Annotated in this window: 79 protein-coding genes and 1 other annotated feature (1 of these 80 only partly in view); of the genes, 65 read left to right on the top strand and 14 right to left on the bottom strand. The window is 39.7% G+C overall.

The genetic code is table 11. The features are described 5' to 3' along the window. Positions 1-91: 91 nt before the first annotated feature. Positions 92-262: a DUF3042 family protein gene (locus ACEE44_RS04975; protein WP_002941416.1), complete on the bottom strand. Its 171-nt coding sequence runs from the start codon at positions 260-262 to the stop codon at positions 92-94. 68 nt (positions 263-330) lie between these two features. Here ACEE44_RS04975 and miaA point away from each other — a divergent pair, with 68 nt between their 5' ends. The 22 genes from miaA to ACEE44_RS04865 all read left to right on the top strand — a co-directional run bounded on the left by miaA (position 331) and on the right by ACEE44_RS04865 (position 25220). Then, positions 331-1215, top strand: coding sequence for a tRNA (adenosine(37)-N6)-dimethylallyltransferase MiaA (gene miaA, locus ACEE44_RS04970; protein ID WP_449171465.1), 885 nt, complete (start codon positions 331-333; stop codon positions 1213-1215). After that, complete coding sequence (hflX, locus tag ACEE44_RS04965) at positions 1208-2458, top strand: GTPase HflX (protein WP_449171464.1); 1251 nt, start codon at positions 1208-1210, stop codon at positions 2456-2458. Before miaA ends, hflX begins: the two co-directional genes overlap by 8 nt. Beyond that, the gene (locus ACEE44_RS04960) at positions 2442-3071 is read left to right on the top strand and encodes a cystathionine beta-lyase (RefSeq protein WP_105096951.1); all 630 of its coding nucleotides are present in this window, start codon (positions 2442-2444) and stop codon (positions 3069-3071) included. Before hflX ends, ACEE44_RS04960 begins: the two co-directional genes overlap by 17 nt. Before the next feature lie 10 nt (positions 3072-3081). Then, on the top strand, positions 3082-4011 hold the full coding sequence (gene rnz, locus ACEE44_RS04955) for a ribonuclease Z (RefSeq protein WP_449171463.1): 930 nt from the start codon (positions 3082-3084) through the stop codon (positions 4009-4011). Continuing rightward, positions 4008-4763 carry an SDR family NAD(P)-dependent oxidoreductase gene (locus ACEE44_RS04950; RefSeq protein ID WP_449171462.1) on the top strand — a complete coding sequence of 252 codons (756 nt, stop codon included), beginning with the start codon at positions 4008-4010 and terminating at the stop codon, positions 4761-4763. Before rnz ends, ACEE44_RS04950 begins: the two co-directional genes overlap by 4 nt. Positions 4764-4906: 143 nt before the next feature. Beyond that, positions 4907-7006 carry a copper-translocating P-type ATPase gene (locus ACEE44_RS04945; protein WP_449171461.1) on the top strand — a complete coding sequence of 700 codons (2100 nt, stop codon included), beginning with the start codon at positions 4907-4909 and terminating at the stop codon, positions 7004-7006. Positions 7007-7179: 173 nt separating this feature from the next. Beyond that, positions 7180-8727, top strand: a complete 1548-nt coding sequence (gene cls / locus ACEE44_RS04940) for a cardiolipin synthase (protein WP_449171460.1) — start codon at positions 7180-7182, stop codon at positions 8725-8727. 255 nt (positions 8728-8982) lie between these two features. After that, a complete protein-coding gene (gene recJ, locus ACEE44_RS04935; RefSeq protein ID WP_449171459.1) occupies positions 8983-11196 on the top strand; it encodes a single-stranded-DNA-specific exonuclease RecJ in 2214 nt (737 codons plus the stop codon). 44 nt (positions 11197-11240) lie between these two features. After that, entirely contained in the window at positions 11241-12332 is a 1092-nt protein-coding gene (locus ACEE44_RS04930) for a DUF3114 domain-containing protein (protein ID WP_449171458.1), read from the top strand. A 26-nt stretch (positions 12333-12358) separates the two neighbouring features. Continuing rightward, positions 12359-12871, top strand: coding sequence for an adenine phosphoribosyltransferase (locus ACEE44_RS04925; RefSeq protein WP_222328175.1), 513 nt, complete (start codon positions 12359-12361; stop codon positions 12869-12871). 101 nt (positions 12872-12972) lie between these two features. After that, entirely contained in the window at positions 12973-13914 is a 942-nt protein-coding gene (gene metA / locus ACEE44_RS04920) for a homoserine O-acetyltransferase MetA (RefSeq protein WP_248049544.1), read from the top strand. Positions 13915-13930: 16 nt separating this feature from the next. Then, positions 13931-14605: a DnaD domain-containing protein gene (locus ACEE44_RS04915; RefSeq protein ID WP_449171457.1), complete on the top strand. Its 675-nt coding sequence runs from the start codon at positions 13931-13933 to the stop codon at positions 14603-14605. A gap of 1 nt (position 14606) precedes the next feature. Continuing rightward, positions 14607-15293, top strand: a complete 687-nt coding sequence (locus ACEE44_RS04910) for a tRNA (adenine(22)-N(1))-methyltransferase (RefSeq protein ID WP_449171456.1) — start codon at positions 14607-14609, stop codon at positions 15291-15293. Beyond that, on the top strand, positions 15280-16074 hold the full coding sequence (locus ACEE44_RS04905) for a Nif3-like dinuclear metal center hexameric protein (RefSeq protein WP_449171455.1): 795 nt from the start codon (positions 15280-15282) through the stop codon (positions 16072-16074). The genes ACEE44_RS04910 and ACEE44_RS04905 overlap by 14 nt, the downstream gene beginning before the upstream one ends. A 103-nt stretch (positions 16075-16177) precedes the next feature. Further along, complete coding sequence (locus ACEE44_RS04900) at positions 16178-17002, top strand: ZIP family metal transporter (RefSeq protein ID WP_105113958.1); 825 nt, start codon at positions 16178-16180, stop codon at positions 17000-17002. 104 nt (positions 17003-17106) lie between these two features. Further along, complete coding sequence (rfbA, locus tag ACEE44_RS04895; RefSeq protein ID WP_449171454.1) at positions 17107-17976, top strand: glucose-1-phosphate thymidylyltransferase RfbA; 870 nt, start codon at positions 17107-17109, stop codon at positions 17974-17976. After that, positions 17976-18569 (top strand): dTDP-4-dehydrorhamnose 3,5-epimerase family protein, encoded by a 594-nt coding sequence (locus ACEE44_RS04890; RefSeq protein WP_002937119.1) that lies wholly within the window; start codon positions 17976-17978, stop codon positions 18567-18569. The genes rfbA and ACEE44_RS04890 overlap by 1 nt, the downstream gene beginning before the upstream one ends. Next, on the top strand, positions 18569-19054 hold the full coding sequence (locus ACEE44_RS04885; RefSeq protein WP_449171453.1) for a phosphoribosylanthranilate isomerase: 486 nt from the start codon (positions 18569-18571) through the stop codon (positions 19052-19054). Before ACEE44_RS04890 ends, ACEE44_RS04885 begins: the two co-directional genes overlap by 1 nt. Positions 19055-19414: 360 nt before the next feature. Then, positions 19415-20461, top strand: a complete 1047-nt coding sequence (gene rfbB / locus ACEE44_RS04880) for a dTDP-glucose 4,6-dehydratase (RefSeq protein WP_002937117.1) — start codon at positions 19415-19417, stop codon at positions 20459-20461. A 54-nt stretch (positions 20462-20515) separates the two neighbouring features. Beyond that, positions 20516-21367 (top strand): dTDP-4-dehydrorhamnose reductase, encoded by an 852-nt coding sequence (gene rfbD, locus ACEE44_RS04875; RefSeq protein WP_449171452.1) that lies wholly within the window; start codon positions 20516-20518, stop codon positions 21365-21367. Between the two features lie 209 nt (positions 21368-21576). Further along, entirely contained in the window at positions 21577-24663 is a 3087-nt protein-coding gene (locus tag ACEE44_RS04870; RefSeq protein ID WP_449171451.1) for a GBS Bsp-like repeat-containing protein, read from the top strand. Positions 24664-24746: 83 nt separating this feature from the next. After that, positions 24747-25220 carry a glycoside hydrolase family 73 protein gene (locus tag ACEE44_RS04865; RefSeq protein WP_449171450.1) on the top strand — a complete coding sequence of 158 codons (474 nt, stop codon included), beginning with the start codon at positions 24747-24749 and terminating at the stop codon, positions 25218-25220. Positions 25221-25270: 50 nt separating this feature from the next. Here ACEE44_RS04865 and ACEE44_RS04860 read toward each other — a convergent pair whose 3' ends face one another. Then, positions 25271-27823 carry an LTA synthase family protein gene (locus ACEE44_RS04860; RefSeq protein WP_449171449.1) on the bottom strand — a complete coding sequence of 851 codons (2553 nt, stop codon included), beginning with the start codon at positions 27821-27823 and terminating at the stop codon, positions 25271-25273. Positions 27824-28017: 194 nt separating this feature from the next. Between ACEE44_RS04860 and cps2T the strand changes: the two genes are divergently transcribed. From cps2T to ACEE44_RS04795, 13 genes are all read left to right on the top strand, one after another. Beyond that, complete coding sequence (gene cps2T / locus ACEE44_RS04855; protein WP_449171448.1) at positions 28018-29166, top strand: beta 1-4 rhamnosyltransferase Cps2T; 1149 nt, start codon at positions 28018-28020, stop codon at positions 29164-29166. Continuing rightward, entirely contained in the window at positions 29163-30092 is a 930-nt protein-coding gene (locus tag ACEE44_RS04850) for a glycosyltransferase family 2 protein (protein WP_449171447.1), read from the top strand. The genes cps2T and ACEE44_RS04850 overlap by 4 nt, the downstream gene beginning before the upstream one ends. 2 nt (positions 30093-30094) lie before the next feature. Beyond that, the gene (locus ACEE44_RS04845) at positions 30095-30901 is read left to right on the top strand and encodes an ABC transporter permease (protein WP_172029209.1); all 807 of its coding nucleotides are present in this window, start codon (positions 30095-30097) and stop codon (positions 30899-30901) included. Then, positions 30901-32124: an ABC transporter ATP-binding protein gene (locus ACEE44_RS04840; protein WP_172029208.1), complete on the top strand. Its 1224-nt coding sequence runs from the start codon at positions 30901-30903 to the stop codon at positions 32122-32124. Before ACEE44_RS04845 ends, ACEE44_RS04840 begins: the two co-directional genes overlap by 1 nt. Before the next feature lie 8 nt (positions 32125-32132). Further along, on the top strand, positions 32133-33362 hold the full coding sequence (locus ACEE44_RS04835; RefSeq protein WP_449171446.1) for a polysaccharide pyruvyl transferase family protein: 1230 nt from the start codon (positions 32133-32135) through the stop codon (positions 33360-33362). 8 nt (positions 33363-33370) lie between these two features. After that, positions 33371-34618 (top strand): rhamnosyltransferase WsaF family glycosyltransferase, encoded by a 1248-nt coding sequence (locus tag ACEE44_RS04830; RefSeq protein ID WP_449171445.1) that lies wholly within the window; start codon positions 33371-33373, stop codon positions 34616-34618. Next, the gene (locus tag ACEE44_RS04825; protein ID WP_449171444.1) at positions 34611-35588 is read left to right on the top strand and encodes a glycosyltransferase family A protein; all 978 of its coding nucleotides are present in this window, start codon (positions 34611-34613) and stop codon (positions 35586-35588) included. Before ACEE44_RS04830 ends, ACEE44_RS04825 begins: the two co-directional genes overlap by 8 nt. Before the next feature lie 7 nt (positions 35589-35595). Further along, the gene (locus ACEE44_RS04820; protein ID WP_449171443.1) at positions 35596-37083 is read left to right on the top strand and encodes a DUF2142 domain-containing protein; all 1488 of its coding nucleotides are present in this window, start codon (positions 35596-35598) and stop codon (positions 37081-37083) included. Positions 37084-37103: 20 nt separating this feature from the next. After that, on the top strand, positions 37104-38384 hold the full coding sequence (locus ACEE44_RS04815; protein WP_449171442.1) for a lipopolysaccharide biosynthesis protein: 1281 nt from the start codon (positions 37104-37106) through the stop codon (positions 38382-38384). 59 nt (positions 38385-38443) lie between these two features. Then, the gene (locus ACEE44_RS04810) at positions 38444-39223 is read left to right on the top strand and encodes a glycosyltransferase family A protein (protein ID WP_248033299.1); all 780 of its coding nucleotides are present in this window, start codon (positions 38444-38446) and stop codon (positions 39221-39223) included. A gap of 8 nt (positions 39224-39231) precedes the next feature. Continuing rightward, positions 39232-39930, top strand: coding sequence for a glycosyltransferase family 2 protein (locus tag ACEE44_RS04805; protein ID WP_248033298.1), 699 nt, complete (start codon positions 39232-39234; stop codon positions 39928-39930). Next, on the top strand, positions 39930-40259 hold the full coding sequence (locus ACEE44_RS04800) for a DUF2304 domain-containing protein (protein ID WP_248049572.1): 330 nt from the start codon (positions 39930-39932) through the stop codon (positions 40257-40259). The genes ACEE44_RS04805 and ACEE44_RS04800 overlap by 1 nt, the downstream gene beginning before the upstream one ends. A 166-nt stretch (positions 40260-40425) precedes the next feature. Next, positions 40426-40914, top strand: coding sequence for an EbsA family protein (locus ACEE44_RS04795; RefSeq protein ID WP_172091680.1), 489 nt, complete (start codon positions 40426-40428; stop codon positions 40912-40914). On the opposite strand, the gene ACEE44_RS04790 is transcribed toward ACEE44_RS04795, so the two are convergent. Continuing rightward, positions 40903-41097: a ferredoxin gene (locus ACEE44_RS04790; RefSeq protein WP_332413120.1), complete on the bottom strand. Its 195-nt coding sequence runs from the start codon at positions 41095-41097 to the stop codon at positions 40903-40905. The genes ACEE44_RS04795 and ACEE44_RS04790 overlap by 12 nt on opposite strands. Before the next feature lie 50 nt (positions 41098-41147). Here ACEE44_RS04790 and ACEE44_RS04785 point away from each other — a divergent pair, with 50 nt between their 5' ends. The 6 genes from ACEE44_RS04785 to tnpA all read left to right on the top strand — a co-directional run bounded on the left by ACEE44_RS04785 (position 41148) and on the right by tnpA (position 44382). Further along, a complete protein-coding gene (locus ACEE44_RS04785; protein WP_105125293.1) occupies positions 41148-41651 on the top strand; it encodes an SAG1386/EF1546 family surface-associated protein in 504 nt (167 codons plus the stop codon). Positions 41652-41659: 8 nt separating this feature from the next. Next, on the top strand, positions 41660-42337 hold the full coding sequence (cmk, locus tag ACEE44_RS04780) for a (d)CMP kinase (protein WP_449171441.1): 678 nt from the start codon (positions 41660-41662) through the stop codon (positions 42335-42337). A gap of 26 nt (positions 42338-42363) precedes the next feature. Further along, positions 42364-42492: a sequence feature (ribosomal protein L20 leader region), on the top strand. Positions 42493-42532: 40 nt separating this feature from the next. After that, positions 42533-43039 (top strand): translation initiation factor IF-3, encoded by a 507-nt coding sequence (gene infC, locus ACEE44_RS04775; protein ID WP_105118085.1) that lies wholly within the window; start codon positions 42533-42535, stop codon positions 43037-43039. Between the two features lie 27 nt (positions 43040-43066). Beyond that, a complete protein-coding gene (gene rpmI / locus ACEE44_RS04770) occupies positions 43067-43267 on the top strand; it encodes a 50S ribosomal protein L35 (RefSeq protein WP_012027223.1) in 201 nt (66 codons plus the stop codon). 43 nt (positions 43268-43310) lie between these two features. Next, positions 43311-43670 (top strand): 50S ribosomal protein L20, encoded by a 360-nt coding sequence (gene rplT, locus ACEE44_RS04765; RefSeq protein WP_012028296.1) that lies wholly within the window; start codon positions 43311-43313, stop codon positions 43668-43670. Positions 43671-43908: 238 nt separating this feature from the next. Beyond that, positions 43909-44382: an IS200/IS605 family transposase gene (gene tnpA, locus ACEE44_RS04760; RefSeq protein ID WP_449171440.1), complete on the top strand. Its 474-nt coding sequence runs from the start codon at positions 43909-43911 to the stop codon at positions 44380-44382. Positions 44383-44592: 210 nt separating this feature from the next. Here tnpA and ACEE44_RS04755 read toward each other — a convergent pair whose 3' ends face one another. Next, entirely contained in the window at positions 44593-46776 is a 2184-nt protein-coding gene (locus ACEE44_RS04755) for an LTA synthase family protein (protein ID WP_449171439.1), read from the bottom strand. 114 nt (positions 46777-46890) lie between these two features. On the opposite strand from ACEE44_RS04755, the gene ACEE44_RS04750 reads away from it, so the two are divergent. From ACEE44_RS04750 to ACEE44_RS04700, 11 genes are all read left to right on the top strand, one after another. Beyond that, complete coding sequence (locus ACEE44_RS04750; protein WP_449171438.1) at positions 46891-48054, top strand: class I SAM-dependent methyltransferase; 1164 nt, start codon at positions 46891-46893, stop codon at positions 48052-48054. Beyond that, positions 48051-48725, top strand: coding sequence for a type I 3-dehydroquinate dehydratase (gene aroD, locus ACEE44_RS04745; RefSeq protein ID WP_332412612.1), 675 nt, complete (start codon positions 48051-48053; stop codon positions 48723-48725). Before ACEE44_RS04750 ends, aroD begins: the two co-directional genes overlap by 4 nt. 2 nt (positions 48726-48727) lie before the next feature. Beyond that, positions 48728-49894 carry a chorismate synthase gene (gene aroC / locus ACEE44_RS04740; protein ID WP_449171437.1) on the top strand — a complete coding sequence of 389 codons (1167 nt, stop codon included), beginning with the start codon at positions 48728-48730 and terminating at the stop codon, positions 49892-49894. A gap of 7 nt (positions 49895-49901) precedes the next feature. Beyond that, complete coding sequence (locus tag ACEE44_RS04735) at positions 49902-51005, top strand: prephenate dehydrogenase (RefSeq protein ID WP_449171436.1); 1104 nt, start codon at positions 49902-49904, stop codon at positions 51003-51005. Positions 51006-51017: 12 nt separating this feature from the next. Beyond that, entirely contained in the window at positions 51018-51356 is a 339-nt protein-coding gene (locus ACEE44_RS04730) for a YlbF/YmcA family competence regulator (protein WP_449171435.1), read from the top strand. Positions 51357-51583: 227 nt separating this feature from the next. Next, positions 51584-52732, top strand: a complete 1149-nt coding sequence (nagA, locus tag ACEE44_RS04725; RefSeq protein WP_449171434.1) for an N-acetylglucosamine-6-phosphate deacetylase — start codon at positions 51584-51586, stop codon at positions 52730-52732. A gap of 76 nt (positions 52733-52808) precedes the next feature. Beyond that, positions 52809-53810 carry a tagatose-bisphosphate aldolase gene (gene lacD / locus ACEE44_RS04720; RefSeq protein ID WP_449171433.1) on the top strand — a complete coding sequence of 334 codons (1002 nt, stop codon included), beginning with the start codon at positions 52809-52811 and terminating at the stop codon, positions 53808-53810. Positions 53811-54245: 435 nt separating this feature from the next. Next, positions 54246-55205, top strand: a complete 960-nt coding sequence (locus ACEE44_RS04715; protein ID WP_449171432.1) for an ABC transporter substrate-binding protein — start codon at positions 54246-54248, stop codon at positions 55203-55205. Positions 55206-55226: 21 nt separating this feature from the next. After that, positions 55227-56201 (top strand): ABC transporter substrate binding protein, encoded by a 975-nt coding sequence (locus tag ACEE44_RS04710; protein WP_449171431.1) that lies wholly within the window; start codon positions 55227-55229, stop codon positions 56199-56201. Between the two features lie 49 nt (positions 56202-56250). Next, positions 56251-57144 carry an ABC transporter permease gene (locus ACEE44_RS04705; RefSeq protein WP_105145274.1) on the top strand — a complete coding sequence of 298 codons (894 nt, stop codon included), beginning with the start codon at positions 56251-56253 and terminating at the stop codon, positions 57142-57144. 9 nt (positions 57145-57153) lie between these two features. Next, a complete protein-coding gene (locus tag ACEE44_RS04700; protein ID WP_449171430.1) occupies positions 57154-57954 on the top strand; it encodes an ABC transporter ATP-binding protein in 801 nt (266 codons plus the stop codon). Between the two features lie 43 nt (positions 57955-57997). On the opposite strand, the gene aroB is transcribed toward ACEE44_RS04700, so the two are convergent. Genes aroB through ACEE44_RS04680 form a run of 4 tightly spaced genes read right to left on the bottom strand, consistent with a single transcriptional unit; the run spans position 57998 to position 62053 of the window. Then, complete coding sequence (aroB, locus tag ACEE44_RS04695) at positions 57998-59065, bottom strand: 3-dehydroquinate synthase (RefSeq protein WP_449171429.1); 1068 nt, start codon at positions 59063-59065, stop codon at positions 57998-58000. A 12-nt stretch (positions 59066-59077) separates the two neighbouring features. Further along, a complete protein-coding gene (locus ACEE44_RS04690; RefSeq protein ID WP_449171428.1) occupies positions 59078-59947 on the bottom strand; it encodes a shikimate dehydrogenase in 870 nt (289 codons plus the stop codon). A gap of 48 nt (positions 59948-59995) precedes the next feature. Beyond that, complete coding sequence (locus tag ACEE44_RS04685) at positions 59996-61021, bottom strand: 3-deoxy-7-phosphoheptulonate synthase (RefSeq protein ID WP_332412638.1); 1026 nt, start codon at positions 61019-61021, stop codon at positions 59996-59998. 9 nt (positions 61022-61030) lie between these two features. After that, the gene (locus ACEE44_RS04680) at positions 61031-62053 is read right to left on the bottom strand and encodes a 3-deoxy-7-phosphoheptulonate synthase (RefSeq protein ID WP_449171466.1); all 1023 of its coding nucleotides are present in this window, start codon (positions 62051-62053) and stop codon (positions 61031-61033) included. Positions 62054-62282: 229 nt separating this feature from the next. Here ACEE44_RS04680 and aroA point away from each other — a divergent pair, with 229 nt between their 5' ends. The 8 genes from aroA to msr(D) all read left to right on the top strand — a co-directional run bounded on the left by aroA (position 62283) and on the right by msr(D) (position 71407). Beyond that, positions 62283-63563 carry a 3-phosphoshikimate 1-carboxyvinyltransferase gene (gene aroA, locus ACEE44_RS04675; RefSeq protein ID WP_449171427.1) on the top strand — a complete coding sequence of 427 codons (1281 nt, stop codon included), beginning with the start codon at positions 62283-62285 and terminating at the stop codon, positions 63561-63563. Between the two features lie 8 nt (positions 63564-63571). Next, entirely contained in the window at positions 63572-64063 is a 492-nt protein-coding gene (locus ACEE44_RS04670) for a shikimate kinase (protein WP_449171426.1), read from the top strand. Then, complete coding sequence (pheA, locus tag ACEE44_RS04665; RefSeq protein ID WP_449171425.1) at positions 64054-64881, top strand: prephenate dehydratase; 828 nt, start codon at positions 64054-64056, stop codon at positions 64879-64881. Before ACEE44_RS04670 ends, pheA begins: the two co-directional genes overlap by 10 nt. Positions 64882-64896: 15 nt before the next feature. After that, on the top strand, positions 64897-66222 hold the full coding sequence (locus ACEE44_RS04660) for an LCP family protein (RefSeq protein ID WP_449171424.1): 1326 nt from the start codon (positions 64897-64899) through the stop codon (positions 66220-66222). 65 nt (positions 66223-66287) lie between these two features. Next, complete coding sequence (gene rlmD, locus ACEE44_RS04655; RefSeq protein WP_449171423.1) at positions 66288-67643, top strand: 23S rRNA (uracil(1939)-C(5))-methyltransferase RlmD; 1356 nt, start codon at positions 66288-66290, stop codon at positions 67641-67643. Between the two features lie 390 nt (positions 67644-68033). After that, positions 68034-68204 (top strand): hypothetical protein, encoded by a 171-nt coding sequence (locus ACEE44_RS04650; RefSeq protein ID WP_002941306.1) that lies wholly within the window; start codon positions 68034-68036, stop codon positions 68202-68204. A 402-nt stretch (positions 68205-68606) separates the two neighbouring features. Beyond that, on the top strand, positions 68607-69824 hold the full coding sequence (gene mef(A) / locus ACEE44_RS04645; RefSeq protein WP_018374806.1) for a macrolide efflux MFS transporter Mef(A): 1218 nt from the start codon (positions 68607-68609) through the stop codon (positions 69822-69824). 119 nt (positions 69825-69943) lie between these two features. Next, entirely contained in the window at positions 69944-71407 is a 1464-nt protein-coding gene (gene msr(D), locus ACEE44_RS04640; RefSeq protein WP_044679108.1) for an ABC-F type ribosomal protection protein Msr(D), read from the top strand. 117 nt (positions 71408-71524) lie between these two features. Here msr(D) and ACEE44_RS04635 read toward each other — a convergent pair whose 3' ends face one another. The 6 genes from ACEE44_RS04635 to ACEE44_RS04610 are packed head-to-tail and all read right to left on the bottom strand — an operon-like array spanning position 71525 to position 74633. Beyond that, a complete protein-coding gene (locus tag ACEE44_RS04635; protein ID WP_001072466.1) occupies positions 71525-71824 on the bottom strand; it encodes a DUF5960 family protein in 300 nt (99 codons plus the stop codon). Further along, positions 71811-72179 (bottom strand): hypothetical protein, encoded by a 369-nt coding sequence (locus ACEE44_RS04630; protein WP_074414515.1) that lies wholly within the window; start codon positions 72177-72179, stop codon positions 71811-71813. Before ACEE44_RS04630 ends, ACEE44_RS04635 begins: the two co-directional genes overlap by 14 nt. Further along, positions 72176-73591, bottom strand: a complete 1416-nt coding sequence (locus tag ACEE44_RS04625) for a Y-family DNA polymerase (protein WP_449171422.1) — start codon at positions 73589-73591, stop codon at positions 72176-72178. The genes ACEE44_RS04630 and ACEE44_RS04625 overlap by 4 nt, the downstream gene beginning before the upstream one ends. Positions 73592-73595: 4 nt before the next feature. Beyond that, complete coding sequence (locus ACEE44_RS04620; protein WP_260619457.1) at positions 73596-73724, bottom strand: hypothetical protein; 129 nt, start codon at positions 73722-73724, stop codon at positions 73596-73598. Next, entirely contained in the window at positions 73714-73941 is a 228-nt protein-coding gene (locus ACEE44_RS04615; RefSeq protein WP_449171421.1) for a hypothetical protein, read from the bottom strand. Before ACEE44_RS04615 ends, ACEE44_RS04620 begins: the two co-directional genes overlap by 11 nt. A 2-nt stretch (positions 73942-73943) precedes the next feature. Continuing rightward, the gene (locus ACEE44_RS04610; protein ID WP_449171420.1) at positions 73944-74633 is read right to left on the bottom strand and encodes an XRE family transcriptional regulator; all 690 of its coding nucleotides are present in this window, start codon (positions 74631-74633) and stop codon (positions 73944-73946) included. Between the two features lie 232 nt (positions 74634-74865). Here ACEE44_RS04610 and ACEE44_RS04605 point away from each other — a divergent pair, with 232 nt between their 5' ends. From ACEE44_RS04605 to ACEE44_RS04585, 5 genes are all read left to right on the top strand, one after another. Next, on the top strand, positions 74866-76152 hold the full coding sequence (locus ACEE44_RS04605) for a DNA cytosine methyltransferase (protein ID WP_449171419.1): 1287 nt from the start codon (positions 74866-74868) through the stop codon (positions 76150-76152). A 22-nt stretch (positions 76153-76174) separates the two neighbouring features. Beyond that, positions 76175-78283 carry an McrB family protein gene (locus ACEE44_RS04600; RefSeq protein ID WP_449171418.1) on the top strand — a complete coding sequence of 703 codons (2109 nt, stop codon included), beginning with the start codon at positions 76175-76177 and terminating at the stop codon, positions 78281-78283. After that, entirely contained in the window at positions 78283-79788 is a 1506-nt protein-coding gene (locus tag ACEE44_RS04595; RefSeq protein WP_172087518.1) for an LlaJI family restriction endonuclease, read from the top strand. Before ACEE44_RS04600 ends, ACEE44_RS04595 begins: the two co-directional genes overlap by 1 nt. Positions 79789-79989: 201 nt before the next feature. Further along, positions 79990-81864, top strand: coding sequence for an ImmA/IrrE family metallo-endopeptidase (locus ACEE44_RS04590; RefSeq protein WP_449171417.1), 1875 nt, complete (start codon positions 79990-79992; stop codon positions 81862-81864). Positions 81865-82253: 389 nt separating this feature from the next. Then, positions 82254-82463: the beginning of a hypothetical protein gene (locus ACEE44_RS04585; RefSeq protein ID WP_449171416.1), read on the top strand. The gene runs 396 nt beyond the window's last position; only the first 210 of its 606 coding nucleotides appear in the window; it begins with the start codon at positions 82254-82256; the stop codon falls past the right edge of the window.

Here is an 82463-nt window from a genome sequence, read left to right as displayed (position 1 = left end):
TAAAAGGACTTAGTCCTGTCCAATACAGAACTAAATCCTTTCAATAATTATTTGTCCAACTTTTGGGGGTCAGTACATAGTTACCAGCTTTTTAGTGTGCCACACGACGGCGCGCAGCTTTTTTACGATTTTCTTCAATGAAGGCTTCTTTCTTTTCTTCTGGTTCAATGATTGTTTTGTGAACGGTGAAGACTGCACCTGCTGCAAGAGCAACTGTAGAAAGAACACCTGTTAAGAAACCTTTACCAAAACCTTTAGCCATAGTTATTTCTCCTTTACTTGTGTTATAATAGATTTTAGCGAAAAAACAAAATATTTTCAAGGAAAAAGATGAAAACTAAAGTTATTGTGGTCATTGGACCAACTGCGGTAGGAAAAACTGCTTTAGGAATTGAATTGGCCCAGCGCTACAAGGGAGAAATTATCAGCGGTGATAGCCAACAAGTCTATCGCAAACTGGATATTGGTACGGCAAAGGCTAGCCCAGAAGAGCAGGCTGCTGCGGTGCATCACTTGATTGATGTCCGAGATGTGACCGAGGGCTATTCGGCTTATGAATTTGTAGCAGAAGCCAAGGCTTTAATTGCAGACATTACTAGTCGTGGCAAGTTGCCTATTATCGTGGGTGGAACAGGCCTATATATCCAGAGTCTACTGGAAGGCTACCATCTGGGCGGTCAAGTTGACCAAGAGCAAGTTCTGGCTTATCGAGCGGAACTCGACTGCTTGTCTGACGAGGTTTTGGAAACAATGGCAGAGCAAGCAGGTTTGATGGTCGAGGGCAACAGCCGACGGAGAATCATTCGTGGGTTAGAGTTGAAAAAATTTGGCAAAAACTTAGAAAATACAGAGTCAGAATATGAACCTCTTTATATCTGCCTGACGGATGACAGACAGGTTCTTTACGACCGTATCAATCAGCGAGTGGATAAGATGAAGGCGGCGGGCTTGCTAGAAGAAGTCAGCTGGCTCTATCAAGAACATCCCCAAGCCCAAGCTGCTATGGGAATTGGTTACAAGGAATTTTTCCCATACTTAGCAGGTCAAATCAGCCTAGAAGAAGCAGTTGATAAGGTCAAGCAAAATAGCCGCCGCTTTGCCAAACGCCAATTGACTTGGTTCAGAAATCGGATGCAGGTACCCTTTTATTCAGTAGGCGAGCCAGACTACAAGTCGCAGATTTTCACCGCCGTGGAGGAATTTTTAAATGATTGAAACACAGAAAGAACAAGAACGTGCCCTCCTGGTCGGAGTGGAATTACAGCAGACAGATAATTTTGACATGTCCATGGAGGAGTTGGCAAGTCTTGCTAAGACAGCTGGTGCTCTGGTCAAGGGAGTCTACACTCAAAAACGAGAAAAATACGACAGCAAGACCTTTGTCGGTTCTGGTAAGCTGGCCGAGATTACCCAGATGGTTGAAGCTGATGAGATTGATACCGTCATTGTCAATAACCGACTGACACCCCGTCAGAATGTCAATCTGGAAGAGATTTTAGGTGTCAAGGTCATTGACCGTATGCAGCTGATTTTGGATATTTTTGCCATGCGAGCACGAAGCCACGAGGGCAAGTTACAGGTCCACCTAGCCCAGCTCAAGTACATGTTGCCACGCTTGGTCGGTCAGGGTATCATGCTCAGCCGTCAGGCAGGTGGTATCGGCTCTCGTGGACCAGGTGAAAGCCAGTTGGAGCTCAACCGTCGGAGTATCCGCAATCAAATTCATGACATCGAACGCCAACTCAAAACAGTGGAGAAAAATCGGGCGACTGTCCGCGAACGCCGTTTGCAATCAGGCGTGTTCAAAATCGGCTTGATTGGCTATACCAATGCAGGTAAGTCCACTATCATGAATGCCATGACGGATAAGCGACAGTATGAGGCAGACGAACTCTTTGCGACACTTGATGCCACGACCAAGCAGATTAAGCTGGCCGACAAGTTCAACGTGACTTTGACTGATACGGTTGGTTTCATTCAGGACCTACCGACTGAGTTGATTTCTGCCTTCAAATCCACCTTGGAGGAGTCCATGAACGTGGACCTCTTGCTCCATGTCATCGATGCCTCTGACCCCAATCACAGCGAGCAGGAGCAGGTGGTCTTGGACATTTTGAAAGACCTGGATATGCTGGACATTCCTCGCCTGGCCCTTTACAACAAGTTGGACAAGACCGATGACAGCTTTACCCCCAGTCAGTTTCCTCATGTCATGTTGTCCGCTAAGGATGAAAATGCCAAAGGTCATATTCAGATGATGGTTTTGGCCAAGATTAAGACCATGTTTGAACGATTTGAGGTCAGGGTTCCACTTGCTGAATCTTATAAATTGCATGATTTAGCTACTCTGGCTCTGATTGAAAATCGGACCTACGAAGAGGATGTGGAAGTGGTATCAGGCTATATCGCTTCCAGCAATAAATGGAAGTTGGAAGAATTTTATGACAGATTATCTTGATTTGGCAATCAAATACGGTGGCTTTACCAGCCTGGACAAGGTTTATCTGGCTAAGAAATTAGCCTATTTGACCGACCAACAAAAACTAGACTTTATCACGCCACCACCTTCGGTTATCAATGCTTATTTTGCGGAAATCTACCAGAAACAAGGAGCAGAAGAGGCGACGAACTACTATCTCACTCTATCTCAGCAGCTGAGCCTTTTTCCAAAAGAACCCAGCTTTGCTGAAAGCAAACCCTTTGTCCGCCTCAACTTATCAGGCAAGTCTTTCGGATTTGCCTATGTGTCGGCTGACGGTCTGGCCCAGGTTTTTTCGGAGCAGGAAGAGGAAGTGACAGATAGCCTACTCTTTGAAATCGCCCAAGTCTTTCCCCACTATGTCGTCTTTGTGGAGGAGGGCAAGATTTTTATGAAAGTCAATCCCTTTGAGGACGCCGAGTTAGAGGAAGTTGAAACAGACTACCTCTTGACCAAAGTGGAGACGACAGAAGGTTTGGTCAAGATTTCAGGCTTTAATCAGGAAGAAGTGCTGGAAGCAGCGGAAGGTTTTTCTGGTCAGTCATTTTTTGCCTGGTCGGGTCGCTCTGCAATTTTATATATAAAACATTAGAAAGTAAACAATGCAAATTCAATTTTTAGGTACGGGGGCTGGACAGCCCTCCAAGGCTCGAAATGTATCCAGTTTGGCCTTGAAACTCTTGGATGAAATCAATCAAGTTTGGCTTTTTGATTGTGGCGAAGGAACTCAAAATCAAATTTTGGAAACGACTATTCGACCACGAAAGGTCGCAAAAATCTTTATCACTCACCTGCACGGAGACCATATTTTTGGTCTACCTGGTTTCCTGTCTAGCCGTTCTTTCCAGTCAAGCGAGGAGCAGACGGATATTGAAATTTATGGTCCGACGGGCATTCGTTCCTTTGTCTTGGCCAGTCTGAAAGTGTCAGGTTCCCGCTTGCCTTACCGCATTCATTTTCATGAGTTTGACGTAGAGACAGTTGGCAAGGTTCTTGAGACGGACAAATTTACGGTATTCGCAGACAAGCTGGATCACACGGTGCCATGTGTCGGCTACCGCGTCATGCAAAAAGATTTGGAGGGAACGCTGGATGCGGATGCTCTCCGTGCGGCCGGTGTACCCTTTGGTCCCCTCTTTGGAAAAATCAAAAATGGCGAGAATATTACCCTAGAGGACGGTCGTGAAATCATTGCCAGTGATTATCTATCGCCACCACGTCCGGGTAAGGTTGTGACAATCTTGGGAGACACACGCAAATGCCATACCAGTGTGCGACTTGCGGTCAATGCGGATGTCTTGGTCCATGAGGCGACCTATGGTAAGGGCGATGAAAAGATGGCGCGTCGGCATGGACATTCAACCAATATGGAGGCGGCAGAAGTGGCGCGTGAGGCGGGAGCCAAGCGACTTTTGCTCAATCATATCAGTCCGCGTTTCTTGGCCAAGGATATTAGTCAGCTACGACGCGATGCTAAGACCATTTTTGAAGAAGTTCATGTGGTCAAGGACTTGGAGGAAATTGAACTATGAGAACCATTTTGATAACAGGCGCATCAGGTGGTTTGGTGCAGGAAATGGTTCCCCTCTTGGCAGATGATTTTCTGATTCTGCTGGGTCGCGACGTGGACAAAATCGAACAACTCTACGCCTATCATGAGAAAAAGGCTGTGTTTGATGTGGATATTCGTGACGAGGCGACTCTGACGGCTTTCTTTGAGGAGCTAGATAGCCAGTATGGGCAGATTGATATTCTGGTTAATAATGCTGGCTATGCGATTTACGATGATTTTGAGAATTTCTCTAGCCAGCAGGTCCAAGCTATGTTTGACATCAATACCTTTGCCCTCATGACTCTATGTCGGCTGGTTGGCAAGCGGATGAAGGCTAGAAAGTCTGGTCAGATCATCAATATCGTCTCCATGTCTGGTCTAGTAGCAACGGCCAAATCATCCGTTTATTCGGCAACCAAGTTTGCAGCTATGGGTTTTTCCAATACCATTCGCTTGGAATTAGCCCAGTATGGTGTGACAGTTACAACTGTTAACCCAGGTCCAATCGCAACCAGCTTTTTCGACCAAGCAGATCCAGATGGTAATTATCAAGAAAGTGTCAAGGCTTTTTTACTCCAGCCAGATTATGTTGCCAAGAAGATTGTTTCAGCTATGGGGACAAAAAAACGAGACATCAATCTGCCTTGGACCTTGGCGGTAGCTCATAAGCTCTATACTCTTTTTCCGAGGTTGGCTGATTATTTGGCAAGTACTGTTTTTAATTTGAAATAAAGAAAAGTGAACACATAATATGACCTAGATGGATTAATGCCATTCTAGGTTTTTTTGATCTAATCGGTTGACATTTTTTGACTAAAAGTGTAAACTATAATTATAGATCGATTACAAATGTAGACAGAAATAGGAGTTATCTTATGAACCATTCAAAAGAAAATAAGCAGGAACACCAACATATGATGTATTCTGAGGAAGTTGGTCAGACCAGCCATCATTCTCATCATTCTCATCATTCTCATCATTCTCATCATACTCATGATTCTCATGATGCTCATCAGCATCACCAAGGGCATGACCATGACATGATGGATCATGGTGGGCACATGATGCACATGGGGGATATGAATACAAAACTCAAAGTCGCAGTGGCAGTCATGATTCCCCTACTTGCCATTTCTCCAATTGCAGGTTTCACTCTTTTACGTTTTCCGGGTGTTGAACTTGTCCAGCTGATATTAGGTTCTATTATCTTCTTCTACTCAGGAACACCTTTCTTTAACGGAGCTAGAGGGGAGTTGCAAGCTAAAAAACCTGCAATGATGACCCTGATTTCCATGGGGATTATTGTTTCCTATCTTTACTCCGTTTATGCAACAATTTTAGCGCTATTGGGACAAGAAAGCATGAACTTTTGGTTTGAGTTGTCTACGCTGATTGTCATTATGCTGATTGGGCATATCATTGAGATGAAGGCGGTTATGGGAGCAGGCGATGCCCTGAAAGACTTGGCCTCTCTCATTCCGAAAAAAGCCCATCTCAAGGATGGGACAGATGTTGCGGTAGAGGACTTGCAGATTGGGGATTTCCTCTTAGTCAAGGAAAATGAAAAAATTCCGGCTGACGGTAAGATTTTGAGTGTTGCTCATATTGATGAATCCATGATTACTGGGGAATCTCGAGCTGTCAAAAAAGAGGCGGGGGATAGGGTATTCGGTGGTTCGCTCAATCAAAACACGCCCTTTGAAATGGAAGTGACCAGTCTTGGTAAGGACAGCTTTTTGGCGGAGGTGACCGAAATGGTCCGTCAAGCGCAAAACCAGAAATCCAAGCTTGAAAATATGGCTGACCGCGTAGCCTCTTGGCTCTTCTATGCAGCTTTAATTGTGGGGATTTTGGCCTTTATTTATTGGACCATGACGGCTAATCTTGCCTTTGCCTTGATGATGGCAGTTTCTGTTTTTGTCATTGCCTGTCCGCATGCCCTTGGTCTAGCCATTCCCCTTGTTGTGGCGCGATTGACCACGATTTCTTCAAAAAATGGTCTTTTGGTTCAGAACCGAACAGCTCTTGAACAGGTTAACCAGATTCGGTTTGCCTTGATGGATAAGACCGGAACCTTGACCGACGGAAAATTTCAAGTTCGCCACAGTCAAGATTTGGTTCAGGGAGCAGATACGCTGGCCAAAATGGCAGCGTTAGAAGTTCTTTCAACCCACCCAATTGCCCTTTCGATTGTGGAGGCGGCAGGTCCACTTTTCTATCAAGCAGAACGGGTTGAGAATATCCCTGGTAGTGGGATTCGAGGCGTCTTGGATGGAAGGATTTATGAAATTATGTCCTACAAAGGTCTGCAGGAAATAGGTTTGTCAGTGGATCAGGACGTGATTGCACCTTATCTTGATTTGGGACTTACTTTGAGTTTTTTGGTGGCTGATCGTGTAGTCTTGGGATTTGTAGCCTTGGGAGACCAGATAAAAGAAGATGCTAAAGATTTTGTAGAAGGCTTGAAAGCGCAGGGCATTAGTCCTGTGATGTTGACGGGAGACAACCCAGCTACTGCGCAAAAAGTGGCCAGTCAGTTGGGCATAGAAGATTACCGAGCTGAACTTAAACCAGAGGATAAGGCGAAGCTGGTCAAGGACTATCAGGCGCGTGGGGCAGTTCTTTTCATCGGCGATGGGGTCAATGATTCGCCTGCTCTAGCGACGGCAGATTTAGGCTTTGCCATTGGCGCAGGAACTTCTGTTGCCATCCACTCTGCAGATGTAGTCTTGGTTCAATCCAATCCATCAGCGGTCTTGGATATGTTGAGCATTGCCAAGACAACCATCCGCAAAATGAGGCAAAATCTCTGGTTTGGGGCAGGTTACAACATCATCGCCATTCCTTTAGCTGCTGGAATCCTTTATCCAAGCATGGGTATTATGGTGGATCCTTTATTGGCGGCCGTGCTCATGAGTCTATCAACGGTTATTGTCGCTATCAATGCTATGGGTTTACGTTACGGTAAACCGTAGAAATTTTGACAGATAATATATATAAGTAAAACACCGGTCTATGTCGGTGTTTTATGATGTAGGAGATAGGGGTGCTGTTTTCAAGTAAGAACTGCGAGAAATCTACTGCGATAATTAGTATGATATTTGACTATAATCTGGTATAATGGGAAAAAACATCGTGAGAGTGTAGTATGAAAAAATTGTGGAAAATTATTTATAGTCGGGTTTTTATAGTTCTTGCCCTTTTATTATTGACAGTCTTTGCGATAGTTTGGGTGGTTGGCTCACTAGCAGTTTATGTCCCAGCTATCTTGACGGCATTACAAGTTTTTTCTATTATCGTAGCCATTTCCATTATCAATCGCCCAATGAACGCCAGTTTCAAGTTGACCTGGATTGTTTTTGTCATCGGATTTCCAGTTTTTGGAGCCCTCTTTTACTATATTCTTCAATCCAATATTGAAACCCGTCGCTATCGCAAAACTTTTCAGCGACAGGCGGAAATCATGCGCCAGTTTGGAAAGACCTCTGACAAGGTAATGAATGGCTTGGCCAAAGAGGATAGGGAGCAGCTGAAACTGGCCCATTACATGAGCGAGTATGTTGGTTATCCTCTTCATACCAATTCAGATGCGGTTTATTTTTCGTCAGGTGAGGCCAAGTTTGAAGCTTTACTTGAAGAGTTGAAAAAAGCAGAGCAGTACATCTTTATGGAGTACTTCATTGTTGATGAAGGCTTTATGTGGGAGTCTATCTTGGACATTCTCAAGGAAAAGGCGGCTCAAGGTGTAGAAGTCCGATTTATGTATGACGGAATGAATTCGCTCAGCAATCTCCCCTATTTTTACTATAAAAAATTGAGGAGTTTTGGCATACAGACCAGGGTCTTTTCTCAGATTATTCCCGCCCTTTCTACCGTTCAGAACAATCGTGACCACCGTAAAATTGCAGTCATCGATGGCAAGGTGGCATTTACAGGCGGCGTCAACATTGCAGATGAATACATTAACAAGATAGAACGTTTTGGTCACTGGAAAGATGCGGCAATCATGGTCAAGGGCGAGGCCGTTTCCAACTTTACTCTCATGTTTTTGCAGATGTGGAACCACAATGAGAAAAAGCCAACGGATGATTTGAAATACTTGAAAGCGGCGCGTGAGGCGGAAGTGGAAGAAGTGACAGGTCAAGGCTATTTTCTGGCCTACGGTGAAAATCCCTTCGATAATGACGAAGTTGCCAAACGGGTCTATCTGGACATGATCCAATCCGCAACGGATTATATCTACATCATGACTCCATATCTGGTCTTGGATGATGAGATGATTGATAACCTGACCTATGCTGCCAAACGTGGTGTACGGGTTAAATTACTCTTACCGCATATCTATGACAAGCAATCGGCCTATCTGGCCGCTCGGATGGATTTTAGAACTTATTTAGAAGCTGGCATTGAGATTTATGAATACACACCGGGCTTTGTCCATTCAAAAGTCGTTTTGGTAGATGATAAGAAGGCGACTGTTGGAACGGTCAATATGGATTTCCGTTCTTTCTATCTCAACTTTGAGTGTGGCTTGTATGTTTACAATCACAAGCAAGTCCTGGCAGATATTTTAAAGGATTTCGAAGACTCCTTTGCCCAGTCCGATCGGATTACCCTAGTCGGTTTTGAAAATACCTATCCTTGGTATAAGCGACTAGCTGGTGCACTGATGAATATCATTTCCCCATTACTTTAGTTATTTGAGTGAGCTTTGATATATCGTTATTTTCTGTTTTTCCTACTCTACGAAAGTGGATTGATTAGCTTGACTTATTTTCGACTGTTGCTTTGCTTTGAGTATCTGTTCCGTGTCTGAACGCTACTTCATTTGACATATCATCGTATTAAATCTTTTATGGAGCAAGGACTCAACTGTTTGATTTGAGTTTACCTTGCTCCATTTTTCTTTGAAAATGGTATAATAGTAGGATAGCTTAAAGGAGTGAAAAACGTGATAAAACCCAATTATGACTGGCAATTATTGACCGGTTTTTCTGATGAACAATTTATCAAAGTCGCTAAAAAAGAAGGATTGGACCCTGTAGCTGCAAAGTTACTCTACGAACGTGGTATTCAGTCGGCGGAAGCTTTGCAAGCTTTTTTACAACCAAGCCTCGAAGATCTCCACGACCCTTACCTACTTCACGATATGGACAAGGCGGTAGAGCGAATCCGTCGTGCCATTGAAGATTATGAACAAATCTTGATTTATGGGGATTATGATGCGGACGGGATGACATCGGCATCAATCCTCAAGGAAACCTTGGAGGAAATGGGAGCAGAAGTCCAGGTCTATCTTCCAAACCGTTTTACAGATGGCTATGGTCCCAACCAGTCGGTTTATAAGTATTTTATCGAGCAACAGGGCATTTCTCTGATTGTGACGGTGGATAATGGCGTTGCGGGTCATGAAGCCATTGCCTATGCTCAGGAAATGGGTGTCGATGTTGTCGTGACTGACCACCATTCCATGCAGGAAACTCTTCCCAACGCCTATGCCATTGTTCACCCAGAACATCCAGAGGGTAACTATCCCTTCAAACACCTAGCTGGTTGTGGTGTGGCCTTTAAACTGGCCTGTGCTCTTCTTGAAACGGTTCATGCAGACTTGCTAGACTTGGTTGCCATTGGTACTATCGCTGATATGGTTAGCCTAACAGGTGAAAATCGTGTTATGGTCAAGTACGGTCTTTCTCTTCTTAAACAAACTGAGCGAGCAGGTCTTCAGGAATTATTCAAAATTGCAGGAATTGATGTTGACAGTATTGACGAAGAAACTATTGGTTTCCAACTTGCTCCGAGATTGAATGCTCTGGGACGTCTGGATGATCCAAATCCAGCCATCGAATTATTGACTGGTTTTGACTATGAAGAAGCCCATGAGATTGCTCTCATGATTGATAGTAAGAACGTCGAGCGCAAGGATATCGTTCAAGCCATCTATGATGAGGCCAAGTCCATGCTTCGTTCTGATAGACCTGTGCAGGTTCTAGCTAAAGAGGGCTGGAACCCAGGTGTTCTAGGAATTGTTGCAGGTCGTTTGCTTGAAGAACTACACCAGCCCGTCATTGTCTTGTCCATAGAAGATGGTAAGGCCAAGGGCTCTGCCCGCTCGGTTGAGGCTGTGGATATTTTCCAGGCCCTCAAAGATCACCAAGACCTCTTTATCGCCTTTGGTGGCCATGCTGGTGCGGCTGGAATGACCCTGGAAGTGGAAAAATTGGACCAGTTGGCCGATACACTGACAGCCTACATCATTGAGAACAAGCTGGACTTGTCTAGCAAATCTTCCCTTGTCTTAGATGAAGAATTGGACTTGGAAGAATTAACTCTTGATACGCTAAAGTCCTTTGAAAAATTAGCACCCTACGGCATGGACAATAAAAAGCCGATTTTCTATGTCAAGGATTTCCAAGTGGAATCTGCGCGGACCATGGGGCAGAATAATGCCCACCTCAAACTTCGTATTACCAAAGGGGCGGCTGGTTTTGATGTGGTGGCTTTTGGCAAGGGCAATCTAGCCCTAGAATTTTCACAAGTCAAAGACCTAGAGTTAGCCGTAACTCTTTCTGTTAACAAGTGGAATGGCAATACAAGTCTCCAGCTCATGTTGGTAGATGCTAGGGTCAATGGTGTCCAACTCTATAATATTCGCGGTAAACAACACCAGCTGCCAGTTGGCATTCCTGTTTTGGATGTGGCCAATCCAGCGACGGATGAAAAAGCCATTGTTCTAGCTAGTTTGCCTGAAGATATCAGCAGTCTGCGCAGCTATTTCCAAGAAAATGAATTTGAGGCAATTTACTTTAAAAACGAAATTGCCAAACCTTACTATCTGGATGGCTACGGCAGCCGGGACCAATTTGCCAAATTGTACAAGACCATTTATCAGTTTGATGAGTTTGATGTGCGCTATAAATTGAAAGATTTGGCTGCTTACTTGAAAATCAAGGACACCCTGTTAGTGAAAATGATTCAAATTTTCCAAGAATTGGAATTTGTGACCATTACGGACGGTGTCATGCGGGTCAACAAGGAAGCGCAGAAGCGGGAAATTTCAGAAAGTCAGATTTACCAAGACTTGAAAGAAACAGTTATCCAGCAAGAATTGATGGCACTTGGCACGGTTCAGGAAATTTATGACTGGCTATGTGGTCAAGTTTGATGATACTTGTATTTCTTGGTCTTCTGCTTTTATTAGGTATCTTTATGTTAATCAGAAACATCAATGGCCGGAAAAAATCCTTGAAAGCCTTGGAAGGAGTTGAACCAGTCCGGCAAGCCTTGACAGTATTGAGGAGCAGAGGGTGGTCAGAAAAGGCGATTTACAAGGCATTTCTTAAAGATTTACTGCAATTGCCACAAGAAGAAATTCCAGTATTTGTCCAAAAATTCATGGATGAACTTTCGATTTTTGCCTCAACCAGTTTTTACAAGTTGTTAAAAGCTGAAAGTTCGTCTATGACCAAAGAACAAGCACGGAGTTTGGTAGGGCAGGTTATGGAGATCTTGGAAGCTCCAGAAGAACTACACCAAAGCCACCTGTCTGACTTGCTAGGGAAAATAGACGGTAACTGCCCTCCCCACCATCCTTTCTGGCGCTTGTTTGCTGACTTAATTGACAAGGCCTTTCCTGGTCAGGAGCTGGCAGAGGAGGGTAAATTTAGCAAACAAGTCCATCAATTGCGCTATCTGATTTCCTACCAGCAGGCGACTTGGGTTCGTCAGCACTATGGACAAGGAAAATCAGATTGGCAGGCCTTGGCAGCCTACCTGGCTAGTCTGCCTCGTTGGTCCTATCGTTTGAGAGAATCTGCCCGTCTGCATAATAAGCAATTTTTTGCTAGGGATGAGAAAAAAATATTACCCATCAATCTTAAGGTCTTGATTGGATTTCATAGCGAATTCATCCTGGTACAAGATGGACAATTTGCCTTGATTTTAGAAGAAAGACCTTCTAAAAACGGTGTTGTCAATGGAGCCTCTTTCAATTATGCCAGAGCCAATAATCAGCGCCATTACCAGTTAGACATGGCTCCAGTCGGTCCGCATGACCCTCCTTTTCGTAAGAAAATGATTAGGTCTAAAGCTGGGACCTATCTTTCTCCTACTCGCATTTCTAAGCATAAAAGCAAGCTTAATCAGACAGCTTGGGAACAATCTTATTTCAATTCCCAAGGCTATTTTTCCCATAAGGGACATAGCAGAGCTGCGCTTGTAGCTAGCTTGGGTAGGCGATTTGCCAAAGATATAAGATTTGAAATGTACCAAAAACTAATTTCATGGTATAATAAAGAGTAAAACTAAAAATTTAAAGAGAGATGAAAATGAACTTAAAAGATTACATCGCAACCATTCCTGATTATCCAAAAGAAGGTATCGAATTCCGTGACATCAGTCCTTTGATGGCTGATGGCAACGCTTATAGCTATGCCGTACGTGAAATTGTTCAGTACGCGACTGACAAGCAAATCGATATGATTGTTGGTCCAGAGGCGCGTGGTTTCATCGTGGGATGCCCAGTTGCTTTTGAATTGGGTATTGGTTTTGCCCCAGTTCGTAAGCCAGGCAAACTACCACGCGAAGTTATCTCAGCTGACTATGAAAAAGAGTATGGTGTGGATACTTTGACCATGCATGCGGATGCGATTAAGCCAGGTCAACGTGTTCTTATCGTTGACGACTTGTTGGCAACTGGTGGTACTGTCAAAGCGACCATCGAAATGATTGAAAAACTTGGCGGTATTGTTGCAGGTTGCGCCTTCTTGATCGAGTTGGATGATCTCAAGGGTCGCGAAGCAATCGGTGATTACGACTATAAAGTCTTGATGCATTATTAAGATTGTTATAGCCAAAACTTATAACTGGTACTTATTTTCTTCTAATTGAATTGCATAACAACCTGTCTTATAATAAATATAAGAAACTCAGGAGGTTGCTTATGCCGATTAAAATTGAAAAATCATTACCAGCAGTAGATATTTTGAGAGAAGAGAATATTTTTGTCATGGACAGCGTCCGTGCAAGTCATCAGGACATTCGCCCTATCAAGATTTTAATTCTCAATCTCATGCCACAGAAAATTGTGACGGAGACTCAGCTGCTCCGTCTTTTAGCAAATACTCCCTTGCAATTAGAAGTTGAATTTCTATACATGGCAAGTCATGAGTCAAAAAATACTCATTCGGATCACTTGGAGCAATTTTATAAGACATTTGAACAGGTCAAGGATGAGTTTTTTGATGGTTTGATTGTCACAGGGGCACCAGTGGAGAATTTAGCATTTGAAGAAGTAGATTATTGGCAAGAGCTAGTTCAAGTCTTCGAATGGTCTAAGGCTCATGTTTATTCAACCCTACATATTTGTTGGGGGGCGCAGGCTGGTTTATATGCTCGCTATGGCGTGCCAAAACACTCCATGGCAAGAAAATTATCAGGTGTTTATTGTCAAGAGGTAACCTATCCCACTTGTTCTCTCATGCGTGGATTTGACGACGAATTTCGGTCACCACACTCACGCTACACAGAGGTCAAGGAAGAGGATATTGCCCATCTAGATGACTTGTTGATTTTGTCACAGGGCAAGGATGTGGGATTGTCAATTTTAGCTAGCAAGGACTTGAGAGAAGTCTATAGTTTTGGGCATCTGGAATATGACAGAGATACATTAGCTAAAGAATACCAGCGGGATTGTTTGGCAGGAAAAAATCCCCATGTCCCAGAAAATTACTTCAAGGAAGACGATCCTACAAGTAGACCATCCTTGTCCTGGAACCTTCCAGCAGCCCAATTCTTTACGAATTGGGTCAACTATGCTGTCTATCAGGAAACACCTTATGATTGGAAAACCTTTGAGCAGTCAGCCCTTTCAGCAAGTCTTTAGTCTTTAAAGAGGAAATATGAACTATTCACAGCAATTTCGGCAGGGACAACTGGTCCTTCCTGCAGCGATTTTATTTCATTATCAGGAGCTTTTTCCATCAGCAGATGATTTTTTGGTCTGGCAATTTTTCTTTTATCAAAATACATCACCGCTAGAAGCCTTGGCTCCTAGTGAGATTGCTCAGGCAATCGGCAGGACTGTTGCCCAGGTCAACCAGTCTATTGAAAATTTGCAAGAAGCTGGCCTACTGGACTTTAAGACCATCAGCATTGCTGGTGAAATTGAAATGATTTTCGATGCCTTTCCGGCCTTAGAAAAGTTAGATGAATTACTAGCTCCTAAAGAAGCAGTCCAATTCCTTTCGGCTGAAAATGACTTGAAAACCATGGTCGGTGAGTTTGAACGGGAGTTGGGGCGCCTCTTGTCACCTTATGAAATTGAGGATTTACAGAAGACAATCGAAGATGATAAAACTTCTGTTGACTTGGTTCGGGCCGCCTTAAAAGAAGCTGTTTTTAACAATAAAACCAATTGGAAATACATCCAGGCTATTTTGCGCAACTGGCGTCGGGAAGGCATCACAAGTGTCGCTCAGGTAGAAGCTAAAAATGCAGAAAGAGAAGGCCAACAAGCTAAAAATGTGACAGTTTCAAGTGACTTTTTGGATGCCATGTGGATGTGGAAAGATTAAAATGGAAACAAGATTATCAAAAAGACTGGCAACAGTCTCAGACTATGTGCCCCAAGGGGCTCGACTAGCAGATGTAGGGAGTGACCATGCTTATCTCCCTCTTTTTTTGGTGGAACAGGGCAGAATTGAATTTGCGGTCGCTGGTGAAGTGGTTCAAGGTCCCTACCAGTCAGCTCTTCAAAATGTGGAGCAGGCAGGGCAGTCAGACAAGATTTCAGTTCGCCTGGCAAATGGTTTGGCAGCAGTTGAGCAGGCTGATCAAATCAGTACCGTGACAATTGCGGGAATGGGTGGTCGTCTGATTGCGGATATTCTTGAGGCTGGTAAGGACAAGCTGGTTTCTGTAGAGCGATTGGTTTTGCAGCCCAACAATCGTGAAGACGATGTCCGTCGTTGGCTGGCCGCCCATGATTTTCAGATTATTGCAGAGGAAATCTTGGAAGAGAATGACAAGATTTATGAAATCTTAGTGGCGGAGAAAGGCAAGTCAGACTTAACTGCTGACCAGTTGCGGTTTGGTCCTTATTTGCTGGAAGAGCAGTCTGCAGCCTTCCAGAAGAAGTGGCTCAAGGAACTGGACAAGTTGACCTATGCCTTGGAACAAGTACCCCTTGAACGCCAAGCTGACCGCTCTGCCATTTCTCAAAAAATCCAACAAATTCAGGAGGTGCTTCATGTTAGCAAGTAAAGTGATTGAGCGTTATCAGGCTTTTTGTCCGCCATCTTTGGCTATGGAGGGCGATGTGAAAGGGCTGCAAATCGGTACGCTCAAGAAGGACATTCGTCGGGTCATGGTGGCTCTGGATATCCGTGAAACGACGGTGGCAGAGGCTATTGACAAGCAGGTGGACTTGATTATCGTCAAGCATGCTCCGATTTTCCGTCCGATCAAGGATTTGGTGGCGGACAATCTTCAGACCAAGATCTATCTGGATCTGGTTAAGCACGATATTGCGGTCTATGTTAGCCATACAGATATAGATGTGGTAGACGGCGGCCTCAACGACTGGTTCTGTGAGCTTCTGGACATTCAGGATACTAGCTATCTGATTGAAACTGCTGAGGGGCAGGGGCTGGGTCGTGTGGGGACAATAGCAGAGCAGACCTTGGAAGAATTAGCCTTGAAAGTCAAGTCGGTCTTTGGTCTAGATGCTGTTCGTCTGGTGACCTATGGGCATCAAGCCCAGCAGTATGTCAGTCGTGTGGCGATTTGTGGCGGAAGTGGCGGTTCCTACTACCATGAGGCTCTTGCCAAGGGGGCAGATGTTTACATCACGGGCGATATTTACTACCATACGGGTCAGGATATGCTGACACAAGGCTTGCTGGCGATTGATCCAGGTCATCATATCGAAGCCTTGTTTATCAAAAAAATTGCAGATTTACTGGAAACTTGGAAAACAGAAGAGGGCTGGGATGTGGACATTCTTCCTTCGACCGTTTCCACCAATCCATTTAGACACTTGTAAAAGTCACAAAAGTTGTGGCTTTTTTCTGTCTTCCTCTTGATTTTTTAGGATAGTTAGGGTATCCTAATTATCATACTATGTGCAGTTAAAAAGGAGATGTGAAATGGCTTGGTTTACGGAACAGTCTGTGGTTCTACAGGCGCTGCTGGGTGGTTTATTTACATGGTTTTGTACTATTCTGGGTTCAGCCATTGTCTTTTTCTTTAAGACGGTCAGTCGTCGCTTGCTGGATACCATGCTTGGTTTTGCTGCCGGTGTCATGATTGCAGCTTCATTTTGGTCCTTGCTGGCTCCGTCTATTGAATATGCTGAAGCTTCCTATGGCAGTCTGGCTTGGATTCCAGCTGCAGTCGGCTTTGCAGTCGGTGGTATTTTCTTGCGTTTGGTGGATGCCTGGGTACCGCATTTGCACTTGGGACATGATAAAGAGCAGGCAGAAGGTGGCGACGAGAAGAACAGGAAAAACCTATCTAAGACAGCTCTGCTATTTTTGGCTATTACTATCCACAATATTCCCGAAGGCTTGGCAGTCGGAGTGACTTTTGGTGCCTTGGCTTCTAATTACAGTCCAGCTGCTTTTGTAGGTGCTTTAGGACTTGCGATTGGAATTGGTTTGCAAAATATCCCTGAGGGTGCAGCCTTGGCCATTCCTATTCGGACGGATGGAGCGTCACGATGGAAGGCGTTTTATTGGGGCTCCATGTCCGCCATTGTTGAGCCGATTGCAGCCCTGATTGGTGCGGTGGCGGTGACGTATATGACACCGATTTTACCTTACGCCCTGTCCTTTGCGGCAGGAGCTATGATTTTCGTTGTGGTGGAAGAATTGATTCCAGAATCTCAGACCAATGGCAATACAGATATTGCAACACTTGGGCTCATGGCTGGGTTTATCATTATGATGGTTCTGGATGTTGCACTTGGTTAAGGAATAAAAGGAGGAAGTCTGATGTTCAGGCTTTTTTCTTATGACTTTATCTCTGAAAATATGGTATAATGAACTGATTATTAAATGAGGGAAGGTACTCTTATATGAAAGGTATTATTCTAGCAGGTGGTTCAGGTACACGCCTTTATCCTCTGACTCGTGCAGCATCCAAGCAGTTGATGCCCATTTACGATAAACCAATGATCTATTATCCCTTGTCAACCCTCATGTTGGCAGGGATTAAGGATATTTTGATTATCTCAACTCCGCAGGATTTGCCTCGTTTCAAGGATATGTTAGGCGATGGTTCAGAATTGGGGATCTCTCTTTCTTACGCTGAACAACCGAGTCCAGACGGCTTGGCACAAGCCTTTATCATCGGTGAAGACTTTATTGGTGATGACAATGTAGCCTTGATTTTGGGTGATAATATTTACCATGGAAATGGCTTGACCAAGATGTTGCAACGGGCTGCTAGCAAAGAAAAAGGTGCGACAGTATTCGGTTACCAAGTCAAAGATCCAGAGCGTTTTGGTGTGGTGGAATTTGACGTAGACATGAATGCCATTTCCATCGAAGAAAAACCAGAAGTGCCAAAATCAAACTTTGCGGTTACTGGTCTCTACTTCTATGACAACGATGTTGTGGAGATTGCCAAAAATATCAAACCGTCCCCTCGTGGTGAGTTGGAAATTACAGATGTCAACAAGGCCTACCTTGAACGTGGCGACTTGTCTGTGGAACTCATGGGACGTGGATTTGCTTGGTTGGATACAGGTACGCATGAAAGCCTCTTGGAAGCTGCGCAGTACATCGAAACGGTTCAACGCTTGCAAAATGTTCAAGTTGCGAACTTGGAAGAAATTGCCTACCGCATGGGCTACATTACAAAAGAACAAGTACATGAATTGGCGCAACCCCTTAAGAAAAATGAATACGGACAATACTTGCTCCGTTTGATTGGAGAAGCCTAATGACAGAAAACTTTTTCGGTAAAACACTAGCAGCTCGCCCAGTTGAAGCTATTCCAGGAATGTTAGAATTCGACATTCCTGTTCATGGCGACAACCGTGGCTGGTTTAAGGAGAATTTCCAAAAGGAAAAAATGCTTCCGCTCGGCTTCCCTGAAAGCTTCTTTGCAGAAGGAAAATTGCAAAATAATGTTTCCTTCTCTCGCAAAAACGTTCTTCGTGGTCTTCATGCAGAGCCTTGGGATAAATACATTTCAGTAGCAGACGGTGGTAAGGTTTTGGGAACTTGGGTCGATCTTCGTGAAGGCGAAACCTTCGGTAATACCTATCAAACTGTTATCGATGCTTCAAAAGGTATCTTCGTCCCACGTGGCGTTGCCAATGGTTTCCAAGTTTTGTCAGATTTCGTGGCTTACAGCTACTTGGTCAACGACTACTGGGCTTTGGAACTCAAGCCTAAGTATGCCTTCGTCAACTACGCTGACCCTAGCCTCGACATCCAGTGGGAGAACCTAGAGGAAGCGGAAGTTTCAGAGGCAGATAAAAATCACCCACTTCTCAAAGACGTCAAGCCTTTGAGAAAAGAGGACCTCTAATGTTTCAAGCCTTTTTGGAAATAGCAGAGCAGCTAAACAAGCTAGGAATTACCCCCTTGTTAATGGGCTCAGTTGGTTTGGAAAGGCGGACAGGGAGGGACTGGCAGGCAGGAGATTTGGATATCCATGTTCCAAGTGATCCGCTTGGCTGGGACGCCCCAGACGACGAACGGATTTACCGTGCAGATGAGCTGATAGCCATGATGAATCAACTCGGCTATGTCCTGGTTGACCGTCACGAACATGAATTTCATAAAGATGGCTTATCTGTTGAATTCGGTGGACTTCACTCACTGCCTGAATTTGCTGGTGTAGAGCTAGAAGATTTGGAAGAACTAGAAACAGCAGGTGTTCGCTATTTCCTACCGACGCTTGAACAATACCTAAAAATCTACCAAGCCTCTTCAAAAGATTCCTACCGAGCAGAAAATAACAATCAAAAAGACTTTGCTAAGATTGCTTACTTGAAAGAAATCTTGAAGTAGTCTGATAATGCAAGAGGGCGAGCAAAGCTAGCCAATAGCGATAGTTTCCGCCGTAGTGAAAATAGGAGCCTGTATTCATAGTTCAGTACGTTCATCTAAGGCTATTTTTTCAGCTATTCATCGTTAGTTTTTTTCAGAATACAGTCAGTATTCCCTCAAAAAACTGCCTTGATTAGCGAAAAACTATCTCTTATATAAAAGTACTTCACTTGTGAATACAGGTTCCGAGATTACGTTTTACGTAATCTTGCAGGGAAATTTTGAAACCTTAGGTTCAAAATTTAGCCATGAAACCGAAGGTTTGCTGGCGTCCCCACTACCTAAGGAAACTATCAAAATAAGAAAAATTCGGAGAAAAAAATGTCTCAATTTAAAAATATCATCGTAACTGGTGGAGCTGGTTTCATCGGTTCAAACTTCGTACACTATGTGTATAACAATCATCCAGACGTTCACGTAACTGTTTTGGATAAACTCACTTATGCAGGAAACAAGGCTAACTTGGAAGCTATTCTTGGTGACCGTGTTGAGCTTGTTGTTGGTGATATCGCAGATGCTGAATTGGTTGATAAATTAGCAGCTAAGGCAGACGCCATTGTTCACTATGCGGCAGAAAGCCACAACGACAACTCTCTTAACGATCCAAGCCCATTTATCCATACCAACTTTATCGGTACTTACACTTTGCTTGAAGCAGCTCGTAAATACGACATCCGTTTCCACCATGTATCGACTGACGAAGTATACGGTGACCTTCCTTTGCGTGAAGATTTGCCAGGTCATGGCGAAGGTCCAGGCGAGAAATTTACTGCGGAAACCAACTACAACCCATCATCACCTTACTCATCAACCAAGGCTGCATCCGACTTGATTGTCAAAGCATGGGTACGTTCATTTGGTGTCAAAGCAACGATTTCAAACTGTTCAAACAACTACGGTCCTTACCAACACATCGAGAAATTTATCCCACGCCAAATCACCAATATCTTGGCAGGTATTAAGCCAAAACTTTACGGTGAAGGCAAGAATGTTCGTGACTGGATCCATACCAACGACCACTCGACTGGTGTTTGGGCAATTTTGACAAAAGGTCGTATGGGTGAAACTTACCTAATCGGTGCTGACGGTGAGAAGAACAATAAGGAAGTTCTTGAATTGATTCTTGAAAAAATGGGTCAACCAAAAGATGCTTACGACCACGTGACTGACCGTGCAGGACACGATTTGCGCTATGCTATTGACGCAAGCAAACTTCGTGATGAACTTGGCTGGACACCACAATTTACAGATTTCTCTCAAGGTTTGGAAGAAACTATCCAGTGGTATACAGATAACCAAGACTGGTGGAAGGCTGAAAAAGAAGCTGTTGAAGCTAATTACGCGAAAACGCAAGAAGTTATTAAATAAGACAATTGAAGGCTGGGGCTTTGGTCCAAGCCTTTCTTGAAATAAGGAGCAAATATGATTTTAATTACAGGTGCAAATGGTCAGTTGGGAACTGAGTTACGTTACCTCTTGGATGAGCGTGGTGTCGAGTATGTTGCTGCTGACGTAGCAGAAATGGACATCACAGATGCAGAAAAGGTAGATGCCTTCTTTGCAGAGGTCAAGCCAAGTGTTGTTTACCACTGTGCAGCCTATACAGCTGTTGATATGGCTGAGGATGAAGGCAAGGAACTCAACTACAAGATTAACGTAACAGGCTCTGAAAATGTTGCCAAGGCAGCAGCCAAATACGGTGCAACCCTTGTTTATATCTCAACAGACTATGTTTTCAACGGTGATTTGCCAGTCGGTCAAGAGTGGCAAGTAGATGACCAACCAGATCCTCAATCTGAATACGGTCGTACCAAGCGTCTGGGTGAAGAAGTAGTCGAGAAATTTGCTGACAAATTCTACACCGTTCGTACAGCTTGGGTCTTTGGTAACTACGGTAAAAACTTTGTTTTCACCATGCAAAATCTTGCGGAAACCCGCGATACCTTGACAGTTGTTAACGACCAACACGGTCGCCCAACTTGGACCCGTACCCTTGCGGAATTCATGGTACACTTGGTTGAAACTGGTCAAGAATTTGGCTATTATCATTTGTCAAACGATGCGGCAGAAGATACAACCTGGTTTGACTTTGCGACAGAAATCCTCAAGGATACTAACACCAAAGTATTGCCAGTGGATTCTAGCCAATTCCCAGCCAAAGCAAAACGTCCATTTAACTCAACCATGAGCTTGGATAAGGCAAAAGCCACAGGCTTTGTCATCCCAACTTGGCAAGAAGCTCTGGAAGCTTTTTATAAGCAGGGGAAATGCTAATTTTTCTTCATTCTACTGGTCAAAATTTTCTATAATAACTTTTCATCAAAAAAGAAATATGCTATAATTAAAATTGTATAATTATAGAAGGTGGGTGGTAGTTTTCTATACCAATATTGAACAGTATGCTTTGCAAATGTATTTGTGAGCATACTAGAATACTCAAGAAACTTTTCGAGGTGAGAAGTTTCGTAGAAAAGGAGGAATTAGTGAAAAAGATAATTGTATTCCTTTCACTTTGCACATTGGTCTTAAGTAGTCAAGTTGTTCATGCTGATGCTGAAAATGTAACGCCTCAGAATGCTATTGCGGGAGTTGTAGCCAATTCTAGCGGACAGCCATCGGTCGAGCAAGAAAATAGTTATTCGGCTACTTTGGAGAATGTAACAGAGGAAAACGAATCAGGTTCAGCACAGCTTAACTCGACTAGCTCTACAGTTGTAAGTTCGTCATCTTCCATTGATTTACAAGTGGAGGAAGAGGTAAGGAGTATTTCAGAGGAAGCTGATAGTTCTAATAATGCTAGCACATCCAATCTTTCGGACCTATCCGCTGGCACTAGCACATCCAGTGTTTCTGATCAATCCACTGACACTAGCACGTCCAGTGTTTCTGTTCTATCCACTGATATTAGCACGTCCAAACTTTCGGAAAGCTCTACTGATGAAATCAGTACGTCCAGTCTTACGGCGTCTTCTACTGAAGCTAGTATTCCAAATCCGTCCACTAGAGCAAGTACTAAATCTGTAATTTCTAGTGTAACTGAAACAAGTTCATCAACTTCATCGACACAGGTTGGAACCAGTTTACGTTCGATGCCAAGGACAACGAGTCTTTCAGGCAATCTTTCAGTTTCGAATGTCAATGCCCAATCAGGTAGCTTTGATGTCCATGTTACTAATGTATCAGCCCCACGAGGATTGAGCAAAATCTTGGTTCCCACTTGGACGGAAAGCAATGGACAAGATGACATCATTTACCATACTGCAGATCGTCAATCAGACGGAAGTTACAAAGTAACGGTTCCTAATAGTAAGCATAAGTATGGCACAGGTAAGTACTATATTCACTTGTATTATCGCGGTACGGATGGCAGTATGACCTATGTTGCTCAAACGACCACTACCTTACCAGAATTAAAGACAAGTGGTAATGTTTCAGTTTCGAATGTCAATGCCCAATCAGGTAGCTTTGATGTTCATGTTACTAATGTATCAGCCCCACGAGGATTGAGCAAAGTCTTGGTTCCCACTTGGACGGAAAGCAATGGACAAGATGACATCATTTACCATACTGCAGATCGTCAATCAGACGGAAGTTACAAAGTAACGGTTCCTAATAGTAAGCATAAGTATGGCACAGGTAAGTACCATATTCACTTGTATTATCGCGGTACGGATGGCAGTATGACCTATGTTGCTCAAACGACCACTACCTTACCAGAATTAAAGACAAGTGGTAATGTTTCAGTTTCGAATGTCAATGCCCAATCAGGTAGCTTTGATGTTCATGTTACTAATGTATCAGCCCCACGAGGTTTGAGTAAGGTTTTGGTTCCTACTTGGACGGAAAGCAATGGACAAGATGATATCATTTACCATACTGCAGATCGTCAATCAGACGGAAGCTTTAAAGTTACTGTTCCAAAGAGTAAGCATAAGTATGGCACAGGTAAGTACCATATTCACTTGTATTATCGCGGTACGGATGGCAGTATGACCTATGTTGCTCAAACGACCACTATTTTACCAGAATTAAAGACAAGTGGTAATGTTTCAGTTTCGAATGTCAATGCCCAATCAGGTAGCTTTGATGTCCATGTTACTAATGTATCAGCCCCACGAGGTTTGAGCAAGGTCTTGGTTCCTACTTGGACGGAAAGCAATGGACAAGATGACATCATTTACCATACTGCAGATCGTCAATCAGACGGAAGTTACAAAGTAACGGTTCCTAATAGCAAGCATAAGTATGGCATAGGTAAGTACCATATTCACTTGTATTATCGCGGTACGGATGGCAGTATGACCTATGTTGCTCAAACGACCACTACTTTACCAGAATTAAAGACAAGTGGTAATGTTTCAGTTTCGAATGTCAATGCCCAATCAGGTAGCTTTGATGTCCATGTTACTAATGTATCAGCCCCACGAGGTTTGAGTAAGGTTTTGGTTCCTACTTGGACGGAAAGCAATGGACAAGATGATATCATTTACCATACTGCAGATCGTCAATCAGACGGAAGCTTTAAAGTTACTGTTCCAAAGAGTAAGCATAAGTATGGCACAGGTAAGTACCATATTCACTTGTATTATCGCGGTACGGATGGCAGTATGACCTATGTTGCTCAAACGACCACTAATTTACCACAATCATCAGCTAAGGGGACAATTTCAGCTGAATTAGTTGATGCAACAAAGGGAACATTTTCTGTATCTGTTTCTAATGTTGTTGGTGCGGAGCCTATCAAAGATGTAGAGGTAGCAGTTTGGTCAGAAAAGAATAATCAAGATGATTTGAAATCTTACAGTGCAAATCGTAAAAGTGATGGAACATACCATGTAGAGGTAGCCAAAGGACTACATAGAAACGATACAGGTACGTACCACATAGAAGTGTATTATCGATATGCAAATACTAGAGATTTAATCGGCTCTACGACAGTAGATGTTCCATCAACACGTTCCTATACAGTTTATATTGACCCAGGTCATGGTGGTAGGGATTCGGGTGCTTCTTATGGGGGAATCCATGAGAAGAATTTAGCTATGTCTGTTTCAAATAAATTACGTGATAACCTTTTAGCACGTGGTATAAATGTATTGATGACTCGTACAGGCGATACAGATGTTGACTTCCGAACCGAACGTTCTCGTATGGCTAACGAAAGCAATGCGGACTTGTTTGTGAGTATCCACTTTAATGCGACGGGTATTGGTGTACAATCGACAGTAAAAGGAATTGAGACCTACTGGTATCAGTATGATCCTGAGTATCAGCCGAAAATCAATCAAGATAAACACAATGATCCAACACGCTTAGCTGAAAGCGAAATCTTAGCTGTAAAAGTTCAATCGAACTTAATCAAGGAAACAGGTGCGACTGACCGAGGTGTCAGAAGAGAAACCTTTGCAGTACTGAGAGAAACGGCCATTCCAGCGATTTTAGTAGAACTTGGTTTTATGGATAATCCATCTGAACTGGCTGTCATTAAGGAAGAGAAGTACCATGTTAAACTTGCTAAGGCTTTGACGCAAGGAATTATGGATTGGTATGGTTCTGTTGGGGGAAAGTAATTAACTCTGAACAATCATTCCAAAAGGCATATTCTAATGAAGAAACGAGCCGACTGGTTTCTACCAAAGCTATTGCGGCTCAAATGAATGATGTTCAGAAGTCGTTCGTAGAAGCGTTGAAACCAGCTGTTGTTTCAGTATCTAAGAAGACAGGTATTGTACCAAGTATTATTTTAGCGCAAGCTATTTTAGAAAGTGCTTGGGGAACCTCGAAACTAGCAAAAGAAGCCAATAATTTATTTGGGATAAAGGTTGGACAAAACTGGCAAGGCGAAACTTTTGAGGTTGAAACACGAGAAGTGCGAAATGGTACTTCTGTAACCGAAAAAGCCAGCTTTAGATCCTATAAATCAGTAGCTGATAGTGTGACGGATTATGGTAATTTCTTCACGTCAACTCCGTGGAGAACAAAAAATTATCAGGAATTTCGAACAGCGACTAATTATGTAGATGCAGCAAATGCTCTACAAAAGTCTGGATATGCTACTGATCCTCAGTATGGTGAAAAAATAAAATCAGTTATTGAACGCTATGCACTAAATAAATTGGATTCTTAGTTTTTGTTATAGAAAGAACTCTTGCTACCTCGGAGCAAGAGTTCTTTCTGTTATTCAAAAAATTCTAGTTTTGTCTGTTTATCAATAGCATTATTATATTCTAATTGGAGGTAGGTTTGGTAAATAGGCAGTTCCTCAATATTATCAATAGCTTTTCCAGTGGTGTCTAGATTACCCCAGCTTGTTAGGATAGGCATTGTCTTTTGTGCTTCATCCAAAAACTGGTGGTAGCCTGTCCGAGGTAATGGATACTTAGATTCAGCTAGTATGGACATTAAATAAGGGACTAAATAGTTAGGACTGATAGTTGTATTTTCCTTTTTAGGGATATCGAAGTTTGCCCAAATAACAAATGGAGTTGTATATTTGGCGGATGGACTATTTGTATCCATAAATTGAGTGTAGAACTCTTGACTTAAAGTTGGCTGATGATCACCATACATAATAATGACAGTTGGTTCTTTATATGTACTGAAAAAAGAAATGAGGTCCGCGAAAGCTTCGTCGGTATGTTTCATGCTTGTTAGGAATTCGGTTTCAGCTAAATAATCTGACGTAGAACCATTGATACTAACTTCCCTAGTGTAAGAGCTTTCGTTAGTTAAATAACCACCGTGTCCTTGCATTGTTACAACGAAGCTAAAGAGAGGGTTACTTCCTTTTTGAGAATAAAGTTTTTTCAAGTTATTAAATAAAAATTGATCAGATGGCCAATTTCTTTCAGTTGTTAAAGTTGAAAGAGTGTCTATACCAGGTTCTGAATCTAGGAAGTAGGACTTGTTGAAACCTAGAAGTGGATATACGGTTTTACGATTATAGTTATTCCCGGATTGAGGGTGCATAGCCACAGTATCATATTGCTGATTTTGAAGATAGGTTGCAAAAGAAGGGCGTTCTTGATTGATAATCTGTTGATATGGAAATAGATTGGATGACAGCAAACTAATAGGATTGCTTGTTAGAACCTCGTATTCAGTATTTGCAGTACCTCCTCCATAAACAGATACATTTAAAGTACCATGGATAGCATTGTCCTTCAGAGCATGTTGGTTTGCTAATGGATTAGGCTGCAGGTTAATGCCCTTTAGCTTAGAAAGATCAGCTTGTGATTCATTTTGGATGAAAATAATATTTGGTTGGGATTCTTGATTTACAATTTCAGTCGGATATTTTTCAAAAATGCTACCTAGTGTTGAAGTGGTATAACCTTTTGGTTTTGATATTTTACTATCTTCGTAGAAAGAAGCGAGCGAGAGTGGTAAGCCGTATTCACCGTATGTGACATACATTTTCCAATAATTTAAATCAATACTTACTTTATTGACTACTGCTCTATTGATAAATGGTATGAGTGTGAAAATGGCTAAGTATCCTATCAACAAATGAATGCAACGCTTTGTCCATCTCATTTGATAGACTTTTTTTGTGTTAGGGCATGGAACAAGTGTTTGTATATTGGACTTTGGCAGGCAGCTGTAGTAGGTAATTAGGATAAAACAGAATATTATGCTTTGTAGCATCCGATTATTAAAGGTAATAGCTACGCTAGATGCAATATTTAAGCCGTCTTCTAATTGGAAAATATTATAAAAGAGTAGTGGGGTTCCGCGACTTTCAATCATCATTTGATTGCTAATTCCCAACAAGATAGAACTCACAAGGATGAGTATACTAGCAAGTCGCAAATTAAATATGAACGATAATAAAATATAGAATAGTCCAATAATCAATGCATTATAGACGATATTTTCTTGTGAAAGTGTGGAAAATTGACTGTAGCTATTTTCGATAAGAAATAGAGAAAGTAGCGGGAGTGAGGTAAATGACAGGATGTTGGTAATAAACTTAGAAAAACGGATAAGCGTAAAGTGAACTTGCTGATAACCTAGAAAACTAGCGAAAATGAGAGTGGTGAGTGAAAACAGTAGCGATTGTAGTTCGCTTTGATTAAAACTAGAGTTGAACAAAACGAGCTCATTCCGATAGAATAGTGGATAAATGAATTCAATAATGAAATATTGAATTGCTAATAAGAGGATTAGAGATAAAAGTTTCCATTTTCTAATTTTCCACAGACTATTCCTTGTAATAAATAGGAATAGTCCACATGCCAGAATTACCAGATGTAAGTACCAGAGGAAATTTTGGTTACTAAACTGTATTTTGGTAGGTAGGGAAATGAAAACCAAGTTTTTATGTTTATCACCTTTGGAAGTATTTATTGTTCGGACTAATTCATTATCTACATAAATGCGAATATATTTATCCTTCTCACCTACCCTGTATTCAAAGCTAATGGATTTTACAGGAATTGATAAATCGAACTCCATAACATTATCCTTGGTTTGCGATATATAAAAAGTATCGACTACATTTTGTGTGACAATATACCATTCGTTTTTAACGACGGATTCGCTAGAAATGTATTTTCCGTTCAATTGAATACTATCAATGTATTGCTGAGTTTCATTTGCTTCAATACGAACCTTACCACTATTTTTGGAAACACCTAATTCTTTTTGGATGATATTGGTATAGTTAATGAATAGAATGCACAGGCAAAGTGTCAAGGAAATAGATATAAGCTTCTTTAGTAATTTCATTTTTATTTGTATTATTCTAATAGTTAGTTATTTCTTGGTAAAAACCAGTATACATTATATCAAATTTTTCTCATTAACTCAAAATTTCTCAATGACTTGTTTGAGGAAGAACTCACACCAAGTCAGGTTGTCTATAGGAAAAAAAATGAAAAAATGGTATAATGAAAAGAACTGCAATTTGATGGAGAGGATACATGAAACACATTTTTATCGTCGGTAGCCGTGGTTTGCCTGCCCAGTACGGAGGTTTTGAAACCTTTGTCGAGCAACTGGTTTCCAACCAAGTAAGCCCCAATATCCGCTACCATGTGGCCTGTCTCTCGGACAGCAGTCACCATCAGCATTCAGAATATAAGGGAGCCGATTGCTTCACGATCAATCCTCCCAAACTAGGCCCGGCTCGCGTCATTGCCTACGACATGATGGCCATTTCCTATGCGCTAGAACTGGTGAAAGCTCAAAGTATGGAAACTCCTATTTTCTATATTTTGGGAAATACCATAGGTGGCTTCATTGCTCCCTTTGCCAAGAAGATTCACTCTGTGGGGGGAAGGTTATTTGTCAATCCTGACGGGTTGGAATGGAAACGTAGCAAGTGGTCCAAACCTGTCCAATCCTATCTAAAATATGCTGAAAAGCTCATGGCAAAACATGCAGATTTGCTGATTGCCGATAATGAAGGTATTGAAGACTACATTCAGACTGCCTATCCAGGAACAAAAACACGTTTTATTGCTTACGGAACGGATTTAAGTCCGACAGATTATCAGTCAGATAGCCAAGCTGTTTTAGATTTTTTTGGACAATGGAACTTGATTGAAAAGGGCTATTATTTGATTATCGGTCGTTTTGTTCCTGAAAATAATTATCTGACAGCTATCAAGGAATTCATGGCTAGTTCGACCGAGCGTGATTTGGTCATCGTTGCTAATCATGTAGGCTCTGCCTATTTCCAAAAGCTTGAAGAGGAAACAGATTTTTCACGGGATAAACGGATTAAATTTGTCGGAACTGTCTATGATAGCAACCTGCTCAAGTATCTTCGCAATCAATGCCGTGCCTATATTCATGGACATGAAGTGGGCGGAACCAATCCCAGCCTACTCGAAGCACTTGCCCAAACCAATGAGAATTTAGTTTTAGGGGTTGATTTTAACCAGAAAGTAGCCCTGAATGGCGCTCATTATTGGTCTAAGGAGCAGGGTAATCTATCTCAACTGATTGACAGGATTGACAGAGAAGTAGAAGCAGAAGAACTTGGACAGATTGCTAAAGAGCACATGAGCACTGCTTATACTTGGGAAAAGATAGTCCAAGAATACGAGGAATTATTTTTGCAATGAAAGTAAATATACTGATGTCGACCTACAATGGTCAACAGTTCTTGGCTGAGCAAATTCGCTCTATCCAGGACCAGACCTACACAGATTGGACATTGTTGGTCCGAGATGACGGGTCTAGTGACAAGACCAGGGCTGTACTTCAAGATTTTGCAAGACAGGACAGTCGCATCCGCCTGATAGATGTTGAAGAACAAAGAAATCTAGGAGTGATAAAAAGTTTTCATCGCCTCCTTCGTTATGAGAAGGCTGACTATTATTTTTTTAGTGATCAGGATGATGTCTGGTTGCCTGACAAGTTGGAAGTAAGTTTGCGGGAAGCCCAATCTTATCCGGCTGACCAGCCTATCATGGTTTATATGGATTTGACCGTCGTCAACCAAGACTTGCAAGTCATGACCGAGAGTATGATCCGTTCCCAGTCCCACCACGCCAATACTGAGTTGGTGCAAGAATTGACAGAGAATACGGTGACTGGTGGTGTTGCCATGATCAACCATACCCTAGCAGAGCTGTGGTCTGAAACAGAAGACATTTTGATGCATGACTGGTATTTAGCTTTGTTGGCCTCGGCTTTGGGTAAACTGGTTTTTATTGACAAGCCTGGAGAACTCTATCGCCAGCATGCGGATAATGTTTTGGGAGCTAGAACCATTTCTAAACGATTTAAAAAATGGATTCGTCCCCATATTTTATTCAAGGTTTATTGGGACTTGATTAAAAACAGTCAAAAACAAGCCAGCTTTTTGCTTGATAAGCCCTTATCACCGGCTGATAGAGAGTTAGTTCAAGCCTTTGTGACCATCATGGATAAACCTATGCTAGAACGCTATCAGACTTTGAAGAAGTATGGCTTGAGAAAAAATAAGGCTTTTCACACCTTCGTGTTTACAACACTGATTGTGACAAAATTTGCTTATAAGGAATAGTTATGAATTTATTAAATAAAGAAAACCAAATTCTCTTAAGAGAGATGGTTAAAACTGATTTTAAATTACGTTACCAAGGGTCTATCATTGGACACCTGTGGTCAATTTTAAAACCATTTATGATGTTTACAATCATGTATTTGGTTTTTGTGCGGTTTTTAAAATTTGATGATGGAACACCCCATTATGCTGTCAGTTTATTACTTGGAATGGTGACTTGGAACTTTTTTACAGAAGCTACAAATATGGGGATGCTTTCCATTGCAGCGCGCGGTGACTTATTGCGTAAAATTAGCTTTCCCAAAGAAATTATAGTTATTTCATCGATTATTGGTGCGGCAATCAACTATGGAATAAATATTGCAGTAGTTATGCTTTTCGCCATTATCAATGGTGTACAGCTTGATTTTGGTGTGTTGATGTTATTGCCAGCATTTGTAGAGTTAATTACTTTGGCAACTGGACTGGCATTCATTTTGTCTAGCTTTTTTGTAAAATATCGTGATATGGGACCGATTTGGGAAGTAGTCTTGCAAGCAGGGATGTACTCGACACCAATTATTTACTCCATCACCTATATCATACAAAGAGGGCATACTGGGGTAGCCAAGATTATGATGATGAATCCTATTGCTCAAGTTGTACAAGATCTTCGACATCACATTGTCTTTGATGGGGCGACAATTTCATGGGATATTTATGACAATAAATGGATGGTAGCTATTCCATATCTCATATCTATTGTAGTATTTATTATTGGATTTACAATCTTTAAAAAGAATTCTAAGAAATTTGCGGAGATTCTATAATGTCAAACAAAGAAATTGCATTGAAAGTTGAGTCAGTAAGCAAGACTTTTAAACTACCAACCGAATCAACTCAAAGTTTGAGAACGACATTGGTAAACTATTTTAGAGGAATCAAAGGCTATAAAGAGCAGCAGGTGCTGAAAGATATATCTTTTGAAGTAGAAAAAGGGGATTTTTTTGGAATTGTTGGTAGAAATGGTTCAGGGAAATCTACACTATTGAAAATTATTTCACAAATCTATGTTCCTGAAAAAGGAAAAGTAAGCGTAAATGGTACACTTGTTCCCTTCATAGAACTAGGAGTTGGTTTCAATCCGGAGCTAACAGGGAGAGAGAATATTTATTTGAACGGAGCCCTTCTTGGTTTTACACGGTCAGAAATTGACGCTATGTATGATGACATCGTAGAGTTTGCTGAACTTGAAGAATTCATGGATCAGAAACTAAAGAATTATTCGAGTGGTATGCAGGTACGTTTGGCTTTTTCAATTGCTATTAAGGCAGAAGGTGACATCTTGGTACTTGATGAAGTCTTGGCTGTAGGGGATGAAGCTTTTCAGAGAAAATGTTTTGAGTATTTTGCCAGTCTAAAAAAACAAAAGAAAACAGTTATTTTGGTCACTCATGATATGGCATCTGTGCAACGTTTTTGTACAAAGGCCATGATGATTGATTCGGGAGAAATTTCTATCATTGGCGATCCCAATATGGTTGCAGGAAAATATACCTTACGTAATGTAGAGCACCGAACCGATAGTAAGAAAGTTGAAGGAGAAACTGTAGAAAAAGGTGAAAAGCGGAAAAATAGTATTGATGTTTTATCAATTCGAACCAAAAATTCGAGCAAAGCAACCGATACTTTTTATCTAACGGATGATATTTTGGTCGAGGTGAAATATAAAGTAAATAAGCCTTTAACCTTTACTATAGGAACTTCTTTTAGAGATTACGGGGATAATTTGGTTGCAGGAATAGGAAGTATAGCAGATATGGCTCTTCTGAATAAAGAAGAAGGTGAATATCTAGCTGAGTGCAGAATTCCAGCATCACAATTTATCAAGGGTGAATATTCTGTAAATGTTTCATTTTGGAGTGATACACGTGAACTTCTTGGATATGAAGATATCACAATGGAAGGAAATCCGCCTAAGATAAATATTGTGGAAGCAAATGTTGCTCGCAGTGGTCAATTTAATGCTCAAGGCACTTGGAGTGAAATTTAGGAGATAGTATGGAATATAAGTTCGCGCTATTAAATTATTCAACAGAGAATATTGGTGATGAAGTTCAAAGCATCGCCGCTAGACGTTTCCTACCACGCATTGATGAGTATGTTGATAGGGATAAGTTGGCGGAGTGGGAACCAAATCAACCAACAAAGTTAATTATGAATGGTTGGTATAATAGAGATCCGAAGGGATGGCCACCTAAGAATAGTGACCTTTTAAAACCGCTTCTGACTTCTATACATGTTAGTGTGAAGGATGATGCGGTTAGAGAGGCATTTGAAACGACTGAAAGTTTAGAATTTCTTAAAAAAAATGGTCCTGTTGGGGCGCGTGATGAACAAACGCTAGAGTTTTTCAAGCAACAGGGATTAGAAACCTATTTTTCTGGATGTGTTACTTTAACTTTGCAACGTGATCCGGACATTAAGAAACAAGACTTCATTTTAGCTGTAGATGTTCCTAAAGATGTCGTTAAAAAAATGCGAGAATCAACTAAACGTGAAGTTATCGAATTATCGGTATACCATTACCCATTTTTGGAAAATGAGGAACGTTTTAAAGTGGCGGAGTACATACTAGCTCTTTACCAATCAGCCCATGCAATTGTAACGACGAGGTTGCATTGCTTTATGCCATCATTGGCATTTGAAACACCTGTTCTTCTAATCAAGGATTCAGAAAAATATGAACCTGCACGTTATGGTGGTTTAGATACTTTGCCACATAGTTTGACTGATAAAGAATATATTGAACATCCTGAGAAGTATCCACTTGATAACCCTCTTCCAAATCCTACAGAATATCAAACTATTCGTGAGGAAATGATAGAACGGATACAAGGGTTTACAGGTTGTTCAAATAATGCAACTTTTCGAACATTACCATTGAGTGAGTTTCCACTAAGTATTTCGGCTATTCGTATTTTCGCATTTACTTGGTCATCCACCTTTAAGAAAGCTTTATTGGAAGGTGATGTTGCTTGGGATGAGGAAAGAATAGCAGATTTTGAACGGATAGTAGCTGAGCAGGCAGAAGAAATTTCAATTTTGAATACTACGAAACAGGAGTTGTATCAGGATATTAAATCTTTGAATAATGAGATTGTTAGTAAAACCACTGAAATTGACTATCTTACAAATGTAATAAAAAAAATAGAAGACTCACTTTCATGGAAATTAACCAAGCCTCTTAGGGAAATGAAGAGTGTATTGAAAAAAATTATAAAAAGATAGGTGAAAATATGAACATTTTCGGAAAAGTCTTTAGGACATATAAGAATGAAGGCTTGCGCGCTGTTAGTCGAAAAGTTTATCAACAGTTGACCTCAACTAGACAGAACATCCAAGTTGGAGGAAGTGTACCTTCAAAAATTGATATGAATACTCTGCCACAAATGCCACAATTTGTCGATCTAGCTACTGCAGACTATATCAATTATCCATATATCAAACCAGAAAAGTTAGATAAAGAATTTCTAAATATTGCTTGGGTATCTCCACCAGTTGGACCAGGCGGAGGCGGGCATACGACTATCTCACGTTTTGTAAAATATTTACAAAGTCAAGGACATCATATAACATTTTATATCTATCATAACAACACAATTCCTCAATCAGCCAAAGAAGCACAAGATATTTTTTCGCGTTCTTATGGTATTGATGTTGATGTTGAAGAGTTAGAGGATTTTAAAAATCAAGACCTTGTATTTGCAACAAGTTGGGAAACTGCTTATGCAGTCTTCAATCTTCAAGGGGAACGTTTACATAAGTTTTACTTTGTTCAAGATTTTGAACCAGTTTTCTTTGGTGTAGGGTCGCGTTATATGTTGGCTGAAGCAACCTATAAATTTGGTTTTTATGGTATTACCGCAGGAAAATGGCTTGTAAGTAAAGTTGGACAATATGGGATGCAATCTGACTACTTTGATTTTGGTGCGGATATTGATATTTATAAGCCAAAATCCCCTATCGTTAAAAAGAAGAAAATTGCCTTTTATGCTCGTGCCCATACGGAGCGTAGGGGATTTGAAATCGGAGTAATGGCTTTAAAGATTTTTAAAGAACGTCATCCGGAATACGAAATCGAATTCTTTGGTCAAGATATGTCTAATTATGATATTCCTTTTGAATTCGTTGACCGCGGTATTTTAAATAAGGCGCAATTAGCAGAGGTTTATCACGAAAGTGTAGCTTGTCTTGTTCTCTCTTTAACAAATGTTTCATTATTACCATTGGAACTTTTGGTGGCTGGTTGTGTACCAGTCATGAATGATGGAGATAATAATCGTATGGTACTTGGTGAAATTGATGATATTCTCTATACAGAAGCCTATCCTGTGGCCCTAGCGGAAAAACTTTGCCAGGCTGTTGAGCGTTCCGATATCAATGAACATGCTAAAGAAATGAGCGATAAATATACGGGGCTATCTTGGGAAGAGAGTTATAAAAAAGTTGAAATGATTATTCGTCGAGAGGTTTTGAATGGCTAATCAATTGAAAGCGACGGTGTTTATTCCAGTTTATAACGGAGAACGGGACCATTTAGAAGAAACATTATCTGCTTTATACCGTCAAGTCACAGATTTTAAGTGGGATGTTTTAATAACAGATTCAGGTTCTTCTGATAATTCGGTTGCAATTATCAATCATTTTTCTGAAAAATACGGTAATCTCCGTCTTCTTCATTTATCAAAGGAAGAATTTTCGCATGGGAAAACTCGCCAAATGGCTGCTGAGATTAGTCAAGGTGAAATAATGGTCTATCTTACTCAAGACGCAGTTCCTCATAATGAGCAGTGGTTAGCGGAAATGGTAAGACCCTTTGCGATGCACTCGGATATCGTGGCCGTATTAGGAAATCAAAAACCACGTCATTACTGTTTTCCAGCGATGAAGTACGATATTCTAGCGGTATTTAATGAACAGGGCGTATCTGATTCATTGACTGTCTGGCAAAGATTAGATGAGAGCCAAAGAGGAAAATATACGAAAGAATCTTTTTATAGTGATGTGTGTTCTGCTGCCCCACGTCGATTTCTAACTGAAAAAATTGGTTATCGCCCTGTAGCTTATTCAGAAGATTACGAATACGGGAAGGACATATTAGATGCAGGCTATATCAAGGTTTATAATGCAAAAGCAATTGTTGAGCATTCGAACGATGTGCGACTATCGGAGTATAGACGACGAATTTTCGATGAAACATATAATGTTCGTTTAAACAGTGGTATAACAAATAAGGTTTCTATTTTCTCGGTTGTTACAAATGTATTCAAAGCAAGTTTGAAAGATAGTGTAAAAATTATTTCTGATAAAGATTATAATTGGAAAAGAAGAATGTATTGGCTTTTGGTTAATCCACTCTTTCATATTGAAAAATGGCGAGGTATTCGTCTGGCGAATCGTGTTGATTTAAACCAGGATATTTCGCAACATTCTTTAGAAAAGAAGAAAGGGTAGAAGTGGTATGCAAATACAAAAAATAGTGATGGAGAAATTACGTAATATCTTCATTGGAATTTTCTTAGTCTTTTTCGCACAACTTACTTTGCCAATTCTATTTGAGTGGAAAATCAATTTGAATTTTTGGTACATTGTAATTGCTATTGTTCTCTATTTTTTATTAGTAGATTTCAAAAATCCTGAAAAAATAGCTCGAAATGCTTTTCTTCTCATTTTGTCTTTTGGAATTGTTATTGCTTTGATTCGACCAGTTCAATATGCTTTGGATGAAGAATCCCATTTAGAAAATGCAATTGGGATTTCTGACAGTTTTCTATTTGAATACAGTGATGAAACAATTTCTGATTATGATTCTGTCTTTTTACATGACGGTATTCGTAATCAAGCAAACTTCAGGGGAGATGATTACTGGTATAATGTAGAGCATCAACCGAGTAAAATTGCAGGTGTTCCGAAATCTTTTGATAATCCTTCTTTTTTACCAGGGGCAATAGGCTGGAATATTGGTCGTTTGGTTTCAAATAAGGTTTATATCTCGTACTACATAGGGAGAATAGTCCATGTATTAGCCTATGCGCTATTAGTGTTCCTCTCTATTAAGATTAGTAAAGTATACCAAAAAATGCTTTATTTAATGGGGACACTACCATCTGCTCTTTATGTGGTTTCTGGCTACCACTATGATTATTTATATTATGGTGCTTCACTTATTTTGGTTGCTTTGCTTACGAATGTTTTGGCTCGAAAAGAAAAAATTACCTCCAAGTTTGTTGTCAAATTTCAAAGTTTAGTGCTTTTATTCGTTTTTTCTAAGTTTCCTTTTGTTCTGTTAGGAACCTTATTAACCTTCTTACCAAAAGAATACTTTGCCTCTAAGAAAGCAAGGATACTAGGAGTAGTATCGTTCTTTCCAGTCATTCTATTTGCTGTAATTTATTCAGGGATCTTAAACATATTTAATTTTTCTGGTTCGGTGACGGGAGAGAGTCCTGGATTAGGTTACTTTTTGAAGCATCCGTTACCAATTATTAGAACTATGCTTAGCGCACCAGAGGCAATCTTAGAAAACTTTATTCGACGTCCTCTTCAATATATTAGTCATGATTCGGGGCTACTATTTACAGCTACAACACTAATTGTGTTATCGGTACTATTTGTACTTATTCTTTGTACACGCATCACAGTACCTAAGATATGGGGAACATATACAGTGTTGCTTATGTTAGGGATTACCTTTTTGATGGTATATGCAATTACAGGAGATCCTCGTGTATATAATCCTGGCAATATTTCTGTCGGTGGAGTGCAAGGAAGATACTATTATTTTATGATCTGTCTAATCCCATTGTTTTTGGGAAATTGGTTGAACTCTTTTATACCGATTATCCAACCAAGTGAGGAAGTGGATCGTAAATTGACGATTGCTATTCAATATCTTTTGTCATTTTTAGTAATCTTTACAGTAAGTGTTGGGTTCTATACTCAAATTTAACAAGGTGAGAAGGAGATAACTTGAGAGGAGAAACTAAACCAATAGTAGGTATTAAGTATCAATATTTTTGGAATATGCTTGGGACAATTAGTTCGACAGCTGTTTCTATAGTGCTACTTTTAATTGTATCAAGATTAACATCTCCGAGTATTGCAGATTCTTTTAGTATTGCTTTTACGCTGGGACAACAGTTTTTAGTGATAGGCTTATTTGGAGTTAGAAACTTTCAAGCTACAGATGTTAATGAGAGCTATTCATTTAGTGCCTACTTTCTTTCTAGAGTAATGAGCATATTACTAATGTTAGTTAGTTTAATGCTTTATTTGAATGTGACAGGCTTTACTAATGAAAAATATTGGATAATCGTTTTCATGGTTCTTTATCGTGCGTGTGATGCCATTTCAGATGTCTATCAAGGAGAGTTTCAACAAAAACAGCGTTCGGATCTAGCAGGGAAAGTTTTATTCTACCGTAGCTTGTCTACTGTTGTTATGTTTGTTCTAGTTTTGTTAGTTACTGGTAATCTTTTAGTAGCTACGATTTCACTTTTTCTTACTAACTTAATATTGTCCTATTTCTTAGATATTAGATATTATCAATTAAACTTCTCCAGAAGTAGTTTCGAAATTAACTCTAGTTGGCAAGGCAGTTGGAATATCCTTAAATTATGTTTGGCTCTATTTATTAGTAGCTTTATCATCAATTACATTTTTAATTTACCAAAAATTATTATTGATAGTTTTATAACTGTAGGACATCTTGGAGAAGGTTTGCAACGAGATTTCAATATTTTATTTATGCCAACATTTGTCCTTAATCTTTTACTAATGCTTTTAAGACCAATGTTAACAGAAATATCAATCTTTTTGCATAACGGTCAATTTAGTGCTTATAACAGACAGGTTAAAAAGATATTTGGTGCTTTAATAGGTTTACATCTATTAGTTTTAGTTGGAGGCTACTTACTAGGAATTCCAATGTTAAGTCTTATTTTTGGAGTAAACTTGTCACCATATCTATTATCATTTATTATTTTACTTGTTGGTGCTGGATTTAATGTCTATTCGGTAATGATTGATAATGTACTAACAATTCATCGCAAGCAATATTATCTACTATTCTCGACTATACTGGCGTTCATATTTTCTAGTGCAATAACTAAAGTGCTTATTAGTAAGTTTGCTATTTTAGGTGCATCTATTAGTTTTACTTTGACAATGTTGGTTTATTTCATGTCAAGTTTGCTGGTTTATCATATTGTTAATAGGAAGATAGCGAAAATGGAAATAAACAAAAAGTAAAACGTGGATACTGAGTTTTATTGAGACTTAAATTTATAATGTAGTATGGAGAGAAATTTATGGAAAATAATCACACTTTTGTGATTTGTGCTTATGGTGATAGTCCATATTTAGAAGAATGTATTCTTTCTTTGAGAAATCAAACAGTAAAATCAACTATTATTCTTTATACCTCGACACCTAGTGAGCACATTGAACACTTGTGTCAAGAATATTCAATTCCTTATCATGTGAAGCAAGGTGGTGGGATTGGTATTGATTGGAATAATGCTCTATCATTTGCCAATACTCGCTTTGTTACGATTGCACATCAGGATGACTTGTATAAAGAAAATTATGCTGAGAAAATTTTGTCTGAGTTCCGTCGGGATTTAAAGCATACAATTGTGTATTCTGACTATGTTGAGTATCGTGATGGTCGAGAAATAGAAGCGAATACAAATTTAAAGATTAAAACTTTAATGTTGAATGTGCTGTCCTGGTTTCCAAATTGGATGTTTTGGAGAAATAGGATTCTAGCTTTTGGCAATGCTATTTGTTGCCCAGCCGTGACCTATGATATGGATAAACTAAATGGTTTTCAGTTCGAAACTAAAATGAGAACAAATTTAGATTGGTATGCATGGTACGACATTAGTTCGCATTATCGCGGAAGTTTTGGTTATGTTTCTGATAAACTGATGTGCCACCGTATTCATCAGGATTCTGAAACATCAAACACAATTAGAGATAATGTCAGGACAAAAGAAGATATGGAAATGTATAGACTATTTTGGCCGGAATTCATGGTTAAAATTCTGATTTATTTCTATGAAAAAAGTCAAGAGTCTAATGGATAGGGGAGAATATGTTTAATAAGAAATCAGATACACTGATTATTATTCCAGCTTACAATGAAGAAGGTTCAATAGAAGCGGTTGTGCGAAATCTAGAAAAGAACTTTCAGGAATTTGATTACGTTGTTGTGAACGATGGTTCTAAAGATACAACTTCTGAAATTTGCCACCGAAATGGATTTAATATTATTGATTTGCCGGTGAATCTAGGTTTAACAGGTGCCGTTCAGACTGGTTTTAAATATGCCTACAAGATGGGGTATAGACAGGCAGTTCAGTTTGATGGCGATGGTCAACACCTTCCAGAATATGTTGGGGACTTAGTAGCCGAAATTCAAAAAGGTCAAGATTGTGTCATTGGTTCGCGGTTCGTATCTGAACCTAAAAATAATTCTTTACGTATGTTAGGTAATCGTCTTATCAGCTGGTCAATAAAATTAACAACAGGTCAAACGATTACTGATCCAACATCTGGAATGCGAATGTTTAATCAAGAGTTGATTAAGGACTTTGCATTAAATGTTAACTATACTCCGGAACCTGATACCATTTCTTTTCTGATTCGCCAAGGCTATAAGATAAAAGAAGTCCAAGTAAAAATGCTTGAAAGACAGGCGGGTCAATCCTATTTAACTTTATCTCGTTCAATTAAGTATATGATTCATATGTTCACATCAATTTTGTTGATACAAAATTTTAGGAGGAAATAATGGCTCTTCAATTTCAATTATTACTTATTGTGACAGCCGTTTTGACTTCGGCAGTTATTCTATTGAATATTCGAAAATCCAATATTCAAATAGAAGATAGTATCTTTTGGTTCTTTTTTTCAGGTATTCTAGTTATTTTTGCACTTGTGCCCCAAGCCATTGGTCAATTATCAGATTGGATTGGGATCGAATCCCCTGCTAATTTCGTGTTTTTAGCTATTATTTTTTTACTAATAGTTAATCAGTACCGTATGACATTAAAGCAAGCCAAATTAGAACTCAAACTGAAAGATCTTATTCAATATATAGCTATTGAAACTAAGAAGTAAGCTGGTTATTAGTTAAAGTACGACTATTGTTTTGTTTCAAAATCATTTCAATTGTTTTACGCTTCGACAAAGTTTGTCATGTAAATGTAATAAAAAATTTCAAAAACAAGAGATTTTCATAGGAAAATCTCTTGTTTTATGCTAGAATAATAGATGGAGGTCCAACATGATCAAAATTTTTGGTAAAATTCGTTACCATTGGCAACCAGAACTTTCCTGGGGCATTATCTACTGGTCACTTACCTTCATTCCACTTTTCATGAGCATGACCCTGTTGCTGGAAAAACTACGCGTGTCAGGAATATTTCTTTTACTAATATTTCTATTTTTACTCTTAGTAATCTTAGGATTACACAGGTATTTTGAAATAAAAGAAAGCCAATTGCGCATTGTATCGGCTAATTTATTTGCCATACAAGATATAGAAATTGCTCAGATAACCAAAGTGGAAGTTTCCTATATTGCTGTCCGCATCTTTTCCAATGAATTTCCTGAAGGAAAGGTCTATCATATGCGGAAATGGCCTAAAAAGTTTTTTGTTAATCATTTAGCCCTGCATCCCGCATTTTCTGGGGAAGTGGTTTTGTCTGACCATTTGTTGAAGCAAGATTACTTCGAAATTTATTATGCAAAAAAAGCCAAATCAATCAATTGAAATGGCTTTGGTAGGGCAGGATTTGATGGCTCCGAGTATGTCGGGAGTTAGGTCGCTATCTCTCTCTAGGTTCTTTCTATCTGAAAAAATCACAATACCGTCGTCATCATAATCAAACACAGGTGAATAGGTTTGGCATAGCCCACAGGCAATGCACCGTTCAGGAATAAGTTTTATTTTCATACTATTATTTTAATCATATTTTTAGAAAAAAACAAGGAGTTGTCCCGAGAATGTCACAAGAGCCATGGAATGAAGAAGTGTATCAAACAGCTGCAGCAAGTCGTAAAGACCGCTTGAGTAAAGGATTGGCAAGTACGAAAGTATTTACCGTACTGGCTATTATTTTCTTTATCATTGTCATCATTATAGGGGCAATTGCCTTCTATCTATCTGTTGGTGGCAGTAAGACGGATTCGACGAAAGAGTTTTACAATCCAAGCAATGCTGCTGTGGTAGCAGAAAGTTCAACTGTCCCTACGGAAACGACGACTGAAACAGAAGTCACAGAAACAGAGGAAACGGAAGTTATAGATACAGCTGAAACTACGGAAACCAGCTCAAGCTTGACAGAAGCTGCAGATGGTTCTACCCTAACAGTTCAAGCAGGGGAGGGAGTTGGAGCATTGGCGGCACGTGGTGGTATTTCCATTGCTGAGTTAGAGCGTTTAAATCCTGAAAAAATGGCGACAGGTTCTTGGTTGGCTCACCCAGGTGATATTGTCCGCATTAGATAAGAGGTATTATGAAATCCATTCAAATTGCTATTGACGGTCCTGCATCGAGTGGCAAGTCAACCGTTGCCAAGATTATTGCTAAAGATTTTGGCTATACTTACTTAGATACAGGAGCCATGTACCGTTCTGCGACCTATTTGGCCTTGCAAAATGGTATTGATGTCACTGACCAAGATGGTATTGTGACTTTACTTGCTCAACATCCTATTCGTTTTGGTAGGGATGCGCAAGGGCAACAACAGGTATTTGTTGGAGAGCAAGATGTTACCTTACCCATTCGGGATAATCAAGTAACTAACAATGTGTCGGCAGTTGCGGCACTTCCCTTGGTACGAGAAGAGTTGGTTCGCCTGCAGCAGGAGATTGCCCAAGCGGGTGGCATTGTTATGGACGGCCGTGACATTGGTACAGTCGTCTTGCCTCGAGCTGAACTTAAGATTTTCCTGATTGCCTCAGTAGAGGAGCGTGCCCTTCGTCGTTTTAAGGAAAATACGGAACGTGGCATCGAAACAGACTTGGAAATCTTGAAAGAGGAGATTGCGGCTCGTGACCTGAAAGACAGTACTCGGGAGGTTTCTCCCTTGAAAGCTGCAGACGATGCCATTACATTTGATACGACAGGAGTGTCTATCCAAGGTGTAGTGCAATTTATTTCAGAAAAAGCAAAAGAAATTCTTGACAAGTAGTTTTAGACATGTTAGAATAGTCCTATTGAGAAAAGCAGAAGTGAGAACTTCTCGCCTTGCGACTAACGTTGTCTGGCTCTACGGATTAAGATTTCTTCGGAAAGAATAATGGTGTAGTGCGGACTTGTGTAGCAAGTCCGTTTCGTTTTTCTCGAAAAATATAAAATGAGGTGAAAAGCCATAGCAAAGCAAGATTTGTTCATCAATGATGAAATTCGAGTGCGTGAAGTTCGTCTTATCGGTCTTGAGGGTGAACAGTTGGGAATCAAACCGCTCAATGAGGCTCAGGCCATTGCTGATAGCGCCAACGTGGATTTAGTATTGATTCAACCACAAGCTAAACCGCCAGTAGCGAAAATTATGGACTACGGTAAGTTCAAATTTGAATATCAGAAGAAACAGAAAGAACAACGCAAGAAACAAAGTGTTGTCACTGTAAAAGAAGTGCGTCTAAGCCCAGTTATTGACAAAGGGGACTTTGACACAAAACTTCGTCATGCCCGTAAATTCCTTGAAAAAGGAAACAAGGTTAAGGTTTCGATCCGTTTCAAGGGTCGTATGATTACCCACAAAGAAGTTGGAGCGAAAGTATTAGCTGAGTTCGCCGAAGCAACCCAAGATATTGCTATTATCGAACAACGTGCTAAGATGGACGGACGTCAAATGTTTATGCAATTGGCCCCAGCTTCAGATAAAAAATAAGCTTTTTACGCTAAAAGGAGAATTAAAATGCCAAAACAAAAAACTCACCGCGCATCAGCTAAACGTTTCAAACGTACAGGTTCTGGTGGATTGAAACGCTTCCGCGCTTATACTTCACACCGTTTCCACGGTAAAACTAAAAAACAACGTCGTCACCTTCGTAAAGCAGGTATGGTACATGCTGGTGACTTCAAGCGTATCAAATCAATGCTTACAGGTTTGAAATAAGCCGACTTACTAGAATTTAGATTATTATTTGGAGGAAAATTAAATGGCACGTGTTAAAGGTGGCGTTGTTTCTCGTAAACGCCGTAAACGTATTTTAAAATTAGCTAAAGGTTACTACGGAGCTAAACATCTCTTGTTCCGCACTGCGAAAGAACAAGTAATGAACTCTTACTACTATGCATACCGTGACCGCCGTCAGAAAAAACGTGATTTCCGTAAATTGTGGATCACTCGTATCAATGCGGCTGCTCGCATGAACGGTTTGTCATACTCACAATTGATGCACGGTTTGAAATTGGCTGAAATCGAAGTAAACCGTAAAATGCTTGCTGACTTGGCAGTGAACGATGCAGCAGCATTCACAGCTCTTGCTGACGCAGCAAAAGCAAAACTTGCTAAATAAGCTCTAATTAGAAGAACTTAGAACTATCTCTAAGTTCTTTTTTTGTTTACTGTTCAAAAAGAAGCCATCGACACATTTCATGTTCGATGGCTTTAATGTTATGGCTTCGAGCCAGTTTTTCTCGTAGAGAAAAACAAGAAAACCACCAGCTATGCTGGTGGCTGACAAGGCTTTGAGCTTCCATTTCTTTTTCCTGTTATAATCTAATTGTTCAGGTTAGATAAAGGAGGAAAAAGAAATGGCTAAAACCAGTTACAGTTTATCACAGACCAAATGGATGTGCAAATATCACATAGTTTTCACACCTAAGTACCGTAGAAAATCCATTTACTACAAAATTAGACAGGACTTAATTGATATTTTCCGTCATCTATGTCGATACAAAGGCGTGGAATTTATTGAGGGACACATGATGCCAGACCATGTTCATATGCTTGTCTTGATCCCACCGAAATTTTTGATTTCCGATTTTATGGGATATTTGAAAAGTAAAAGTGCTCTAATGATATTTGATAAACATGCTAATTTAAAATATAAGTATGGAAATCGAAAGTTTTGGGCTAGAGGCTACTATGTTAGTACCGTTGGGTTGAACGAAAAGACAGTTGCGAAATACATTCGCGAGCAGGAGAAAAATGACATTGCACTTGATAAATTGAGTGTCAAAGAGTATGAAGATCCATTTTCAGATGGCAGTTTTAGAACAAGATAAAAGCCCGTTGTTACGGGCATTAGTCAAGTAATTATAGCACTAACCTGAACGAAGTTCAGCGAACGTCTTTAGACGTCGCTGGAGAGAAACGGCTTACAGCCGGTGTACAAGCCACCCGTTTTCACGGGTGGTTATGACTTTATTGGGCTTGTCTAGACCATATGGTTGCGAAGTAATTGATGATAAATTTAATATCGAATGTGTTCCCAATTATTCGGATGCGCTTGATGTACTAGTGGTTGTTGATGCTTCTGTCCCCGAATTTGTAGACTGAGAGGTTGAACTGCTACCATGTAGTTCGAGGTAACTTGGTGCATTAAATAAATCGACAGTTGATTTATTACCATTTTTACTAAATAAACTGGTTGATTTAGCCCCAAGCTCGTTTTCTAGTGCAATCTCAGCGGCCAATGAATCAATGTAGTTGTATTGGCTAGCATCTAAAGCAGGCAGGCCGTTATCAAAGAAACGAATGAGGTCCCCAGTTTGAATGGCATCACTAGCAGCAAGTTGGGCAGAGGCTGCTTCCTTGATGGCATCAATTTCTTTCAGGGTTGTTTCATCTGGATTGGTAATTTCGATACCTGTTTCGGTATAGAAAATCTTTCCTGCGTAGCTGGTGTATTTGGGTGTAATGAAGCTTCCTTCTGTACGGAGAGCCACGATTTGTTTGTTTTGAGGTGACAATAAATCCTGCCCGACTTGTAAGAATTGATTTGCCTTTATACCAAGTAGGTGTTCCAGTGTTGGTAGGGCGTCAATCTCACCTCCAAATGTATGGAAGATTCCACCGTTGGTCATGCCTGGGACGACAATCATATAGGGAACTCGTTGGAGCATGGCATTATTAAATTCTGTCCACGTTTGCGGGTCCTTATTCAAGAGCGGAGCCAAATCTGGATTTCGCGAATTAGAGATGCCATAGTGGTCGCCGTAGAGGACAATAACGGAATGTTCGTAGAGACCAGTTGCCTTCAAATAGTCAAAGAAGGACTTGATGGAAGTATCCAAATAATTGGCAGTTGCAAAATAGCCGTTAATAGTTTCATCATCCGTATCAGCCAGGGGAAATCCTTTCTCATCGCCAATCAAGCTGGTGGTATAAGGATAGTGGTTGGATACGGTGATGAATTTGGCATAAAATGGTTGCTGCATCCGTTCCAAATATTTGATAGAATCTGCAAACATGATTTTATCATTTAAACCATATTGGAATGAGTTTTCTTCAGTGGCTTCAGAGAAGTAGGATTGGTCAAAGAAATAGTTATATCCCCACTGTTTGTAGGTGTTATTTCTATTCCAAAAACTAGCTGAATTTCCGTGGAAGACAGCAGATGTATAGCCACCGTTTTGGGATAGGATATAAGGGGCTGCTTGCTGGGTATTGCTTCCACCATACTGGACCATAAAGGAACCTTGGTTTAATCCAAATAAGGAAGTTTCAATCATGGTTTCAGCATCGGAGGTTTTACCCGCCTTGACTTGATTGAAGAAATTGGAGAAAGCTAGAGTAGAGTTGGAATGATAGAGGGAATTGAGGAAGGGGGTTACTTCATACTCTGCTCCATTAACCTTTAGCTTGTAATCAATGACAAATTGTTGCAGGCTTTCAAGATGGAGATAGATGATGTTGCGTCCCTTGGCAATGCCGAAATAGTTATCATTGGGCTGGGCATAGTGTTCCTCAACATACTGTTTAATGGGTTCAAGGTCACTTGGATTGGCTCCTGAGCGATCCTTATGGGCTGTATAGGTCTGATGAGCATTATAACCTAAAAAGGCTGGCAAACCCAAGGCTCTGACGATATAGGTATTTGAAAAACCTCGTGTCAATAATTCAGGTCGATCAACTTCAGCCAAAAATAGATTGATGGAGAAGAGCAGGGTTGAGAATGCTGTTACAGCAAAGCTAGCCTTTGGATAGAAAGGCTGTTTATCCCAATTGACATTTTTTTGATAGAGAAGGACGCCAAAAGCGATAAAGTCTAGAAAATAGACTAGATCCCACGGTCTGAAGAGTTTAATAGCTGCTTCCCCAAGACCAGCAGAAACACTAGAAGTTGCCATCATGGTTGAGATGGAAATGTAGTCTGAAAATTCTCGGTAGTAAACAGCGTTGGAAAACAGCCAGGCGAAGAGCAGGAGATAGAGGCCGCTGGCCAGTACGTAAAATAGTTTAGTCTGTTTGGCGTATAGGGCCAGTCCTATTAAGAGTAGAGCGATTGGTAAGGGATTGAGAATGGCAATAAAATGCTGAAACAATCCTTGTAAATCTAAGCTAAAATCAACGTAGTAGGCCCAGAGGGTCTTGAGCCAATACATCACTAGAAGTAGGAGGACGAAGCCAAACCGAGTTTTGGAAAACTCTTTGACATAGTCAATTATTTTTTTCACAAATACACCTCATGGTCCTTTCTAAATCTCAGTTCATTATACCATAATTTTAAAATAAGCCTCAAAGTTTGGAGTTTTTTTGGAATATATGCAAAATCGTGTTATAATAAATATATGAAAATAAAGGTAAATCGAAATGTAGAGCAGAAGATTAACAGGGGCATTCAACTCCTAGATAGTGCTGATTTTTCAGGTTTTTCTGTGACAGAAGATAGGCTTGTTGACCTGGTTTCTGAAGCTGGGAAGTATCTTGGCGCAGCTTATCTTTCTCCTCAAAATAAAGGGATTGGCTGGCTGTATAGTCGCTCCAAAGAAGAAGTGACAGAAAGCTTCTTTGTGAACCTGTTCAGGAAAGCACGACAGAAGCGACATTATTTTTATCAGTCTGACTTGACCACTGCCTTTCGTTTGTTCAATCAAGATGGGGACGATTTCGGTGGTTTGACGGTTGACTTGTATGATACATATGCAGTTTTTTCCTGGTATAATACCTTTATCTATTCGAGGAAGGATATGATTATTACTGCCTTCCAAGAGGTCTTTCCAGAGGTGAAGGGTGCCTATGAGAAAATCCGTTTTAAGGGCTTGGACTATGAGTCAGCCTTTCTATACGGACAAGAGGCTCCGGAAAATTTCACTGTTTTAGAGAATGGAGTTGCCTATCAAGTTTTCATGAACGACGGCTTGATGACGGGTATTTTTCTGGACCAACATGAAGTCCGAGGTTCCTTAGTAGATGGACTGGCGGCTGGAAAATCACTGCTCAACATGTTTTCCTACACAGCAGCCTTCTCAATTGCTGCCGCTATTGGTGGGGCATTGGAAACAACTTCGGTTGACTTAGCCAAGCGATCGCGTGAACTTTCTAAAGCTCATTTTAAGGTTAATGGTGTAGAATTAGATCATCATCACTTTGTGGTCATGGATGTCTTTGAATATTTCAAGTATGCTAAGCGCAAGGGATTGAGCTATGATGTCATTGTCTTGGACCCACCCAGCTTTGCCCGTAATAAAAAGCAGACATTTTCGGTAGCTAAGGATTACCACAAACTAATTTCTCAGTCCTTAGAGATTTTAAATCCAAATGGAGTAATCATTGCATCAACCAATGCAGCCAATGTTACGGTTGAGAAATTCCGTCAGCAGATTGAGAAAGGGTTTGGTTCTCAAAAACATGGCTATTTGGCAGCCTATCGCCTACCAGCCGATTTTACAATCAATAAAAATGATGAAAGTAGTAATTACCTCAAGGTCTTTACGATAAGGGTAGAAAAATGAGAATAGTAGTACCTATTATGCCTAGAAATTTGGAAGAAGTAGAAGCTCTTGATGTGGGGAGATTAGCAGAAGCAGATCTCATTGAGTGGAGAGCGGATTACCTTCCAAAAGAGGATATTCTAAGAGTAGCTCCTGCCATTTTTGAAAAATGCAATGGCAAGGAAGTGATTTTTACAGTTCGAACGACCCGTGAGGGTGGCTATTTGGACTTAGCAGATCAGGAATATGTGAACTTGATTAAGGAAGTGGCTGCCCTCTATCAGCCAGACTATATTGATTTTGAATATTATTCCTATCAGTCAGTTTTTGAACAGATGTTGGAGTTTCCAAATCTTGTTTTGAGTTATCATAATTTTGATGAAACACCTGCTAACTATTTGGAAATCATGTCTGAATTGACCAGTCTTTCGCCAGCAGTAGTTAAAATGGCCGTCTTGGCAAAGAGTGAGCAGGATGTCTTGGATGTTATGAACTATACTCGTGGCTTCAAGACCTTAAATGCTGAACAGACCTTTGCGACCATTGCCATGGGTGAGCTAGGAAAAATCACACGTATTGCAGGGGTCATTACTGGTTCTTGTTGGACCTTTGCAAGTTTGGATGAAGTATCGGCTCCAGGACAGATGTCTTTGGCCAATACACGTAAGTTTTTGGAAATTTTGGAGAATTAAATATGCGTTATTTAACAGCTGGTGAGTCCCATGGACCACGCTTAACAGCCATCATCGAGGGAGTACCAGCTGGTCTTCCTTTAACTGCAGAAGATATCAATGCGGACTTGAAACGTCGTCAAGGTGGCTATGGTCGTGGAAGCCGTATGCAAATCGAAACTGACCGTGTCGAGATTACAGCCGGTGTGCGTCATGGTAAGACAACTGGAGCGCCAATTACACTTAATGTGACCAATAAAGATCATCAAAAGTGGTTGGATATTATGGCTGTAGAGGACATTGAAGATAAGCTTAAAAGCAAGCGTCGTATCAGACATCCTCGTCCGGGTCATGCTGACTTGGTTGGTGGGATGAAATACCGCTTTGATGATTTACGGAATTCTTTGGAGCGTTCTAGTGCGCGTGAAACAACCATGCGTGTGGCAGTCGGCGCCGTCGCCAAACGAATTTTGGCGGAGCTGGATATTGAAATCGCTAACCACGTTGTCGTTTTCGGTGGTAAGGAAATTGATGTTCCAGATGGCTTAACAGTCGCAGAAATTAAAGAGCGTGCAGCCAAGTCTGAAGTTTCTATTGTCAACCAAGAGCGTGAAGAAGAAGTCAAGGCTTATATCGACCAAATCAAGCGTGATGGTGATACCATTGGTGGTGTAGTAGAAACAATCGTTGGTGGTGTTCCTGTTGGTCTGGGTTCCTATGTTCAATGGGATAAGAAATTGGATGCTAAACTGGCTCAGGCAGTGGTTTCAATCAATGCCTTTAAAGGTGTAGAATTTGGTGTTGGTTTCCAAGCGGGTTACTTGAAAGGTAGTCAGGTCATGGATGAAATTCTTTGGTCTGAGCAAGATGGATACACACGCAGAACCAATAACCTAGGGGGCTTTGAAGGTGGTATGACAAATGGAGAACCATTGGTAATCAGAGGTGTGATGAAACCAATTCCAACCCTATATAAACCTTTGATGTCCGTTGATATTGACACGCATGAGCCGTATAAGGCGACTGTGGAGCGTTCTGACCCAACGGCTCTTCCAGCAGCTGGTGTGGTTATGGAATCTGTAGTTGCTACGACCATTGCAACAGAAATCTTGGAGAAATTCTCTTCTGATAACATGGAAGAATTAAAGGCTGCAGTAGCAAGTCACCGTGACTATGTTAGAAATTTCTAGGTCGACAATGAAAAAAACTATTTTGATAGTAGGTCTAGGACTGATTGGAAGTTCTCTAGCCCTCTGTATCCGCAAACAACATCCAGACTATTATCTTTTAGGTTATGAACCAAATCAAGCATCAGCAAGTATAGCCATGGAAAGACAGATGGTTGATGAGCTATCGGATAATCTAGCTGAACTAGCTGGTCAAGCAGATGTGATACTGCTCTGTGTTCCCATTCAGGTTTCGCTTGACTTGATAGAAGACTTAAGTCACATGAACTTGAAAGAAGGAGTTCTGATTTCAGATGCAGGCTCGACTAAGTCGGCTATTGTAGATGCTGCCGAGAAATTTTTGCTTCCCAAACAAATCAATTTCCTTGGTGGACATCCCATGGCGGGTAGTCACAAGTCTGGTGCTGTTGCAGCAGATATACACTTGTTTGAAAATGCCTATTTTATCATGACTCCCTGTCAGGCTACAATGGCAGATGCTGTACCTAGATTGACAGATTTACTATCTGGAACAGGTGCCCGCTTTGTCCAAATAGATGCTTCAGAACATGATAAAGTAACTAGTCAAATTTCCCATTTTCCACATATCTTAGCATCTAGTCTGATGAACCAGGCTGGTGACTATGCAAAAGAACATCCTTTCACAAACAATTTTGCGGCAGGTGGTTTTCGAGATATGACGCGTATTGCTGAAAGTGAGCCGGGGATGTGGACCAGCATTCTCATGACCAATCCAGAAGCAATTTTGGATCGAATTGAGGAATTTAAAGATCGCTTGAGCCAAATTTCAACAGTTCTAAAGTCTGCTGATAAAGAGGCTATCTGGGAATTTTTTGAAAAAGGACGTCAGACCCGCAAAGCTATGGAAATTCATAAGCGAGCTGGGGTGGATTCCTTCTATGATTTATTCCTTAGCGTTCCCGATGAGGAAGATACGATTTTGAAGGTTTTGGAGGTTCTACGTGGAATTTCTATTGTCAATATCCGAATCAATGAAGAGAACCGTGAAGATATACACGGTATATTACAAATTACGTTTAAAAATAAGGTGAATTTGGAAGAAGCAGCTCAACGTTTGAATGAGCAAATGAATTATCAAATTTACCACGATTAAAGGAGAAAGCTTATGTCAACAAATATCTATGATATCGCAAATGAATTGGAACGTGCTATCCGCAACTTGCCTGAGTATAAGGCTGTAGAGGTGGTTAAGGTATCCGTTGAAGATAATCCAGAGGCAAACGAAATCTTAGAGAGCTATATTTCCTTCCAAAAAGGAATGCAAGAAAAAATTCAAGCTGGTGAGATTCCAACTGAAGATGATCAAAAAACAATGTTGGATTTCAATAAAAAAGTCCAAGCTAATCCAATTTTGGTTGAATATTTTACAAAACAACAACAATTAGCAACATATGTAGCTGATTTGGAGCGTATTATCTTTAAACCATTGAATGAATTATTATAGAATGCAGCCGAAAGGCTGTATTTTTGTGTTCGGAATGCAAAGTTTTTTTTATTGAAATCGACGATGATATTATAGGATTTGATGTTGCTCAATAGAGTCAACAAGCGAGAAAAATCTACAAATCTTTATACTGTGCTTGACATTCAATATTTATTGGTATATACTACAATTAGTATATGGTTATAACCAGTTTGCGAAGATTTTATATTGAATTAAGGAGATAGGCTATGTCTAAGTTTGTACTTGCTAAGTCAATTGTTTTAAAGGATACAGAGGTAGAAAATGCCTATTTGGAAGTAAAGGATGAGGGTACATTCGGACAAATTGTGACAGAGAAGCCAGACGGAGAAATTATTGATTATTCTGACTATCATCTGGCACCAGGTTTGGTGGACACTCATATTCATGGTTATGCATCTCACGATGTTATGGACAATGATTTTGAGGGGATCAAGGTGATTTCAGAAGGACTTTTGTCTTGCGGAGTAACTTCTTGGCTCCCAACAACTTTGACAGATTCCACAGAAAATCTGGATGCCGTCTGTGAAACCATTGGAACTTATGCAGGGCAAGAAACAGGTGCCAAGATTCAGGGAATTTTCTTAGAAGGTCCCTTCTTTACAGAAAAATACAAGGGAGCACAAAATCCCAAGTATATGGGCGATCCATCGATTGAGAAATTGGATAAATGGCACCAGCTTTCCAAAGGCCTGGTCAACAAAATTGCCATTGCGCCAGAACGTGAAGGCGTGGCAGAATTTATCGAATTTGCCAATAGCAAGGCTATTCATACAGCTCTCGCTCATAGTGATGCGACCTATGCGCAAGCAAAGGCAGCTGTTGATGCAGGAGCCAATATTTTTGTCCATGTTTACAATGGTATGAGTGGGCTACATCATCGTGAGCCAGGAATGGTTGGTGCAGCTCTGAACCTAAAAAATGTTTATGCAGAAATGATTTGTGATGGTCACCATGTTCATCCAGCGGCAGCAGAGATCGTTATTAAAGCGCGTGGCGCAGAAGAAACGGTATTAATTACTGACTGTATGCGAGCGGGAGGAATGGGTGAAGGTAATTCACGATTGGGAGAATTTGAAGTCGTTGTCAAAGACGGCACAGCCCGTCTCAAACACAATGGCAGCTTGGCAGGCTCTATCCTCGAATTGATTCAAGCGGTTCAGCATGTGGTTGAATGGGGCTTGGTTTCATTGCCTGATGCCCTTCGAATGGCATCTTTGGCACCAGCTCGTTCCGTAAATATTGACCACATTTGTGGTCAGATTGCAGAAGGAAGGGCAGCAGACTTTATCGTTGTAGATGATGCAGGACGATTGCAAGCAACCTACTTAGACGGTGTGAAACGATTTGAAAATTAGTTAAAGGCTTCTAAAGTGCTTGCTGTACATGCAACAGTAACTTAATTGGTAAATACTATTTTCCAGGAGGAATCTAATGACAAAATTACAACTTTCTCAGGCTAAATTTGACCATATGACGCGCTTGTCAAACAGCGACCAAGTCATTGCGGCCTTGGCTATTGACCAACGTGGTGCATTGAAACGCCTTTTGGCTGCGGCAGCAGGTGGTGGCGAATTTGGTGATGATATTTTGATTGACTTCAAGAAAGTCATCTCAAGCGATTTGACGCCTTATGCAAGCTCCATCCTTTTGGATGCGGAATACGGTGTTCCAGCTTCAGAATTGCGCCATGCCGATTGTGGCTTCATCGCAGCTTATGAAAAAACAGGTTACGATGCTTCTACCCCAGGTCGTTTGCCGGACCTTTTACCAAACTGGTCAGCAAAACGCATCAAAGAATTGGGTGCTGATGCTGTTAAAATCTTGCTCTACTATGATGTGGATGATAAGGCAGAAATCAACGACATCAAACACGCTTGGGTAGAACGTATTGGTAGCGAGTGTATCGCAGAAGATATTCCTTACTTCGTTGAAATCTTGACCTACGATGCTAGCGACATGGATGTAACCTCTCGTGAATACGCAGCCCTCAAACCACACAAGGTCAATGGAGCTATGCGTGAATTCAGCAAGCCACGCTACAATGCAGATGTGCTTAAGGTAGAAGTACCAGTTAACATGAACTTTGTAGAAGGCTACACAGATGAAGAGCCAGTCTATACAGTTGAGGAAGCCAAAGCCTTCTTCAAGGAGCAAACAGACAGCACCCACTTGCCATTCATCTATTTGAGTGCGGGTGTATCAGCTAAACTTTTCCAAGAAACCCTTGTCTTTGCCAAAGAAGCAGGTTCAAGCTTTAATGGTGTTCTTTGTGGACGTGCGACTTGGAAGGATGCAGTAGCAATCTTTGCAAGCGAAGGGGAAGAAGCAGCTAAAGCTTGGTTGGCTGACCAAGGCCGTCGCAATGTAGAAGAACTAAACGAAGTGCTTGCAACAACTGCTCGTCCTTGGACAGAAAAAGTAGAAGTCAAATGATAAATTCAGGAATTGGGCATTGCTCAATTCCTATTTTTCATGAAATTTGTTAAAAAAGTTGAAAAATCTGAAAATTTAAGCAATTTTTATTGACAAATTGTTTCAAATGATTTAAGATAGATGAGAATAAAAATTCATCAGAAAGGAAAACAGAAATGTTACTAATGTGTCAAAATCATTCAGCTAATCATACTTATTTCTACGGCTATTTTAGATAGTGTTTGTAGACATGGTAAACATGGATGCAAACACGGGAACGTAAAGTTTGTATCTATGTGGCTGTAGCTGTTTTGACGTGTGCCCCATAGATGATACATCTAAATGGCACAGTAATTCCTTCTGTTTTCATATACAGTTGAAATATAGGACCGTTTAGAGTGTAGTCTAAGCGGTCCTTTCTTGTTCGTTTTTTATATATAAAAAAGGAGATAAATCATGGGATTTAAAAAAATTATTCTTAGTTCAGTAACATTCTTATCAGCAATTACCTTGGCTGCTTGTAGCTCAAGTTCATCAGACACAGACTCTGTAAATGTTGGTATCATTCAGTATGCCGAACATGAGGCTTTATCTGCGGCCCGTGAAGGTTTTGTGGAAGCCTTGGCAGAAGCAGGCTACAAAGAAGGTGAAAACTTAACAATTGATTTACAAAATTCACAAGGTGATCAAGCCAATTTGCAGACAATGGTTCAAAAGTTAGCTGGTAACAATGACCTCAACTTTGCTATTGCCACTCCAGCGGCACAGGCCATGTTGAATGCAGATGCTGAAACACCTGGTGTCTTCACAGCGGTTACAGATCCGGTAGAAGCTGGCTTGGTGGAATCTTTGGAAACACCAGGGGGAACCTTGACAGGATCAATTGACGCGACTGATGTAGAGGGTCAGATTGACATGTTGCTCAAGGTTGTTCCAACTGCTAAAACTGTCGGCATTTTCTACAATTCTAGCGAGGTAAACTCTGAAGTTCAAGCTGAGCAGGCTAAAAATGCTCTTGAAGCTAAAGGGATTAAGGTAGAAGTGACGACTGTTACTTCGACAAATGATGTTCAGCAAGCCATCACTTCATTGGCGGGAAAAGTGGATGCAATCTACCTTCCAACGGATAACACTGTTGCCTCAACTGCTTCAACTATTGGTGATGTTTTGAAAGAAGCAAAGGTTCCGGCTATGGGTTCTGACGCGGCGGTTATCGATGCAGCACTCTTTACCTACGGTGTTGACTACCATGCGATCGGTGTGCAAGCTGGAGAATTGGCAGTTAAGATTTTGGAAGGAGAAAAGCCTGCTGATTTAGCAGTTGAAAAACCAAACTCAGCAGCGATTACAGTTAACGAAGAAATGGCAAATGCTGTTGGTATCAATGCAGCAACCATAAAATCACTAGAAGAATAAACGGTTAGGAGATTGGATTATATGTATGATAAGCTAGTAAAAAAATTGGCAACTATTTCATTGGCAAGTGTAGCAGCTTTGACACTTGCAGCCTGCGCATCAACATCTGAACAAGCCTCATCTGAAGCGGTTAAAGTTGGTGTCCTTCAGTATATGGAGCATGAGTCATTGACAGCAGCGCGTGAAGGTTTTGTGGCCGAATTGGAAGCAAATGGCTACAAAGAAGGTGAAAAATTGGTCTTGGATTATCAAAATGCCCAAGGTGACCAAGCCAACCTTCAAACGATTTCAGAACAATTGGTAGAGGGAAATGATTTAGTCCTCGCCATTGCAACGCCTTCTGCTCAGAGTTTGGCAACAGTATCAACGGAAACGCCAATTGTTTTTACTGCAGTTACAGATCCGCTTTCGGCTGATTTGGTTGAATCGATTGAGAAACCAGGTGGCTTATTGACAGGTACATCTGACCAGGCTCCGATTGATAAACAAGTTGAATTGCTGGGTCAAGCTGTTCCAGATGCCAAGACAGTTGGTATTCTATACACAACTAGCGAACGGAACTCAGAAGTTCAGGTTGAGCAAGCCGAGGCATTACTAGAAAAAGCTGGTTACAAGGTTGTTGTCAAAGGAATTACTTCTTCAAATGAGGTCCAAGATGCAACTACTAGCTTGATGCAAGATGTAGATGCTGTCTTTGTTCCAACTGATAATACAGTTGCTTCAACCATGACCATGATTGGTGAATTGTCAGTGGAGCATAAGGTTCCTGTCATCGGTGGTTCAACAGATATGGTGGATGAAGGCGGTCTGTTGACCTACGGTACAAACTATGAGGCACTTGGTCGTCAAACTGCCAAAATGGCCATTAAGATTATTGAAGGTGCTAAGGTATCTGAAACAGCTGTAGAATATCCTGAAACAGTTAGCCTTCATGTCAACGAAGAAATGGCTAAGAAATTGGGTATTGATACGGCTAAACTATCTGTAACAGAATAAAAGTGGTAAAATAGAACCTAGTTTATTTTTAGCAAATAAGGAGAAAATTGTGGATATTATTTTATCAAGCATTTCGCAAGGCCTGCTTTGGTCGGTCATGGCGATTGGTGTTTATCTGACATTTCGTATTTTAGATATTGCAGATATGACAGCGGAGGGTTCTTATCCCCTCGGAGCTGCAGTCTGTGCAACTGGGATAGTCAATGGAGTGAATCCCTTGCTTTCAACGTTCTTGGCAATGGTTGCAGGCATGGGAGCAGGTTTGATTTCAGGTTTGCTTCATACAAAACTGAAAATTCCAGCCCTTTTGACAGGTATCGTCACTTTGACAGGTCTTTACTCTATCAACTTGAAAATTTTGGGTAAGGCCAACGTGGCCCTACTAAAACAAGAAACCTTGGTAACGCAATTGCAGGAATTTGGTCTAACCAAAACAAATGCAGTCTTGGTTATCGGTCTTGTCTTTGTACTAGCAGTTGTAGGTCTGCTTACTCTCTTATTGAATACGCAAATTGGTTTGGCTATTCGTTCAACCGGGGACAATATCCCAATGAGTGAGGCTAATGGTATCAACGTTGACAATATGAAAATCTATGGCTACATGATGTCAAACGGTCTGATTGCCCTCTGTGGCGCCTTGTTGACACAAAACAATGGCTATGCGGATTTGAACTCTGGTACAGGTACCATTGTTATCGGTCTGGCCTCTGTTATTATTGCAGAAGTAATTTTACGCAACTTGCGCTTGGGTTGGAGATTGTTATCCGTTGTACTTGGTGCAGTTGTTTACCGATTGATTATCCTTGCGATTTTGGAAATTCCAGGTATGGATGCAGACCTTGTAAAACTCTTCTCAGCCATTCTTTTGGCAACAGTCCTTTATGTGCCAGAATTGCAGAAGAAGCTCAACATTCGTCGACCAAAATTGAACGGAAATGCTTAGGAGGAAGATATGACGACTATTTTATCAATTCAAAATATTCATAAGACCTTCGAAGCAGGGACGGTCAATGAAAACCATGTTCTTCGTGGGTTGAACCTAGATGTAAAAGAAGGGGATTTTATCTCCATTATCGGTGGTAATGGTGCAGGTAAATCGACTTTCATGAACTCTCTGGCAGGTGCTTTGACAGTTGACTCAGGCGATATTTTGCTTGAAGGTAACTCAATCAAGCATGTATCAGCTGCCAAACGCTCTAAGGACATTAGTCGTGTATTCCAAGATCCAAAGATGGGAACAGCTTCTCGCTTGACCATTGAAGAAAACATGGCCATTGCCTACCGTCGTGGTTTGTCTCGTGGACTTGGTTGGGGTGTGAAAGATAGTGAACGTGCTATTTTCAAAGAAGCATTAAAAGAGCTTGGCTTGGGCTTGGAAGACCGTATGAAAGTGGATACGCAGTTCCTATCAGGTGGTCAGCGTCAGGCCTTGACCCTGATGATGGCTTCGCTTGTGAAACCAAAGGTTCTACTTTTGGATGAACATACTGCTGCCCTGGATCCAAAAACCAGCGACATGGTTATGGAATTGACCAAAAAAATTGTGGAAAGCCATCAGTTGACAGCTCTTATGATTACGCACAACATGGAAAATGCCATCGAATATGGAAATCGTTTGGTCATGTTGCACCGTGGTCAGATTGTTGTCGATGTAGCAGGAGAAGAGAAAAAGAACTTGACTGTTCAAAACTTGATGGACCTCTTCTACAAAAACAGCGGTGAAAAGCTAACTGACGATGAGATGATTTTATAAAAAATAAGACTACTGATTTCATGCAAATCAGTAGTCTTTTTTCTTATGGTTGTAAAAATTCTAGCATTTCTTCCATCGGGATTTGATGGATGGCTGCTTGACCTAATTGTGGAACGATGACTAGTTTGATGGACTTACCACGTGCTTTTTTATCTCGTGTTAAGGCAGCGTATAGTTCATCTACATTCCAAGGTTGGTGTGCAGTTGGCAAGCCGAACTTTTCGCACATGGCGATGATTTTTTCAGTGATACCAGATGGCATGAGTCCTTTTTTCTCAGCTACACGTGCTATCTGAACCATACCGATGGCAACAGCTTCACCGTGCATGACCTGTCCATAACCTGCAGTCGCTTCAATGGCATGACCAATTGTATGGCCGAAGTTGAGGTAGAGTCTGACACCGTTATCCAGTTCATCTTGTACAACGACCTTGCGTTTGACTTCGCAGGAATGGTAGATGATATAGTCAGCGTGTTCCAAAATGCTCTCGACAGATCCATCTAGTTGGTCTAAGGTTTCCCAAAGTTCCACATCATCTATAAGGCCGTATTTAACCACCTCACCCATTCCTTCAATCAATTCACGTTTGCCAAGGGTATTGAGGGTATCAGGATCAATGAGTACTCCGTCTGGCTGGCAGAAGGTACCTACCATATTTTTGGCAAATGGGGTGTTCACGCCAGTTTTTCCACCGATAGAGGAATCAACCTGGGCTGTCAAGCTGGTTGGAATTTGTAGAAAATGGATGCCACGCATATAGGTTGAGGCAACAAAGCCAGCCAAATCACCAACGACACCACCACCGAGGGCGATAATGCCGTCACTTCGGGTCATGCCATGCTGTACGAGAAATTCGTAGGCTTGATTGACAGTGTCAAGATTTTTTGAAGCTTCGCCTTCTGGAAAGCCAAAGACAATGGTTTCAAAACCGGCCGCTTCCAGACTAGATTGAACAGTTTCAGCATAGAGTGAGCCGACGTGGTCATCTGTGATGATGGCGATTTTCTGAGGTTTCCAGAGCCCTTTGACCCAGGAACCTGCCTGTGCTAAACTTCCTCTTTCGATGAGGATATCGTAGGGATTGTTGGGAAGATTGACAGTAAGTTTCATACGGTTTCCTCTCTAATTGATGTCGTATTTCTGGACTAATTGGTCCCAAATCAAGTCAGTCGGCATTTCCTTTTCAGTCCAGGATTGGAAGGCCTCGGCTGCTTGAAAGAGCAGCATGCCTAATCCGTTGATGGTTGGATTGCCTTGTGACTGGGCTAGTTTTAATAAGGGTGTTTCAAATGGTTGGTAAATAATGTCCGCAACCAAGAGTTGTTCTGGAAATTCTAGGTTGGCAGGAATGGGAAGAGAAACACCATCCATACCGACACTTGTTCCATTGATCAGCAAGTCTGATTGAGTAATTTCTTTTTGAATTATTTGGCTGTCTTCGTTGGCCAGAACCTGCATAGGAACACCAGTAGTTTGTGCAATAGGTGCTACACTTGTCTGTGTTCGTTCCAGGCTTTGTCGGCGACAGAAAATGGTGATTTCTTTGGCGCCATCCAGAGCAGCCTGGGACATGATAGCAGTAGATGCACCGCCACCTCCTAGGATGGTTAGTCGCTTGTTCTTAACTTGAAAGCCTTTTAGTCTTTCCAAACTCTTGAAAAATCCAATTCCATCGGTATTGTGTCCGATTAGTTTACCGTCTGTGTGAATAACGGTATTAACTGCTCCAATTAAGCGAGCTGATGGTGTTAGGTCATCAAGGTAGGGAATGACGGCTTGTTTGTAAGGCATGGACAGGTTGATACCAAACATGTCATAGCGTTTGATATTGTCAAGAGTGACTGCCAAGTCTTCCTCTGGTATTTCCCAAGCGACGTATACTCCATTTACACCTGTTTCCTTAAAAGCCAGATTATGTATGAAGGGGGAAATAGAGTGCTTGATAGGCTTGGCCACAACAGCTGCTAGACGAGTATATCCATCTATAGTCATAACTTTCCTCCAATTCTAATCTTTCAATGCTAAGGTTTAGTGGGTATTTTACAGGGTCTGGTGGATTTCACGGATAAGTGCTTCCGTTTTGTCCCAGCCTAAACAAGGGTCGGTAATGGATTTCCCAAATACTTCAGGGCTGTCCTGACGGCCGTCTTCCAAGTAGGATTCAATCATGAAGCCGCGAACGTACTTGCGAATGGATTCGTTCCAAGCTCTGTTGATGAGAGTCTGACGGACAATACGGATTTGTTCCAGGTAATTTTTCCCAGAATTATCGTGGTTGGTGTCAATCACGATAAATGGATTGTCTAGCCCAAATTCTTCATACTGTTTGATGGTTTTCAAGAGAATATCGTAATAGTAGTTTGGCTCATAAGTACCTTGTTCGGTCGAGGCACCGCGTAAAATAGCATGGGCAAGTGGATTGCCGTCTGTATCGACTTCGGCATCACGATAGATAAAGTTTTGTTTGTTTTGGGCGGCGTAGATACCGTTGAACATGACTTTAAGATTGCCAGAAGTAGGGTTTTTCATACCCGTCGGCATATCAATACCGGAGGCTACAAAACGGTGCTCTTGATCTTCAACAGAGCGGGCTCCGATAGCGTGATAGGACACTAAATCTTCCACTAGTGGATAGTTGGCAGAGTAGAGCATCTCGTCGGCTGTTGTTAGACCTGTTTCTGTGATGACACGGTAGTGCAGATTGCGAACAGCGGCGATGCCATTGATAAGGTCTGGTAATTTAGATGTATCTGGCTGATGAACCAGGCCCTTATAGCCTTCTCCGTTAGTGCGTGGTTTGGCGGTATAAACCCGCATGACCATGAAGATTTTATCTTTGACTTCATCTTGAAGCTTGGATAAGCGATTGGCGTATTCTAAAACTGCTTCTTCATTGTCAGAAGAACACGGACCAATGACCAAGAGCAGGCGGTCATCTTCACCACGGATGATGCCTTTTAATTCTTCATCACGTTGGTTTTTAGCGGCTAAAAATTCACCTTCTAACTTGGAGAGTTCTTTTACTTTATCAATATCTAGACTGGTGCTGCGTTTGTGAATTCCCATAATCTTTTCCTATCTACTGTGGATTTCTCGGATGAGTTCTTGCGTTTTTTCCCAGCCTAAGCATGGGTCTGTAATGGATTTACCATAAATATCTGGATTATCTTGGCGGCCATCTTCGATGTAGGATTCAATCATGAATCCACGAACATAGTTGCGAATGGATTCATTCCAGTCACGGTTAATCAAGGTTTGGCGTACGATTCGGATTTGCTCCAGATAATTTTTGCCAGAATTATCATGGTTGGTATCGATGATGATAAATGGATTTTTTAAACCAAACTGGTCATAGAGTTCGATGGTTTCCAAGAGATTGTCGTAGTAGTAGTTTGGCAAATACTTCCCATTTTCATTGACTGCACCACGAAGGATAACGTGAGCAAGCGGGTTGCCAGATGTTTCGACCTCTGTATTGTTGAAGAGGAAGGATTGTTTCTTCTGAGCTGCAAAAATACCATTAAACATGACTTTGAGGTTACCGGATGTTGGGTTTTTAAGGCCAGTTGGAACGTCAATACCTGAAGCAACAAAGCGGTGTTGTTGGTTTTCAACAGAACGAGCACCAACGGCAATGTAAGAAACCAAATCGTCAACCAATGGCAGGTTTTCTGGATAAAGCATCTCGTCGGCTGTTGTCAAGCCAGTTTCGGTAATGACGCGATAGTGCAAATTCCGAACAGCCTTGATACCGTTGATGAGGCTAGGAGCGGCATCTGTATCTGGTTGGTGCATGAGTCCTTTATAACCATCACCATTGGTACGTGGCTTAGCAGTGTAGACCCGCATAACCATGAAAATTTTATCTTTGACCTCTTCTTGGAGCTTGGCCAAGCGGTGAGCATAATCCAAAACGGCCTCTTCATTGTCAGAAGAACATGGGCCGATAACCAAGAGAAGTCGGTCATCTTCACCTTTTAGAATCGCTTCAAGTTCGCGGTCACGGGCTTGTTTTTTAGCAAGTGTTTCTGGAGATAATTTAGAATGCTCTCGCACTTGATTGATGTCAATTTTTTCACTGATTGGTGTAAACAATATAGAAGTCCTCTTTCGATTAGTATATTTCTTAATTATAGCATGATTTTTAGGAATTTTAAACTTAAATTAAGGTACATTTGATAAAATCGCAGTGAACTCCGAAAATTCATTCATAAATATTTTATGAGTTTTCTCTATATATTTATTTTAGATATAAATTGCCAAAAAAATCTGAAAATATTCAATAAATATGATAGAATAGGTCTAACACTATTTCGAGGTATGAGTTATGAAATTAAGAACAAATGTTGAAAAATTACAAGGAATAATTCGAGTTCCGGGTGATAAATCAATCAGCCATCGCTCTATCATTTTCGGCTCCCTTGCAAAAGGCGTCACTTGTGTTCATGATATTTTGCGTGGAGAGGATGTATTGTCTACCATGCAGGTCTTTCGTGATTTGGGTGTAAAAATTGAAGATAATGGCGACATTGTAGAAGTACATGGTGTTGGTTTTGAAGGTCTTCAAGCTCCAAAAAATCACTTGGATATGGGCAACTCAGGGACATCTATCCGCTTGATTTCTGGAGTTTTAGCAGGTCAAGACTTTGAAGCGACTATGTTTGGTGATGATTCACTGTCTAAACGTCCTATGGATCGTGTGACTATTCCTCTTAGCCAAATGGGTGTGGAGATTTCAGGACAGACCGATCGAGATTTGCCTCCATTGACAATTAAAGGAACCAAGAATTTACAAGCAATCAACTACCAACTCCCTGTAGCATCGGCCCAAGTCAAGTCTGCTCTGCTATTTGCAGCCTTACAAGCTAAAGGCGAAAGTGTTATCATTGAAAAAGAGTTGACACGCAATCACACGGAAGATATGATTGTTCAGTTTGGTGGTGAGTTGACGGTCAATGGAAAAGAAATCCGTATCCAAGGTGGCCAAGAATTTACAGGTCAAGAGATTACGGTGCCGGGTGATATTTCTAGTGCAGCCTTTTGGTTGGTAGCTGGCTTGATAGTACCAGGTTCAAAAATCGTTCTTGAAAATGTTGGTATCAATGAAACACGTACAGGAATTCTTGACGTTATTAAGGCCATGGGTGGTCAGATGACCTTGTCAGATATTGATGAACTTGCTAAATCTGCTACCATTACGGTGGAAACTTCTGACTTGCAGGGGACGGAAATTGCTGGAGATCTCATTCCACGCTTGATTGATGAGTTGCCGATTATTGCTCTTTTAGCCACTCAGGCCAATGGGACAACGATTATCCGTGATGCTGAAGAATTGAAAGTCAAGGAAACAGACCGTATCCAAGTGGTGGCCGATGCCCTTAATAGCATGGGAGCCAAGATTGAGCCGACAGATGATGGTATGATTATTCATGGTCCGACTGCCTTGCATGGTGCGACTGTTACCACCTTCGGTGACCATCGTATTGGTATGATGACGGCCATTGCGGCCCTTTTGGCTCAGGATGGAGAAGTTGAGTTAGAGAGAGCGGAGGCTATCAATACTAGCTATCCAGCCTTCTTTGATCACTTAAATAGTTTGATAGACTAGGAGAAGAGATGCCAATCGTTTTACTTGGATTTATGGGAGTTGGAAAATCAACCACAGCACGTTTGTTGGATCTCCCTGTTTACGATATGGACCAAATTATTGAAGAACGGATTGGCATGACCATCGCTGATTATTTCAAGCTCGAAGGAGAAGCTGCTTTTCGTAAAGTTGAAACGGAAGTCTTGAAAGAATTATTGGCTTTGCCTGCTGACTGTCTTGTATCGACTGGTGGCGGTGTGGTCAAATCAGAGTTCAATCGTCAGTTATTATTAGAAAATAAGGCTAATAATGTTCTTTTGACAGCTTCATTTGAGGTTGCCTACGAGCGAATTAGCCAGGATAGTCAATCACACCGCCCGCTTTTTTTGCAGAATAGCAAGGAAGAATTTGAAACTATCTATCAAGAACGCATGGCCCTTTATCAAGGATTGGCAGCTACCATTATCAATACAGACCAACTTACTCCAGAACAAGTAGCAAGGAAGATTCTATGCAAGTAGCATATTTAGGACCACGAGGGTCCTTTACGCATCAGGTTGCGCAACAGGCCTTTCCGAATGCTGATTTGCAGGCATTTGGAACTATAACAGAAGTGATTAAAGCCTATGAAACAGGGCAGGTTGTCTATTCTGTTATTCCAGTTGAAAACTCTATTGAGGGTAGTGTCCACGAGACTATTGATTACCTATTTCATCAGGCGGAAATTCATGCAGTAGCCGAAATTGTTCAGCCTATTGCCCAGCAATTACTAGCGACAGCACCTCATAAGGAAATTGAGGTCATTTATTCTCATCCCCAGGCTATTGCACAAGGGAAGAAATACCTACTTGAACATTTTCCAAATGCTCGGATTGAAGTGACAGCTAGTACTGCCTATGCAGCTCGGTATGTGGCTGAGCATCCAGACCAGCCTTTTGCGGCCATTGCCCCACTGGCTGCTGCTGAGGAATATAGCTTGCAAGTCATTGCCAAGGATATTCAGGAAATGAGTGAGAATTTTACACGATTTTGGATTTTGGGGAATGAAATTCCAGAGATTGGCCTTCAGAAAGTGACTAAAAAGGTTAGTTTGGCCTTGACTTTGCCTGATAATTTACCAGGAGCTTTATATAAAGCTATGTCAGTTTTTTCTTGGAGAGGAATTAGTCTGACAAAAATTGAAAGTAGGCCCTTAAAAACAGCCTTGGGAGAGTATTTTTTTATACTGGACCTTGAAAATCAATCTGAGGACCTATTGTCCTACTCCCTTGAAGAATTGACGAGTTTGGGAATATCATGTAAAATACTAGGTAATTATCAAGTGTACCTAGCTAGTTAGGATAAAGATGAACGTATGACGAAAAACAAAGGAATCTTAACCCATCATGAAGAGTTGCGGTTGGATTATTTACAGAAAAATATTCATTATTTAAATGATAGAGAGCGACAGGAGTTGGATTATCTTCTTTACAAGAAGGAACTCCGTATTCGACATGGGATACCGAAAAAGCAAGTGAATGATGAAAGTCCTGTGTTTTCTGAGGACTTTGTAGGTGATGACTGGTCTGAGGAAGTTGCTAAGGCAGATGATGACCTTCTTCCAGCCTATCCGGATACTAGGTCCAGAAGAAGTAGAAGAAAAAAGCAGATTAGTGAGAGAGCAGAATTAGTGGACTATGTCCCTAAAATGCCACTGAAACCAAAGAAAAAAAAGAAATGGGGAGTAAAGCGGATTTTCAGGCTCCTAGCCGTAGTCCTTTTATTATTTGTTTTTGCTTTGGGCTTTAGTTTCATTAAGGGCCTGAATAGTGTGAGTGAGCAGCCTACTGCTGAAGTATTTAACGGGGTCAGTTCTGCTAATGGTACCAATATTTTGATTTTGGGTACGGATGGACGTGCAGGTGAAAGCACGGACGAAATACGGACAGATACCATTATGGTCTTAAATATCAATAATGCAGATAATAAGGTCAAACTGGTTAGTTTTATGCGGGATACCTTGGTCGATATTGAGGGTTATGAGTATAAATTGAATACCGCCTATACCCTTGGAGTGCAGGATAATCAGCAGGGAGCTGAAGAAGTTCGTAAGGCTTTGAAAAACAATTTTGATATTGATATTGACTATTATGCTATGGTTGATTTTGCGACTTTTGCGACAACAATTGATACACTCTTTCCAGAGGGTGTGACTATTGATGCACAATTTTCAACCATAGATGGAGAAACGGTTAGCTCGGTGGAAGTGCCAAATGATTTGCAATTGGAGGAAAATGCACCCCCATATCAAACCATTCAGGTTGGTGTTCAACAAATGGATGGTAAAACCTTGCTTAACTACGCGCGTTATCGTTCAGATGATGAGGGGGATTTCGGTCGTACCAAGCGTCAGCAACAAGTCTTGTCGGCTGTCATGACCCAGGCTAAAAATCCTATGAAGCTCTTTTCAGGTGCTGAAGCACTTGGTAAAGTAGTGGCGATGACCCCAACAACAGTTCCCCAGGCCTTCATGCTCTTTCATGGACCGGGAGTTGTTATGGATGCAGCTAATGGCATCGAACGCATCACCATTCCTGAAAATGGGGATTGGATTGACGATTATGATATGTATGGTGGCATGGCCCTGCGAGTTGATTTTGAAAAGTACCAACAGCGCTTAACTGATTTGGGCTTACGATAAAAAATGTGATATACTAGAGAGTGACTTCGGTCACTTTTTTAGTGTCCAAAATAGAAAGTAGTACTATGTTAAAGAAAAATGATGTTGTTGAAGTAGAAATTGTAGACCTAACTCATGAGGGGCAGGGGGTTGCCAAGTTGGATGGTTTTGTCTTTTTTGTGGACAATGCACTGCCAGGTGAGAAAGTGTCTATGCGTGTTTTGAAGCTTAAGAAAAATATTGGTTTTGGTAAGGTGGAAGAATGGCAGAGCTACTCACCAGACCGCAACCAAGACCTAGATTTGACCTATCTAAGAACGGGTATTGCAGACCTGGGGCATTTGAACTACCCAGCCCAGCTTAAATTTAAGAAAAAGCAAGTTGAAAATAGTCTGCGCAAAATTGCGGGCATTTCAGAAATTGTAGTCGAAAGTACTCTCGGTATGGATAGTCCTCTTGCCTATCGTAATAAGGCAGCGGTTCCTGTTCGCCGTGTCAATGGTCAGTTGGAAACGGGCTTTTTCCGTAAAAATTCGCATGATTTAGTACCGATTGAAGATTTTTATATTCAAGATAAGGAAATTGATAGCTTGATTTTGTCTACTCGTGATCTCTTACGGAAATTGGATTTGAAGCCTTACGATGAAAAGGAACAGACAGGACTTGTTCGAAATATTGTTGTTCGTCGTGGTCATTATTCAGGCCAATTGATGTTGATTTTGGTTACAACTCGACCAAAAATTTTCCGTGTTGAAACCTTGATTGAACGGTTGATAAGTCAGTTTCCAAATCTAGTTTCTATTATTCAGAACATCAATGATCAGAATACCAATGCGATATTTGGTCAAGAATTCTGTCTTTTGCATGGCAGTGAAACCATTGTAGACAGCATGTTGGACAATGAATTTGAGATTTCTGCACCGTCTTTCTATCAAGTCAATACAGAAATGGCCGAAAAACTCTATCAGACAGCTATCGATTTTGCAGATTTGTCAGCAGATGATGTCGTAATTGATGCCTATTCTGGAATTGGAACCATTGGACTGTCCTTTGCCAAACAGGTCAAGCATATTTATGGTGTGGAAGTCGTTGAGAAGGCTGTCCTTGACAGTCAGAAGAATGCTGTTCGAAATGGAATTGACAATGTGACTTATGTCTGCGATAGTGCGGAGTCTGCTATGCAACAATGGGTATCTGACGGAATTAAGCCAACGGTGATTTTTGTCGATCCGCCAAGAAAAGGTTTGACTGAGAGCTTTATCAAGGCAAGTAGCTCTGTAGAGCCTGAGAAAATTGTCTATATATCATGTAACGTCGCTACCATGGCGCGTGATATTAAGCTTTATGAGGAATTGGGGTATAAACTGACTAAGGTACGGCCGGTGGATCTTTTTCCGAATACGCATCACATCGAGTGTGTTGCTCTGCTCGTAAAAGCCTAGATACCTTGGAACGAAAGGGATAATGAAAGCCTTGATTGCAAGGCTTTTTGCTTTATGGTGGGTAAGTATCAGAGTGAGAAAATTTTTGGAATGAGTAGAAGTGATAGCTAGAAATTATCAGTTTCTATTTCCATTTACCCTGTGGGTACGTGTTTGTTTCCATTGACAAGGAGTTTGTGGGAATAGAAATGTACCCACCTTGTTTGAATCAAGTGAAGTGTAGTTGAAGGAAATCTGTTGAAAGCAATACTTCATTTTACCGAATAAGTAATAATTTAGGCGACTTCAAATCGATTAAAAAAAACTATTTTAAAGGTTAAGAGTAGACAAAAATTGTCCACTCTTTTTTGTAAACTCAATTTATCAATAAATGAAATGAGGGAATGTAAAATGAAATATTTTGAGGTTGAGTTAGAAAATCCTGATGAATTTTTAAAACTACAAACAGAAGATTTTGTGAAAGCTAATCGCTTGCTACTAAGGAAGATAATCCAGAGCGTTACAGTCTATGAAGAACACTTCGTCATATCCTTTAAATCTGGCATCGAATTGGAAGTATGAGACTCATTCCATAACTTTTATATTGAACATATCATCTTGTTGTGTTATACTATAAATTGATATAAACAAAGATGTAGGAGGAACCGAAACTATGACAGCCTCAATGCGTTTAAGATAAGCTGGCAATAAAAAAAGCAGAATCTATACCCGATGATAGGCTTTTTTGTTGTGCTTATTTATACGATATTGAGCATTCATTAGTTACGGTGAGGATATTGGTTATTTAACTATACCTTTATTTAACTATACCTTTATTTAACTATGTCTTTAATATGAATGTTTCCAAATTGTATGTATGCAGACCAAAAGCCACATTGTGGATTTAGGCCTGAATTTTTTTATTGCCTATAATGCTATTCAAAATAGAAATTTAAGCAAAATAATATGCAGGAGATAATATAAATGGAAAAATACAACAATTGGAAACTTAAGTTTTATACAATATGGGCAGGGCAAGCAGTATCATTAATCACTAGTGCCATCTTGCAAATGGCGATTATTTTTTACCTTACAGAAAAAACTGGATCCGCGATGGTCTTGTCTATGGCTTCACTATTAGGTTTTTTACCCTATGCGGTCTTTGGACCTGCAATTGGTGTGCTAGTGGATCGTCATGATAGGAAGAAGATAATGATTGGTGCTGATTTAATTATCGCAGCAGCTGGTTCGGTGCTTACTATTGTTGCATTCTATATGGAGCTACCTGTCTGGATGGTTATGATAGTATTGTTTATCCGTAGCATTGGAACAGCTTTTCACACCCCGGCTCTCAATGCGGTTACGCCACTTTTAGTACCAGAAGAACAGCTTACGAAATGTGCAGGCTATAGTCAGTCTTTGCAGTCTATAAGCTATATTGTTAGTCCGGCGGTTGCAGCACTCTTATACTCCGTTTGGGAACTAAATGCTATTATTGCCATCGATGTATTGGGTGCTGTGATTGCATCTATTACGGTAGCAATTGTACGTATTCCTAAGCTGGGTGATCGCGTGCAAAGTTTGGACCCAAATTTCATAAGAGAAATGAAAGAAGGAATGGCTGTACTACGGCAAAATAAAGGATTATTTGCTTTATTACTCGTTGGAACATTATATATGTTTGTTTATATGCCAATTAATGCACTATTCCCTTTAATTAGCATGGATTACTTTAATGGAACACCTGTGCATATTTCTATTACGGAAATTTCCTTTGCATCTGGAATGTTGATAGGGGGTCTATTATTAGGGTTATTTGGGAATTACCAAAAGCGAATCTTATTAATAACGGCATCCATTTTTATGATGGGGATAAGCTTAACCATTTCAGGATTACTTCCCCAAAGTGGATTTTTCATTTTTGTAGTCTGCTGTGCAATAATGGGGCTTTCTGTTCCGTTTTACAGCGGTGTGCAAACAGCTCTTTTTCAGGAGAAAATTAAGCCTGAATATTTAGGACGTGTATTTTCTTTAACTGGAAGTATCATGTCTCTTGCTATGCCAATTGGATTAATTCTTTCTGCACTCTTTGCTGATAGAATCGGTGTAAATCATTGGTTTTTACTATCAGGTATTTTAATTATTTGCATTGCAATAGTTTGCCCAATGATAAATGAGATTAGAAAATTAGATTTAAAATAAACAATATTGGAGGGATATTTATGTATCTTATTTTCATGTAATTCTTCCTGCTAAAATCGCAGGGTTTTTCCTGCGTACAAGCAAATGAAAGCATGCGATTATAGACAGGAGGAAATGTTATGGAATTAATATTAAAAGCAAAAGACATTCGTGTGGAATTCAAAGGACACGATGTTTTAGATATAAATGAATTAGAAGTATATGATTATGACCGTATTGGTTTAGTAGGAGCAAATGGTGCAGGAAAAAGCACATTATTCAAGGTACTTTTAGGAGAATTAATTCCCCCAGGATGTAAAATGAATCATCTGGGTGAACTTGCCTATATTCCCCAGTTGGACGAAGTAACTCTGCAGGAGGAAAAAGATTTTGCGCTTGTAGGCAAGCTAGGTGTTGAGCAATTAAATATACAGACCATGAGCGGTGGTGAAGAAACAAGGCTTAAAATAGCACAGGCCTTATCGGCACAGGTTCATGGTATTTTAGCGGATGAACCTACGAGCCATTTAGACCGTGAAGGAATTGATTTTCTAATAGGACAGCTAAAATATTTTACAGGTGCACTGTTAGTTATTAGCCATGACCGCTATTTTCTTGATGAAATAGTAGATAAAATATGGGAACTGAAAGATGGCAAAATCACTGAGTATTGGGGAAACTATTCTGATTATCTTCGTCAGAAAGAGGAAGAACGTAAGAGACAAGCTGCAGAATACGAACAATTTATTGCGGAACGTGCTCGATTGGAAAGGGCTGCGGAGGAAAAGCGAAAACAGGCTCGTAAAATAGAACAGAAGGCAAAAGGTTCTTCAAAGAAAAAAAGTACTGAAGGCGGAGGGCGTTTAGCTCATCAAAAATCAATAGGAAGTAAGGAAAAAAAGATGCATAATGCCGCTAAATCCCTAGAGAACAGGATTGCGGCATTAGGAAAAGTAGAAGCTCCGGAAGGCATTCGCAGAATTCGTTTCAGGCAAAGTAAAGCATTGGAGCTCCATAATCCATACCCTATAGTCGGTGCGGAAATTAATAAAGTATTTGGGGATAAGGCACTGTTTGAAAATGCATCTTTTCAAATTCCGCTAGGAGCAAAAGTGGCATTAACGGGTGGTAATGGAACCGGAAAAACAACTTTAATCCAAATGATCTTAAACCATGAAGAAGGAATTTCTATTTCACCTAAGGCAAAAATAGGTTACTTTGCACAGAATGGTTACAAGTACAACAGTAATCAGAATGTTATGGAGTTTATGCAGAAGGATTGTGATTACAATATATCAGAAATTCGTTCTGTGCTAGCATCTATGGGGTTCAAACAGAACGATATTGGAAAAAGCTTATCTGTTTTAAGCGGTGGAGAAATTATAAAATTGTTGCTTGCTAAAATGCTCATGGGTAGATATAACATCCTAATAATGGATGAACCCAGTAACTTCCTTGACATACCAAGTTTAGAGGCTTTGGAAATACTAATGAAGGAGTACACCGGAACTATCGTGTTTATCACCCACGATAAACGATTACTCGAAAATGTAGCTGATGTAGTTTATGAAATTAGAGATAAGAAAATTAAGCTGAAACATTAAATTTTAGGTAGTCGCTGGTCAGTATAGTCTGTTCTGGCTGGCGACTCCATTGTTAAAGAGTATAAAGACTTGAGATTTTATGAAGATTAAAAATAGGAACAGTAAATCGAACTGCTCCTATTTTTCTGCTAAATATGTTGTAGTTTTCTTATATGTATAATGATAGATTAGTGGATTCTCTTCTAAGGTTCTTACTTCAAATATGAAGAAGTGATCGCGGTTATCTCTGGACTTTTCCTTATTGAGGACAAAGTAATTCTTACGTGAAGTCGCCATTGTTTTGAGGATATCATCGGTCAGGAAGGTCAATGGAATATTCATGTTGGAGTAGCGGTAGAAGTCACGTTCAAAATCTTGGTAGCTCTCGCTGTAATAGTCCATTTGCAGGTGATTACGCTGAAATTCAAGCTGATTCATAGAGCACCTCCTCTACAAGTTCAATACTAACAATGTCTTTCAATTTCAAATTAATGTGACCTGTTGTAGTTTTTATCAAAATGAAATCTTTGGTCAGACTTGGTATTGTTCCAGTATAGGAAACTCGATTGTTTTTTTTAACAACATGAATGCGCGTGTTCAGTTGCCCAGCATACACCTGACTGAGGAGTAATAATTTCTTCTCCAGTGACAAATCTGACATATACGTTACTTTGTTTGCATCGTCAGTGAGTGCTGATGTATGCTCAGATAGGAAAAAGCCCATCCATTTTTGCATCTTAGTATCCTGGTACTCTCTTGCTGACTGAAATGGCAAGTATGAACGATCAATCATTTTAATCCCTCCAATCCACCAGCGGAATGACCGCCGATAAGTTTACTACGTTCAATATTTCTGGAACCTTCGGTTAGGACGGTTCCTTTTTGAATAGCTAAAAAGCCAAACTGTTCTCTGACAACATCAATTGCTGTCTGAAGTCTATTTTCTTTTTCAATTTGTTCTACATCATCAAAAAGTGACAGTAGAGTAAAGTTTTCATCTACAAAGCCACCATAAGACACACCGATTTGCCTCACTGCACCAGAGGTGTATTTCTTTCGGAATAATTCAAGTACATGACCAACCATTGTTTTTGGAAGATTTGCTGGGTCAATTTTTTTCTGAGCATTAATTGATTTTTTCATCTCAGTTCTAGAATAGCCAATATGAATAGAAACGACAGTAGCTTTTTTATGTGCCGAGCGAAGACGATTAGCAACTTGATCAGCCATTTCAGCTAATACGATTTCAATTTCTCTTTGGGTTCTATAATCTCGAGGGAGTACTTGTGAGTTACCCAATCCTCGTGATTTTGGTTTATAGGGTTCATGGACATTGCTTTCATCAACTCCATTGGCGTGAAACCAAAGTTGAACACCGACTTTACCGAATTCTTTTTTGAGAATATCAGGATTGAAATTGGCCAGTTCTTTGATTGAATGAATACCAAGTTTGTGTAAATGAATCTCGGTTTTACTACCAATCCCCCAAAAGTCTGTTAATTTTGGAATGGCCCATACCTTGGTTTCTACATCTTCGTATGACCAGTTAGCTCTCATTGTAGCAGTTTTCTTAGCTTCATTATCTAGAGCTAGTTTAGCTAGAAGAGGATTGGAATTGCTCATTCCAACAGTTGAGATAATACCTGTTTTACGGTAAATATCTCTTTGAATCATAGCCGAAACATTATCTAACTTAACTTTCCTTGACATTGACTTATCAGAAATAAAATAAGAAAGTGAGCTTGTCAGGTCAATAAAGCCTTCATCTATCGAATATGGCAGAATATCATCAGGAGCAGCATAGTCTTGAAAGATATGCTGAATCTCTAGATTCTTCTCAATATATCTGTCCATTCGAGGAGGAACGATGAGTGTACGCTTTGCCCAGTGTTCAATAAACGATTTATACTTTGGTGTTACCTCAATTCCCTGTTTCCATGCATTTTGATAGCTGAATTTTCGAGTGTTTATGTCAAATGGCAAGTCGTAGGAACGACCTACATTTGCTTTTCCGAAGACTTTCTTAAACATAGGAGAAGAAGCGAGAATCAATCCTGCCGAGTTGTCTGCACGGCTCATGACACACAGTGATGTGTAGAGCGGATGCAAACCTCTATCCACACATTCTACCGAAGCGTAGAAGGACTTCATATCGAGGAAGGCTATGTCACTTTGAGGTTCAATAGAATAGTCGATATAGCCCATAGGATTATCTCCTTTTAAGTTTTTCTAGCTCTTCGATAAGTTCACCGATGTAGTCAGTGATGTCATATTCAAATTTATCAGGGATGAAGATAATACGTTCGTCTTTGATGTAAATCATTTCTTTAACATTCATTGGTGTTGTCATCCTCCTCGGTCATAGCAATTAAAATAGAATTTTCAATCAAAAATGCGTAAGGATAGATTGTTACGTCATCATTTTGAGGAATAAGAATTTCATCGAATCCTTCATTTTCTAGTCGTTCTTCAAAGTTGTCCATATTGAATATCTCAACTTTACAATCAGGATTGAAACTATATGTTCCAAGTTCTAAAATATCTTTTAATTTCATGACTAAACTCCCTCGACAGGCATAAAATGTCCTACAACTAGACCGACAATTCTTGGTTCATCCTCATAAGGGATGAACTTCTCAGGATAGTCCTTATTCAGGGAAACCATTCTAAATCCATCCTCATCACGGTAGAGCTTTTTGATATAAACAGAGTCATTCCATGATAATGCATAGACAGCTCCATCATAGTCGAATCCGTTTGAACGAATTAGTGCGACTTCACCACTCTTATAGACAGGCTCCATAGAGTCTCCCTCAATCCAAGCAGCAATGTCGTAACCGTATTGTTCCTCATCAGAGTAGACTGTCTCAGTTTCAAACTCGTCAAAGAAACCTTCTCCTAGACCAGCTGAAAGAGCAACATCTGATAAGACTGAAACGGAATAAAGATGAACTACTTTATCAGATTGTTGAGATTGCAGTAGCTCTTCGACATACACTTCAGCTTTTTGTTGGTTATAGGTCGTTAATTGAAGATAGTTATTGACGATATTGTACTCTGACTCAAAGTAGGTGGTATCAACTTCTAATATTTCAGCAAGTGCCACTAAATTTTTTTGATTGGGCTTAGTCTTTCCGTTTTCCCAAAGTGAATAAGCCATTTTACTGACACCAATTTTAGCTGAAATGTCAGTTTGGCTTATTTTTTTTTCAATCCTCTTGACTTTTAGTCTATTGTGTGCGAACATATCTACAAACCTCTATGTAAAGTTATAACTTTACGAATGATTATATCAGTTTTTTTATAATTTGTATACTTTAGTTTCAAATTTTAAAAGTTGCTATTAAGACAAATTATGTAATCTATCACGTAAAACTAGTGAGTGAAATTTCGTGGATGTCGTTATTCACCATGAAATTTGTTATATGTGTTATAATATTAGAGAATTTTTTGGTAAAATTAAAGGATGGAGAAACATTTTGGTAAAAGCGAATACAGGTTATAAGTTATTTGAAACTTTTGTAGGGGCAGGTGGGTCCCATATTGGATTTATGAGGGAGAACTTTGTTTCTGTCTATGTGAATGATTTTGTTGATGAATGTTTAGAGACTCTTGAATATAATAACCCTAACTTAGAGCTAGAAGGAACCATGTTGGATAATACAAGTATTATCGATATTAATCCGAGCCTACTACGTGAAAAGTTAAATCTTGAACAGGGTGAGCTAGATGTATTATTTGGTGGTGTAGTTTGTAAAGGTTTTAGTCTGGCAGGTGAAAAATCTCCAAGTGATGAACGTAATTATTTCTATCACAAGCAGTTAGAGCTTGTTGAAGAGTTTAGACCTAAAATAAGTATCATTGAAAATGTTATAGGTATTCTAAGTGCAAAAGTTTTAAGTAAATCAACTCCTGATTCTGTTAAAGAAAGAGTTGATGTTCTTTGGAAAGAGCTAGAAAACTATAAAGGTAAAAAGGCTAAACTCCGTAAGTCTGATGAGTTAACTCAAGAAGTTCTTGATGAGGGAGATGTATTACGAAAGAGTAAGGAACAGACATTAAAAACTCTTGAGGCCGAGGGATATCTTGTCTCAGTAATGGATGATATTGTAGAGCGATACAATGAATTAGGTTATGATGTTGAGTACCGAATATTAAATTCAGCTTGGTACGGTGCAGCTACTAAACGTGAACGTGTTATTATAGTTGCTACTAAAAAAGATTTGAATCTTGAGTTTGAGTTTCCAAAACCAACACATATGGACGAATCTTTGATGAAAAAAGATTTTCCTATAGAGTATCTGAATTTAAATAAACCAGTAACGGTAAATGATGCTTTAGCAACAATTGACTATACAAACGAGGAAGATATTGATAATGTTCCTATGTCACATGCCGCTAAAACAGTTGAACGATTCAAGTATATACCTGAAGGAGAATCAATAGCTAAACATATTGATAAATTACCGGAAGAACTTAAAATTAGTAAGTTTTATTCAAGAGGTAGTACTATGCGATTGGCTGGAGATAAGCCAAGTCCTACATTGGTTCCAGGCCATAGCAATTTTCCAGTTCATCCAAAGGAACATCGTTCAATTACAGTCCGTGAAGCAGCTGCGATTACAGGGTTCCCTAACAACTATAAATTCTTTGGAACTCATAGTAAAAGATGTGAGCACGTGGGAAATGCTGTGCCTCCACTGTTGGCTCAGGCTATCGCTAAAGAATGCAATAAAACACTGGATAAATTTTATTCTCAAAAATAATATTTAAAAAGGGGCTATTTTTGTGAAAGTATATCTACGAAAATTAACTAATAATGATACTAAGAAACAAATTGAAACGACTTTAGATGCGTTTGAAAATTTTTTTGGTGGTGATTCTAGCACTCAAGGTGCATCAGTTATAACTAGGTTGACAGCTCCAAATGGGCAGTCTGAAAGCTTTAGAATTTCTCAAGCTAATGGAAATGCGAATTCTTTTCGATTCGCATCAGCTCAACAGGGTGGTAAATCACTTTCGAAATTTGTAACCGATAATGTCAAAGCATTTAATGCTGATGATATTTTAAAAATTTCTGATAGAGATAATTTAGTTGAAATTATTCAGCCAGGAGATTCGGAATATGACGGATTGAACTCATTAATAAGAAATCGTAAAAATCCAGTTATAATTTCAGATGATCATTATCTGATTGACAGCCTCTCAGCAGTAGCTAAATATTTACAATATGTAGTTCATAAAGATTATAGCAATGATTTTGCTGAGTTTAATTCTAAACTAAGTGATACTCGTACAAATTTTTTGGCTAAGTTTTCTGTAGATAAACTAAGTAATTTTTCTAGTTCTAAGCTATTTGGAAAGAAAGAAGAAGATTCTTTAGCATATAATCTGAGTGATAATCCTGACTATAATATTTTTGGTAGTGCTAAGCAGAGTAATACCACACCTGTTAATTGGAATAAGGATGATTTTGTTAGCTTTGTACAGAACGTTTGTAATTATATAGATTCCAATAATGGAGTTTCAAATCTTAATGAGTATGAAGATTTATGGAATTTTATGGATGGTCATGCAGTTAACTTTTTTAATGAAAGAATTTGGGTAAAAAAATATTTTCATATTCTATACCCAGAAATCTTCGTTTCTCAGCTTAGCAATGATAATAAAATTGAAATTTTAGATGCCTTTAAAATTATTCCAGAGAGCTCTGAATTAAAATTAAATTTTCAAATATCACAATTATCACAATTATCTAATATTCCAACAGATTTCTTTTGGTATTTAGCCAATTCTAGTACTAAAGAAGACGTTAATGATAAAGTAGTTAATCAAGATGAAAATTTGTTGACTATTTTTGATTTGGACATCAAAATAAATTCAAATTGTAGGGAAAAAGGTAAATATAGTTATAATAGAATTTTCTTTGGTGCACCAGGTACTGGTAAAAGTTATGAATTAGAGAAACAAAGAAAAGAATTGCTAGCTAATGGTGGTGAATATGAACGTGTAACATTCCATCCAGATTATTCTTATAGTCAATTCGTTGGAACCTATAAACCTGTACCTATCGATGATGAAAAAATCACATACGAATATGTTCCAGGACCTTTCATGCGCATTTTAGTTAAGGCATTGCTAAATTCAGAATCTGAAAATCCTTATTTATTAATTGTAGAGGAAATAAATAGGGCTAATGTTTCAGCGGTATTCGGAGAGGTATTCCAACTCTTAGATAGGGGTAATGGGATTAGTGAGTATGCTATTAATTTATCTGAAGATATGAAGAAATATATCATTAAAGAGTTTAGAGACAATGGTGTAATACTTGAACCTAGTTCATTAACTGAAATCAAACTTCCTGATAATTTGTTTATCTGGTCTTCTATGAATAGTGCAGACCAAGGAGTTTTTCCTATGGATACTGCATTTAAGAGACGTTGGGATTTTGAATATTTTGGAATTGATGATAATGATGAAAAAGTTTCTCCTTATTCAACTGACTATGATTTGAATTGGAATCAATTACGTAAGTCAATCAACGAATTGCTATCAACTGATAAATTCAAAATTAATGAAGATAAATTGTTGGGTCCTTTCTTTGTTAATCCGAAGAGTATTGCTCCAAATGATAGTTACATTATGGATGGCAAGACTTTTAACAGAGTATTTAAAAATAAAGTCATCATGTATTTATTCGATGATGCTGCAAAACAACGAAGAGGTCAACTCTTTGCTACTGGTTTAACTAGATATTCTCAAATTTGTTCTAAATTTGATTCAAATTTTGACTCTAATGGGCAACTTGTGACTAATATTGAATCCTTATTTGATATTTTCCAAGAAAAGAATTTGTTGTTACATTCTTATGATCCATCTAAATATGGTAAAGAATAATGAAAGTTATCTATTGTAGAGAAGAATTTGGTTATAGCTTTGAGGAATTTGCTAGTCTTCTCTTTCCAAATGAAATAGCCAAAGAAGAAGAGGTTACAGATATTTTAACTCGTTTAAAGCGAGTGAATGTTATTTCTAAAGTAAGGACTCCGAAGGGTTTTGAACTTTCTAAAGCAGATTTATCTGATATTGATGATGATATAGCTGATGTGGTAGAAATAGACCCTAATTCTACTGAATTTTTATATAAATTCAAATTTGTTGGTTTAATTATTGTAAAATCATACATCTTGTATTCTTTTCCTAAATATATTGAAGTAAATCCAAAAGAGAAACCTACTGAAAAGCAGACTGCTGAGTTTAAGCAGATTATAAAAGTTATTGAAAAATACTCTAAAAGCACCAGAGAACAAGCAATTTATAGTCTGAACGATATAGATGAATCAGTAGCCTATGGAGATTTGTCAGTTAGTTTATTCTTGCTAGAGGACTATTTCCAAAATGGTTTATATTCAAATCAGCATAGTATAGTTGAAATGAATGGTAATGGAGAGATTCTTTGGGATAAAACGGTAAATGATAGTTTTGCCTTTTTCTCAGATAACAGACCTGTTTATATTGATTATTTCAATAGGCGAAGTGTTGTTGAAGACGATAATTTCATAAAGAAACTTCACGAGGTTGTGCTTAGTCGTATTTCAGAAACATTAGAATTAAATGGTCTTCTTGATTTATTAGATTTGACATTGACTAACTTTACAGATGAGGAATTGACTGACCTAGGTGATATTGACTTTATTTTATATATGATAGAGTCAGAACTGAGTCAAGAGTTTAATACTCGTAAACAACTTCTTCTAAAAGCTTTATTTAGCTATGTATCACAAAAATATGAAGCTGAACGAGACGAATATGCAAGTTTATTTGGGACTAATTCATTTAAAGGAATTTGGGAAAAAGCTTGTGCCAATGTATTGAACGATAAACTTGATGTAACTATTGGTGGTTTAGATTTAGATCCAACTGGTGCAAATACTAAAAATACTAAAATCAAAAATATTATCGATAAGCCGCAGTGGACCCAAAATAATAAAGATGTTTTTGAAACTGACACTCTGATTCCTGATATTATCACAGTAGTAAATAAACGATTGCTTATTCTTGATGGTAAATATTATAATCTAAGATTTAGTACAAAATCAGTAGCTGGAAATCCAGGTGTCGGTGATGTCACGAAACAATTCTTATATGCTTTAGCTTATCGAGAATTCGCAGATAAAAATAATCTTCAAATAGTTAATTATTTTTTAATGCCTACAGAAAATGAATCAGTTTATGATTTTGCTAAAGTTGATATGCATATGTTGAATTCTTTAGGTCTTTCATCTATTTATGTTGCCAAGTTAAATGCGGCGAGTATTTTTTATAACTATTTGAATGATTCACTTGATTTAGATTTGTTGGAAAAATTAAAAAATAAATTTGATGAAGATAAATCTGAGTAAAAAGATTAGGTCAGGCTGGGAGTGAAATACTACGTAGAATTTTATCGTCCTATCTCATCGAAGGGAGATTAATACATTTATTGATAAAAGCTGGGGATTTCCTCAGCTTTTTTATGTATCTGTTTCAATAAAACATATTATGTGGAAAAAATACCTAGCCAAAATGTTATAATTAAATTATAAATTATACGAGGTATTTCTATGGTACAAAAAATCGAAAAAGTTATTGAATCTACTTTTTATAATGAATTTTTTTCATCTGTCAAAGGATTCATAATTCGTAACCGTAGTCAAATTAAAGTGTCAAAGTGTGATTTAAATGAAATCAATTTTATTTCTCTAGATGATTTTGAGGTTCGCAGAATTCTATCAACGCAAAGGACGGAAACAGGATTAATATCCTTTCTTCAGGTGGTTGCTTTTGTTGAGGTGAAAGGAAAGAATCACTATGGGTACGAAACTGAAGGTGGAGAGGTTTGGTTTAATATATCTATTTCTTATGTTTTAGATTCTGGATTTAAAAATTTCAGAATTGAGGATGTATTTTTTTCAGATAATAAACAAATTCCAGATTCTGAATATACTGCTGAATTTGTACCAATAATTGAATCAAAAAAATTTGATAGTATTGCTAATCAAATCCTAAGAATCCATCAACCTGAAGTTTTAGAAACCCCAATGTCTTTGAATATATCGTTGTTGCTTGAATCAATTGGGGTAAATTTAATCGAGGCAAAAGTATCCCCTGACCAATCAGTTTTTGGAGAAATTGTGTTTAAGGAAACTACGATAGACGTCTTTGATGAGACGAATCAGCCCAAATCATTACTTGTCCCTAAGGGAACAATTGTAGTTGACCCAACTGTAAAAGATTTTCGTAATCAAGGGAGTTATAACAATACAGTTGTTCATGAAGTAGTCCACTGGTTACTTCATAAAGACTATCAAGAGTTTAGAATGCTAACACACACTGATGGAAAGAATATTTTCGTAGACAATTCTAAAATTGAATCTACAAATTGGACTCAGGATGATTGGATGGAGTGGCATGCAAATAGTATTGCCCCTCGTCTATTAATGCCTAAGAAAACCACAAAACAAAAGGTTAATGAGCTAATAACAAATTATTCTTTAAAATATACTTCAGATCAAAGAATTGAAATGTTTGAACAGATTATCGATGACTTAGCATCGTTTTTCCAAGTCTCACGTCTTGCAGCAAAAATTAGGCTTCAACAACTAGGTTACCATGAATTTGAGGGAATATATAATTTTGTTGGGGATCAATATCTAAGAAGCTATTCTTGTGAGTTAAGAGCTATGTCTTCAAATCAAAGTTTTACTATTTCATTTGCTAATGCATGTATGCTTAATTGGACTAATGAACATTTTCGAGAATTGATGGATAGTAACAGGTATGTCTATGTTGATTCACATTTCTGTTTGAATAATTCCAAGTATGTAACTATGGTTGAATTTGGAAAATATGAAATGACGGATTATGCATATCAACACATGGATGAGTGTTGTCTTGTCTTTGATTTAAGCTATAAGTATGATAATAAAAAGTCTATTTCAATTACTAGTTTTAATGACTACATAATGTACAGGGGAAAAATAACTACCGAAATAATCGTTGATTTTTCTGATTACCTTAATGTTGTTGGAAATAATGCTGAAATAAAAAATGGTAAAATTTTCCAAGAATTACAATCTATATTGGATGAGCTTCCTCGCTCATTTCCAAAAACATTGGTTTATCATAGAGAGAGGAAAAATATTACTCAGGAGAAATTAGAGGAAGTAAGTCTGATAAGTGTTTCTACAATAAGGAGATTGGAAACAAAATCAGATGCAGCACATAGTCTAGAAAAGTTGATGGCTTTAACATTGGGAATGAAACTATTCCCAGATTTAAGTTTTGACCTAATTGATAAGAGTGGTACCAACTTTAGAAATGATGTACTCTACCATACTGGATATAAAATGGTACTTAGAAATTATTATCATTTAGGTGCTTTTGAATGTAACGAATTAGCCAAGAGTCTAGGATTACCAGAGTTCTTAGGAAAATAATTTTTTAATGAACCGCTCAAATTTTGAGCGGTATTTTTTTGCCTTTAATTCAGTGATTTAAAAAGAAATAGTAATATTTTTCACTAAAAAAATCTAACTTTGAAGGGTTTCTTGATTTAGAAATCGTTCAATTTATGAACTGTAGAGTTTCGTTCAAAAGCTATATACTTTACTTGTAATAATTAAAAGATTACGAATCCCCTCAATAGAAACCTTGCCCTTGATCACGGCCTCTGACTTCAAAGGTGGAAGTTGAGAATTGCAGTTCAGTCTGTGAAGTCGACTGACCATGATTTAGCAAAGGAACTGCTGATGTGGTCAGAAACAAAATTAAATAGTTCTTTTGGCATGTCCAATTCCTTTGTGAACGAAGGAAAAGGTGACAAGACATGTCAATTAATGAACAAAATAGTAATTCAAAATATACTCTAGATCGCTATAAAAGTGAAAAGCCATTTAATGGTGTAGAACCTACTGACTCACAAGTACTAGTACCATTCGTTATTAGGGATAAAGCTATGCTAGTTAATAAGGATGTTAATCGAGACAACCTCAAAACATTTAATATCTATGGAAAACGAATTCTTGTTGGATTTGTA

Source organism: Streptococcus sp. 32226D021BW, from assembly GCF_053545015.1.
Note: the sequence above shows the minus strand (reverse complement) of the source record. Positions and strands in the feature narration are given on the sequence as shown.

Bases quoted from the DNA above. Each gene is read 5' to 3' on its own strand.
- ACEE44_RS04975 (WP_002941416.1), bottom strand. From the start codon at position 262: ATGGCTAAAGGTTTTGGTAAAGGTTTCTTAACAGGTGTTCTTTCTACA.
- miaA (WP_449171465.1), top strand. From the start codon at position 331: ATGAAAACTAAAGTTATTGTGGTCATTGGACCAACTGCGGTAGGAAAA.
- hflX (WP_449171464.1), top strand. From the start codon at position 1,208: ATGATTGAAACACAGAAAGAACAAGAACGTGCCCTCCTGGTCGGAGTG.
- ACEE44_RS04960 (WP_105096951.1), top strand. From the start codon at position 2,442: ATGACAGATTATCTTGATTTGGCAATCAAATACGGTGGCTTTACCAGC.
- rnz (WP_449171463.1), top strand. From the start codon at position 3,082: ATGCAAATTCAATTTTTAGGTACGGGGGCTGGACAGCCCTCCAAGGCT.
- ACEE44_RS04950 (WP_449171462.1), top strand. From the start codon at position 4,008: ATGAGAACCATTTTGATAACAGGCGCATCAGGTGGTTTGGTGCAGGAA.
- ACEE44_RS04945 (WP_449171461.1), top strand. From the start codon at position 4,907: ATGAACCATTCAAAAGAAAATAAGCAGGAACACCAACATATGATGTAT.
- cls (WP_449171460.1), top strand. From the start codon at position 7,180: ATGAAAAAATTGTGGAAAATTATTTATAGTCGGGTTTTTATAGTTCTT.
- ACEE44_RS04930 (WP_449171458.1), top strand. From the start codon at position 11,241: ATGTTAATCAGAAACATCAATGGCCGGAAAAAATCCTTGAAAGCCTTG.
- ACEE44_RS04925 (WP_222328175.1), top strand. From the start codon at position 12,359: ATGAACTTAAAAGATTACATCGCAACCATTCCTGATTATCCAAAAGAA.
- metA (WP_248049544.1), top strand. From the start codon at position 12,973: ATGCCGATTAAAATTGAAAAATCATTACCAGCAGTAGATATTTTGAGA.
- ACEE44_RS04915 (WP_449171457.1), top strand. From the start codon at position 13,931: ATGAACTATTCACAGCAATTTCGGCAGGGACAACTGGTCCTTCCTGCA.
- ACEE44_RS04910 (WP_449171456.1), top strand. From the start codon at position 14,607: ATGGAAACAAGATTATCAAAAAGACTGGCAACAGTCTCAGACTATGTG.
- ACEE44_RS04905 (WP_449171455.1), top strand. From the start codon at position 15,280: ATGTTAGCAAGTAAAGTGATTGAGCGTTATCAGGCTTTTTGTCCGCCA.
- ACEE44_RS04900 (WP_105113958.1), top strand. From the start codon at position 16,178: ATGGCTTGGTTTACGGAACAGTCTGTGGTTCTACAGGCGCTGCTGGGT.
- rfbA (WP_449171454.1), top strand. From the start codon at position 17,107: ATGAAAGGTATTATTCTAGCAGGTGGTTCAGGTACACGCCTTTATCCT.
- ACEE44_RS04890 (WP_002937119.1), top strand. From the start codon at position 17,976: ATGACAGAAAACTTTTTCGGTAAAACACTAGCAGCTCGCCCAGTTGAA.
- ACEE44_RS04885 (WP_449171453.1), top strand. From the start codon at position 18,569: ATGTTTCAAGCCTTTTTGGAAATAGCAGAGCAGCTAAACAAGCTAGGA.
- rfbB (WP_002937117.1), top strand. From the start codon at position 19,415: ATGTCTCAATTTAAAAATATCATCGTAACTGGTGGAGCTGGTTTCATC.
- rfbD (WP_449171452.1), top strand. From the start codon at position 20,516: ATGATTTTAATTACAGGTGCAAATGGTCAGTTGGGAACTGAGTTACGT.
- ACEE44_RS04865 (WP_449171450.1), top strand. From the start codon at position 24,747: ATGAATGATGTTCAGAAGTCGTTCGTAGAAGCGTTGAAACCAGCTGTT.
- ACEE44_RS04860 (WP_449171449.1), bottom strand. From the start codon at position 27,823: ATGAAATTACTAAAGAAGCTTATATCTATTTCCTTGACACTTTGCCTG.
- cps2T (WP_449171448.1), top strand. From the start codon at position 28,018: ATGAAACACATTTTTATCGTCGGTAGCCGTGGTTTGCCTGCCCAGTAC.
- ACEE44_RS04850 (WP_449171447.1), top strand. From the start codon at position 29,163: ATGAAAGTAAATATACTGATGTCGACCTACAATGGTCAACAGTTCTTG.
- ACEE44_RS04845 (WP_172029209.1), top strand. From the start codon at position 30,095: ATGAATTTATTAAATAAAGAAAACCAAATTCTCTTAAGAGAGATGGTT.
- ACEE44_RS04840 (WP_172029208.1), top strand. From the start codon at position 30,901: ATGTCAAACAAAGAAATTGCATTGAAAGTTGAGTCAGTAAGCAAGACT.
- ACEE44_RS04835 (WP_449171446.1), top strand. From the start codon at position 32,133: ATGGAATATAAGTTCGCGCTATTAAATTATTCAACAGAGAATATTGGT.
- ACEE44_RS04830 (WP_449171445.1), top strand. From the start codon at position 33,371: ATGAACATTTTCGGAAAAGTCTTTAGGACATATAAGAATGAAGGCTTG.
- ACEE44_RS04825 (WP_449171444.1), top strand. From the start codon at position 34,611: ATGGCTAATCAATTGAAAGCGACGGTGTTTATTCCAGTTTATAACGGA.
- ACEE44_RS04820 (WP_449171443.1), top strand. From the start codon at position 35,596: ATGCAAATACAAAAAATAGTGATGGAGAAATTACGTAATATCTTCATT.
- ACEE44_RS04810 (WP_248033299.1), top strand. From the start codon at position 38,444: ATGGAAAATAATCACACTTTTGTGATTTGTGCTTATGGTGATAGTCCA.
- ACEE44_RS04805 (WP_248033298.1), top strand. From the start codon at position 39,232: ATGTTTAATAAGAAATCAGATACACTGATTATTATTCCAGCTTACAAT.
- ACEE44_RS04800 (WP_248049572.1), top strand. From the start codon at position 39,930: ATGGCTCTTCAATTTCAATTATTACTTATTGTGACAGCCGTTTTGACT.
- ACEE44_RS04795 (WP_172091680.1), top strand. From the start codon at position 40,426: ATGATCAAAATTTTTGGTAAAATTCGTTACCATTGGCAACCAGAACTT.
- ACEE44_RS04790 (WP_332413120.1), bottom strand. From the start codon at position 41,097: ATGAAAATAAAACTTATTCCTGAACGGTGCATTGCCTGTGGGCTATGC.
- ACEE44_RS04785 (WP_105125293.1), top strand. From the start codon at position 41,148: ATGTCACAAGAGCCATGGAATGAAGAAGTGTATCAAACAGCTGCAGCA.
- cmk (WP_449171441.1), top strand. From the start codon at position 41,660: ATGAAATCCATTCAAATTGCTATTGACGGTCCTGCATCGAGTGGCAAG.
- rpmI (WP_012027223.1), top strand. From the start codon at position 43,067: ATGCCAAAACAAAAAACTCACCGCGCATCAGCTAAACGTTTCAAACGT.
- rplT (WP_012028296.1), top strand. From the start codon at position 43,311: ATGGCACGTGTTAAAGGTGGCGTTGTTTCTCGTAAACGCCGTAAACGT.
- tnpA (WP_449171440.1), top strand. From the start codon at position 43,909: ATGGCTAAAACCAGTTACAGTTTATCACAGACCAAATGGATGTGCAAA.
- ACEE44_RS04750 (WP_449171438.1), top strand. From the start codon at position 46,891: ATGAAAATAAAGGTAAATCGAAATGTAGAGCAGAAGATTAACAGGGGC.
- aroD (WP_332412612.1), top strand. From the start codon at position 48,051: ATGAGAATAGTAGTACCTATTATGCCTAGAAATTTGGAAGAAGTAGAA.
- aroC (WP_449171437.1), top strand. From the start codon at position 48,728: ATGCGTTATTTAACAGCTGGTGAGTCCCATGGACCACGCTTAACAGCC.
- ACEE44_RS04735 (WP_449171436.1), top strand. From the start codon at position 49,902: ATGAAAAAAACTATTTTGATAGTAGGTCTAGGACTGATTGGAAGTTCT.
- ACEE44_RS04730 (WP_449171435.1), top strand. From the start codon at position 51,018: ATGTCAACAAATATCTATGATATCGCAAATGAATTGGAACGTGCTATC.
- nagA (WP_449171434.1), top strand. From the start codon at position 51,584: ATGTCTAAGTTTGTACTTGCTAAGTCAATTGTTTTAAAGGATACAGAG.
- lacD (WP_449171433.1), top strand. From the start codon at position 52,809: ATGACAAAATTACAACTTTCTCAGGCTAAATTTGACCATATGACGCGC.
- ACEE44_RS04715 (WP_449171432.1), top strand. From the start codon at position 54,246: ATGGGATTTAAAAAAATTATTCTTAGTTCAGTAACATTCTTATCAGCA.
- ACEE44_RS04710 (WP_449171431.1), top strand. From the start codon at position 55,227: ATGTATGATAAGCTAGTAAAAAAATTGGCAACTATTTCATTGGCAAGT.
- ACEE44_RS04700 (WP_449171430.1), top strand. From the start codon at position 57,154: ATGACGACTATTTTATCAATTCAAAATATTCATAAGACCTTCGAAGCA.
- aroB (WP_449171429.1), bottom strand. From the start codon at position 59,065: ATGAAACTTACTGTCAATCTTCCCAACAATCCCTACGATATCCTCATC.
- ACEE44_RS04690 (WP_449171428.1), bottom strand. From the start codon at position 59,947: ATGACTATAGATGGATATACTCGTCTAGCAGCTGTTGTGGCCAAGCCT.
- ACEE44_RS04685 (WP_332412638.1), bottom strand. From the start codon at position 61,021: ATGGGAATTCACAAACGCAGCACCAGTCTAGATATTGATAAAGTAAAA.
- aroA (WP_449171427.1), top strand. From the start codon at position 62,283: ATGAAATTAAGAACAAATGTTGAAAAATTACAAGGAATAATTCGAGTT.
- ACEE44_RS04670 (WP_449171426.1), top strand. From the start codon at position 63,572: ATGCCAATCGTTTTACTTGGATTTATGGGAGTTGGAAAATCAACCACA.
- pheA (WP_449171425.1), top strand. From the start codon at position 64,054: ATGCAAGTAGCATATTTAGGACCACGAGGGTCCTTTACGCATCAGGTT.
- ACEE44_RS04660 (WP_449171424.1), top strand. From the start codon at position 64,897: ATGACGAAAAACAAAGGAATCTTAACCCATCATGAAGAGTTGCGGTTG.
- rlmD (WP_449171423.1), top strand. From the start codon at position 66,288: ATGTTAAAGAAAAATGATGTTGTTGAAGTAGAAATTGTAGACCTAACT.
- ACEE44_RS04650 (WP_002941306.1), top strand. From the start codon at position 68,034: ATGAAATATTTTGAGGTTGAGTTAGAAAATCCTGATGAATTTTTAAAA.
- ACEE44_RS04635 (WP_001072466.1), bottom strand. From the start codon at position 71,824: ATGAATCAGCTTGAATTTCAGCGTAATCACCTGCAAATGGACTATTAC.
- ACEE44_RS04630 (WP_074414515.1), bottom strand. From the start codon at position 72,179: ATGATTGATCGTTCATACTTGCCATTTCAGTCAGCAAGAGAGTACCAG.
- ACEE44_RS04625 (WP_449171422.1), bottom strand. From the start codon at position 73,591: ATGGGCTATATCGACTATTCTATTGAACCTCAAAGTGACATAGCCTTC.
- ACEE44_RS04620 (WP_260619457.1), bottom strand. From the start codon at position 73,724: ATGAATGTTAAAGAAATGATTTACATCAAAGACGAACGTATTATCTTC.
- ACEE44_RS04615 (WP_449171421.1), bottom strand. From the start codon at position 73,941: ATGAAATTAAAAGATATTTTAGAACTTGGAACATATAGTTTCAATCCT.
- ACEE44_RS04610 (WP_449171420.1), bottom strand. From the start codon at position 74,633: ATGTTCGCACACAATAGACTAAAAGTCAAGAGGATTGAAAAAAAAATA.
- ACEE44_RS04595 (WP_172087518.1), top strand. From the start codon at position 78,283: ATGAAAGTTATCTATTGTAGAGAAGAATTTGGTTATAGCTTTGAGGAA.
- ACEE44_RS04590 (WP_449171417.1), top strand. From the start codon at position 79,990: ATGGTACAAAAAATCGAAAAAGTTATTGAATCTACTTTTTATAATGAA.